This is a genomic window from Pseudomonas sp. AKS31 (genome assembly GCF_023634765.1).
Classification (GTDB): domain Bacteria; phylum Pseudomonadota; class Gammaproteobacteria; order Pseudomonadales; family Pseudomonadaceae; genus Aquipseudomonas.
On the sequence record NZ_JAMLFX010000004.1, the window covers coordinates 139,285 to 254,627 of the forward strand.

The 115,343-nt window shown below is 57.4% G+C and carries 100 protein-coding genes and 1 pseudogene (1 of these 101 running past the window's edge); 75 read left to right on the plus strand and 26 right to left on the minus strand.

Features of this window, described 5'->3' with window-relative positions; translation table 11 throughout:
- Together M9827_RS14950 and M9827_RS14955 are read right to left on the minus strand one after the other, a co-directional pair.
- Nucleotides 1–201, minus strand: a pseudogene (locus tag M9827_RS14950) (hypothetical protein); the annotation flags it as partial.
- A 97-nt stretch (nt 202–298) separates the two neighbouring features.
- Nucleotides 299–952, minus strand: coding sequence for an HD domain-containing protein (locus tag M9827_RS14955; RefSeq protein ID WP_250605991.1), 654 nt, complete (start codon nt 950–952; stop codon nt 299–301).
- A gap of 137 nt (nt 953–1,089) precedes the next feature.
- Here M9827_RS14955 and M9827_RS14960 point away from each other — a divergent pair, with 137 nt between their 5' ends.
- From M9827_RS14960 to M9827_RS15005, 10 genes are all read left to right on the plus strand, one after another.
- Nucleotides 1,090–1,569: a GNAT family N-acetyltransferase gene (locus tag M9827_RS14960; RefSeq protein WP_250605992.1), complete on the plus strand. Its 480-nt coding sequence runs from the start codon at nt 1,090–1,092 to the stop codon at nt 1,567–1,569.
- 159 nt (nt 1,570–1,728) lie between these two features.
- A complete protein-coding gene (locus M9827_RS14965; RefSeq protein WP_250605993.1) occupies nt 1,729–2,391 on the plus strand; it encodes a hypothetical protein in 663 nt (220 codons plus the stop codon).
- The gene (locus M9827_RS14970) at nt 2,388–2,882 is read left to right on the plus strand and encodes a PAAR domain-containing protein (RefSeq protein WP_093435374.1); all 495 of its coding nucleotides are present in this window, start codon (nt 2,388–2,390) and stop codon (nt 2,880–2,882) included. Before M9827_RS14965 ends, M9827_RS14970 begins: the two co-directional genes overlap by 4 nt.
- A 5-nt stretch (nt 2,883–2,887) precedes the next feature.
- The gene (locus M9827_RS14975) at nt 2,888–3,616 is read left to right on the plus strand and encodes an alpha/beta hydrolase family protein (protein ID WP_007908319.1); all 729 of its coding nucleotides are present in this window, start codon (nt 2,888–2,890) and stop codon (nt 3,614–3,616) included.
- A gap of 1 nt (nt 3,617) precedes the next feature.
- Nucleotides 3,618–4,139: a hypothetical protein gene (locus M9827_RS14980; RefSeq protein ID WP_250605994.1), complete on the plus strand. Its 522-nt coding sequence runs from the start codon at nt 3,618–3,620 to the stop codon at nt 4,137–4,139.
- Between the two features lie 154 nt (nt 4,140–4,293).
- On the plus strand, nt 4,294–5,283 hold the full coding sequence (locus M9827_RS14985) for a 2-dehydro-3-deoxygalactonokinase (protein ID WP_250605995.1): 990 nt from the start codon (nt 4,294–4,296) through the stop codon (nt 5,281–5,283).
- 19 nt (nt 5,284–5,302) lie between these two features.
- Nucleotides 5,303–5,923, plus strand: coding sequence for a 2-dehydro-3-deoxy-6-phosphogalactonate aldolase (locus tag M9827_RS14990; RefSeq protein ID WP_008085516.1), 621 nt, complete (start codon nt 5,303–5,305; stop codon nt 5,921–5,923).
- 45 nt (nt 5,924–5,968) lie between these two features.
- Nucleotides 5,969–7,117, plus strand: coding sequence for a galactonate dehydratase (dgoD, locus tag M9827_RS14995; protein WP_007908327.1), 1,149 nt, complete (start codon nt 5,969–5,971; stop codon nt 7,115–7,117).
- 181 nt (nt 7,118–7,298) lie between these two features.
- Nucleotides 7,299–8,609: an MFS transporter gene (locus M9827_RS15000; RefSeq protein ID WP_250605996.1), complete on the plus strand. Its 1,311-nt coding sequence runs from the start codon at nt 7,299–7,301 to the stop codon at nt 8,607–8,609.
- Between the two features lie 61 nt (nt 8,610–8,670).
- Nucleotides 8,671–9,474, plus strand: a complete 804-nt coding sequence (locus M9827_RS15005) for an IclR family transcriptional regulator (RefSeq protein WP_034155326.1) — start codon at nt 8,671–8,673, stop codon at nt 9,472–9,474.
- Here M9827_RS15005 and M9827_RS15010 read toward each other — a convergent pair.
- Nucleotides 9,471–10,523: an NAD(P)-dependent alcohol dehydrogenase gene (locus M9827_RS15010; protein ID WP_183785949.1), complete on the minus strand. Its 1,053-nt coding sequence runs from the start codon at nt 10,521–10,523 to the stop codon at nt 9,471–9,473. The genes M9827_RS15005 and M9827_RS15010 overlap by 4 nt on opposite strands.
- 192 nt (nt 10,524–10,715) lie before the next feature.
- Between M9827_RS15010 and M9827_RS15015 the strand changes: the two genes are divergently transcribed.
- Nucleotides 10,716–11,606: an AraC family transcriptional regulator gene (locus M9827_RS15015; RefSeq protein WP_090288604.1), complete on the plus strand. Its 891-nt coding sequence runs from the start codon at nt 10,716–10,718 to the stop codon at nt 11,604–11,606.
- 183 nt (nt 11,607–11,789) lie between these two features.
- Here M9827_RS15015 and M9827_RS15020 read toward each other — a convergent pair whose 3' ends face one another.
- Nucleotides 11,790–13,454 carry an electron transfer flavoprotein-ubiquinone oxidoreductase gene (locus tag M9827_RS15020; RefSeq protein ID WP_250605997.1) on the minus strand — a complete coding sequence of 555 codons (1,665 nt, stop codon included), beginning with the start codon at nt 13,452–13,454 and terminating at the stop codon, nt 11,790–11,792.
- A 549-nt stretch (nt 13,455–14,003) separates the two neighbouring features.
- On the opposite strand from M9827_RS15020, the gene M9827_RS15025 reads away from it, so the two are divergent.
- The 10 genes from M9827_RS15025 (at nt 14,004) to M9827_RS15070 (ending at nt 23,428) form a co-directional block, all read left to right on the plus strand.
- Entirely contained in the window at nt 14,004–14,753 is a 750-nt protein-coding gene (locus M9827_RS15025) for an electron transfer flavoprotein subunit beta/FixA family protein (RefSeq protein WP_250605998.1), read from the plus strand.
- A gap of 2 nt (nt 14,754–14,755) precedes the next feature.
- Entirely contained in the window at nt 14,756–15,685 is a 930-nt protein-coding gene (locus M9827_RS15030) for an electron transfer flavoprotein subunit alpha/FixB family protein (protein WP_007908340.1), read from the plus strand.
- An 80-nt stretch (nt 15,686–15,765) separates the two neighbouring features.
- Nucleotides 15,766–16,587 (plus strand): substrate-binding periplasmic protein, encoded by an 822-nt coding sequence (locus tag M9827_RS15035; protein WP_250605999.1) that lies wholly within the window; start codon nt 15,766–15,768, stop codon nt 16,585–16,587.
- A 9-nt stretch (nt 16,588–16,596) separates the two neighbouring features.
- Nucleotides 16,597–16,953 (plus strand): DUF4398 domain-containing protein, encoded by a 357-nt coding sequence (locus tag M9827_RS15040; RefSeq protein WP_250606000.1) that lies wholly within the window; start codon nt 16,597–16,599, stop codon nt 16,951–16,953.
- A complete protein-coding gene (locus M9827_RS15045) occupies nt 16,950–17,762 on the plus strand; it encodes an OmpA family protein (RefSeq protein ID WP_250606001.1) in 813 nt (270 codons plus the stop codon). The genes M9827_RS15040 and M9827_RS15045 overlap by 4 nt, the downstream gene beginning before the upstream one ends.
- A 202-nt stretch (nt 17,763–17,964) precedes the next feature.
- A complete protein-coding gene (locus tag M9827_RS15050; protein WP_016985994.1) occupies nt 17,965–19,404 on the plus strand; it encodes an aminotransferase-like domain-containing protein in 1,440 nt (479 codons plus the stop codon).
- 78 nt (nt 19,405–19,482) lie between these two features.
- Nucleotides 19,483–19,953 (plus strand): translation initiation factor 2, encoded by a 471-nt coding sequence (locus M9827_RS15055; RefSeq protein WP_250606002.1) that lies wholly within the window; start codon nt 19,483–19,485, stop codon nt 19,951–19,953.
- Between the two features lie 165 nt (nt 19,954–20,118).
- The gene (locus M9827_RS15060; RefSeq protein ID WP_102899999.1) at nt 20,119–20,373 is read left to right on the plus strand and encodes a YkgJ family cysteine cluster protein; all 255 of its coding nucleotides are present in this window, start codon (nt 20,119–20,121) and stop codon (nt 20,371–20,373) included.
- Nucleotides 20,374–20,414: 41 nt separating this feature from the next.
- Nucleotides 20,415–21,020, plus strand: a complete 606-nt coding sequence (locus M9827_RS15065; protein WP_250606003.1) for an START domain-containing protein — start codon at nt 20,415–20,417, stop codon at nt 21,018–21,020.
- Between the two features lie 314 nt (nt 21,021–21,334).
- The gene (locus M9827_RS15070) at nt 21,335–23,428 is read left to right on the plus strand and encodes an LTA synthase family protein (RefSeq protein ID WP_250606004.1); all 2,094 of its coding nucleotides are present in this window, start codon (nt 21,335–21,337) and stop codon (nt 23,426–23,428) included.
- Nucleotides 23,429–23,503: 75 nt separating this feature from the next.
- Here the strand turns inward: M9827_RS15070 and M9827_RS15075 are convergent, their stop codons facing one another.
- Entirely contained in the window at nt 23,504–23,662 is a 159-nt protein-coding gene (locus tag M9827_RS15075) for a DUF3309 family protein (protein WP_169432680.1), read from the minus strand.
- Between the two features lie 323 nt (nt 23,663–23,985).
- Between M9827_RS15075 and M9827_RS15080 the strand changes: the two genes are divergently transcribed.
- The 3 genes from M9827_RS15080 (at nt 23,986) to csrA (ending at nt 25,518) form a co-directional block, all read left to right on the plus strand.
- Complete coding sequence (locus M9827_RS15080; protein ID WP_250606005.1) at nt 23,986–24,801, plus strand: SDR family oxidoreductase; 816 nt, start codon at nt 23,986–23,988, stop codon at nt 24,799–24,801.
- 63 nt (nt 24,802–24,864) lie between these two features.
- A complete protein-coding gene (locus M9827_RS15085; protein ID WP_250606006.1) occupies nt 24,865–25,197 on the plus strand; it encodes a YnfA family protein in 333 nt (110 codons plus the stop codon).
- Nucleotides 25,198–25,332: 135 nt separating this feature from the next.
- Entirely contained in the window at nt 25,333–25,518 is a 186-nt protein-coding gene (gene csrA / locus M9827_RS15090; protein WP_250606007.1) for a carbon storage regulator CsrA, read from the plus strand.
- Between the two features lie 5 nt (nt 25,519–25,523).
- Here csrA and M9827_RS15095 read toward each other — a convergent pair whose 3' ends face one another.
- From M9827_RS15095 to M9827_RS15110, 4 genes are all read right to left on the minus strand, one after another.
- A complete protein-coding gene (locus M9827_RS15095) occupies nt 25,524–25,751 on the minus strand; it encodes a YheU family protein (protein WP_003172962.1) in 228 nt (75 codons plus the stop codon).
- Between the two features lie 201 nt (nt 25,752–25,952).
- Nucleotides 25,953–27,143 (minus strand): osmoprotectant NAGGN system M42 family peptidase, encoded by a 1,191-nt coding sequence (locus M9827_RS15100; protein ID WP_250606008.1) that lies wholly within the window; start codon nt 27,141–27,143, stop codon nt 25,953–25,955.
- Between the two features lie 166 nt (nt 27,144–27,309).
- A complete protein-coding gene (ngg, locus tag M9827_RS15105; RefSeq protein WP_250606009.1) occupies nt 27,310–29,058 on the minus strand; it encodes an N-acetylglutaminylglutamine synthetase in 1,749 nt (582 codons plus the stop codon).
- A gap of 3 nt (nt 29,059–29,061) precedes the next feature.
- Nucleotides 29,062–30,834 (minus strand): N-acetylglutaminylglutamine amidotransferase, encoded by a 1,773-nt coding sequence (locus M9827_RS15110; protein ID WP_250606010.1) that lies wholly within the window; start codon nt 30,832–30,834, stop codon nt 29,062–29,064.
- 388 nt (nt 30,835–31,222) lie between these two features.
- On the opposite strand from M9827_RS15110, the gene M9827_RS15115 reads away from it, so the two are divergent.
- Nucleotides 31,223–36,106, plus strand: coding sequence for an NEL-type E3 ubiquitin ligase domain-containing protein (locus M9827_RS15115; protein WP_250606011.1), 4,884 nt, complete (start codon nt 31,223–31,225; stop codon nt 36,104–36,106).
- Nucleotides 36,107–36,110: 4 nt separating this feature from the next.
- Here M9827_RS15115 and mnmC read toward each other — a convergent pair whose 3' ends face one another.
- Nucleotides 36,111–38,090 carry a bifunctional tRNA (5-methylaminomethyl-2-thiouridine)(34)-methyltransferase MnmC2/FAD-dependent 5-carboxymethylaminomethyl-2-thiouridine(34) oxidoreductase MnmC1 gene (gene mnmC / locus M9827_RS15120; protein WP_250606012.1) on the minus strand — a complete coding sequence of 660 codons (1,980 nt, stop codon included), beginning with the start codon at nt 38,088–38,090 and terminating at the stop codon, nt 36,111–36,113.
- Nucleotides 38,091–38,262: 172 nt separating this feature from the next.
- On the opposite strand from mnmC, the gene pap reads away from it, so the two are divergent.
- Both pap and M9827_RS15130 read left to right on the plus strand, forming a co-directional pair.
- Nucleotides 38,263–39,777, plus strand: a complete 1,515-nt coding sequence (pap, locus tag M9827_RS15125) for a polyphosphate:AMP phosphotransferase (protein ID WP_250606013.1) — start codon at nt 38,263–38,265, stop codon at nt 39,775–39,777.
- A 102-nt stretch (nt 39,778–39,879) separates the two neighbouring features.
- Nucleotides 39,880–41,064 (plus strand): thiolase family protein, encoded by a 1,185-nt coding sequence (locus M9827_RS15130; RefSeq protein ID WP_250606014.1) that lies wholly within the window; start codon nt 39,880–39,882, stop codon nt 41,062–41,064.
- A gap of 442 nt (nt 41,065–41,506) precedes the next feature.
- On the opposite strand, the gene M9827_RS15135 is transcribed toward M9827_RS15130, so the two are convergent.
- A complete protein-coding gene (locus tag M9827_RS15135) occupies nt 41,507–41,701 on the minus strand; it encodes a DUF6316 family protein (protein ID WP_250606015.1) in 195 nt (64 codons plus the stop codon).
- A 210-nt stretch (nt 41,702–41,911) separates the two neighbouring features.
- Between M9827_RS15135 and M9827_RS15140 the strand changes: the two genes are divergently transcribed.
- Entirely contained in the window at nt 41,912–42,865 is a 954-nt protein-coding gene (locus M9827_RS15140) for a DMT family transporter (protein ID WP_250606016.1), read from the plus strand.
- Between the two features lie 87 nt (nt 42,866–42,952).
- On the opposite strand, the gene M9827_RS15145 is transcribed toward M9827_RS15140, so the two are convergent.
- Entirely contained in the window at nt 42,953–44,347 is a 1,395-nt protein-coding gene (locus M9827_RS15145; RefSeq protein ID WP_250606017.1) for a class II fumarate hydratase, read from the minus strand.
- 193 nt (nt 44,348–44,540) lie between these two features.
- Between M9827_RS15145 and M9827_RS15150 the strand changes: the two genes are divergently transcribed.
- The 7 genes from M9827_RS15150 to M9827_RS15180 all read left to right on the plus strand — a co-directional run bounded on the left by M9827_RS15150 (nt 44,541) and on the right by M9827_RS15180 (nt 52,377).
- Entirely contained in the window at nt 44,541–45,062 is a 522-nt protein-coding gene (locus M9827_RS15150) for a DUF2059 domain-containing protein (protein WP_095120531.1), read from the plus strand.
- Nucleotides 45,063–45,074: 12 nt separating this feature from the next.
- Nucleotides 45,075–45,374: a BolA family protein gene (locus M9827_RS15155; protein ID WP_007908388.1), complete on the plus strand. Its 300-nt coding sequence runs from the start codon at nt 45,075–45,077 to the stop codon at nt 45,372–45,374.
- Between the two features lie 102 nt (nt 45,375–45,476).
- Nucleotides 45,477–46,418 carry an oxygen-dependent tRNA uridine(34) hydroxylase TrhO gene (gene trhO / locus M9827_RS15160; RefSeq protein ID WP_250606018.1) on the plus strand — a complete coding sequence of 314 codons (942 nt, stop codon included), beginning with the start codon at nt 45,477–45,479 and terminating at the stop codon, nt 46,416–46,418.
- A 35-nt stretch (nt 46,419–46,453) separates the two neighbouring features.
- The gene (locus M9827_RS15165; RefSeq protein WP_185036827.1) at nt 46,454–47,056 is read left to right on the plus strand and encodes a DsbA family protein; all 603 of its coding nucleotides are present in this window, start codon (nt 46,454–46,456) and stop codon (nt 47,054–47,056) included.
- Nucleotides 47,049–48,875, plus strand: a complete 1,827-nt coding sequence (locus M9827_RS15170) for an ABC transporter ATP-binding protein (protein WP_250606019.1) — start codon at nt 47,049–47,051, stop codon at nt 48,873–48,875. Before M9827_RS15165 ends, M9827_RS15170 begins: the two co-directional genes overlap by 8 nt.
- A 201-nt stretch (nt 48,876–49,076) precedes the next feature.
- The gene (locus tag M9827_RS15175) at nt 49,077–51,536 is read left to right on the plus strand and encodes an EAL domain-containing protein (protein WP_250606020.1); all 2,460 of its coding nucleotides are present in this window, start codon (nt 49,077–49,079) and stop codon (nt 51,534–51,536) included.
- Between the two features lie 79 nt (nt 51,537–51,615).
- The gene (locus tag M9827_RS15180) at nt 51,616–52,377 is read left to right on the plus strand and encodes an iron-containing redox enzyme family protein (RefSeq protein ID WP_284676882.1); all 762 of its coding nucleotides are present in this window, start codon (nt 51,616–51,618) and stop codon (nt 52,375–52,377) included.
- A gap of 134 nt (nt 52,378–52,511) precedes the next feature.
- On the opposite strand, the gene M9827_RS15185 is transcribed toward M9827_RS15180, so the two are convergent.
- From M9827_RS15185 to M9827_RS15205, 5 genes are all read right to left on the minus strand, one after another.
- Nucleotides 52,512–53,438 carry a GGDEF domain-containing protein gene (locus M9827_RS15185; protein ID WP_250606022.1) on the minus strand — a complete coding sequence of 309 codons (927 nt, stop codon included), beginning with the start codon at nt 53,436–53,438 and terminating at the stop codon, nt 52,512–52,514.
- Nucleotides 53,439–53,801: 363 nt separating this feature from the next.
- On the minus strand, nt 53,802–54,542 hold the full coding sequence (locus tag M9827_RS15190) for a YciK family oxidoreductase (RefSeq protein WP_250606023.1): 741 nt from the start codon (nt 54,540–54,542) through the stop codon (nt 53,802–53,804).
- A 72-nt stretch (nt 54,543–54,614) separates the two neighbouring features.
- On the minus strand, nt 54,615–55,286 hold the full coding sequence (gene mupP / locus M9827_RS15195) for an N-acetylmuramic acid 6-phosphate phosphatase MupP (protein WP_250606024.1): 672 nt from the start codon (nt 55,284–55,286) through the stop codon (nt 54,615–54,617).
- Nucleotides 55,287–55,290: 4 nt separating this feature from the next.
- The gene (ubiG, locus tag M9827_RS15200) at nt 55,291–55,989 is read right to left on the minus strand and encodes a bifunctional 2-polyprenyl-6-hydroxyphenol methylase/3-demethylubiquinol 3-O-methyltransferase UbiG (protein WP_025113081.1); all 699 of its coding nucleotides are present in this window, start codon (nt 55,987–55,989) and stop codon (nt 55,291–55,293) included.
- 56 nt (nt 55,990–56,045) lie between these two features.
- On the minus strand, nt 56,046–57,380 hold the full coding sequence (locus tag M9827_RS15205; protein ID WP_250606025.1) for a TRZ/ATZ family hydrolase: 1,335 nt from the start codon (nt 57,378–57,380) through the stop codon (nt 56,046–56,048).
- Nucleotides 57,381–57,488: 108 nt separating this feature from the next.
- Here M9827_RS15205 and mtnA point away from each other — a divergent pair, with 108 nt between their 5' ends.
- From mtnA to M9827_RS15335, 26 genes are all read left to right on the plus strand, one after another.
- On the plus strand, nt 57,489–58,565 hold the full coding sequence (mtnA, locus tag M9827_RS15210; RefSeq protein WP_250606026.1) for an S-methyl-5-thioribose-1-phosphate isomerase: 1,077 nt from the start codon (nt 57,489–57,491) through the stop codon (nt 58,563–58,565).
- Between the two features lie 434 nt (nt 58,566–58,999).
- Nucleotides 59,000–61,774 carry a DNA gyrase subunit A gene (gene gyrA, locus M9827_RS15215; RefSeq protein ID WP_250606027.1) on the plus strand — a complete coding sequence of 925 codons (2,775 nt, stop codon included), beginning with the start codon at nt 59,000–59,002 and terminating at the stop codon, nt 61,772–61,774.
- A gap of 210 nt (nt 61,775–61,984) precedes the next feature.
- The gene (gene serC / locus M9827_RS15220; RefSeq protein ID WP_250606028.1) at nt 61,985–63,070 is read left to right on the plus strand and encodes a 3-phosphoserine/phosphohydroxythreonine transaminase; all 1,086 of its coding nucleotides are present in this window, start codon (nt 61,985–61,987) and stop codon (nt 63,068–63,070) included.
- Nucleotides 63,070–64,164 carry a prephenate dehydratase gene (gene pheA, locus M9827_RS15225; RefSeq protein WP_016770924.1) on the plus strand — a complete coding sequence of 365 codons (1,095 nt, stop codon included), beginning with the start codon at nt 63,070–63,072 and terminating at the stop codon, nt 64,162–64,164. Before serC ends, pheA begins: the two co-directional genes overlap by 1 nt.
- 12 nt (nt 64,165–64,176) lie before the next feature.
- A complete protein-coding gene (gene hisC, locus M9827_RS15230; protein WP_250606029.1) occupies nt 64,177–65,289 on the plus strand; it encodes a histidinol-phosphate transaminase in 1,113 nt (370 codons plus the stop codon).
- Nucleotides 65,290–65,317: 28 nt separating this feature from the next.
- On the plus strand, nt 65,318–67,525 hold the full coding sequence (locus M9827_RS15235) for a bifunctional prephenate dehydrogenase/3-phosphoshikimate 1-carboxyvinyltransferase (RefSeq protein ID WP_250606155.1): 2,208 nt from the start codon (nt 65,318–65,320) through the stop codon (nt 67,523–67,525).
- Entirely contained in the window at nt 67,522–68,211 is a 690-nt protein-coding gene (gene cmk / locus M9827_RS15240) for a (d)CMP kinase (protein WP_250606030.1), read from the plus strand. The genes M9827_RS15235 and cmk overlap by 4 nt, the downstream gene beginning before the upstream one ends.
- Nucleotides 68,212–68,330: 119 nt before the next feature.
- Nucleotides 68,331–70,016 carry a 30S ribosomal protein S1 gene (gene rpsA, locus M9827_RS15245; protein ID WP_093435292.1) on the plus strand — a complete coding sequence of 562 codons (1,686 nt, stop codon included), beginning with the start codon at nt 68,331–68,333 and terminating at the stop codon, nt 70,014–70,016.
- Between the two features lie 204 nt (nt 70,017–70,220).
- Nucleotides 70,221–70,499: a hypothetical protein gene (locus M9827_RS15250; protein ID WP_250606031.1), complete on the plus strand. Its 279-nt coding sequence runs from the start codon at nt 70,221–70,223 to the stop codon at nt 70,497–70,499.
- 152 nt (nt 70,500–70,651) lie between these two features.
- A complete protein-coding gene (gene ihfB / locus M9827_RS15255; protein ID WP_003189779.1) occupies nt 70,652–70,948 on the plus strand; it encodes an integration host factor subunit beta in 297 nt (98 codons plus the stop codon).
- 27 nt (nt 70,949–70,975) lie between these two features.
- Complete coding sequence (locus M9827_RS15260) at nt 70,976–71,215, plus strand: LapA family protein (protein WP_095120517.1); 240 nt, start codon at nt 70,976–70,978, stop codon at nt 71,213–71,215.
- Between the two features lie 223 nt (nt 71,216–71,438).
- Nucleotides 71,439–72,515 (plus strand): dTDP-glucose 4,6-dehydratase, encoded by a 1,077-nt coding sequence (gene rfbB / locus M9827_RS15265; RefSeq protein WP_250606032.1) that lies wholly within the window; start codon nt 71,439–71,441, stop codon nt 72,513–72,515.
- On the plus strand, nt 72,512–73,405 hold the full coding sequence (gene rfbD, locus M9827_RS15270) for a dTDP-4-dehydrorhamnose reductase (RefSeq protein WP_250606033.1): 894 nt from the start codon (nt 72,512–72,514) through the stop codon (nt 73,403–73,405). The genes rfbB and rfbD overlap by 4 nt, the downstream gene beginning before the upstream one ends.
- Nucleotides 73,402–74,292, plus strand: a complete 891-nt coding sequence (gene rfbA, locus M9827_RS15275) for a glucose-1-phosphate thymidylyltransferase RfbA (RefSeq protein ID WP_250606034.1) — start codon at nt 73,402–73,404, stop codon at nt 74,290–74,292. The genes rfbD and rfbA overlap by 4 nt, the downstream gene beginning before the upstream one ends.
- A gap of 56 nt (nt 74,293–74,348) precedes the next feature.
- Complete coding sequence (locus M9827_RS15280) at nt 74,349–75,272, plus strand: glycosyltransferase (protein ID WP_250606036.1); 924 nt, start codon at nt 74,349–74,351, stop codon at nt 75,270–75,272.
- On the plus strand, nt 75,269–76,231 hold the full coding sequence (locus M9827_RS15285) for a UDP-glucose 4-epimerase family protein (RefSeq protein ID WP_250606038.1): 963 nt from the start codon (nt 75,269–75,271) through the stop codon (nt 76,229–76,231). Before M9827_RS15280 ends, M9827_RS15285 begins: the two co-directional genes overlap by 4 nt.
- A complete protein-coding gene (locus tag M9827_RS15290; protein ID WP_250606040.1) occupies nt 76,228–77,244 on the plus strand; it encodes an MraY family glycosyltransferase in 1,017 nt (338 codons plus the stop codon). Before M9827_RS15285 ends, M9827_RS15290 begins: the two co-directional genes overlap by 4 nt.
- Before the next feature lie 186 nt (nt 77,245–77,430).
- Nucleotides 77,431–78,510 (plus strand): glycosyltransferase family 2 protein, encoded by a 1,080-nt coding sequence (locus M9827_RS15295; RefSeq protein WP_250606041.1) that lies wholly within the window; start codon nt 77,431–77,433, stop codon nt 78,508–78,510.
- A 194-nt stretch (nt 78,511–78,704) separates the two neighbouring features.
- Entirely contained in the window at nt 78,705–79,535 is an 831-nt protein-coding gene (locus M9827_RS15300) for an ABC transporter permease (protein ID WP_250606042.1), read from the plus strand.
- Complete coding sequence (locus M9827_RS15305; protein ID WP_250606043.1) at nt 79,525–80,928, plus strand: ABC transporter ATP-binding protein; 1,404 nt, start codon at nt 79,525–79,527, stop codon at nt 80,926–80,928. Before M9827_RS15300 ends, M9827_RS15305 begins: the two co-directional genes overlap by 11 nt.
- Nucleotides 80,921–82,141, plus strand: a complete 1,221-nt coding sequence (locus M9827_RS15310) for a sulfotransferase family protein (RefSeq protein ID WP_250606045.1) — start codon at nt 80,921–80,923, stop codon at nt 82,139–82,141. Before M9827_RS15305 ends, M9827_RS15310 begins: the two co-directional genes overlap by 8 nt.
- A 23-nt stretch (nt 82,142–82,164) precedes the next feature.
- Complete coding sequence (locus tag M9827_RS15315; protein ID WP_250606046.1) at nt 82,165–84,180, plus strand: rhamnan synthesis F family protein; 2,016 nt, start codon at nt 82,165–82,167, stop codon at nt 84,178–84,180.
- 116 nt (nt 84,181–84,296) lie between these two features.
- Nucleotides 84,297–86,126 (plus strand): rhamnan synthesis F family protein, encoded by a 1,830-nt coding sequence (locus M9827_RS15320; RefSeq protein WP_250606156.1) that lies wholly within the window; start codon nt 84,297–84,299, stop codon nt 86,124–86,126.
- 78 nt (nt 86,127–86,204) lie between these two features.
- A complete protein-coding gene (locus M9827_RS15325) occupies nt 86,205–87,632 on the plus strand; it encodes an MBOAT family O-acyltransferase (protein ID WP_095120504.1) in 1,428 nt (475 codons plus the stop codon).
- A gap of 3 nt (nt 87,633–87,635) precedes the next feature.
- Nucleotides 87,636–89,135: an alginate O-acetyltransferase AlgX-related protein gene (locus M9827_RS15330; protein WP_250606048.1), complete on the plus strand. Its 1,500-nt coding sequence runs from the start codon at nt 87,636–87,638 to the stop codon at nt 89,133–89,135.
- 30 nt (nt 89,136–89,165) lie between these two features.
- Nucleotides 89,166–90,230 (plus strand): NAD-dependent epimerase/dehydratase family protein, encoded by a 1,065-nt coding sequence (locus M9827_RS15335; RefSeq protein ID WP_095120502.1) that lies wholly within the window; start codon nt 89,166–89,168, stop codon nt 90,228–90,230.
- Nucleotides 90,231–90,312: 82 nt separating this feature from the next.
- Here M9827_RS15335 and M9827_RS15340 read toward each other — a convergent pair whose 3' ends face one another.
- Nucleotides 90,313–91,692: an FAD/NAD(P)-binding protein gene (locus M9827_RS15340; protein ID WP_250606049.1), complete on the minus strand. Its 1,380-nt coding sequence runs from the start codon at nt 91,690–91,692 to the stop codon at nt 90,313–90,315.
- 2 nt (nt 91,693–91,694) lie between these two features.
- Nucleotides 91,695–92,282 carry an adenylyl-sulfate kinase gene (cysC, locus tag M9827_RS15345; protein WP_250606050.1) on the minus strand — a complete coding sequence of 196 codons (588 nt, stop codon included), beginning with the start codon at nt 92,280–92,282 and terminating at the stop codon, nt 91,695–91,697.
- 369 nt (nt 92,283–92,651) lie between these two features.
- Between cysC and M9827_RS15350 the strand changes: the two genes are divergently transcribed.
- The 4 genes from M9827_RS15350 to fabF all read left to right on the plus strand — a co-directional run bounded on the left by M9827_RS15350 (nt 92,652) and on the right by fabF (nt 97,409).
- Nucleotides 92,652–94,646: a polysaccharide biosynthesis protein gene (locus tag M9827_RS15350; protein WP_502943458.1), complete on the plus strand. Its 1,995-nt coding sequence runs from the start codon at nt 92,652–92,654 to the stop codon at nt 94,644–94,646.
- Between the two features lie 110 nt (nt 94,647–94,756).
- Entirely contained in the window at nt 94,757–95,092 is a 336-nt protein-coding gene (locus M9827_RS15355; RefSeq protein ID WP_250606052.1) for a ComEA family DNA-binding protein, read from the plus strand.
- Nucleotides 95,093–95,308: 216 nt separating this feature from the next.
- Entirely contained in the window at nt 95,309–96,112 is an 804-nt protein-coding gene (locus M9827_RS15360) for an SDR family NAD(P)-dependent oxidoreductase (RefSeq protein WP_250606053.1), read from the plus strand.
- Nucleotides 96,113–96,134: 22 nt separating this feature from the next.
- On the plus strand, nt 96,135–97,409 hold the full coding sequence (fabF, locus tag M9827_RS15365) for a beta-ketoacyl-ACP synthase II (RefSeq protein WP_250606055.1): 1,275 nt from the start codon (nt 96,135–96,137) through the stop codon (nt 97,407–97,409).
- On the opposite strand, the gene M9827_RS15370 is transcribed toward fabF, so the two are convergent.
- The 3 genes from M9827_RS15370 to eat form a co-directional block, all read right to left on the minus strand.
- Nucleotides 97,406–97,960: a TetR/AcrR family transcriptional regulator gene (locus tag M9827_RS15370; protein ID WP_250606057.1), complete on the minus strand. Its 555-nt coding sequence runs from the start codon at nt 97,958–97,960 to the stop codon at nt 97,406–97,408. The two genes, fabF and M9827_RS15370, sit on opposite strands and share 4 nt — an antisense overlap.
- Before the next feature lie 137 nt (nt 97,961–98,097).
- The gene (locus tag M9827_RS15375) at nt 98,098–98,265 is read right to left on the minus strand and encodes a DUF2897 family protein (RefSeq protein WP_095120497.1); all 168 of its coding nucleotides are present in this window, start codon (nt 98,263–98,265) and stop codon (nt 98,098–98,100) included.
- A 221-nt stretch (nt 98,266–98,486) separates the two neighbouring features.
- Nucleotides 98,487–99,851, minus strand: coding sequence for an ethanolamine permease (gene eat, locus M9827_RS15380; protein WP_103305696.1), 1,365 nt, complete (start codon nt 99,849–99,851; stop codon nt 98,487–98,489).
- Nucleotides 99,852–100,250: 399 nt separating this feature from the next.
- Between eat and kdpF the strand changes: the two genes are divergently transcribed.
- The 6 genes from kdpF (at nt 100,251) to M9827_RS15410 (ending at nt 108,529) form a co-directional block, all read left to right on the plus strand.
- Entirely contained in the window at nt 100,251–100,340 is a 90-nt protein-coding gene (gene kdpF / locus M9827_RS15385; RefSeq protein ID WP_007899818.1) for a K(+)-transporting ATPase subunit F, read from the plus strand.
- An 8-nt stretch (nt 100,341–100,348) separates the two neighbouring features.
- Nucleotides 100,349–102,043: a potassium-transporting ATPase subunit KdpA gene (gene kdpA / locus M9827_RS15390; protein ID WP_250606058.1), complete on the plus strand. Its 1,695-nt coding sequence runs from the start codon at nt 100,349–100,351 to the stop codon at nt 102,041–102,043.
- Between the two features lie 10 nt (nt 102,044–102,053).
- A complete protein-coding gene (kdpB, locus tag M9827_RS15395; RefSeq protein ID WP_250606059.1) occupies nt 102,054–104,111 on the plus strand; it encodes a potassium-transporting ATPase subunit KdpB in 2,058 nt (685 codons plus the stop codon).
- A gap of 343 nt (nt 104,112–104,454) precedes the next feature.
- The gene (gene kdpC, locus M9827_RS15400; RefSeq protein ID WP_250606061.1) at nt 104,455–105,000 is read left to right on the plus strand and encodes a potassium-transporting ATPase subunit KdpC; all 546 of its coding nucleotides are present in this window, start codon (nt 104,455–104,457) and stop codon (nt 104,998–105,000) included.
- Between the two features lie 130 nt (nt 105,001–105,130).
- Nucleotides 105,131–107,782: a DUF4118 domain-containing protein gene (locus M9827_RS15405; RefSeq protein WP_250606062.1), complete on the plus strand. Its 2,652-nt coding sequence runs from the start codon at nt 105,131–105,133 to the stop codon at nt 107,780–107,782.
- 48 nt (nt 107,783–107,830) lie between these two features.
- Nucleotides 107,831–108,529, plus strand: a complete 699-nt coding sequence (locus M9827_RS15410; protein ID WP_250606063.1) for a response regulator — start codon at nt 107,831–107,833, stop codon at nt 108,527–108,529.
- 141 nt (nt 108,530–108,670) lie between these two features.
- On the opposite strand, the gene M9827_RS15415 is transcribed toward M9827_RS15410, so the two are convergent.
- Nucleotides 108,671–109,717: a patatin-like phospholipase family protein gene (locus tag M9827_RS15415; RefSeq protein WP_250606065.1), complete on the minus strand. Its 1,047-nt coding sequence runs from the start codon at nt 109,715–109,717 to the stop codon at nt 108,671–108,673.
- Between the two features lie 215 nt (nt 109,718–109,932).
- On the opposite strand from M9827_RS15415, the gene M9827_RS15420 reads away from it, so the two are divergent.
- The 3 genes from M9827_RS15420 to M9827_RS15430 all read left to right on the plus strand — a co-directional run bounded on the left by M9827_RS15420 (nt 109,933) and on the right by M9827_RS15430 (nt 112,083).
- Nucleotides 109,933–110,211, plus strand: a complete 279-nt coding sequence (locus tag M9827_RS15420; RefSeq protein ID WP_007908543.1) for a hypothetical protein — start codon at nt 109,933–109,935, stop codon at nt 110,209–110,211.
- A 79-nt stretch (nt 110,212–110,290) separates the two neighbouring features.
- Complete coding sequence (locus tag M9827_RS15425; protein ID WP_250606066.1) at nt 110,291–111,055, plus strand: CHAD domain-containing protein; 765 nt, start codon at nt 110,291–110,293, stop codon at nt 111,053–111,055.
- 233 nt (nt 111,056–111,288) lie between these two features.
- A complete protein-coding gene (locus M9827_RS15430) occupies nt 111,289–112,083 on the plus strand; it encodes an acyl-CoA thioesterase (protein WP_250606068.1) in 795 nt (264 codons plus the stop codon).
- Nucleotide 112,084: 1 nt separating this feature from the next.
- Here M9827_RS15430 and M9827_RS15435 read toward each other — a convergent pair whose 3' ends face one another.
- The 3 genes from M9827_RS15435 to M9827_RS15445 all read right to left on the minus strand — a co-directional run bounded on the left by M9827_RS15435 (nt 112,085) and on the right by M9827_RS15445 (nt 115,102).
- Nucleotides 112,085–112,450: a DUF962 domain-containing protein gene (locus M9827_RS15435; protein WP_250606070.1), complete on the minus strand. Its 366-nt coding sequence runs from the start codon at nt 112,448–112,450 to the stop codon at nt 112,085–112,087.
- A 187-nt stretch (nt 112,451–112,637) separates the two neighbouring features.
- A complete protein-coding gene (locus tag M9827_RS15440) occupies nt 112,638–114,119 on the minus strand; it encodes a methyl-accepting chemotaxis protein (RefSeq protein WP_250606072.1) in 1,482 nt (493 codons plus the stop codon).
- A gap of 176 nt (nt 114,120–114,295) precedes the next feature.
- Nucleotides 114,296–115,102 carry a TatD family hydrolase gene (locus M9827_RS15445; protein ID WP_250606074.1) on the minus strand — a complete coding sequence of 269 codons (807 nt, stop codon included), beginning with the start codon at nt 115,100–115,102 and terminating at the stop codon, nt 114,296–114,298.
- Nucleotides 115,103–115,338: 236 nt separating this feature from the next.
- Between M9827_RS15445 and M9827_RS15450 the strand changes: the two genes are divergently transcribed.
- Nucleotides 115,339–115,343: the beginning of an MltF family protein gene (locus tag M9827_RS15450; RefSeq protein WP_250606075.1), read on the plus strand. It continues 1,417 nt past the right edge of the window; 5 of the gene's 1,422 nt are visible here — the first part of the coding sequence; it begins with the start codon at nt 115,339–115,341; its stop codon lies off the right edge, out of view.

Here is a 115,343-nt window from a genome sequence, read left to right on the forward strand (position 1 = left end):
ATCAGTACCGGTGGCGGGCGGCTGATTGATCAACGGCACGCCCGAGCCATCGGTATTCATACCGGGAGCACTGTTGATGGCGGGGGCTCGTGGTGGGGTCGGGTCGGTAGGGCCGGTGCCCGCAGCGGTGGTGGATGCGGCGAAAACTGCAGGACAGAGCAGGGCGCTGAATACGAAAGCGGTCAACCTTGACGGGATCATAGGGCGTCTCCAGTGATTGGAATCCTTACCTGATGTTGGTCTGCCCTCTGAGCGGATTGGTGCCTGATGAACGACGAACGGTCGAACAACAGGAGCCTCAGGCGAGGCCGATCTCCTCCTTGAACTGCTCCATGAAACCCTTCAGGCGTTGATGACGGACTTGCGCCAGACGCTGGCCTGCGGCGGTCTGGAAACCGTCGGCGAGGTGCAGCAGTTTGGTCTGGAAGTGATCCAGGCAAAAACGCGTGTCGTCGTAATCGCGCTGTTTCGCTTCGGGATCCTGCGGGTCGTACAGCGCCGAGCCCATGCGTCCGGCGACGTAGAACGTACGAGCAACACCAAGCATGCCCAGTGAGTCGAGACGGTCGGCGTCCTGGACGATTTTCGCTTCGAGGGTGCGCGGGGTCATGTTGGCGGAAAAGCTGTGGGCTTCGATGGCATGAAACGCGGCGCTGATTTTTTCGTCGGGCCAGCCCAGCGTGGCCAGTACTGCCGAAGCCTTCTCCGCTGCCAGACGCGAGGCTTGTGCGCGCAGCGGTGAGTTCTTTTCGACGGCTACGCAGTCGTGCAGGAGCACGGCGGCGAGCAGCACCTGCAGATCACCGCCTTCTTCTGCATGCAGCGTACGCACGTTATGCCAGACACGCTGGAGGTGGGCGAGGTCATGAGCGCCGTCGTCGGACGGTTCCAGTGCGTGTGGCAACAGAGCTGACGCGAGTGCCTCCAGGGGCGTAAAACTCTCTAAGTTCATAAGCATCCTTTCAGATTGTCGAGGTCCCCGTGGGAGCAGTGTTTGCAACATGACGCAGGGTAGTGTGTGTTTTGCCATGTGACGAGCGCCGCTCACCACCTTAGTATGGCGTTTTCCTTTTCCGACAAGGCCCGTCCATGACGATCGACATCCGCCCGGCGACCCCCAGCGATGCTCCGCAAATCCTCGCCTTCATCACTGAACTCGCCGATTTCGAAAAGGCCCGCCACGAAGTCATCGCCAACGTGACCGACATCGAGCGCAGCCTGTTCGGCGAAGGCGCTACCGCCCACGGCCTGATCTGCCTGCGCGACGGCGTGCCGATCGGTTTCGCGGTGTTCTTCTTCAGCTATTCGACCTGGCTGGGCAGCAACTGCCTGTACCTCGAAGACCTCTACATCACCCCGGATCAACGCGGCGGCGGTGCCGGCAAAACCTTGTTGCGGCACTTGGCAAAAATCGCCTGCGACAATGATTGCGGTCGCTTCGAATGGAGCGTGCTGGAGTGGAATACCCCGGCGATCGAGTTCTACAAATCCCTCGGCGCACAACCACAGGAGGAGTGGGTGCGCTATCGCATGGACGGCAAGGTGTTGCGTGAGTTTGCCGAGGGCTGACCACAATGATGGCATTGCCATGCTGATTCGATTGTCGCCAACGCTCTAGTCCGGCATTCTACGCGCCATTTTTTCGCGCTCACGGACGACACCTGCAATGCCTTCGGCACTATTTCTCCACGCCTGTGGAGCCTTCGCTGCGTCAACGAGTGACCAGCGATGAGCGGACTACGGGCGTCAATGCGTCTGTATGGCCTGGTGAAAAACTCAGGCTTGAGCGACAACCCCCAGCGTCAACCGGTCGATATTCTGTGCATGACAAATCGCACGGGCGGCAGCGCCATTCGCGCGTTCGTGTCACGCCTTGATGCCGAGTTGATGATCCGCAGCGCCGGGCTCGCCGAGTACCGTGTGATACCGCTGCGCACCTTCGATCCGACGGCGTTTATCGACGCCCATCAAGGCTGGCTGATGCTGCACGTCTGTTGCGGTTTCGTCGCCCCTGCCGGGCATTCGCTGCTCAAGGACGGCGGGTTGATGCCGATGGGCTGGTACGTCTATTCCGAGATCGGCGAGTGGACGGCCCGGCATCATCTCGACCTCGGCACGCAAATGGCCGAACTGCTGCAATCGACTTACGAGCGTAATCACCTGCGCAACTACAACGCCTGGCTCAACGAACTCGACGACGCCTCGCCGGCCGAACTGGCCTGGCAAACCGACGAAGCCTGGCGGCACCTGCAAACCGCCGCATCACCCGACAGCCGTGAGCATTGCCACGCATTGTTCGACCCCGTCGACAACCGCTGGCGCTTCGCCGCGACCGACATCGATATCCATCAGCCGCATCCGGAATCTCTGAAGCAAGGAGCTCTGAATTGAGTGGTAAACCCGCCGCCCGCGTCACCGACCCGACCGCCTGCCCATTGCCAGGCCATGGCACCAACCCGATTGCCTCCGGCTCGCCGAACGTCTTCTTCGACGGCCTCGCCGCCGCGCGCATGACCGATAAATCGGCGTGCGGCAGTCCGATTACCGGAGCGGTTTCCGGCACCGTATTCATCAACGGCCTGAACGCGGCCACGCTCGATAGCACCGGAGGCCACGGCAATGTCGTGGTTGGTGGGTCGGGGACGGTAATTATTGGCCAGAGTGGCGGCGGGGCGGCTTTTAGCGGGTTGTTGCCGATGCCGGTGCATTTTACGGACAGGTTGCAAGTGGTTAATGAAGCAACTGGCGAGCCTGTGCCCGATCATCCCTATGTGATTCAACGGGGCGATGGCAGCATGGAACATGGGATCACCAATGAGCAGGGCTTTACTCATATGGTCAGCTCTCATTTGGCCGAAACTATAAAACTGTTTGTAGAGTGATCGAAATGGAAGTCGCAAACCCTGCACTCAAAGATTGCAAAAACGAGGTGGTGAGTCATGAGTTGACTTGCAAAACCGACCAGACTGTAAAAGCTGTGGCAATCAAAATCAAAAAAATCGTCGTGTTTTTCATCGGCGGTGCTGGAGACAAGGAACCGTATTATCAAGATCAACCACCTCACGGTAACGTAACCAGTGCGCAGGTTTTATTGCCTAAAAAATTCAGCGACGCGCAAATTGGAAAAATAAAGTCGGTGTACCTTAGTTATAAGGATGTGCGCGGCAAGAAAGACATAGAAAAGTATGTGCTGAGTTATCTGAAAGGTGATAAATCAATTTATATAAGTATCGTCGGTCACAGTCTGGGAGGATGGAACGGCGCTCATCTGGCAGCCATACTCAAAGAACAGGGATTTACGGTGAAGTCCTTGGTCACGCTTGATCCAGTGGGCGGCGGACTGGGTGTCTGGCTGATTTCAGACATTTACGCCACCACCCCGAAGCCTGGTGCAGAGTACTGGATCAATATATTGGCTGCACCGGCGAAACCCAATCAGTCCGATGATGTCGCCGAGATGGGAGAACGCTGGGTCATGAGCTCGGGTCCTGATATCAATAAAGCGGTAGACACCAACCACGAAGATGCAGGCGTAATGTTCAAGGCGAGGATTCTTGGCGAACAGTCCGCATGTGATCTCATCGCTGAAAAAATGATCAAATATCTGGAGTCTTGACATGCGAGTGTTGCTTGCAATTCTAGTTCTTTGTTTGTGTACTTCGTGCGCAAAAAGAGTGCCATTACCAACGACTGAAATTGAATTTGTTTCTGTTACCAAGCCTGGAGACAGTGCTCTTCTGGATGTTCGCTTCAGTTCAATGACTGATCTGTTGCGATTCTTCGAGATCAATGCCGGCCAACATCAGGTCGGCAATGCCTTGATCTGTTCATTGGATGAGAGTGGCTTCTTCGAAACAAAACAGGACCTGACCCGGTATCTCGAAGGGGAGGTCGTCGCGGTATTAAATGAATCTGCTGCGGGGCCATATGTGTATTCGGCTGAGGTCTCTGCGGTGCATACACCGGACGGTGGAACGCTGAGTACGTACTTCAATAAAAAACAACTGTTGATGGTATTGAGCGCGCGTCAGGTCGTGGCATGTAAGTTCAGGACTGCTGCCTACGCTTACGGTCCGTATTACTCAAAATCGATGAATATTCCTGCCAGTGTTTTCGTTCAGGCGATAGAGCGTCAGTAGTGATATTGATAACGGTGAATCACGGATCTGTTCGAGGAGAGTGGGTAGACTTGGCCATCCCAAAATATGGGATGTAAAATTACATATTGAGATTTTTCGTCTGGGAGGTCTATAGTCCGTCGCACTCACTGCCAAAAACAAAACAGGTGAAGCGATGCTGGCGCAATTGATCGCGCTCGACTGGGGGACGACCTCATTACGTGCTTACAAACTCGCGGCGGGCGGTGTGGTGCTGGAGCAGCGCGCGCTGTCGTCCGGGATCATGCAGTTGCCCAAGACCCCGCGAATCATCAATGGTCGCGAATGCGCCGATGGTTTTGAACTGGCGTTCGACGAGGCGTGCGGCGACTGGCTCGATGCGCAACCAAATCTGCCGGTGATTGCCTGCGGTATGGTCGGCAGTGCGCAGGGCTGGCGTGAAGCGGCCTACTGCGAGACGCCGGCGAACGTCGCCAATCTCGGAAACTCCTTACAAACAGTTGTCAGCCTGCGCGGCACCGTGGTGCATATCGTGCCGGGCGTGATCCAGCGTTCGCGTCTGCCGAATGTGATGCGCGGCGAAGAAACCCAAGTGCTTGGCGTGCTGCAGAATCTGCCGGTCGAGGCGGGCAATGATCTGCTGATCGGACTGCCCGGTAGCCATTCGAAATGGGTGGAGGTGGTCGATGGCTGCATCACCCATTTCGACACGTTCATGACCGGCGAAGTATTCGCCGTGCTCAGCGAACACAGCATTCTCGGTCGTACCCAACAACACAGTGCGACATTCGACAGTCAGGCGTTCGACCGAGGTGTGCAGATTGCACAATCGGCGGAGGGCGAGTTGGGTGTGCTTTCGACCTTGTTCAGCGCGCGGACCCTGGGCCTGACCGGCGAACTCGGCCCGACGGCGCAGGCGGATTATCTGTCCGGCCTGATGATCGGCCATGAACTGGCGGCGCTCGCCACGGTTCAGCGACGTCGTCGCAACAACACGAATCTCCCTTCGATCATCCTTATCGGCAACGCGCAACTCTGTGCGCGCTACAGCCGCGCCCTCAATGCCTGTGGTTTCGCCAGCGTGACGTTGGCCGAACAGGCCACCGAGCGTGGTCTGTGGCAACTGGCGCTGGCTGCCGGACTGATTGATTCCTCATCCCGTTAACCCTGACTGGAGGCCTGACATGCTCAAGCAAGCATTGGCGCAAAACGGTCTGATCGCGATCCTGCGTGGCCTGCATCCGCAGGAAGCTGCCGCTGTCGGAGAAGTCCTGTATGCGGCCGGATTTCGCGTCATCGAAGTACCGCTCAATTCCCCTTCGCCGTACGAAAGTATCCGCATCCTGCGCAAGACTTTGCCCGCCGATTGCCTGATCGGTGCCGGTACGGTGTTGACCCCGGAGCAGGTCGAGTTGGTGAAAGAAGCCGGCGGCCAAGTGATCGTCATGCCGCACAGCGACGCCAAGGTATTGCGAGCGGCGAAAGCGGCGGGGCTGTTTCTGTCGCCGGGCGTCGCGACGCCGACCGAAGCCTTCGCGGCGCTGGCGGAGGGCGCGGACATTCTCAAGCTGTTTCCGGCCGAGCAGATGGGCCCGGCGGTCGTCAAAGCCTGGCTCGCGGTGTTGCCATCCGGGACAGTGCTGGCTCCGGTCGGCGGTATCACGCCGGACAACATGCAGGCGTTTATCGATGCCGGCGTAAAAGGTTTCGGTCTCGGTTCCGGCCTTTTCAAACCGGGCATGACGCCAGAACAAGTGGCCGTGAATGCCAAGGCCTACGTGGCCGCCTGGAAAGCGCTTCGCTAAGACTTTTGGCGCTGCGAGCGCTGCATCTACAAGAGAGACAAAAAGATGAAAATCACCAAACTCACCACCTTCATCGTCCCGCCGCGCTGGTGCTTCCTCAAGGTCGAAACCGACGAAGGCGTGACCGGTTGGGGCGAACCCGTGGTTGAAGGGCGCGCGCACACCGTCGCGGCTGCCGTTGAAGAATTGTCCGACTACTTGATCGGCAAAGACCCACGCAATATCGAGGACATCTGGACCGTGCTCTATCGCGGCGGTTTCTACCGTGGCGGCGCGATCCACATGAGCGCGCTGGCCGGTATCGATCAGGCGCTGTGGGACATCAAGGGCAAGGCCCTTGGCGTCTCGGTCAGTGATCTGCTTGGCGGCCAGGTGCGCGACAAAATTCGCGTGTATTCGTGGATCGGCGGCGACCGTCCGGCCGACACCGCCCGTGCGGCGAAAGAGGCGGTGAGCCGTGGTTTTACCGCAGTGAAAATGAACGGCACCGAAGAGCTGCAGTTCCTCGACACCTTCGAGAAAGTCGATCTGGCCCTGGCCAACGTTGCTGCGGTGCGTGACGCGGTCGGGCCGAACGTCGGCATCGGCGTCGACTTCCACGGCCGCGTGCACAAGCCAATGGCCAAGGTGCTGATGAAGGAACTCGATCCGTACAAACTGATGTTTATCGAAGAACCGGTGCTCAGCGAAAACTATGAAGCCTTGAAAGAGCTGGCGCCGTTGACCAGCACGCCGATTGCCCTCGGTGAGCGGCTGTTCTCGCGTTGGGACTTTAAACGGGTGTTGAGCGAAGGCTACGTCGACATCATCCAGCCCGATGCCTCCCATGCGGGCGGCATCACCGAAACCCGCAAGATCGCCAACATGGCCGAAGCCTACGACGTCGCGCTGGCGCTGCACTGCCCGCTGGGGCCGATTGCGCTGGCGGCGTGTTTGCAACTGGACGCGGCTTGTTACAACGCGTTTATCCAGGAGCAAAGCCTGGGCATCCATTACAACGAGAGCAATGACTTGCTCGATTACGTCAAGGATCCGCGGGTCTTCGATTATGACAAAGGCTTCGTGAAGATCCCCAACGGCCCGGGGTTGGGCATCGAGATCAACGAGGAATACGTGATCGAGCGCGCGGCAGTCGGCCACCGCTGGCGCAACCCGATCTGGCGCCATGCCGATGGCAGTTTTGCCGAGTGGTGAGTCCCTTCTGATTCACCCAATGAGATCGTTCCCACGCTCTGCGTGGGAATGCCTCTATGGACGCTCTGCGTCCGCTTTTGGGACGCGGAGCGTCCCGGGCTGCATTCCCACGCGGAGCGTGGGAACGATCAGATGCAAGGCCTCAGGCCGACCTCAATAAACATAAAAAGAGGCTCTCCCCATGCAACCGCAAACCCTCACCGGGCAGGCGTCTTTAGTCACGCCCAGCCGTAAGCGGTTTTTCATCATGGTGTTGCTGTTTATCACCGTGGTCATCAACTACCTCGACCGCAGCAACCTGTCGATTGCCGCACCGGCGCTGACCAGTGAGCTGGGCATCGATCCGATTCACGTCGGTCTGATCTTCTCCGCATTCGGCTGGACCTACGCCGCCATGCAGATCCCCGGCGGTTGGCTGGTGGATCGTGTGCCGCCGCGCATTCTGTATAGCGTTGCGTTGCTGCTGTGGTCGCTGGCGACGGTGATGCTCGGTTTCGCCGCCAGTTTCATCGCGTTGTTCGTGCTGCGCATGGCGGTCGGCGCGCTGGAAGCACCGGCTTATCCAATCAACAGCCGTGTGGTGACGACCTGGTTCCCCGAGCGTGAACGCGCTACCGCGATCGGTTTCTACACCTCAGGGCAGTTCGTCGGTCTGGCGTTCCTTACGCCGGTTCTGGCTTGGCTGCAGCATGAGTTCGGCTGGCACATGGTGTTCGTCGTCACTGGCGCGGTCGGCATTCTCTGGGCGGCGATCTGGTACGCGGTGTATCGCGAGCCACGGGATTTCAAAGGCGCCAACGAGGCAGAAATCGACCTGATCCGCGAGGGCGGTGGTCTGGTCGATATTCAGCAGGAGTCCGCCAAGGTCAAAGCCAAATTCAGTTGGACCGATCTCGGCATCGTCCTGACCAAACGCAAGTTGTGGGGCATCTACCTCGGTCAGTTCTGCCTGAACTCGACGCTGTGGTTTTTCCTCACCTGGTTCCCGACCTATTTGGTGAAATATCGCGGCATGGACTTCATCAAGTCCGGCCTGTTGGCGTCGCTACCGTTTCTCGCCGCGTTCATTGGTGTGCTGTGTTCGGGGTTCTTTTCCGACTTCCTGATTCGTCGCGGCTACACCGTCGGCTTTGCGCGCAAGCTGCCGATCATTGGCGGCTTGCTGATTTCCACTTCGATCATCGGCGCCAACTTCGTTGAGTCGACGCCGCTGGTGATTGCCTTTCTGGCGCTGGCATTTTTCGGCAACGGTCTTGCCTCCATCACGTGGTCGCTGGTCTCGACGCTGGCGCCGGCGCGATTGTTGGGGTTGACCGGCGGGGTGTTCAACTTCATCGGCAACCTGTCGGCGATTGCCACGCCGATCGTTATCGGTTTCCTTGCCAGCGGCGATTCGTTCGCGCCGGCGATCACCTACATCGCGGTTCTCGCATTGATCGGTGCCTTGTCCTACGTGTTGCTGGTCGGCAAGGTCGAGCGTATCGAGTTGTAGTGGTCTGCGTCGGGCGACCATAATGCCGCCCGTTCCCTCGCTCAATGGTAAAAGGCTGGATATGCAGGAAGACGCCCCGGAAAAAACCAAGGACGCCGCACCCACCGGCACGCAAACGCTGTTGCGCGGGTTGGGTGTGGTGCAAGCCGTCGCCAGTGGCGCTCGCGATCTCAAGGAGATCGCCCGGCTGATCGGCACTACGCGCAGCACCACCCATCGTTTGGCCAGTTGCCTGGTCGACGAGCGCTACCTGCGCGTGGTGCCGCAAGTCGGTTATCTGCTCGGGCCGAAACTGATCGAGCTGGGTTTTCAGGCCCGCGAAGAGTTGCCGCTGGTGACCTTGGCCGGGCCGTATCTGGACGAGTTGTCGGCGCTGACCGGCGACACCGTGCACCTGGGGATTCGTGAAGGCGATGAAGTGCTGTATCTGCTGAAGAACCCAGGGCGCAACGGCCCGGAAATGCGTTCGCGGGTCGGCCATCGCATGCCGCTGGCACGCACCGGGATTGGCAAGGCGTTGATGCTCGATGATTCGCCGAAAGATTGGCAACGGCTGTACGACATCAGTCTGCCGGCGGGTGGGAAAAGTCAGTTCTGGCCGCAGCATCCCCAGCAGTCCTGGGAACAGCTGGAGCAGCGCATGACCGAGTACGTCGCCGGTGGCTACGCCTTCGATCTGGAGGACAACGAACCGTCGATCCGCTGCGTGGCGGCGCCGATTCGGGATGCGAGCAAGGGCATCGTGGCGGCGATCAGTATCGCCAGCACCGTGCCGTACATGCCGCTGGAAAAAATGGCCGAGCTGATTCCTCTGATCAAAGGGGTCACAGCCCGGCTCTCGGCGGAACTGGGTTTAAAGGTTTAAACCTTGAGCGTCGCCATGTCGATCACGAAACGGTATTTCACGTCGCCGGCGATCATGCGCGCGTAAGCCTCGTTGATCTGGCGGATGTCGAGCATTTCGATGTCGCAGGTGATGTTGTGCTCGGCGCAGAAATCCAGCACTTCCTGGGTTTCGGCAATGCCACCGATCAACGAACCGGCCAGTACGCGGCGGCCCAGCACCAGGTTGGCGGCGTGCACCGGCGGGTCGATCGGTTCGATCAGCCCCACCAGAATATGCACGCCATCAAAGCGCAGGGTTTGCAGGTACGGGTTGAGGTCGTGCTGCACCGGAATGGTGTCGAGCAGGAAGTCGAACCGGCCTGCGGCGGCGGCCATCTGCTCGGCGTCGGTGGAGACGATTACATGATCGGCGCCCTGACGACGACCTTCTTCAGCCTTGCTCGCCGAGCGGGTGAACAGCGTGACTTCCGCACCCATCGCCTTGGCGAACTTGATGCCCATGTGGCCGAGGCCGCCCATGCCGAGAATCCCGACCTTGTCGCCGGCCTTGACGCCATAGTGCTTGAGCGGCGAATAGGTGGTGATGCCGGCGCAGAGGATCGGCGCGGCGCTGGCCAGGTCGAGTTTCTCCGGAATGCGCACGACGAAGTGCTCGCTGACGACGATGCTGTCCGAATAACCGCCCATGGTGTTGCTGCCATCGACCCGATCCGGGGTGGCGTAGGTCATGGTCGGGCCTTCGAGGCAGTATTGCTCAAGGTTCTGCTGGCAGGCGGCGCAGGTGCGGCACGAATCGACCATACAGCCAACTCCGACCAGATCGCCTACTTTGTGTTGGGTGACATTCGCACCGACGGCGGTGACTTTTCCGACGATCTCGTGGCCCGGCATCAAGGGGTAAACAGCGATGCCCCATTCATTGCGCGCCTGGTGGATGTCGGAGTGGCAGACGCCGCAATACAGAATCTCGATCGCTACGTCGTCGGCACGAGGACTGCGGCGTTCGAATTTCATCGGGGCGAGGGGAGTGGTGGCCGATTGGGCGGCATAACCGATAGCGGTGTACATATGAAACCTCGCAAAAGCAGGAACAAGTGAGGCGGCGCATTCTGGGCGCCGACTGTCGCTCCGGCCATGACGATTTCTCCGGGTCTCATGCCTAATCCTCCGGCATGCAGGTTTGATCGGTCGCATTGGCAAAAGGATCTGCGATGATGCTCTCATCCCTTATTTTCGTGTTTTTTTGTGAAGAACAATTCGATGCAATTGACCCGTCATCTTGATGCCAATGCCCGGCTGGTTTCGCTGATCGAACCGCTGGCGCTGCGCGATGGTTACAGCCAGACCGGGCTGCCCGGCGTGCAGATTTTGCGTGCCAGTTGCGACGTTGCCCGTGGACCGCACATTTATGAGCCGAGCCTGATGATCATCGCCCAGGGCAGCAAACTGGCGTTTCTCGGGCCGCGCACCATGGAGTACGGCGCCGGGCACTATCTGATTCAGGCACTGCCGGTGCCGTTCGAGTGCGAGACCTTTGCCTTGCCGGATGCGCCGTTGCTCGGTGTTTCGGTGGCGATTGATCGGGTGTTGCTCGGTGAACTGGTGTTGGCCATGGGGCTGGCGCCGGGCCGGCATATCCCTGCGCAGACGCCGGAGTCGATGACCTCGGTGGTGCTTGACGATGGCATGCGCGGCTGTGTCGAGCGCTTGCTCAGTTGCCTGCATGATCCGCTGGAGTGTCAGATTCTGGGGCCGGCGCGGGTGCGCGAGTTGTTGTTCGTCGCCTTGCGCGGACCACAGGCCGATGTATTGCGGGCATTGGTTGAGCAACAGGGGCAGTTCGCACGGGTGGCGGCGTCGATCAGTCATCTGCATGCGCATTACACCGAGCCGTTGAATGTCGAGACCCTGGCGAGTTGCGCGAACATGAGCGTGTCGACCTTTCATGAGCATTTCAAACGCAGCACGTTGTTGTCGCCAGTGCAGTATTTGAAGCGTTTACGGTTGTTGAAAGCGCAGACGTTGTTGGTGGCTGAAGGTCTGGGGGTGGCGCAGGTCGCGCATCGGGTGGGGTATCAGAGTACGTCGCAGTTCAGCCGCGAGTACAAACGCTACTTCGAGCGTAGCCCGGGTGACGAGCGCGCTGCCTGAGGATTTTCACAATCCCTGTGGGAGCTGGCTTGCCAGCGATGAGGCCGGCACATTCAACATAGATGTCACCTGATCCACCGCCATCGCTGGCAAGCCAGCTCCCACAGGGAGTCAAGTGATGCAGTAAATTTTGGGCAACAAAAAGGCCCCCGATTCGGGAGCCTTGTTGTTCAGCATTTCGACTTACATATTCGGATAAGTCGGACCGCCAGCGCCTTCCGGCGTCACCCAGGTGATGTTCTGCGAAGGGTCCTTGATGTCACAGGTCTTGCAGTGCACGCAGTTCTGGGCGTTGATCTGGAAGCGTTTTTCGCCGTCTTCCTTGGTGATCACTTCGTACACGCCAGCCGGGCAGTAGCGCTGCGCCGGTTCGTCGTACAGCGGCAGGTTCTTGCTGATCGGGATGCTCGGGTCGGTCAGCTTCAGGTGGCACGGCTGCTCTTCTTCGTGGTTGGTACCGGAGATGAACACCGAGCTGAGTTTGTCGAAGCTGAGTTTGCCGTCCGGCTTCGGATAGTCGATCTTCTTGCAGTCGGCCGCGAGCTTGAGGCAGGCGTAATCCGGCTTGGTGTCGTGCAGGGTGAACGGCAGTTTGCCGCCGAAGATGTTCTGGTCCAGCCAGTTGAAACCACCGCCAACGATAGCGCCGAACTTATGGATCGCCGGGCCGAAGTTGCGGCTGGCGAACAGTTCGTCGTAGAGCCAGCTCTTCTTGAATGCGTCCACATAAGTGGTCAGCTCTTCAGTGCCGTCCTTTTCCGCGAACAGCGCATCAGCCACCGATTCCGCGGCGAGCATGCCGGACTTCATTGCGGTGTGGCTGCCCTTGATCTTGGCGAAGTTCAGGGTGCCGAGGTCGCAACCGATCAGCGCGCCACCCTTGAAGACCATTTTCGGCAGCGAGTTCAGGCCTCCTTTGCAGATGGCGCGAGCGCCGTAGCTGACACGCTTGCCGCCTTCCAGGTACTGGGCCAGCACCGGGTGATGCTTGAGGCGCTGGAACTCGTCGAACGGCGACAGGTAGGTGTTGCTGTAGGACAGGTCAACGATCAGACCAACCACCACCTGGTTGTTTTCCAGGTGATAAAGGAACGAGCCACCGGTGTTTTCGGTGCCCATGATGTCCAGCGGCCAGCCGGCGGTGTGCACCACCAGGCCAGGTTGATGTTTGGCCGGGTCGATTTCCCAGATTTCTTTCAGGCCGATGCCGTAGTGCTGGGCGTCGGCATCGCTGTCGAGGTTGTAGCGCTTGATCAGTTGCTTGCCGATGTGGCCCCGGCAGCCTTCGGCGAATAGCGTGTATTTGCCACGCAATTCCATGCCCGGGGTGTACAGGCCTTCTTTCGGGTTGCCTTCGCGGTCGACGCCCAGATCACCGGTGATGATCCCGCGGACCACGCCTTGCTCGTCGATCAGTGCTTCCTGAGCGGCGAAGCCCGGATAGATTTCTACGCCGAGGTTCTCGGCCTGCTGAGCGAGCCAGCGGCACAGGTTGCCGAGAGAAATAATGTAGTTGCCTTCGTTGTGCATGGTCTTGGGCACAAAGAAGTCAGGAATCTTCTGCGCGCTGTCGGCGTTTTTCAGGACGAAAATATCGTCGCGGGTGACCGGGGTGTTCAGCGGGGCGCCGAGTTCTTTCCAGTCCGGGAACAGTTCGTTCAGAGCGCGTGGTTCGAACACGGCACCGGAAAGGATGTGTGCGCCGACTTCGGAGCCTTTTTCGACCACGCAGACGCTGATTTCCTTACCGGCTTCGGCGGCCTTCTGCTTCAGACGGCAGGCGGCGGACAGGCCAGCGGGGCCGGCACCGACGATGACCACGTCGAATTCCATGTATTCGCGTTCCACAGGCTATCTCCTACTCAAGGCTCAACAGTTTTTTTTTCTAATTTGGAGGTTTGATGTCGCATCCGCTATTCCTTTACGTTAACGTCAAGGGGAATATTGGAGACCGACCTTTCTCTTTAGGCGGCGCATTATATCTACACCACTCTGAGCGTCCAATACAAACGTTTGTTTGAATCGGCTCCAGCCCAGAGAAATCAAAGAAGCGCGGCTTATGAATGGTCATTTTGCTGTATTGACCGGAATAGGCGTTCCGGTCAAGATACGGGCGGTTTTGCGCTCGTCGTAGGCAGACTGGCGGTTTCAAGAGCACGTCTAAAGACAGGGCACAGGCAGTAGAAGGTGATGCGCAGCGCAGGTCCGGCGCGCAGTTTACACCGCGTGAAGATCCATGACTGGTTGGTCACCACTGACGAACGGTCGCAGGTTTTCACACCGTGCAACACCTGACCCCCGAGTCGGCGTTTTTAGAGGTGCCCTTTAGCCTGATGAGCATCAACCGCCAGGTTCGCCTAGGCGACTTTCTTTTCACCGGAGAGTAACGAGGAATCCATGAAGGTTCTTGTAGCTGTCAAACGCGTTGTGGATTACAACGTCAAGGTTCGCGTCAAGGCGGACAATTCCGGCGTCGATCTCGCCAACGTCAAGATGTCGATGAACCCGTTCTGCGAAATCGCAGTGGAAGAAGCCGTACGCCTGAAAGAGAAAGGTGTTGCGACTGAAATCGTCGTCGTCTCCATCGGCCCGACCACCGCTCAGGAACAGCTGCGTACCGCACTGGCTCTGGGTGCCGACCGTGCCATCCTCGTCGAATTCGCTGAAGATCTGACCTCGCTCGCCGTGGCCAAGCTGCTCAAGGCTGTGGTCGACAAGGAACAGCCGCAGCTGGTGATCCTCGGCAAGCAAGCGATCGACAGCGACAACAACCAGACCGGCCAGATGCTCGCGGCACTGAGCGGCTACGGTCAGGGCACATTCGCCTCGAAAGTCGAAGTCTCCGGCGACAGCGTTGCCGTGACTCGCGAAATCGACGGCGGCGCGCAGACCGTTTCCCTGAAACTGCCAGCGATCGTCACCACCGACCTGCGTTTGAACGAGCCGCGCTACGCGTCCCTGCCAAACATCATGAAAGCCAAGAAGAAGCCTCTCGAAGTGCTGACTCCGGACGCTTTGGGCGTTTCCACCGCCTCCACCAACAAGACCCTGAAAGTCGAAGCGCCGGCTGCACGCAGCGCAGGCATCAAGGTCAAGTCGGTGGCTGAACTGGTCGAGAAACTGAAAAACGAAGCGAAGGTAATCTAAAAATGACTATCTTGGTAATCGCTGAACACGACAACAAAGTGCTGGCCCCGGCCACGCTGAACACCGTGGCTGCTGCTGCCAAAATCGGCGGCGACATCCACGTTCTGGTTGCTGGTCAAGGCGCTGGCGCCGTGGCTGAAGCCGCTGCGAAAATCGCTGGTGTGAGCAAAGTCCTGAACGCTGACAACGCCGCTTACGCGCATCAGCTGCCGGAAAACGTTGCTCCGCTGGTAGCAGAGCTGGGCGCTGGCTACAGCCACATCCTGGCTGCCGCGACCTCCAACGGCAAAAACATCCTGCCGCGCGTTGCCGCGCAGCTGGACGTTGACCAGATCTCCGAAATCATCTCGGTCGAAAGCGCTGACACGTTCAAGCGTCCGATTTACGCCGGTAACGCCATCGCGACCGTACAGTCCACCGCTGCGATCAAAGTGATCACCGTGCGTGCCACCGGTTTCGACCCGGTTGCTGCTGAAGGTGGCTCGGCTGCTGTTGAAGCAGTCGGCGCTGCACACGATGCGGGCACTTCGAGCTTCGTTGGCGAAGAACTGGCCAAGTCTGATCGTCCAGAGCTGACCGCTGCCAAGATCGTCGTTTCCGGCGGCCGCGGCATGCAGAACGGCGACAACTTCAAACACCTGTACGCCCTGGCCGACAAGCTCGGCGCTGCCGTCGGTGCTTCGCGCGCCGCGGTCGACGCAGGTTTCGTACCGAACGACATGCAGGTCGGTCAGACCGGCAAGATCGTTGCGCCACAGCTGTACATCGCCGTCGGTATCTCCGGCGCGATCCAGCACCTGGCCGGTATGAAAGACTCCAAAGTGATCGTTGCGATCAACAAGGACGAAGAAGCACCGATCTTCCAGGTGGCCGATTACGGTCTCGTGGCGGATCTGTTCGAAGCCGTCCCTGAGCTGGAGAAGCTGGTCTAATCCAGCTGCTTCACTTATAAAGAGCCCGGCCTGTTGGTCGGGCTTTTTTTTGTCTCGGATTTGAGTGGGAGCGTGTTGCCATGGATCTGCGCTGCGGATGGTTGTTGGGATTGGCCCTGTTGCCAGGTTTGGCCTTGGCCGCTGGCAAGTGCGAGCGCCTCGTCGTCACCGGCAGCCCGGATGCGCCGCCGTACCTGTGGCAAGACCCGCAAAACCCCAAGCAACTGATCGGCGCCAGCGCTGACCTGTTGCAACAAGTCGCCAAAGACCTCGGCATAAAGGTCGAATTGCTCTACGCCGGCAAACGCTCGCAAGCCCTTGATGAAGTGCGCAGCGGACGCATGGACATGCTCGCCGATGCGCCGCTGACCCTCAATGAACTGGAAAACCTCGACTACATCCATCCGCCGCTACTGGAAAACGATTATCTGGTGTGGACTCGCAAAGGCTCGACGCTGGTCTACAGCGAGGCCAAAGACCTGCACGGCCACAGCGGGGCTTTGTCGGAAAAGTCTCGTATGACCCAGGCATTCGGCACTTTCGCCGAGCAGAATCTGACCCTGATCCGGACAGCCAACCTCACTCAAGCGCTACAGAAATTGCTCTTGGGCGAAGTGGAATATGTACTCGCCGGCCGCTACTCGGGCATGGCCGCCGCGCAGGCGCTGGGCATGGCTAATGACCTGCTGGTATTCGAACAACCCGTCGACCGGCCGGGGTTGTTTCTCGCGGTTTCGCATAACTCGGCATGCAACGATCCGTGGTTGCGCGGACAGTTGGCCAAAAAGATGACAGAATTGCCCGCGTCCGGACTGACGGAAGCCGCGCTGCAACGCAATATCGAGCGCTGGAAGGCGCAGCAGCAACAGCCGCCACAACCTGTCAGTGCCCCAAAACAGTAGGGATTCTTAGTGAGTATTCGACCTTTTTTCGCGGCTGTGGCCGTTCTGGCCCTGGCCGGTTGCGCGACCGATCCGGCACCCAATGAACAAATGCGCCTGACCGAGCAAGCCATCACCCAGGCCAAGGCTGTTGGCGCCACCGCCGACGAAGTGCCGGAAATGAAACTGGCCGAAACCAAGTACAACCGCGCCAAAGGCAACATGGCTGACGAGTCCTACCGCAACGCGCGTATGCGTTCGGAACAGGCCGAGCTGGATGCCCGTCTGGCCGAAGCCAAAGTGCTGACGCAAAAAAGTGAAGAACAGGTGAATGTGCTCAACACCCGCATCGTCCGTCTGCGCAAGCAACTGGGAGATGCCCGATGAGCCTCAAGTCAAAAGTCCTCGGCGGTGTGCTGCTCGTCGGTTGCGTCGGCCTCTACGGCTGCGCCGGTCAGCACAGCGAATCGGCTTTGCAAGAAGCCAGCGCCGACTTCCAGAAGGTCAAGGAAGACTCCAACGTGCTGCGCATCGCGCCGAAAGACGTGATCCGCGCCGGTGAATCCCTGGCCCGTGCCGATCGCCTGTCGACCTATTGGGGCAGCGGCTCGGACGTGGTGCATTACGCCTACTTGAGCCAGCGTTATAGCGAAATCGCCCGTGAGCATACCAATCAGGTGCTCAACGAGGAGCGCGCGGCCAAGCTCGAACTGGAACGTCAGCGCCTGCAACTGGCCTTGCGTGAGTCGAAGTTGCTCAGCGTGCAGCAGCAGGGTAAATGGCTCGAAGAACAGATCGTTGCGCTGGCCACCACGCAGACCGATCGCGGTCTGGTGATGACCCTCGGTGACGTGCTGTTCGACACCGGTGAAGCAGAGCTGAAAAACTCGGCCAACCGCGTGGTGCTGAAAATTGTCCAGTTCCTGCAACTGAACCCGAAACGCGTGGTGCGCATCGAGGGCTACACCGACAGCACCGGCGGCAAACAGGAAAACCTCAAGCTGTCCCGTGACCGCGCCCAATCGGTGGCGGATGTGCTGATGGATCTGGGCATCGACGACAAGCGCATTCAGGTCGAAGGCTACGGCGACGAATACCCGGTGGATGCCAACGCTTCCGAGCGCGGACGGGCACAGAACCGTCGCGTGGAAATTGTCTTCTCCGATGAAAAAGGCCAGCTCGGCGCCGCCCGCTGAGGCTGGCGTCTCTGGAAAGCCCGGCCTGTCATGCAGTGCCGGGCTTTTTTACGTCTGTCGAATGGCTCGCAAATCCGTACAGTCGGGGGCAGACACCGCACTGTATGGTCGAGTAATGTGGCAACTGTCCCAGTACACTTCTAAACTGTTCCGGTATTGTTTCACACAAGAATAAAATGCCCGTGAAATCGAGTGCTGCGTCATGACCAATCTCTTGCTCTACCAACGTATTGCTCAGCAACTGGCCGAAGACATCCGCCGTGGTGTCTATCAACCGGGGGAGCGCGTGCCTTCGGTGCGCAAGATGAGTTCGCAGCTCAACGTCAGCCATGCGACGGTGTTGCAGGCTTACGCCAATCTCGAAGACCAAGGCTTGATCCGCGCACGTCCGCAGTCTGGTTATTACGTACACCAAACGCCTGCGCTGACCGCGCCGACGCCGGACATTGCCCGGGTTGAACGTCCCGGTCTGGTCACGCGCAGCAGCATCATTCAACAGGTTCTGGTCGAATCGCGCCGTGAGGGTGTGTTCCCGCTCGGTGCCGCCGTACCGAGTGTCGATTACTTGCCGGTGCGCGCACTGCATCAGCAACTGGCCAAGGTCACCCGTTTCCATAGTCCACGCGCCTTCAGCTACATGTTCAGCCCCGGTTTTGAACCGCTGCGCCGGCAAGTGGCGATCCGCATGCGCGATGCCGGTGTGGTGGTCGATCCTTCGGAAGTGGTGATCACCCACGGTTGTGTCGATGCCTTGCAGATGTCGTTGCGTGTGCTGACCCGCCCGGGCGATCTGATCGCCGCGGAGTCGCCGACCTATTACGGTCTGCTGCAATTGGCCGATCTTCTCGGCTTGAAAGTCATCGAAATTCCTAGCGATCCTGCCACCGGCATGAGCCTTGAAGCCCTGCAACTCGCCGCCAACCAATGGTCGATCAAAGCACTGGTGCTGACCACGCGCCTGAGCAATCCGCTGGGCGGCACCATGCCCGAAGAGCGGCAGAAGCAGTTGCTGCGCTTGGCTTCGGATTTCGATATTCAGATTGTCGAAGATGATATCTATGGCGAACTGATGTTCGAGCAAGGCAAAACCAAAGCGCTCAAGGCTTATGACCGACTGGATCGGGTGATCTACTGTTCGAGTTTCTCCAAAACCTTGTCACCCGGTGTGCGCATCGGCTGGATGATCGCCGGCAAGTATCAGCAGGAAATACAGCGCTTGCAGACCTTCAGCACCCATTCGGCGTGCAGCGTGACGCAGATGGCGATTGCCGCTTATCTGGAAAACGGCGGTTATGACCGGCATTTACGGTACATCCGCCAGGAATACCGGAAAAACCTCAGCGCGTTCCAGTTGGCGGTGCAGCAGTACTTCCCTGAAGGCACGCAGATGACCCGGCCCACGGGCGGTTTCATCCTTTGGGTGAGCTTGCCGGGGAGGGTGAACACCCAGGAATTGCATGTGCGCGCGTTGCAGCAGGGCATCAGCATTGCGCCGGGGCTGATCTTCAGTAATACCGAGCAGTTCAACCACTGTATCCGCCTCAATTGCGGGATTCCGTGGAACCGCGAGGCGGAGCGGGCGTTGATGACGCTCGGTCTGCTGGCGACACAACTGTGTCAGGAAACCGCTGGCGGATTCTGAACAAGCGGTGGGTGATGCTTGTCTTGTGGCGTTCAACAAGCGAGCATATGGCCCTCTGCCGTTAGTGTCGTTGGGTTCATGAAAGCGATTTTTCCTGCCGCTTGGGTTTTGCTGGGTTTGCTGATGATCGGTCATGCACCGGGCGTGGTGGCCGCTGCGGTTCAGGAAAAACCAGCGGCGACGAGCCCGGCGAAAAAAACCACGCCAGCGCAGAAGGCAGCTCCCGCGAAGAAAACCCAGCAAAAAGTCATCAAGAAGCGCAAGCCAGTCGCCTCCAAATCCAAACCCGCCAGCGAAGTGGTAAAAACCAGGTTACCGTCGGCCAAACTCGATCTGAGCCTGCCCAAGGACATGGTCGAGGAGTTGAAGCCCCAGGGCACGGTCGAGTTGCCCAAGCGTGAGGCGATCCTGCCGCAGATGTTTGGCGAGAAGAACAACGGCTTCCAGCTCAACGGCCGACTGCTCAGCAATGAAATGCAGTTGCAACTGCGCAATGAAGAGCGCCGCGAAGTCGAAGGCGCGGCGCTGGATTTCGAATTCAAGCAGTAAATCCAAACCGTCCGTGACCCGCAGAGCAGACGCTTTGTCGGAGACTGGTCAGTCACATTCAGTTATCGCTAAAAACCCCGGTTGAGGAATTTGAAACAGCCGTTTTAGCGGTTACTCTGTTCCGCGTCCCTTTTACACATCGCCCGTCGCGAGGAAACGTTCGTCATGAAATGCCGTGAAGGCTGTGGCGCTTGCTGCATTGCCCCATCCATCAGTTCGCCCATTCCCGGCATGCCTGATGGCAAACCCGCCGGCGAACGTTGCGTGCAACTCTCGGTCGAAAACCTGTGCAGCATTTTCGGCCGCCCTGAACGCCCGGCCGTCTGTTCCGGCTTTGCGGCGGATGTCGAAGTCTGTGGCAGCAGCTCGGAAGAAGCGATCAAACTGATCGGCTGGTGGGAGCAAATGACGGCGGCGTAATGTGTCAAACGAACGGAACTTCAACAATAAGGAACAAGACTATGGGTTCGCTGCATCGTATCGCTGTGTTGTGTGGTTTGACTGCTGTGCTGGCGACGTCCGTCGCTCAGGCTGAGGACTGGAAAGTCGCCAAGGAACAGGATGGCATCAAGGTCTCGCTCGCCGATTTTCCGGGTTCTGATTACAAGTCCTACCAGGGTGTGACCCTGATGAAGACCACCATTGCCAATCTGCGCGCCTTGCAGGAAGACGTCTCCGGTGCCTGCGCCTGGATCTACGAATGCAAGTCCCAGAAGCTGCTCAAGCACGAGGGCGATCAGAGTTGGACCTACACTCAGTTCAACACGCCGTGGCCAGTGACCTCGCGTGATTCGGTGCTGCACATCACCACCGTTGAAGGCGCCGATGGCAGCCTCACCCGTAACCTCGAAGGTCTGCCGAAGTACATTCCGGAAGAGAAAGGTTTTGTCCGGGTCACGCAGGTCAAAGGTTTCTGGAAATTCGTGCCCGAGGGTGATCAGGTCGAAGTGACCTATCAGGTGCATACCGAGCCAGGCGGCAGCGTGCCGGCGATGGTTGCCAACAAGTTTGTCGTCGATGCGCCGTTCAACACCCTCAAAGCCTTGAAAGAACGCGCCGAGAAGTAATCTCGCGTTCCAGCAAACGCCCCGATCGATTCGGGGCGTTTTGTTTTGTATCTATATTGTGTTTCCAGATATGCGCTGCACGAAATTTTCACAACGTGTTCCTGACAATTCGCCCGCGCTGTTTGCACGCTGTCGCGGTTCGCCACCGCTCTAAATGAAAGTGTCTGGCGGCAGGGCAGTAATCAATGGCAATGGTGCGGGTGATCGTGCAACATTTGCGCACCGCGCAAGCCCCGGGGTCTGGAATGACCAATAGAGGGCATGGCGCCGCTGTATTTTTTGCAACTTCAACTTTCAATGGGTCCTAAAACGACATGGCAAACCCGGACGCCCTGAATCAGCAGCGATCTTCTGCTCGCCTGCTGCAACCGACCGTCAAATCGCATCTGGCCTACACGCTGCTTTGCGCGCTGGTCATGATGGTGATGTTTTCCGTGCTGCGCCTCGCGCTGCTGGTCTACAACCGCGAGATGATCCTCGATACCCCGGCTTCGACTTTCCTCGAAGCCTTCGTCAACGGCCTGCGTTTCGACCTGCGCCTGGTGGTTTACGTGTGCATTCCGCTGGTGCTGGCGCTGTTCAGTGCCCGCGCCATGGCCGCACGCGGCTTCTTCAGACTGTGGCTGACCATCGCCTCAAGCATTGCGCTGTTCCTCGGCCTGATGGAGATGGACTTCTACCGCGAGTTCCACCAGCGCCTCAACGGTCTGGTGTTCCAGTACGTGAAAGAAGACCCGAAAACCGTGATGAGCATGCTCTGGTACGGTTTCCCGGTGGTGCGCTACCTGCTGGCGTGGGTGATCGGCACGCTGATCCTGACGCTTGCGTTCAAAGGCGCCGACCGCGCCACCCGGCCGCGCGGCCCGTTCAGCGGCGGCAGCGTGGGCACTCGCCAAGTCGCGCCGTGGTACACCCGTCTGGCAGTGTTCGTGGTCTGCCTGATGATCTGCGTGGTTTCCGCCCGTGGCACCCTGCGTCAAGGCCCGCCAATGCGTTGGGGTGACGTCTACACCACCGACTCCAACTTCGCCAACCAGCTCGGCCTCAACGGCACGCTGTCGCTGATCGGCGCCGCCAAGGCGCGTATGGGCGAGGATCGCGACAATATCTGGAAAGCCACACTGCCGCAGGAACAGGCACAGAAAGTTGTGCGCGATATGCTGCTGGTGCCGGACGACAAACTGGTCGAAGCCGATATTGCCGCCGTACGCCGCGACTACACGCCACCGGCCGACAAGACCCTGCCGATCAAGAACGTCGTCGTGATCCTGATGGAAAGCATGGCCGGTCACTCGGTCGGCGCGTTGGGCGCGCCGGGCAACATCACGCCTTACCTGGACAAGCTGTCCAAGGAAGGCCTGCTGTTTGACCGCTTCTTTTCCAACGGCACGCATACCCACCAGGGCATGTTCGCGACCATGGCCTGCTTCCCGAACCTGCCAGGTTTCGAATACCTGATGCAGACCCCGGAAGGCAGCCATAAGCTGTCCGGTCTGCCGCAGTTGCTGAGCGCCCGAGACTATGACGATGTGTATGTCTACAACGGCGACTTCGCCTGGGACAACCAGTCGGGCTTCTTCAGCAACCAGGGCATGACCAACTTCGTTGGCCGTAACGATTTCGTCAACCCGGTGTTCTCCGATCCGACCTGGGGTGTGTCCGATCAGGACATGTTTGACCGTGGCCTGCAGGAACTCAAGGCGCGGGAAAACGGCAAGCCGTTCTACGCACTGCTGCAAACCCTGTCCAACCACACGCCGTACGCCTTGCCGACGCCATTGCCGGTCGAACGTGTGACCGATCGCGGTTCGCTCAACGAACACTTGACCGCCATGCGCTACTCCGACTGGGCGCTGGGTCAATTCTTCGAGAAGGCGCGCAAAGAACCGTACTTCAAGGAAACCCTGTTCGTCATCGTCGGCGACCACGGTTTCGGCAACGAGCGCCAGATCACCGAAATGGACCTGGGCCGCTTCAACGTGCCGATGCTGATGATCGCGCCGGGCATCCAGGAGAAGTTCGGCACCCGTGACCACACCGTGGGCACGCAGATCGACATCGTGCCGACCATCATGGGCCGGCTCGGTGGCGAAGTGCGTCATCAGTGCTGGGGCCGTGACCTGCTCAACCTGCCGGAAGGCGACACCGGTTTCGGTGTGATCAAGCCGTCGGGCAGCGAGCAGACCACCGCCATCGTCACCGCCGACCAGATCCTGGTGTTGCCGAGAGACAAGGACATGGGGCCGAAGATCTGGCAGTACCAGTTGGGTGCCAATCCGCACGCCGAGGTTGTTCCGGACGCACCGCGCACTGCCGAGTTGAAACTCAAGCTGGAAGCGTTCCTGCAAACAGCGACAAAGAGCCTGCTGGACAACACTGCCGGTGTCATTCACGGCAAGCCGGATTGATCGCTCGCCGACAGTAAAATCCGCGCAATAAAAAAGAGGCCCTGAACAGGGCCTCTTTTTTTTGCATTTGAATCGTTATATCCGACCGAGCAACAGCAGCACCAACAGTACTACCAACACCACGCCGATAATGCCCGAAGGACCATAACCCCAACTTCTGGAGTGCGGGAAGACCGGCAGACCACCGATCAGCAACAGGATCAGGATAATGATTAGAATTGTGCCCATGTCGATTTCCTTGTTGATAGTGTTCGAGAAGTCTTGGTATTCAAGGGCGACTGGAGACTAAGTAATTCCAGACGGCTTATAAATTCCGACCGGTGCGCATGAAAGAAAATTCAATGTTTTTTTAATGTATTTGGATTGCTCGCTTATTTCTTTTAAAGCGCAAGATCAAAAGATCGCAGCCTGCGGCAGCTCCTACATTGAACGCGTGCAGAAGCTGCCGCAGGCTGCGGCCTTTTGATCCTCCATTCAGCAATCTGATGGAGCGTGGGCGCGCGTCGATCCTTCGCTACACTCCGCGCATCTTCCCCGGAACAACAAGGCTGTCTGCTATGCAAAATCGCATGATGATCACTGGTGCGGGCTCGGGCCTGGGTCGCGAAATCGCGCTGCGCTGGGCGCGTGAAGGCTGGCAACTGGCCTTGTCCGATGTCAGTGAACCCAGCCTGCAGGAAACCCTGAAAATGGTCCGCGAGGCCGGTGGCGACGGTTTTACCCAGCGCTGCGATGTGCGTGATTACAGCCAGCTCACCGCGTTCGCTCAGGCCTGCGAAGAAAAGCTCGGCGGCATCGACATCATTGTCAACAACGCCGGTGTGGCCTCGGGTGGTTTCTTCAGTGAACTGTCGCTGGAAGACTGGGACTGGCAGATCGCGATCAACCTGATGGGCGTGGTCAAGGGTTGCAAGGCGTTCCTGCCGCTTCTTGAACAAAGCAAAGGCAAAATCATCAACATCGCCTCCATGGCAGCACTGATGCAAGGCCCGGCGATGAGCAACTACAACGTGGCCAAGGCCGGCGTGGTAGCCCTGTCGGAAAGCCTGCTGATCGAACTGGCGCAGCAGGAAGTCGGCGTGCATGTGGTGTGCCCGTCGTTCTTTCAGACCAACTTGCTCGATTCGTTCCGTGGCCCGACCCCGGCGATGAAAGCCCAGGTCGGCAAGTTGCTGGAAAGTTCGCCGATTACCGCGGCGGACATCGCTGACTACATCTATCAGCAAGTTGCCGCTGGCGAGTTCATGATCCTGCCCCACGAACAAGGGCGCATGGCCTGGGCCATCAAGCAGAAGAACCCGCAGCTGCTCTACAACGAAATGACCTCAATGGCGGAAAAAATGCGCGCCAAAGCCAAACAGAACAACGGCTGACCTTGCCCGTTGCAGACGGCGTCGTTAGGGTGGCCGCAATGGTCACCCTGTCGAGACACATCAATGCTCAATTACTTGTGGTTTTTCCTCGCGGCGCTGTTTGAAATTGCCGGTTGTTTCGGCTTTTTCATGTGGCTGCGCCAAGGCAAAAGTGCTTTGTGGGTGATCCCTGCGCTGCTCAGCCTGACCCTGTTCGCCCTGTTGCTGACCCGTGTTGAGGCCAGCTATGCCGGGCGAGCCTATGCCGCGTACGGCGGGATCTACATCGTCGCTTCGATTGGCTGGCTGATGGTGGTCGAGCGCGTGCGGCCGTTGGGTTCGGACTGGATCGGCGTGGCGCTGTGCGTAATCGGCGCCAGCGTGATTCTGTTCGGGCCACGCTTTTCAGCTGCCTAAAGGCTGTTTGTGGGAAACGTCTGACGGCTCTGCGCGAACAAGGGTGTAAGGCAAAACTGATTTGCTCGGCGCGCATTGTGGAGCCGCAGCAAGCCGCGCATCTTCAGGGTTGGCTAACCCTGAAGGACGAATCTCATGCTTGTACTCAGCCGTGTCGTTGGTGAGTTGATTTCAATCGGCGACGACATTTCCCTGCGCGTGCTGTCGGTGAACGGTTCCAGCGTGCGCTTTGGCGTCGAAGCCCCGCAAAAGGTCAATGTGCATCGCTCTGAGGTCTATGACCGGATCAAGCGCAAGCAGGGCACCGAAAAGCGGCGCTGAGGCGTTCAATCGAACAGGTGCTTGGGCACGTCGTGCTTGAGCATCAACTGGCACTGCTCGCTTTCCGGGTCGAAGACGATCAGCGCCTGGCCTTTGGTCAGTGCCTGACGCACGCGTAGCACGCGGGTTTCCAGCGGCGTGTCATCGCCGTTGTCGGTCCCGTCGCGGGTGACGAAATCCTCGATCAGGCGAGTAAGGGTGTCGACTTCAAGAGCGTCGTGGGGAATGAGCATGGGCACCTCGGCTGAATCAATGGCGCGATGCTACGGCGATTGCGGTCTGCCTGCCAGTTTTGTATCGCCTGTGCCGACCCCATCGCTGGCAAGCCAGCTCCCACAAGTATCGACGGTGCACACAAATGTTGTGTGGCACCCCAATACTGTGGGAGCTGGCTTGCCAGCGATGGGGCCAGTCCTGTTATTACAAAACCCGGATCAACTGTCGGAACGCTGCCCCACCAGACTGTCCACCGACGGCACCCGCGTATCACTCTCCATTTGCGTGTCATGTTCAATCTGATGACTGAAGCGATCGAGCGAGGCATTCGCCGGCGCCGCATCGCTGGCGAACACCGGCGGACTCAAGATGTAAGCCCCCAGCAAGCGACTGAGTGCCGCCAGGCTGTCGATGTGTGTGCGTTCATAACCATGGGTCGCATCGCAGCCAAAGGCGAGCAGGGCGGTGCGGATATCGTGGCCGGCGGTCACCGCCGAATGCGCATCGCTGAAGTAATAACGGAACAGGTCGCGGCGCACCGGCAGTTCGTGTTCACCGGCCAGACGCAGCAAATGTCGTGACAGGTGATAGTCGTAAGGGCCGCCGGAATCCTGCATCGCCACACTCACCGCGTGTTCACTGGAGTGCTGCCCTGGCGCAACGGGGGCGATGTCGATGCCGACGAATTCGCTGACGTCCCACGGCAATGCTGCCGCCGCGCCGCTGCCGGTTTCTTCGGTGATGGTGAACAGCGGATGGCAATCGATCATCAGTTCCTGGCCGCTGTCGACGATGGCTTTGAGTGCCGCGAGCAGCGCCGCAACCCCGGCCTTGTCATCGAGGTGGCGGGCGCTGATGTGGCCGCTTTCGGTGAACTCCGGCAGCGGATCGAAGGCGACCACGTCACCGATGCTGATGCCCAGCGAGTCGCAGTCAGCCTTGGTCGCACAGTAGGCGTCCAGACGCAGTTCAACATGATCCCAACTGATCGGCATTTCATCGACGGCAGTGTTGAAGGCATGCCCGGAGGCCATCAACGGCAAGACACTGCCGCGAATCACGCCGTTGTCGGTGAACAGGCTGACGCGGCTGCCTTCGGCAAAACGGCTCGACCAGCAGCCGACCGGGGCGAGGGTCAGGCGCCCGTTGTCCTTGATCGCACGGACCGCCGCGCCGATGGTGTCGAGGTGCGCCGAGACCGCGCGGTCGGGGCTGTTCTTTTTGCCCTTGAGCGTGGCGCGAATGGTGCCGCGCCGGGTCATTTCAAAGGGGATGCCGAGTTCTTCCAGACGCTCGGCGACGTAACGCACGATGGTGTCGGTGAACCCGGTGGGGCTGGGAATGGCGAGCATTTCCAGCAAGACTTTTTGCAGGTAGTTGAGATCCGGTTCGGGGATTTGCGTGGTCATGGAAACTCCTGATGGGTTGAGCACACCGATGGTTTCGATGAGGAAAGTTTTGTGTTGCTTGATCGGGCCTCATCGCTGGCAAGCCAGCTCCCACCGTTTTTGTGTGTACCGCAAAACTTGTGGGAGCTGGCTTGCCAGCGATGGCGTCGGTTCAGTCTCTAGAGAATCAAGAGACAACCGGCTGACTGTGCGGAAACAACAAATCGACAAACCGCTCCGCCGTCGGCTGCGGCTCATGGTTGGCCAGACCGGCACGTTCGTTGGCCTCGATAAACACGTACTCGGGCTGATCCGCCGCCGGCACCATCAAATCGAGACCGACCATCGGAATATCCAGCGCCCGCGCCGCCCGTACCGCTGCATCGACCAGCGTCGGGTGCAGGATTGCGGTGACGTCTTCCAGCGTGCCGCCGGTGTGCAGATTCGCCGTACGCCGCACAAACAGGTGCTCGCCGGCCGGCAAAATACTGCTGTAGTCGTAACCTGCCGCATGCAGGGTGCGCTGGGTTTCGTGATCCAGCGGGATCTTGCTTTCGCCGCTGGTGGCCGCTTGCCGCCGACGGCTCTGCGCCTCGATCAACGCGCCCACCGAATGCTGGCCATCGCCGACCACTTCCGCCGGTTTGCGAATCGCCGCGGCCACTACCTCAAAGCCAATCACCAGAATCCGCAGATCAAGCCCTTCGTGGAAGCTTTCCAGCAGTACGCGGCTATCAAATTGCTTCGCCGTTTCGATGGCCTGCTGCACTTCTTCAATGCTCTGCAAATCCACCGCCACGCCTTGGCCCTGCTCACCGTCGAGCGGCTTGACCACCACCCGTTGGTGCTCGTCGAGGAAGGCCAGGTTGTCGTCGGCATTGCCGGCCAGTTGCTGCGAGGGCAGGTTCAACCCGGCGCCTTTCAGCACTTTGTGTGTCAGGCTTTTGTCCTGGCACAGGCTCATGCTGATCGCGCTGGTCAGGTCGCTCAACGATTCGCGGCAACGCACGCGGCGTCCGCCATGGCTGAGGGTGAACAGCCCGGCATCGGCGTCATCCACCTGCACATCGATGCCGCGTCGATGGGCTTCTTCAACGATGATTCGCGCATAGGGATTGAACTGCGCCTCCGGCCCCGGGCCGAGAAACAGCGGTTGATTGATGCCGTTCTTGCGCTTGATGGCGAAGGTCGACAGATTGCGAAAGCCGAGCTTGGCGTAAAGGTTTTTCGCCTGACGGTTGTCGTGCAACACCGACAGGTCGAGATAGCTCAGGCCGCGACTCATGAAGTGCTCGATCAGGTGCCGCACCAGCACTTCACCAACACCCGGGCGCGAGCATTGCGGATCAACTGCCAGGCACCACAAGCTGCTGCCGTTTTCCGGGTCGTTGAAAGCCTTTTGATGGTTCAGGCCCATGACGCTGCCGATCACCGCGCCGCTGTCTTCATCCTCGGCCAGCCAGTACACCGGGCCGCCCTGATGGTGCGGGGTCAGGCGCGTGGCATCGATCGGCAGCATGCCGCGTGCCTGGTACAACTGATTGATCGCCTGCCAGTCCGCCTCGCTCTGTGCGCGGCGGATACGAAAGCCGCGAAACACGCGGGTGGCTTGCCGGTAATCGCTGAACCACAGGCGCAGGGTATCGGACGGGTCGAGAAACAGTTGCGTCGGTTCCAGGCCGAGAATCTGCTGCGGCGCAGCGACGTACAACGCGATGTCGCGCTCGCCGGGCTGCTCCTTGAGCAGTTCCTGCGCCAGCGATGCCGGGTCGGGAAACGTGTGGCCGATCAGCAACCGGCCCCAGCCGCAATGGACGGCAATCGGGTCGGCGGCCAGCGTGCTGCCGTCTTCGGCCAGGCGCGCCTGCAAGCGTTCATAGGACGGTGTCTGACCGCGTAGCAGGCGTTGGTTGATGGCCGTGGCGTGGGGTTTCATCAATCAGATTCCTTGTTCACTGAGCCACAGGTTCAGGGCAGCCAGTTGCCACAGTTTCGAACCACGCAACGGCGTCAGTTGGCCTTGCGGATCGGTCAGCAATTTGTCGAGCATGGCCGGGTTGAACAGGCCGCGATCCTGACTTGGATCGAGCAGCAGTTCGCGTACCCAGTTCAGCGTGTCGCCCTGCAAGTGCTTGAGGCCCGGCACCGGGAAGTAGCCTTTTTTGCGGTCGATCACTTCACTTGGAATCACTCGACGCGCGGCTTCTTTCAGCACTTGTTTGCCGCCGTCAGGCAGCTTGAATTGGCCCGGTACGCGGGCCGAGAGTTCCACCAGTCGATAGTCAAGAAACGGCGTGCGCGCCTCCAGGCCCCAGGCCATGGTCATGTTGTCGACGCGTTTGACCGGGTCATCGACCAGCATCACCGTGCTGTCCAGACGCAAGGCTTTGTCCACTGCGGCATCGGCGCCGGGTTGGGCGAAGTGTTCTTTCACGAAGTCACCGGCTGCATCGTTCGCGGTCAGCCATTTCGGCTGCACGGTGGCGGCGTAGTCGTCGTAGCTGCGGTCGAAAAACGCATTGCGATACGCCGCGTACGGATCGGCCGCGCCGTCGACTTGCGGGTACCAGTGATAACCGGCGAACAATTCGTCAGCACCCTGACCGCTCTGCACAACCTTGCAGTGCTTGGCCACTTCGCGCGACAGCAGGTAGAAGGCGATGCAGTCATGGCTGACCATCGGCTCGCTCATCGCGCGGAATGCGGCGGGCAGTTGCTCGATGATTTCTTTCTCGTCGATGCGCAGTTGATGATGCTGAGTGCCGTAGTGCTTGGCGATCAGATCGGAATACTGAAACTCGTCACCGCGTTCGCCACCGGCATCCTGAAAACCGATGGAAAAGGTCGAAAGGTTGTCGACGCCGACTTCACGCAACAGACCGACGAGCATGCTCGAATCGACACCGCCGGAGAGCAGTACACCGACATCCACGGCGGCCCGTTGACGAATCGCCACCGCTTCGCGGGTGCTGTCGAGGACGCGGTCGACCCAGTCGTCCAGCGTCAGGTTTTTCTCGTCGTCGTGTGGGCCGTAGGGCAGAGTCCACCAGGTTTTCTGCTCGGTGGTGCCATCGGCTTCAACGCGCATCCAGGTCGCCGGTGGCAGTTTTTCGATGCCGGCCAGCAGAGTGCGCGGTGCCGGGACCACCGCATGGAAATTCAGGTAGTGATTGAGCGCCACCGGATCGAGGATCGGGTTGATGTCACCGCCCTTGAGCAGCGCCGGCAACGCCGAGGCAAAGCGTAGGCGCTGGCCGGTGCGCGATAGGTACAGCGGCTTCACGCCGAGACGGTCGCGAGCGATGAACAGGCGTTTGGCGTCACGTTCCCAAATGGCAAAAGCGAACATGCCGTTGAGCTTCGGCAGCAGGGCTTCGCCCCAAGCGTGGTAGCCCTTGAGCAGCACTTCGGTGTCGCCACCGGAGTAGAAGGCATAGCCCAGCGCTTCAAGTTCGGCACGCAATTCCGGGAAGTTGTAGATCGCGCCGTTGAAGGCCAGGGACAAGCCCAACTGGCTGTCGATCATCGGCTGCGCCGAGCCGTCCGACAGGTCCATGATTTTCAGGCGACGGTGGCCCAGGGCAATCGGCCCTTGGGCATGGAAACCCCACGCGTCGGGGCCGCGAGGGGCCAGGTGATGGGTGATTCTCTCGATCGCTGCAAGGTCTGCAGGTTGTTGATCAAAACGTAACTCGCCAGCTAATCCGCACATAAAGTCCTTACCGGTTTTTCCGTTGGGGAGGGGTCAAGGCATACCTCGCCAGAAGGGCGGGTACTCAGAAACTGACCCGTGTCGGTAAGTGGAGTTTTAGAACGATAAGTTATAAGGCGGCTGGCAGGTCATCACAGAACATGAAACGTTTGCAGGCTCCGGTGGTGGTGGCACACATGAGTTGTTCTTGATCAAGGGTGTTCCGTGAAGGTTTTTTGATCGGGTCGTATAACCCTGTACCGCCCTTTGGCAAAAGGCGGTAACACGTTATCTGAATGATGAGAAAACTGGTTGCTTTGCCGGGTTTTGATCAGGTTTTCGAGTTGTTGAGCCTGGCGGCGCAGCGATAAGGTCAATGGTCCGATCCCGCAATAAAGGACTATTGCAGATGGCAATCGAAGCACCGAAAAAACAGCTCACCCCAGAGGCGATCCTGAGCACGCTGCTCGACGCCACGGGCGACCTCGATACCGCCGAAGTCTTGCAAAAAAATCTGCCGGCTTATTTGCTCAAGGCCTCTCCCGCCACGCTGGCCGTGCTCGATCAGGCTTCGCGCGACCTGATTACTTTGCAAGAGACTGTCGAGAAAGACCTGGCCGCGCTGAAACCCTTGTCGGCGTTTTGCATCGACAAGCTCACGGAGGCCCTGAACCTCAAATGGCCGGCGGTTTACAACGTCGAGCAGGACCTGCTGAGTGTGCCGGGGGCCGATTGTGGCTGCGAACCGGCGTCTGTCGATCAAGCCGGTATCGAAACCGTCGAAAACGCTACGCAAACGCTGTTGCAGGCGGCGATGCAGAACTTCAGCGCTGGCGAGGAGGAGGCTGACGGGTTCCCCGACGGCAGTGTGGTGCGGATCAAGAGTGCTGCGGCCGGCGTCGACGGATTGACCCCGGCGGCGTTCGCAAAGCTGTGCCGCAAGCTGGATCTGGGCAAACAGTATCAGGCGCATTTCCAGGCGGTGTTCGGGCTCAGGGAAGATGACGGCAAGGTCGTGGCGACCAGCCCCATGACCCGCGACGTCGCCGCGATGAAAAAGCATGAACTGCAACTGGACGCACAGTTGGCGGCGCTCAAAGGGCATATCACTGCGGCAGGTTTGCAAACGGTACAGGGCTTGCTCGACGCCGACGGCAGTGTGTCAGAGAAAACGCTGAAGTACGGCAAACGCGCATTGATCATGCAGGGCATTGAAGTGCTCGACAGCTGCGTCTGGGGCGTGGTGGTGTTTTCCGTCCGTTCGGTGGAGCTGTACCCGAATCAATGGTGCATGGTCTACATGCCCGGCGAACCCGAGCGCCCCTTGTATGAATACTCGAGTTTCACCGCGTTCCAGCGACACCTTGCGCAGCAATTGCAGGTGAAAAGCTACCAAGGCTTTTTTGCCAACAGCCTGGATCAGGACGCCAGGGCCGACTTCTTCAAGACCCTCGCCGAGAGCGCCGATCTGGGGCACATCCGGCAGTGGCCGATCAGCGTGGCGCTGTTCGAGTTCATGGTGCAGAGCCACGTCGGCAAGCTGCAGCTCGACGCGCGCAAACTGGCGGTACCGACCGACGATATCGAGGAGGACGCGCGCCGCAAAAGACTGCTGGATTTCCTCGAACTGGGCGTGACCGTGGCCTCGGTGGCCGGGCTCTTTGTGCCGGTGCTCGGGCAATTGATGATGGGCGTTGCCGTGGGACAACTGCTCGGCGAGGTCTATGAAGGCGTCGAGGATTGGCGCCGTGGCGATCACCAGCAAGCGCTGTCGCACCTGTTCAGTGTGGTGGAAAACATCGCGGGGATGGCGGCGTTTGCCGGGGGACAAAAAGCGTTGGGCGCGCTCGGCAGAAAGCTGTTGCGTTCGCACCCGGATTTTTTTTCACAATTCACGGCCATCCGCAATCGGGCGGGCCAAGCGCGCCTGTGGAACCCTGATCTGGCGCCCTTTGAGCATCGACTGCCAGCCGGCGTGACCCTGGAGGAGGGGGCTACGGAGCTTTATCCGGTCGGTGACAAGCATGTCGGTCGTGTCGACAACCGGATCCTTTCCGGTCCGTACGACTCTGCGGCCACTGGTTGGCGTCTTGAGCATCCCGCGCGGCCGCAAGCGTATGCCCCCACACTGCAGCAGCATGTCGAGGGTGGCTGGCGAATGCCCCACGAGGATGCCGACGCTTGGGGCAGCATGGGTTATACCCTCAAACGCATGGACCCGCGCCTGAGTGAGTTCGGCGATCTGGAGCTGGACACCTTTCGCCAGCTCAGCGCTACTTCACATGAACAGGTGCATCGCGCTTTTGCCGACAACCTGCCGCTGCCGGCCCGAATGCGCGACGTCATCGAGCGTGCCCGGCTTGAAAGGCAGCTGCGCGGCCTGGTCAGTGCGCTTGAACGCGGCGAAACCCCTGCCGGCCAACCGGTCGAAGAGCAGTTGCACGGGCTGCCGACATTGCCCGGCTGGCCGACGGATCATTACATCGAAGTCACCGATGGCGAGGGTGCGATCACCGCGACCTATCCCGCCAAGCGCACGCCGGGCGAAACCCTGAGGGTGGTGGTCAGCACTGATCACCTGGCTGATGGAAAACTGCTGCAAACCGTGATCGACGGCCTGTATCAGCGCGAAGTCGACGCATTGCTGGGTGGCAAAACCGCGCGCAATCTCGAAGGCCCCACACTGGCGAAAAAACTTGGTGCTGCGCTCAAGGCTGATCATCGCGCTACGTTCGAACGCATGTATCAGCGATATGACCAGAGTGACCTCGACGACGTGGGGAAATTGCGCCAAGTCTATCCGGACATACCGACACGTCTGGGCCAAACCCTGATCGACCAAGCGCCAACTGTCGAGCGCGTACAGTTGCGCACAACCGGACGAGTGCCGCTGAGGCTCGCGCAAAAGGTCGCTGTGGCCTTGGGCAACCTGCGCCTGGATCGCGCGCTGACCGGGTTTCACCTGCCGTCGATCGCCAACGCCGATACGGAAAAACTGGCGATTCAGCTGCTGCCTCGCTTGAGTGGCTGGGATGCGCGTATACGGCTGACCGTGCGCGAAAAGTCGCTGACCGGTCCGATACTGGAAGCTATCGGCGATGAAACCGCGGCCCCTTTGCATACCGGCACGCTGGTCAAATCAAGCACTGGCTATGAAGTGTTTGACGGTGACGGTAAGTTGCGTGGCCGGGTGGCCGCCGGGCCAGACAGTCTGTATCAAGCGGTGCTCAAAGCGCTGCCAGCGCGCCAGCGGGTCGCAGTTGGTTTTTCTGAACCGGTGGATGCCGACGCAGCTCGCTTACGCAAAAAACTGCTCGACACGGCAGTGCAGGCACATGAGGAGAGTGGGCGGATTCTCACCGGCCGTAAGCCGCCGGTCATTGAAGCGGACTGCGTTCAGGGCAATCAGCCGCCTGCCACCGCCCATCCACGGGCCTTGCTGCGCAAGATGAAAAAACTCTATCCACGTTTGAGCGAGCCACAGGCCATTGAGCTGATCGATCAGTTGGGCCATGACCCGCTGAGTCGCGCGACTCGGGTCAAAGCGTTGCGCCAGGATCTGCAGAACCTGCGGGAAGCGCTGCGCACCTGGAGTGAAGATCAAACCGCCATGAAAGCGCTGGCTGACAAGCTGGCTCAAGTGGACTCGGCACACGCCGACGATAAAGTCGCGAGGGCGGCGGCGCGTAAAGAATTGCAGGAGGTGCGCTACAGCCGCAAAGCCGTGGCCGAGCAAATCGAGGGCGGGTTTCGCCGGCTTTTCTGGCGCAAGGGCACTGGCGGCAAAGTGATTTACGCACTGAACCTGGACGGCATACACGTCGGCCCGTTGCCGACGCTACCGCCGGGGCTGAATTTCGAGCACATCCACGACTTGTCGATGAAGAACATGCAGCAAGGTGACGACATGGTTTATTTCCTCAAGTCGTTCAAGCAGCTCAAGACACTGGAACTGGGCGGCAACCACATGACCCGCCTGCCCGAGGTGTTGTCACACATGCCCAACCTGACCCGGCTGAGCCTGGCCGGTAACCAGATCCGCTTGACCGAGGCGACGCTGGCGAAGCTGAGCGGTTTGCGCACGTTGAAGTACCTGGACCTGAACGGCAATCCGCTGGGCGCCACGCCGAATGTTGGCAAGATGTTCGACCTCAAACGTCTGCAACTGGCCGAAACCGGCCTTACCGAGTTGCCCGGCGGGCTTGCGTATCCGGTGAATCTGGAATGGGTGGATTTGCGTCGAAACCAGATCAGGGACCTGCCCCAGTGGCTGTTCAAGACCACGCGGCGTTTCAGTCAGGTGCTCAACTTACGCGGCAATCCGCTGTCGCCAGCCAGTCAAACGCATCTGGAAAACTACCTTGGCAATGTCGGTATCGGCATGGGCTTTCTGGCCGACGATCAGGCGCGCCTGGACGAGCAATCGGCGCGCGAGCTCTGGTTCGAGCAAGGTGCTGGCGCGAACTGGGAGCGACGCAACCGGATCTGGACAGCGTTCAAGGAGGAACCACGCGCGGAGGGGCTGTTTCGCCTGCTGGCGGAGTTGGGCAACACCGCTGACTCGGAGAAGATCAACGCGGACATGCAGCGCCGGGTGTGGTCGGTGCTGGAGGCGGCGCATGGCGATGCCAGTCTGTGTGACCAGTTGCTGGAGCTGTCCGCCAATCCAATCCATTGCACAGACAACGCAGCGGTCAATTTCAGCCATCTTGAAGTGGCCGTGGAAGTCGACAAAGTGACTAACCTCGCCGATGGCCAGATCCCCACTGCCAAGCCGTTACTCGAACTGGGGCGCGGTCTGTTTCGCCTCGAACAACTGAACCGGATAGCCCGGGAATATGCAGCCAGGGATCTGAAAACCGATCCGCTGGAGGTCAGCCTCGCTTTTCGCATCGGACTGGCCGACGCCCTGGACCTGCCGGGCCAGCCGCGCAACATGCGTTTCGGGTCTTTGGCGGGGGTTACCGAGGCAGATCTGGACGTTGCCAAGAGTCAGATCACAACGGCTGAGTTGTCCTCCGCATGGCTTGAATTCATGCAGCGCCAGTCGTTCTGGAGCGATTATCTGAAGCGTACATTTGCCCGCCAGTTCGCCAGGGTTGACGCAATCTATTCGCCAAAGCTCAATGCTGTATTCGAAGAGGCGACCAAGCTCAGTTCGGCCGACTACCTGAGCCAGATGGACGCCATCAAGCTCGAACGGGAACAGGCGGAAGCGGCGATCACCCGGCGTCTGACCAACGATGCCATCCGCCAGGTGGATCTGGGCCTTTGTGTGCTGCCCGAGGTGTGAGCGATCACTTGCCGCGAATCAACCGACGTAACGCAAAGCGGTTGGGGTGACAGGCTTCGGCGACACTGCGTGGCAGCGGCAGCGGCTCGTTGTCCAGCCACGCGGCAAGCAGTTCGCCTGACAGCGGCGCGGTGATCAATCCACGCGAACCGTGGCCGCTGTTGACGTATAAACCGTCCAGCCAAGGGCAGGCGATGTCCGGCACTTGGCGGGCGTCTTTGCTCAGCACCGAGTAGGTGTCGAGGAACGCTTCGCGGTCGGCGAGCGGTCCGACAATCGGCAAATAGTCAGGGCTGGTGCAGCGAAAGGCTGCGCGGCCCTGCAGGTTTTCGACAGGCTGTTCGCTGATGTGCAGGCGTGTGACCAGGTCGCTGGAAATCTCTTCGAGCATTGCCAGATTACCCACGTGTTCCGCTATGGTCGGGGTCAGGTCATCGCTGTTGAAATCGAAACTGGCGCCGAGGGTGTGTTCGCCCAGACGGGCAGGGGCGACGTAGCCTTCGGCGCAGACCACCGTGGCCAGCGCCTGGCTTTCTGCGGTTTCGGCCAGACGGGTGATCTGCCCGCGAATGCGCTTGAGCGGCAATTCGGCGCTCTGTGCAAAACATTTGATGTCGGCGGCACCGGCCAGCACCACGACCGGCGCGCTGGCGAGCAAGCGCTCACCGTCGAGGGCTTGCCACTGGTCATCGACTTTGCGCAGTTGCAGCGCTTGGCAATGGTTGAGCAGTTCGATCTTCGGTTGCGCCGCTTGCGCCTGACACAACGCCGGCGGATGCACCCAACCGCCTTCGGGATAATACAAACCGCCATGGGCCACGCCGACCCCGGCCCGGGTCTGCGCCTCGGGCTGATCAAGCCACTGCAACAGGTCTTGCGGGAAAGCTTCGGCCAATTGCGCGTGACGCTCGGCTTCCTTGGCATTGAACGCCAGTTGCAACACGCCGCAATCGTCCCAGTCGGTGCCGCGTTGCAGGGTTTCCAGCAGGCGCCGGGTGTAACCGAAACCGCTGACGATCAGTTGCGACAACGCCGTGCCGTGGGCAGACAATTTCAGGTACAGCACGCCCTGCGGGTTGCCCGAGGCTTCTTGCGCCACGGTTTCATGGCGCTCCAGCAAAGTGACCTGCCAGCCGCGTGCGGCCAGACTGGACGCCGTGGCACATCCGGCCAGACCGGCACCGATCACCAGCGCACGCCGCTCAGTGGCGATCGGCGCAGGACGCGCGAACCACGGCTTGTCCGGCACTGGCGGGGCAACTTCCGCCGGCCAGCCGAGAAATTCGCCCCGGAGGATTTCCCACTTGTGACCAATGCCCGGCGTGCGCTTCATTTTGAACCCGGCGGCATTGAGCAGACGCCGTACCCAACCGGTGCTGGTGAAGGTGCTGATGGTCGAGCCGGGCGCTGCCAGTCGCGCCAATTCGACAAACAGTTCAGCGGTCCACATGTCGGGGTTTTTCGCCGGGGCGAAGCCGTCGAGAAACCACGCGTCAATCTGCGCGTCGAGCTGCGGTAACTGCTCCAGTGCATCGCCGATCAACAGCGTCAGCGTCACGCGGCCGTTGGCCAGGGTGATGCGCTGAAAACCAGTGTGGATAGCCACGTAATGCGTCAGCAATTGATCGGCCAGCGGCTTGAGTTCCGGCCACAGGGCCAACGCACGTTTCAGGTCGGCAGGGCTCAGCGGGTATTTTTCGACGCTGACGAAATGCAGGCGCGCACCCGCCACGGCGTGTTGCTCGAACAACTGCCAGGCACAGAGAAAATTCAGTCCGGTGCCAAAACCGGTTTCGCCGATGACCAGTCGCCCACTCGCCGGCAGCGCGGCAAAACGCTCGGCCAGGCGGTTCTGTTCGAGGAACACATAACGGGTTTCTTCCAGCCCCGACTGGTCGGAAAAATACACGTCATCGAAGACTCGCGAGCGCGGGTGTCCGTGGTCATCCCAGTCGAGTTGGGCGTGGGGCAATACAGGTTTCATGGCAGGCTCGGCAACGACAAGGCCGCCATTCTAGCCGATCGCGCAGGGGCTGCTTGATCCATGGCAAGGCTTGTGTGCGGTGACTCACGGACAATCCGCCACCCGCGGGAATTTCTGCGCCGCTGCTGTGCCCAATCCGCTAGTCTTGCTGAATCCTGGAAGGAGCCGTCCCATGTTTGAATCCGCTGAAATCGGTCACGCCATCGACAAAGACACCTTTGATGCGGCCGTCCCGGCATTGCGTGAAGCCTTGCTCGAAGCTCAGTTCGAATTGCAGCAGCAGAAGCGTTTCCCGGTGATCATCCTGATCAACGGCATAGAAGGCGCGGGCAAGGGCGAGACGGTCAAATTGCTCAACGAGTGGATGGACCCGCGCCTGATCGAGGTGCGCACCTTCGATCAGCAGACCGATGAAGAGTTGTCGCGGCCGCCAGCGTGGCGCTACTGGCGAATGCTTCCGGCCAAGGGGCGCATGGGCATTTTCTTTGGTAACTGGTACAGCCAAATGCTGCAGGGGCGGGTGCATGGCTTGTTCAAGGATCCGCGTCTGGATCAGGCGATTGCCGGTGCCGAGCGTCTGGAAAAGATGCTCTGCGATGAAGGCGCGCTGATCTTCAAGTTCTGGTTTCACCTGTCCAAGAAACAGATGAAGGCGCGGCTCAAGGCGCTGGCCGATGACCCGTTGCACAGCTGGCGCATCAGCCCGCTGGACTGGCAGCAATCGCAGACCTACGACAAATTCGTCAAATACGGCGAGCGCGTGTTGCGCCGTACCAGTCGTGATTACGCGCCGTGGCATGTGATCGAAGGCGCCGACGCCAACTACCGCAGTCTGGCGGTTGGCAAGATTCTCCTCGAGGGTTTGCAGAATGCGCTGAAACGCCCGGACGTGTATCCACACGATGTCAGCGCCGCGCCGTTGGGCACGCCGGTCGATCACTTGAACCTGCTCGACAGCCTCGACCTGAGCCAGCGCCTGGAGAAGAAAGATTACGAAGAACAACTGATCACCGAGCAGGCGCGCTTGTCCGGGCTGATGCGCGATAAACGCATGCGCCGCCACGCGTTGGTGGCGGTGTTCGAAGGCAACGATGCCGCTGGCAAGGGCGGGGCGATCCGCCGGGTCGCGGCGGCGCTCGATCCGCGCCAATACAACATCGTGCCGATTGCCGCGCCGACTGAAGAAGAGCGGGCGCAACCTTACTTGTGGCGCTTCTGGCGGCACATTCCGGCGCGCGGCAAGTTCACCGTGTTCGACCGGTCCTGGTACGGCCGGGTGCTGGTAGAGCGGGTCGAGGGTTTTTGCGCGCCGGCCGACTGGCTGCGCGCCTACGGCGAGATCAACGATTTCGAAGAGCAACTGGCCGACGCCGGGGTGATCGTCGTCAAGTTCTGGCTGGCGATTGATAAAGACACGCAGATGGAGCGTTTCCAGGCGCGTGAAGCGATCCCCTTCAAACGCTTCAAGATCACCGAAGACGACTGGCGCAACCGCGACAAGTGGGACGCCTATCGCGCTGCCGTCGGCGATATGGTCGACCGCACCAGCTCGGAGATCTCGCCATGGACGCTGATCGAGGCCAATGACAAACGCTGGGCCCGGGTGAAGGTGTTGCGCACGATCAACCGTGCACTGGAGGAGGCCTTCGAGAAATCCGACAAGCGCGCAAAAAAACACAAGGACTGAACCGATGGACCCGCATACGCGGGGTGAATGATTGTCGCGGTCGGTAATGAGGTGGACTTATGCTCGGTCCACTCTCAACCGACAACAACAATGAGGTATGCCATGCGTGAAGTGGTGATCGTCGACAGCGTACGGACTGGCCTGGCCAAATCCTTTCGCGGCAAGTTCAACCAGACCCGTCCGGATGACATGGCGGCCCATTGCGTCAATGCGCTGCTTGAGCGCAATGACATCGACCCCGCCAGCGTTGAAGACTGCATCGTCGGCGCTGGCTCCAACGAAGGCGCGCAGGGCTACAACATCGGCCGCAACGTCGCGGTGCTGTCGCGCCTGGGCACCGGCACCGCCGGCATGACTCTCAACCGTTTCTGCTCGTCAGGTTTGCAGGCGATTGCGATTGCCGCCAACCAGATCGCCTCGGGTTGCAGCGACATCATCGTGGCCGGCGGTGTCGAGTCGATCAGCCTGACGATGAAAAGCGTCAACACCGATCACCTGATCAACCCGCTGCTCAAACAACAGACGCCGGGCATCTATTACACGATGGGTCAGACCGCCGAAGTGGTCGCGCGGCGTTATGGCGTGAGCCGGGAAGCGCAGGATCGCTATTCATTGCAGAGCCAGATTCGCACCGCCCAGGCACAGGCTGCCGGGCTGTTCAACGATGAAATCGTGCCGATGGCGGTGAAGTATCGCGTCGAGGACAAAAACACCGGCGAAGTGCAGGTTCTCGACGGTGTAGTTGATCGCGACGACTGCAACCGCCCGGACACCACCTATGACAGCCTCGCCGGTTTGAAACCGGTTTTTGCCGAGGATGGCTCGGTGACGGCGGGCAACTCGTCGCAACTGTCCGACGGTGCGTCGATGACGCTGGTGATGAGCCTGGAGAAAGCCTTGCAACTGGGCCTCAAGCCGAAAGCGTTTTTCCGCGGTTTCACCGTGGCCGGTTGCGAGCCTGACGAGATGGGTATCGGCCCGGTATTTTCGGTGCCGAAACTGCTCAAGGCGAAGGGCTTGCAAGTGGCGGATATCGATCTGTGGGAGCTGAACGAGGCGTTCGCGTCGCAGTGCCTGTACAGCCGGGATCGGCTAGAGATCGACAACGAGAAATACAACGTCAATGGCGGCTCGATTTCCATTGGGCACCCGTTCGGTATGACCGGATCGCGGCAGGTCGGGCATCTGGTGCGTGAGCTGCAGCGGCGTAATCTGCGCTATGGCATCGTCACCATGTGCGTGGGCGGCGGGATGGGCGCGACGGGGTTGTTTGAGGCGGTGCGTTAATTAAGGAGATGTCCGGCGCTTGTGCAATTGTCATCGCTGGCAAGCCAGCTCCCACAGGCCACAGGTTTCGTAGCGTAAGCAAAATCTGTGTACGCCACCAATCCTGTGGGAGCTGGCTTGCCAGCGATTGGATCACCACCACTTAGCGGTTGGAATCCTGCAGCTGCATCCGCGCGATATAAGCTTTTATCTCCAGCTCAGCCTTCTCCCACAGGTTTCGGAACGTGAGCAAAATCTGTGTACGCCACCAATGCTGTGGGAGCTGGCTTGCCAGCGATTGGATCAACACCGCTTAGCGGTTGGAATCTAGAAGCTGCATCCGCGCGATATAAGCCTTTATTTCCTGCTCAGCCTTCTCCCACAGGTTTCGGAACGTGAGCAAAATCTGTGTACGCCACCAATCCTGTGGGAGCTGGCTTGCCAGCGATTGGATCAACACCGCTTAGCGGTTGGAATCTAGAAGCTGCATCCGCGCGATATAAGCCTTTATTTCCTGCTCAGCCTTCTCGGGGCTGTCGAACGGCCCCTCTTGGGTATTCTCCCGAGTATTGAAATACAGTTCGCCATTGACCCGGCACAGCCGGTCGCTGCGAAAGTGCGTAGCCGGGGCTGGGTCCTGAGCGCGCATTCCTAACATGATCGGTCTCCTTGGCTGAAACGCTGAAAGGCATTCAATGAGCTTATGCCTGAAGCACTTGGCACGCCCGCCCGGCCGATCAACGGCGCGGCGTCAATTTACTGCTGCGACCTGCACAGTTTCATTCGCGGCCTGGCCCCAACTGTCCCTGTGTTGCGCCGGGCAGCGCGCCTAGAATGAGCGCACTTGTCAGCAGGCTTTGGGGTTTCCATGCACATTTCATCCGGTCGCTGGGTCTACGGTCTGTTCCTGGCGCTGCTGACCGCGTTTCTCTGGGGCATCCTGCCGATCAAGCTCAAACAGGTGCTGCTGGTGATGGACCCGGTCACGGTGACTTGGTTTCGTCTGCTGGTGTCCGGGGGCTGTCTGTTCATCTATCTGGCGGCGGTGAAGCGTCTGCCCAGTCGCAAAGTGCTGGGCCCCAAGGGCGGCTGGCTGGTGCTGATGGCCGTGCTCGGGCTGGTCGGCAACTATGTGTTGTACCTGATGGGCCTCAACCTGCTCAGCCCCGGTACCGCGCAATTGGTCGTGCAGATGGGGCCGATCATGTTGCTGATCGCCAGTCTGTTTGTGTTCAAGGAGCGTTTCAGCATCGGGCAGGGGATTGGTCTGGCGGTGTTGTTGATCGGTTTTGTGCTGTTCTTCAATCAACGGCTGGCTGAGCTGCTGACTTCGTTGTCGGATTACACCGCCGGGGTGTTGCTGGTGCTGTTGGCGTCGACGGTGTGGACCTTCTATGCACTGGGCCAGAAGCAATTGCTGACGGTGTGGAATTCGTTGCAGGTGATGATGGTGATCTACCTCTTCTGCGCACTATTGCTGACGCCGTGGGTGCATCCGCTCGAAGCGCTGAACCTGAGTCCGCTGCAGGGCTGGCTGCTGCTGGCATGCTGCATGAATACCTTGATTGCCTATGGCGCGTTCGCTGAAGCGCTGGCGCATTGGGAGGCGTCGCGGGTCAGTGCGACGTTGGCGATCACGCCGTTGGTGACCTTTGCTGCGGTGGCAATTGCGGCGCGGATCTGGCCTGAGTACGTGCATGCCGAGCAAATCAACGGGCTCGGGTATGGCGGGGCGGTGCTGGTGGTGCTGGGCTCGGCGCTGGTGGCGTTGGGGCCGTCGTTGATTGCCGGGTTGAAGGCGCGGCGGATGCGTATGGCCTGAAGATCAAAAGATCGCAGCCTGCGGCAGCTCCTGCATTGGAATGCATTCCACCCTGTAGGAGTTGCCGCAGGCTGCGATCTTTTGCTTTTAAACCTTGGCGCCAGCCTCGATCATGTTCTCCGGCCGCACCCAGGCATCGAACTCTTCATCGGTCAGATAGCCCAACGCCAACGCCGCCTCACGCAAGGTCAACCCCTCGCTGTAAGCCTTCTTGGCGATCTCCGCCGACTTGTCATAACCGATGTGTGGATTCAGTGCCGTCACCAGCATCAGCCCACGTTCAAGATGTCGGGCCATGACCTCGGCATCCGGTTCCAGCCCGGCGATGCAGTGCTGCTGGAAGTTGCTGCAACCATCGGCAAGCAGGCGGATCGATTGCAGCAGGTTGTGGATGATCACCGGTTTGAACACGTTCAACTGCAAGTGACCCTGACTGGCGGCGATGCCGATGGTCACGTCGTTGCCCAATACCTGACAGGCGAGCATCGACAGCGCTTCGCACTGGGTCGGATTGACCTTGCCCGGCATGATTGAACTGCCCGGCTCATTCGCCGGCAGCCGCACTTCGGCAAAACCTGCGCGGGGGCCTGAGCCAAGCAGACGCAGGTCGTTGGCGATTTTCATCAGCGCTACGGCGAGGGTTTTCAACGCGCCGGACAGGCTGGTCAGCGGTTCGTGGCCGGCGAGGGCGGCAAACTTGTTCGGCGCAGTGACGAAGGGCAGCCCGGACAACGCCGCCAGCTCTGCGGCAATCGCCTCACCAAAACCGTGCGGCGAATTCAGCCCGGTGCCGACCGCGGTGCCGCCCTGAGCCAGTTCACACACCGCCGGCAATGCGGCGCGGATCGCGCGTTCGGCGTAATCCAGCTGCGCTATGAATCCGGACAGCTCCTGGCCAAAGGTGATCGGCGTCGCATCCATCATGTGCGTGCGACCGGTCTTCACCAGTTTCATGTGTCGCGCCGCCAGTTCGGCGAGACCACCGGACAGCTCGGCGATCGCCGGCAGCAGTTGTTCCTGCACCGCTTGTGCAGTGGCGATGCTCATAGCGGTCGGGAAGCAGTCGTTGGAGCTTTGCGAGCGGTTGACGTGATCGTTCGGGTGCACTGGCGTCTTGCCGCCGCGCGGGTTGCCGGCCAGCTCATTGGCGCGACCGGCGATCACTTCGTTGACGTTCATGTTGCTCTGGGTGCCGCTGCCGGTCTGCCAGACCACCAGTGGAAACTGGTCGTCGTGCTGGCCGTCGAGGACTTCGTCGGCAGCCTGTTCGATCAGGCGGGCAATGTCGGCGGGCAGATCGCCGTTGCGGTCGTTGACCCGTGCAGCTGCTTTCTTGATCAGGGCCAGGGCATGCAGGACCGGCAGCGGCATGCGTTCCTGACCAATGGCGAAGTTGATCAGCGAGCGTTGCGTCTGAGCACCCCAGTAGGCATCGTCCGGGACTTCGATCTGGCCCAGGCTGTCGGTTTCGATACGGCTCATCGTGCACACTCCTGTTGGTCTGTTTGCGCAGTTTAGGCCCGGTCAGGCCCAGGTGGTTCCATCGATCCGATTGTTGACCGGTAAAACTGCGCCAATCAAGCGCGGCAAGGCTCGGGGGTTGAGCCACGAGGTTTTTTAGGCGCAGAATGGTCGCCCTTGGGGTTTTACCTCGCCTAGCTGAAAAGGAAACTCGATGACTCGTCTTCGTGCCATCTGCACCGCGGTTGCACTGGTTTGCGCCAGCGGCCAGGTGCTTGCCGATACCGCCAGCCACAACGCCAGTGCTGAAGCTTTCCTGACCCTGGCGCACGCTGACAAGCTGGGCACTCCGGTGTACATGCAAGTGCAGCAAATGTTCGCTCAGCGTTTCGAACAGACCAAAGCCCCGGAAGCCAAGAAAGCCGTACTGGAAACCTACCAGGCCAAGGCCAACGCCGCGCTGGACCAGGCCATCGGCTGGAACAAGCTCAAGCCTGACATGGTCAAGCTCTACACCAGCAACTTCAGCGAATCCGAGCTGAAAGACCTTGTTGCGTTCTACAAGTCGCCACTGGGCAAGAAAGTCCTGGAAAAAATGCCGCAGCTGACCCAGCAATCGGCCCAGATGACCCAGGCCAAACTGGAAAGCGCCGTGCCTGTCGTCAACAAGCTGCTCGACGACATGACCAAAGAGCTGGACCCGAAAGGCGCTGCTGCGCCGGCCAAGAAGAAGTAAGCGGAGTTCGTGATGACCATGCAACAACGCATCGAATCGACGCTGGCCCTGCTTCAGCCTGAACACCTGCAGGTGCTGGATGAAAGCCACATGCACAGTCGCGGGTTGCAGACCCACTTCAAGGCAGTGGTGGTCAGCGCGCAGTTCGACGGCCTGAACCGGGTCAAGCGCCACCAGAAAGTCTACGGCACGCTCGGCGAGCTGATGGGCGAGTTCCATGCGTTGGCGCTGCACACCTACACCCCGCAGGAATGGGCAGAGATTGGCGCCGCCCCGGCGTCGCCGACCTGTGCTGGCGGCAGCAAGCATTAAGCTTCGGTTTTTTGCTAGAATCCGCAACGCGCCGCTCACCCGGCGCGTTTTTTTTTGAATCCGGTTCACCCTTTGCGAGGGTAGCCACCTGGAGAAATACCCATGACACAACCCATTGTCGTGGCGGCACTGTATAAGTTCGTCACCCTCGAAGATTACGTTGACCTGCGCGAGCCGCTTCTGCAAGCGATGGTCGACAACCAGATCAAAGGCACCCTGCTGATCGCCGAAGAAGGCATCAACGGCACAGTGTCCGGCACGCGCGAAGGCATCGACGGCCTGCTCGCCTGGCTCAAGAACGATCCGCGCATGGTCGACATCGACCACAAGGAATCGTACTGCGACGAGCAGCCGTTCTATCGCACCAAGGTCAAGCTGAAAAAAGAAATCGTCACCCTCGGTGTCGAAGGCGTCGACCCGAACAAAAAGGTCGGTACTTACGTCGAGCCGCAAGACTGGAACGCGTTGATCAGCGACCCGGAAGTGCTGTTGATCGACACGCGCAACGATTACGAAGTGTCGATCGGCACCTTCGAAGGCGCCATCGATCCGAAAACCACCAGTTTTCGCGAATTTCCCGACTACATCAAAGAACACTTCGATCCGGCCGTGCACAAGAAGGTCGCGATGTTCTGCACCGGTGGCATTCGCTGCGAGAAAGCCTCGAGCTACATGCTCGGCGAGGGCTTCGAAGAGGTTTACCACCTCAAGGGCGGCATCCTGAAGTACCTTGAAGAGGTGCCGCAGGAAGAAACCAAGTGGCAGGGCGACTGCTTCGTGTTCGACAACCGCGTGACCGTGCGCCACGACCTCAGCGAAGGCGACTACGATCAATGTCATGCCTGCCGCACCCCGGTCAGCGTCGAGGATCGCGCTTCCGAGCATTATGTGGCCGGCATCAGCTGCCCGCATTGCTGGGACAAACTGAGCGAGAAAACCCGCCGCAGTGCCATCGATCGGCAGAAACAGATCGAACTGGCCAAGGCGCGCAATCAGCCGCATCCGATCGGCTACAACTACAAGCAAGCATCCACCGAGGCTTAATCATGTCTGCGCGCCTGCTCTATGTGATGGATCCGATGTGTTCCTGGTGCTGGGGTTTTGCTCCGGTGGCCAAGGCATTGGTCGAGCAGGCGCAAGCAGCCGGGGTCGAGTTGCATCTGGTGGTCGGTGGTCTGCGCACCGGCAGTGGTTCGGCGCTGGAGCCGACCACGCGTCGCTACATTCTTGAACACTGGCAAGCGGTCACCGAGGCCACGGGTCAACCGTTCAAGTTTGAAGGAGCGTTGCCTGACGGTTTCGTCTATGACACCGAACCGGCCTGTCGGGCAATCGTCACCGCGCGCAGCCTGGCACCGGATTGCGCATGGAAACTGGTCGGGCTGATCCAGCAAGCGTTTTACGTTGAAGGTCGCGATGTCACCCAGGCCAGTGTTTTGGTTGAACTGGCAGAGCAGGCCGGCGTGCCGCGTATCGAATTCGCAGCCTTGTTCGATCATGCCGACCAGCACAAAGCGACTCAGGCCGATTTCAGTTGGGTGCAGGATCTGGGCATCGCCGGTTTCCCGACCCTGCTCGCCGAGCGCAACGGTCAATTGGCGCTGCTGACCAATGGTTATCAACCGCTCAGCGAGCTGTCGCCCTTGCTCGGTCGCTGGCTGGAGCGTGCGGCCTGTGTCTGATCCGGCCGATGACACGCCAGCCGTTAAGCGTGTCGACCGGCTGAGCTGGGCAGAAGTCCGGCGACTGGCACTGACTCACAAAAAATCCCTGTGGATCGCCAATGGCGTGGCCGTGCTGGCGACGCTGTGCAGTGTGCCGATTCCATTGCTGTTGCCGCTGCTGGTGGACGAAGTTCTGCTTGGCCATGGCGATGCCGCGCTGAAAGTCATGAACCATGTGCTGCCGGGCATGTGGCAGCAAGCGGCCGGCTATATCGGCCTGATGCTGCTGGTGACGCTGACCCTGCGCTGCAGTTCGCTGTGCTTTGGCGTGTTGCAATCGCGCCTGTTTGCGCGGCTGGCCAAAGACATCGTCTACCGCATCCGCGTGCGCTTGATCGAACGCCTCAAGCGGATTTCCCTTGGCGAATACGAAAGCCTCGGTAGTGGCACGGTGACGACGCACCTGGTCACCGACCTGGATACCCTCGACAAATTCGTCGGCGAAACCCTCAGCCGCTTTCTGGTGGCGATGCTGACGCTGGTCGGCACTGCGAGCATCCTGATGTGGATGCACTGGAAACTGGCGCTGCTGATTCTGCTGTTCAACCCGCTGGTGATCTACGCCACGGTGCAGTTGGGCAAACGCGTCAAACACCTGAAGAAACTCGAGAACGACAGCACCTCGCGCTTCACCCAGGCGTTGAGCGAAACCCTCGATGCGATTCAGGAAATCCGTGCCGGCAACCGTCAGGGGTTCTTCCTCGGGCGACTCGGCCTGCGCGCCCAGGAGGTGCGCAACTACGCGGTCAATTCGCAGTGGAAAACCGACGCTTCCAACCGTGCCAGCGGTTTGCTGTTCCAGTTCGGAATCGACATCTTCCGCGCCGCGGCGATGCTCACGGTGTTGTTCTCCGACCTGTCGATCGGCCAGATGCTCGCGGTGTTCAGTTACCTGTGGTTCATGATCGGCCCGGTCGAACAACTGCTCAACCTGCAATACGCCTATTACGCGGCGGGCGGGGCGCTGGCGCGGATCAACGAACTGCTGGCACGCGCCGATGAGCTGCAATACCCCGGCGGTGTTGATCCGTTCAAGGGCCGTGACACCGTTGGCATTCAGGTGCAGGGCCTGAGCTTCGGCTACGGCGATGAACTAGTGCTGGATCAGTTGAATCTGTCGATTGCCCCCGGTGAAAAAGTCGCGATTGTCGGCGCCAGTGGCGGCGGTAAAAGCACCCTCGTACAGTTGCTGCTCGGGCTCTATACACCACTGTCCGGGACCATTCGCTTCGGCGGCTCGACCCAGCAGGAAATTGGCCTGGAAACGGTTCGCGAAAACGTCGCGGTGGTGTTGCAGCATCCGGCGCTGTTCAACGACACGGTGCGCGCCAACCTGACCATGGGCCGCACCCGCAGTGACGAAGCCTGCTGGCAGGCGCTGGAAATCGCTCAGCTCGAAGCGACCATCCGCGCCTTGCCCAATGGCCTGGACAGTATCGTTGGCCGCTCCGGCGTGCGTCTGTCGGGCGGACAGCGGCAACGGCTGGCCATCGCGCGGATGATCCTCGCCGAGCCGAAAGTCGTCATCCTCGACGAAGCCACCTCGGCCCTCGACGCCGCCACCGAGTACAACCTGCATCAGGCCATGGCGCGCTTCCTCAATGGCCGTACCACGCTGATCATTGCCCACCGACTGTCGGCGGTGAAACAGGCCGATCGCGTGCTGGTGTTCGATGGTGGTCAGGTCGCTGAAGACGGCGATCATCAGCAGTTGATTGCCGACGGCGGTCTGTACGCCAAGCTTTATGGTCACCTGCAGCAGATCCAGCGCCCTTGAGTTTCGTCCCGGTTTCTGTGCTTAGTGCTTGAATTGCATTGAATAAAAACTCTCGGAACGCCCGCACAGACCCACCCTTTGCACAATCGACCCAGAGGACGGCCAGACTGTCCCTTTGACTTGGCGAAAATTGGCCTAGGCTGAGCTGTCAGGAGCGGGATTTTCCGGTGTTCATCTGGCAGTAATTGCGCAAGGGATCTCATGAAGCAAAAGCGGACTCTCGGAACGCCACGGTTGTTGGGCATCGTCTGGCCATTTATTGCCGTCGTGTTGTTTCAAGCGTTATTGGGCGGCGTGAGTCTTTATGTGCTCTCGGCGGTTCGCGGTTACGTCGCCGGTGAAAGCCTCTGGTCCAAGGGCCAGAAAGACGCGATTTATTATCTTAATCTCTACGCTGACAGCCGCGACGAGGCGATCTTTCTTAAATATCGAGACGCGATTTCCGTGCCGCAAGGCGGGCACCAGTTGCGCCTGGCGCTGGATCATCAGCCACCGGATCTGGCCGCGGCGCGCGAAGGCATTCTCAAGGGGGGCAACCACCCGGACGACGTTTCCAGCCTGATCTGGCTGTACCTCAACTTCCGCCATTTCAGTTATCTGGAAACCGCAATTGACCGCTGGACGGTCGGTGACGCTTATCTGGTCGAGCTGCATGATGTGGCGCAGGAGATGCACCGCAGCATTGCGCAGAACGCTGCCAGCAGCGCCGATATCCAGCGCTGGAAGGCGCGGATTTTTGCCATCAACAATGGCGTGACCCCGGCCGCGAAAGCCTTCAGCGATGCGTTAGGCGAAGGCTCGCGGATGATTCTGCGGCTGCTGCTGTTAACCAATCTGGCCACGGCACTGGGGCTGATCGTGCTGGCCCTGTGGCGCACGCACAAATTGCTCAGGCAGCGTCATGCCTTTGCCGAGGCGTTGCAACTGGAGAAGGATCGGGCGCACGTTACCTTGCATTCGATCGGTGATGGCGTCATCACCACCGACGTCAGTGGCGCCATCGATTACATGAACCCGGCCGCCGAAGCCATGACCCACTGGAAGGCCGAACAGGCGGCGGGCCTGCCGCTGGCGGCGTTGTTCAATCTGCTCGACGACAACGCCCAGTCCGAGGGGCTGACCCTGATCGAGCACATCCTCAGTGGCAAGCTCAGTGGCGGCAGCGAGCATTCGAAACTGATCCAGCGCCTCGATGGCACTACGTTGTCAGTGACGCTGGTCGGCGCGCCGATCCGCAATGCCGGCAAGGTCAGTGGCACGGTGCTGGTGTTACACGACATGACCCAAGAGCGGCAATACATCGCCAATCTGTCGTGGCAGGCCACCCATGACGCGCTGACCGGGCTGGCCAACCGTCGCGAGTTCGAATATCGCCTGGAACAGGCGCTGCACAAACTCACGCGCCATGCCGGGCGGCATGCGCTGATGTTCCTCGATCTCGATCAATTCAAACTGGTCAACGACACCTGTGGCCACGCCGCCGGTGATGAGCTGTTGCGACACATTTGCACGCTGTTGCAATCGGGACTGCGCGAGGGCGATACGCTGGCGCGACTCGGCGGTGATGAGTTCGGCATATTGCTGGAGAACTGCGCGCCGGAGGCGGCGGAGAAAATCGCCGAAGCGCTGCGCCATACAGTGCAGAACCTGCATTTTGTCTGGAAAGGGCGGCCGTTCCTGACCACAGTGAGCATTGGTCTGGTGCATATCGCACAAATCCCGACCACCCTCGAAGCCTCATTGCGCGCCGCCGATATGGCCTGTTACATGGCCAAGGAAAAGGGTCGCAACCGTGTGCAGGTCTACCACGCTGACGATTCCGAGCTGTCGCTGCGCTTCGGTGAGATGGCCTGGGTGCAACGTCTGCACATGGCGCTGGAAGAAAACCGCTTTTGCCTCTACGCCCAGGAAATCACACCACTCAAGCCGGGTAGCAACAAGGGCGGGCACGTGGAGATTCTCCTGCGTCTGCATGATGAAGCCGGGCGTATGATTTTGCCGGACAGTTTCATTCCCGCGGCCGAGCGTTATGGTTTGATGAGTCAATTGGATCGTTGGGTAGTTCAGAACGTATTTAAGGTTATTGCTCAATGTATTGCGCAAGAACATCAACAGCCATTAGCAATGTGTGCGATTAATCTGTCAGGCATTACTATAGGAGATGACGCGTTTTTGCACTTTCTGCGAGAACAGTTTGTTAACTACGCAATACCGCCTGAAATGATTTGTTTTGAAATTACAGAAACCAGTGCAATTTCAAATTTGGGTAGTGCAATAAGATTTATCAATGAACTCAAAGGCTTAGGTTGCTATTTCTCCTTAGATGACTTTTGTGCCGGAATGTCTTCATTCGCTTATCTGAAACATTTGCCTGTAGACTTCCTGAAGATCGACGGGAGTTTCGTAAAGGATATGCTGGACGACCCGATTAACCGCGCAATGGTCGAAGTGATCAATCACATCGGGCATGTCATGGGTAAAAAGACAATTGCCGAGTTTGTTGAAACAACCCAGATCGAGCAGGCCTTGCTTGAAATCGGTGTGGATTATGCTCAGGGTTATGTTATAGAACGCCCACAGTTGTTTACCTGCGACAGTTTGCAAAGTCGGCCCGCCAGACCGCAACCGCTGTTATTCAAAGCGCCTGGCACGTTCCGTTGAAGTCTCTCGCCGATCCTTACAATCACAAATCAAAAGGAGCCGAACAGTGATCGACACTTTCAACCGAACCGGACCACTCATGGAAGCTGCAAGTTATCCTACCTGGGCACAACAGCTCATTGCGGATTGCAGCGAGAGCAAGCGCCGGGTTGTCGAACATGAACTTTACCTGCGCATGCGTGATAACAAGCTCAGCGCCAGAACCATGCGTCAGTACCTGATCGGGGGCTGGCCGGTGGTTGAGCAGTTTGCGTTGTACATGGCGCAGAATCTCACCAAAACCAAATTTGCCCGGCATCCGGGCGAAGACATGGCGCGGCGCTGGCTGATGCGCAATATCCGCGTTGAACTCAATCATGCGGATTATTGGGTGCACTGGAGTCGCGCACATGGCGTCAGTCTGGAAGACCTTCAGGCCCAGCATGTGCCGCCCGAGTTGCACGCCTTGAGTCATTGGTGCTGGCACACCAGCTCAGCCGATTCGTTGATTGTGGCCATCGCCGCCACCAACTATGCCATCGAAGGCGCGACCGGGGAGTGGTCGGCGCTGGTCTGCTCCACAGGCGTATACGCCGCAGCGTTTCCTGAAGAGGATCGCAAGCGCGCGATGAAGTGGCTGAAGATGCATGCCCAGTACGACGATGCCCACCCTTGGGAAGCGCTGGAAATCATCTGCACCCTGGCCGGGATGAACCCGAGCAAGTCGTTGCAGGCCGAGCTGCGTCAGGCCGTCTGCAAGAGTTACGACTACATGTATCTGTTTCTGGAACGTTGCATGCAACTGGAGACGTCGGAACGCTTGTTGGTCAACCGAGAGCGCAGAGCTGTAGTCGAGAGCTGATTTCAGCTTCACGCAAAACCAATGTGGGAGCGAGCCTGCTCGCGAAGGGGTCATGTCAGTCAGCATTGCTTTGACTGATTCACCGCTTTCGCGAGCAGGCTCGCTCCCACACTGTTTTGTCTTGGTTGAACAGCTTAGCCCGCCATCGCCAGGCGGTTACGACCCTCGCGCTTGGCCACATACAACGCACTGTCGGCGCGACGCAGCAAGCTGTCGACCGATTCGCCCGGCAATAACGTCGAACAGCCCAGGCTCACCGTCAATTCAATCAACTGCCCATCTGCATAGTATTCGGCCGCCTGCGTCGCATAACGCAGCCGTTCGCCGACCATTGCGGCCGCTTCCCGGCTGGTATTGGACAGCAGCACCAGAAACTCTTCGCCACCGTAACGGAACACCATGTCGACGTTGCGCAGCTGTGTCTTGATCGTCGCTGCAATGGCTCTAAGCACGTCATCGCCGGCGCTGTGGCCATGGCTGTCGTTGACCCGTTTGAAGTGGTCGATATCGAGCATCAGCAGCGACAACGGTTGTTGATGCCGGCGGGACATATCGATTTCCCGCTGCAGGGTCTGCTCCATGGCGATGCGGTTGCCGGCGCCGGTCAGCGGATCGCGCAGGGCACTCTGAGTCGCCTCGCGATAAAGCAGGGCATTGCGCATCGGGTACAGCAAGGACGACAACAGCGATTCCAGCTGGCCTTGTTCCTTGTCGTTGAAGCGCTGATTGCGACGGAACACCAGCTCCCCCATATGCTCGCCTTCGTGGCTCAGGGTATAGCTGATCGAGTGGTGGCCGCGAGTGCCGAACTCCAGGCGCAAGTCGCTGCCCTGGTGTACGTAGCTGAGCGCGTCCAGCGGCACAAGACGCTGAACTTCGCGGAAAAACAGACCGAGGATGCGTTGCGGTTCGAGGCTGGTTTGCAGTTGCAGGCTCATTTGCTGGCGCAGTTGCGCCAGGCTGGCCGGTCGCTCCAGGAGGGGAGGCAGTTGACCAAAGCCCAGGCGTTGCAATTTGGCATTGTCAAAGTCAATTGCATTGGTCTGGGAGGGTGATTTCATATGGCGTGAGCCCCTAAAGCAGTAAGTCTGTCTTACAGGCTGGGTGAGAGCGGCTATGGGCTGCGCGTCATACTGATCCATCAGTCCCGTAGGACATTTGGCGTAAGTTTAGTCTGCCTGAAGACGATTAGTCAGCTATCGAAATCGGCCTTGCCCCACTGCCTTCACACGGCATGCTTTGAAGGAATTTAGAGCGAAAGTCGTGCCATTCGGTTCGCTTTTATTTAAACCGTTTGGAATCAATAAGTTGGCAGATCAAGGGGGGAGAGTGTGCTGGAATTTTGACTGGAATATGACTGTCGTCAGCGGCAAATACATGCCGCGACAGGAATCTGCCGCGGCAACAAAAGCGACGTATGGCAGTTACTGCGCGTTGAAGGCCTGGCCATTGATGCCCGTGCTGTCCGGCCCCATCAGGTACAGGTAGACCGGCATGATCTCCTCCGGTGTCGGATTGTTCAGCGGGTTCTCCCCCGGATACGCCTGCGCGCGCATGCTGGTACGCGTGCCGCCCGGGTTGATGCTGTTGGAGCGTACCGGGGCGACGCCGTCGAGTTCATCGGCCAGGGTTTGCATCAGGCCTTCGGTGGCGAACTTCGACACGCCATAAGCGCCCCAGTAAGCACGGCCCTTGCGACCGACGCTGCTGGAGGTGAACACCACCGAAGCATCTTGCGACAGCTTGAGCAGCGGCAGCAGGGTTTGGGTCAGCATGAACATGGCGTTGACGTTGACCTGCATGACGCGCATGAAGTTTTCGCCGGACAACTGCTCGATCGGCGTGCGTGGGCCGATGATCGAAGCGTTGTGCAGCAAACCGTCGAGGTGGCCGAACTCCTTCTCGATCATCGCCGCCAGCTCATCGTACTGATGGGGCAGGGCGGTTTCGAGGTTGAATGGAATCACCGCCGGTTGCGGGTAGCCCGCGGCTTCGATCTCGTCGTAGACCTGCGTCAGATTGGCTTCGGTCTTGCCCAGCAGCAACACGGTTGCACCATGGGCGGCGTAGGTTTTCGCGGCCGCCGCGCCAATGCCACGACCGGCACCGGTGACCAGAATGACCCGATCCTTGAGCAATTCGGGACGAGCGGAATAATCAAACATAAAAACCTCATCAAGTCAGATCGTTCCCACGCTCTGCGTGGAAATGCAGCCAATGACGCTCTGCGTCAGGTCTCAGCAGCTGCAAAGCGCGCTATCAAGCACCTTGCGCAACTCCGACGGATGATCCACCACCACGTCCGCACCCCAATGCCGCGGGTTGTCGTCCGGGTGGATATAACCAAACGTCACCGCCGCCGTTTTCGTACCGGCATCGCGCCCCGATTCGATATCACGCAGATCATCGCCGACAAACAGAACCGTCGACGGATCCAGATCAAGCATTTTGCAGGCGAGGATCAACGGTTCCGGATCCGGCTTGCTGTTCTTCACGTGATCCGGGCAGATCAGCAAGGCCGAACGCTTAGCCAATCCCAGTTGCTGCATGATCGGCTCGGCGAAGCGCAGTGGCTTGTTGGTCACCACGCCCCAGATCAGATTGGCCTTTTCGATATCGGCCAGCAGTTCGCCCATGCCGTCGAACAGCTTGCTGTGCACGGCGCAGCCGACCAGATAGCGCTCGAGGAACTCCAGGCGAAGTTCTTCGAAGCCCGGCGATTCCGGGTCCATCGAGAACGTCACCGCAACCATGGCCTTGGCGCCACCGGAGATCTCGTCGCGGATGTGCTTGTCGTTCATCGGTGGCAAGCCGCGGTCCGCGCGCATGGCCTGGCAGATGGCGATGAAGTCCGGCGCCGTGTCGAGCAGGGTGCCGTCCATGTCGAAGAGAACTGCTCTGATCGCCATCAGCTTATTCCTCGCGCAGGGTCTGGATCATGTAGTTGACGTCAACGTCGTTGGCCAGCTTGTAGTGCTTGGTCAGCGGGTTGTAGGTCAGGCCGATGATGTCCTTGACGGTCAGGCCAGCCATGCGGCTCCAGGCACCCAGCTCGGACGGGCGGATGAATTTCTTGAAGTCGTGGGTACCGCGCGGCAGCAACTTCATGATGTATTCGGCGCCGACGATGGCGAACAGGTAGGCCTTCGGGTTGCGGTTGATGGTCGAGAAGAACACCTGACCGCCCGGCTTGACCATGCGGAAGCAGGCGCGGATCACCGACGACGGATCCGGCACGTGCTCGAGCATTTCCAGGCAGGTGACCACGTCGAACTGCTCCGGCATTTCTTCGGCGAGGGCTTCGGCGGTGATCTGGCGGTACTCGACGCTGACGCCGGATTCCAGCTGATGCAGTTGCGCGACCGCCAATGGCGCTTCGCCCATGTCGATGCCCATTACAGTGGCGCCTCGCTGGGCCATGGCTTCGCTGAGGATGCCGCCGCCGCAACCGACATCGAGGACTTTCTTGCCGGCCAGATTGACCCGCTCGTCAATCCAGTTGACCCGCAGCGGGTTGATGTCGTGCAGCGGTTTGAATTCGCTTTCGCGGTCCCACCAGCGATGAGCCAGGGCTTCGAATTTGGCGATTTCGGCGTGGTCGACGTTGCTCATGTTCATTCCTCTAAAACTTTAAAAGTGCTGTAGCCCCGGCGTTTGCGCCAGAGTGTTTACGATTCGGTGCGGCCGCTGATGCGCTGGCCCCAGGCCCGGGCGGTAGCGCCAAGCTGTTCTTCGTCGAGTCGGGTCAGGCGCCGGTCGTCCAGCAGTTGCTTGCCGGCGACCCACAGGTGTTTCACACAATCGCGACCGGTGGCATATATAAGCTGCGAAACCGGGTCATACACCGGTTGCTGCGCCAGACCGGACAGGTCGAAAGCGACGATGTCCGCAGCTTTGCCGATTTCCAGCGAGCCGACTTGCGCTTCGATCCCCAATGCCCGCGCGCCATTCAGTGTGGCCATGCGCAGCGCCCGATGGGCGTCCAGCGCCGTGGCTGAGCCGGCGACGGCTTTGGCCAGCAGCGCGGCGGTGCGGGTTTCGCCGAGCAGGTCGAGATCATTGTTGCTCGCCGCGCCATCGGTGCCGACCGCGACATTGACACCAGCCTGCCACAAACGCTCGACCGGGCAGAAACCGCTGGCCAGTTTGAGGTTCGATTCCGGGCAGTGGATCACGCTGGTGTTGCTTTCTACCAGCAACGCCAGGTCGTCATCGCTGATCTGAGTCATGTGCACCGCCTGGAAGCGCGGGCCGAGCAGGCCCAAACGACCGAGGCGAGCGAGCGGACGTTCGCCGCGCTGTTCCAGCGCTTGCTGGACTTCGAAAGCCGTCTCATGGACATGCATGTGGATCGACGCGTCGAGTTCCTCGGCAATCACACGGATTTTCTCAAGGTTCTCGTCGCCGACGGTGTACGGTGCATGGGGGCCGAAGGTGATCCTGATGCGTTCGTGGTGCTTCAGATCGCCGAACAATTCAACGCCCTGACGAATGGCTTCATCGGCGCTGCTGGCGCCCGGAATCGGGAAATCAAGGATCGGAATGGCGATCTGTGCGCGAATGCCGCTGTTGTGTACGCGCTCGCTGGCGACTTTCGGGAAGAAATACATGTCCGAGAAACAGGTGATGCCACCCTTGATCTGCTCGGCGATGGCCAGGTCGGTGCCATCACGGACGAAATCTTCATCGACCCACTTGGCTTCGGCCGGCCAGATGTGGTTTTCCAGCCAGGTCATCAGCGGCAGATCATCGGCCAGCCCACGGAACAGCGTCATCGCCGCATGGCCGTGCGCATTGATCAGGCCGGGGGCGAGCAGCATGTCCGGCAATTCGCGGGTTTCAGTGGCGTTACACTTCAATGCTTCGGCGCGCGGGCCGATAAACACGATGCGACCGTCGCGGATGCCCAGGCCATGTTCCTTGAGCACGACGCCTGCAGGTTCGACGGGTACCAGCCAGGTCGGCAGCAATAATAAGTCGAGCGCAATGGCAGGTTTCGGCATCGAGGGTCGGTTCCAGTGCTTTTGTAAAGGATGGCGAAGTATACCCGAGCGTCTTCGCGGGGGGATCGCTATAATCGGCGGCTTTTGTTCATGAGTGCGGGGTGAGGGATGCGCGATCGACTGTTGGCTGCGGAGAAAGTAAAGGCCATCGATTGGCGAGATGGCGCGCTCCACCTGCTGGATCAGCGTATTTTGCCGTTCGAAGAGACCTGGATTGCCTACACCAGCGCCGCCGACGTGGCTGAGGCGATTCGTTCGATGGTGGTGCGTGGCGCGCCGGCCATCGGCATCAGTGCCGCTTATGGCATCGTCCTCGCGGCCCGTGCGCGGATCGCCGAAGGTGGCGACTGGTCGGCGGCGCTGGAAGAAGATTTCGCCTTGCTCGCCGATTCCCGTCCGACGGCAGTCAATCTGTTCTGGGCACTCGGCCGTATGCACGATCGTCTGGATCGCTTGAAAGAAAACGCCGACCCGCTGGCGGCGCTGGAAGCCGAAGCCATCGCCATTCATGAAAGCGACCGTGAAGCCAACCTGACCATGGCCCAGCTCGGCGTTGACCTGATCCGCAAGCATCAGGGCAATGCCCAGGCGATTCTGACCCACTGCAATACTGGCGCGCTGGCGACCGGCGGTTTCGGTACGGCACTGGGGGTGATTCGCGCGGCTTATCTGGAAGGCATGGTCGAGCGCGTTTATGCCGACGAAACCCGTCCATGGCTGCAGGGCTCGCGCCTGACTGCGTGGGAGTTGGCCAATGAAGGCATCCCGGTGACGCTGAATGCCGACTCCGCCGCGGCGCACATCATGAAAACCAAAGGCGTGACCTGGGTGATCGTTGGCGCGGACCGCATCACGGCCAATGGTGACGTCGCCAACAAGATCGGCACCTATCAACTGGCGGTCAATGCCATGCACCACGGCGTGCGTTTCATGGTGGTTGCGCCAAGTTCGACCATCGACATGAATCTGGCCAGCGGTGACGACATCCCGATCGAGGAGCGTGACGGCGCCGAGTTGCTGGAAGTCGGCGGCAAGCGTCTCGGCGCGGACGTTGAAGCGTTCAATCCGGTGTTTGACGTGACGCCGGCGGATCTCATCGACGCGATCGTCACCGAAAAAGGCATCGTCGAGCGCCCGGACACCGCGAAAATGGCCCAGTTGATGTGCCGCAAACGCCTGCATTGATGCGGTGATACTCAATGTAGGAGCTGCCGAAGGCTGCGATCTGTTGATCTTGCTTTTTACAGGTCAGGATCAAAAGATCGCAGCCTTCGGCAGCTCCTACAGGTGTTTGGGGCCCTAAATGTCAATAAACATCGCTAAACCAAGCCTCAATTCTGCATTCAACGAAGCTCTGAGCTTCTCTCGTCCCCGTTAAGCCTGTCACCGGTCAACTAACTATGCTCCATGCGCATCAGGGGGATAGGTGCGTGGCGGCTCTTGTGATAACATCCGGCGTTTTCCGAGGCAGCTCCACGGAGCTGTCTTTACTGCGCAAATCCGCGATCCAATGTTGATTTGTCGTAAGTCGGTGCATGGCACTCGGCCTGCCCCGACGAGCTTCGTTGGTCCCATATGGATATGACGAAGTTTCACCAGAAAAAGGAATCAGGCTTCTCATGGGCGAACTGGCCAAAGAAATCCTCCCGGTCAATATCGAAGACGAGCTGAAACAGTCCTACCTCGACTACGCGATGAGCGTGATCGTCGGCCGTGCACTGCCGGATGCGCGCGATGGCCTCAAGCCCGTGCACCGTCGCGTACTGTTCGCGATGAGCGAGCTGGGCAACGACTTCAACAAGCCGTACAAGAAATCTGCCCGTGTTGTCGGCGACGTGATCGGTAAGTATCACCCGCACGGTGATACCGCGGTGTACGACACCATCGTCCGTATGGCCCAGCCTTTCTCCCTGCGCTACCTGCTGGTAGACGGTCAGGGCAACTTCGGTTCGGTCGACGGCGACAACGCAGCGGCCATGCGATACACCGAAGTGCGCATGACCAAGCTGGCGCACGAACTGCTGGCTGACCTGCACAAGGAAACCGTGGACTGGGTGCCGAACTACGACGGCACTGAAATGATCCCGGCGGTCATGCCGACCCGTATCCCCAACCTGCTGGTCAACGGCTCCAGCGGTATCGCCGTGGGCATGGCGACCAACATTCCGCCGCACAACCTCGGTGAAGTCATCGACGGTTGCCTGGCGCTCATCGACAACCCTGAGCTGACCGTCGATGAACTGATGCAATACATCCCCGGTCCGGACTTCCCGACCGCCGCGATCATCAACGGTCGTGCCGGCATCATTGAAGCCTACCGTACCGGTCGCGGGCGTATTTACATGCGCGCCCGCTCGATCATTGAAGACATCGACAAGGTCGGTGGTCGTCAGCAGATCGTCATCACTGAACTCCCTTACCAGTTGAACAAGGCGCGTCTGATCGAGAAGATCGCCGAGCTGGTCAAAGAGAAGAAGCTGGAAGGTATCACCGAACTGCGCGATGAGTCCGACAAGGACGGTATGCGCGTCGTGATCGAACTGCGTCGCGGCGAAGTGCCTGAGGTGATCCTCAACAACCTCTACGCCCAGACCCAGCTGCAATCGGTCTTCGGCATCAACATCGTTGCGCTGATCGACGGCCGTCCACGCATCCTCAACCTCAAGGATCTGCTGGAAGCCTTCGTCCGTCACCGTCGCGAAGTGGTTACCCGCCGTACCGTGTTCGAACTGCGCAAGGCGCGCGAGCGTGGTCACATCCTCGAAGGCCAGGCCGTTGCCCTGTCGAACATCGACCCGGTGATCGCCCTGATCAAGGCTTCGCCGACACCGTCGGAAGCGAAAGAAGCGCTGGTCAGCACGCCGTGGGAATCCTCGGCAGTGGTGGCGATGGTTGAGCGTGCCGGTGCCGATTCGTGCCGTCCGGAAAACCTCGATCCGCAATACGGTCTGCGTGAAGGTAAATACTTCCTGTCGCCAGAACAGGCGCAAGCCATTCTGGAACTGCGTCTGCACCGTCTGACCGGTCTGGAACACGAAAAACTGCTGGCCGAGTATCAAGAGATCCTCAACCAGATCGGCGAGCTGATCCGCATCCTCAACAGCGCCGTGCGCCTGATGGAAGTGATCCGCGAAGAGCTGGAAGTGATCCGCGCCGAATACGGCGATCAGCGTCGTACCGAAATTCTCGATGCCCGTCTCGACCTGACCCTGGGTGACATGATCCCGGAAGAAGAGCGCGTCGTGACCATCTCCCACGGTGGCTACGCCAAGACCCAGCCATTGGCTGCGTACCAGGCGCAGCGTCGTGGCGGTAAAGGCAAGTCGGCGACCGGCGTCAAGGATGAGGACTACATCGCTCACCTGCTGGTTGCCAACAGCCACACCACGCTGCTGCTGTTCTCCAGCAAGGGCAAGGTGTACTGGCTCAAGACCTACGAGATTCCGGAAGCGTCCCGCGCCGCCCGTGGTCGCCCGCTGGTCAATCTCTTGCCGTTGAGCGAGGGTGAATACATCACCACCATGCTGCCGGTCGATCTCGAAGCCATGAAGCGTCAGGCTGATGAAGAAGAGGCCGAAGGCGCCGAGGCGGATGTAGAAGAGATCGAAAACAGCAACGAAACCGACGAAGAGCGTCGCGCCCGCATCAAGGCTGCCGACCGCAAGAAAGCCCCGTTCATCTTCATGTCGACCGCCAACGGTACCGTGAAGAAGACTCCGCTGGTGGCCTTCAGCCGTCAGCGCAGCGTCGGTCTGATCGCGCTGGAGCTGGACGAAGGCGACATCCTGATCTCCGCTGCCATCACCGATGGCGAGCAGGAAATCATGCTGTTCTCCGACGGCGGCAAAGTGACTCGCTTTAAAGAGTCCGAAGTTCGCGCCATGGGCCGTACCGCCCGCGGTGTGCGTGGCATGCGTCTGCCAGAAGGGCAGAAGCTGATCTCCATGCTGATTCCGGAAGAAGGCAGCGAAATTCTCACCGCTTCCGAGCGCGGCTACGGCAAGCGCACGGCGATCACCGAGTTCCCTGAGTACAAGCGTGGCGGTCAGGGCGTTATTGCCATGGTCAGCAACGAGCGTAACGGCCGTCTGGTCGGCGCGGTTCAGGTGCAGGACGGTGAAGAGATCATGCTGATCTCCGATCAGGGCACCCTGGTACGTACCCGTGTCGACGAAGTGTCGAGCCTGGGCCGTAACACTCAAGGTGTAACGCTGATCAAACTGGCCAAGGACGAAACCCTGGTCGGGCTGGAGCGGGTTCAGGAGCCTTCGGAAGTTGAAGGTGAAGAGCTTGAGGGTGAAGAGGGCGAGGAATTCGAAGGCACTGTCGTGAACGACGATGCTGTCGAAGACCAGCAACTCGACGCCGCAGCAGACGAAGAACCGCAAGAATAAGCGGACAAACGAGGGGGCGGATGAGAATTCGCCCCCTTGTTATTTGTCCGGTATGAATTTCCCCTGTAGGAGCTGCCGAAGGCTGCGATCTTTTGATCTTGAAGGTAAAAAACAGGATCAAAAGATCGCAGCCTTCGGCAGCTCCTACAGAGGTAGACCTATCAGATTTACAGATTTTTTGTGTATCACCAAGTCAGAGCGAGATTGGATGTGAGCAAGCGAGCCTATAACTTCTGCGCCGGTCCTGCGGCGCTTCCTGAAGCTGTCCTGCAGCGCGCCCAAGGGGAACTCCTTGATTGGCACGGCAAGGGTCTGTCGGTCATGGAAATGAGCCATCGCAGTGATGAGTTCGTGTCCATCGCCACCCAGGCCGAACAGGATCTGCGTGACCTGCTGAATATCCCGTCGAACTACAAAGTGCTGTTTCTGCAAGGTGGCGCCAGCCAGCAATTCGCGCAGATTCCGCTGAACCTGCTGCCGGAAAACGGCTCGGCCGACTATATCGACACCGGTATCTGGTCGCAGAAAGCCATCGAAGAGGCCTCGCGCTACGGTCACGTCAACGTTGCCGCCACCGCCAAGCCTTACGACTATTTCGCCATCCCGGGCCAGAACGAGTGGAATCTGTCGAAAGACGCCGCTTACGTCCACTACGCACCGAACGAAACCATCGGCGGTCTGGAATTCCAGTGGATCCCTGAAACCGGTGACGTGCCGCTGCTGGCGGACATGTCTTCGGACATCCTCTCGCGTCCGGTTGATATCTCGCGTTTCGGCATGATCTACGCCGGCGCACAGAAAAACATCGGCCCGAGCGGCATCGTCGTCAACATCATTCGCGAAGACTTGCTGGGCAAGGCGCGCGCGCTGTGCCCGACCATGCTCGACTACAAGGTCGCGGCCGATAACGGCTCGATGTACAACACCCCGCCGACGTTGGCCTGGTATTTGTCCGGTCTGGTGTTCCAGTGGCTGAAAGAGCAGGGCGGTGTCGAAGCGATCGCCAAACTGAATGACGTCAAGCAGCGCACGCTGTACGACTTCATCGATGCCAGCGGCCTCTACAGCAACCCGATCAACAAGTCGGACCGCTCGTGGATGAACGTGCCGTTCCGTCTGGCTGATGATCGTCTGGACAAGCCATTCCTCGCCGGCGCCGATGCGCGTGGTCTGCTCAATCTCAAGGGCCACCGCTCTGTGGGCGGCATGCGCGCCTCCATCTACAACGCCGTCGACATCACCGCCGTTAACGCGCTGGTGGCGTACATGGCTGAATTCGAGAAGGAACACGGCTGATGTCCGAGCAAGAACTCAAGGCACTGCGCGTTCGCATTGACGCTCTGGACACCAAAGTCCTCGAGCTGATCAGTGAGCGTGCGCGTTGCGCCCAGGAAGTCGCGCGAGTAAAGATGGCCTCGCTGGCCGAAGGCGAAGTGCCGGTGTTCTATCGTCCTGAGCGCGAAGCTCAGGTGCTCAAACGGGTGATGGAGCGCAACCAGGGGCCGCTGGGCAACGAAGAGATGGCGCGGTTGTTCCGCGAAATCATGTCCTCGTGCCTGGCGCTGGAGCAGCCGCTGAAAGTGGCTTACCTCGGCCCTGAAGGCACCTTCACCCAGGCTGCCGCGATGAAGCACTTCGGTCACGCGGTGATCAGCAAGCCGATGGCGGCGATCGACGAAGTGTTCCGTGAAGTGGCGGCCGGTGCTGTGAATTTCGGCGTGGTGCCGGTGGAAAACTCCACCGAAGGCGCGGTCAACCACACGCTGGACAGCTTCCTTGAACACGACATGGTCATCTGTGGTGAAGTCGAGCTGCGCATTCACCATCACCTGTTGGTCGGTGAAAACACCAAGACCGACAGCATCAGCCGCATCTATTCCCACGCGCAGTCGCTGGCCCAGTGCCGCAAGTGGCTGGATGCGCACTACCCGAATGTCGAGCGCGTGGCAGTGTCCAGCAACGCTGAAGCGGCCAAGCGGGTCAAGGGCGAGTGGAACTCGGCGGCGATTGCCGGCGATATGGCGGCTGGTCTGTATGGCCTGACCCGTCTGGCCGAGAAGATCGAAGATCGTCCGGACAACTCGACGCGCTTCCTGATGATCGGTAACCAGGAAGTGCCGCCGACTGGTGACGACAAGACTTCGATCATCGTTTCGATGAGCAACAAGCCAGGTGCGCTCCACGAGCTGCTGGTGCCGTTCCATGACAACGGGATCGACCTGACCCGGATCGAAACCCGTCCGTCGCGCAGCGGCAAATGGACCTACGTGTTCTTCATCGACTTCGTCGGCCACCACCGTGATCCGTTGATCAAGGGTGTGCTGGAAAAGATCAGTCAGGAAGCAGTGGCACTCAAAGTGCTGGGTTCCTACCCGAAAGCAGTTCTCTAAGGGCGGTAGCAAATGAGTGGTAACTTCCTCGCTCTGGCACAGCCGGGCGTGCAACAACTTTCGCCGTACGTTCCGGGCAAGCCTGTGGACGAACTGGCGCGCGAGCTGGATCTGGATCCGGCAAAAATCGTCAAACTGGCGAGCAACGAAAACCCGCTGGGCGCCAGTCCGAAAGCCTTGGCGGCGATCCGCGAAGAGCTGGCCGAGCTGACCCGTTACCCGGACGGTAACGGTTTCGCGCTGAAATCGCTGCTGGCCGAGCAGTGCCGCGTCGAGCTGAACCAGGTCACTCTGGGCAATGGCTCCAACGACATTCTTGAGTTGGTCGCGCGCGCTTATCTGGCGCCGGGCCTGAATGCGGTGTTCAGTGAGCACGCGTTTGCGGTGTATCCGATCGCCACTCAGGCGGTCGGCGCGCAGGCCAAAGTGGTTCCGGCGAAGGATTGGGGGCACGACCTGCCTGCGATGCTTGCGGCCATTGATGCCAATACCCGCGTCGTGTTTATCGCCAACCCGAATAACCCGACCGGTACCTGGTTCGGCGCAGAGGCGCTGGACGAGTTCCTGCAGGATGTTCCGGGGCATGTGCTGGTGGTGCTCGACGAGGCTTACATCGAGTACGCCGAAGGCAGTGATCTGCCGGACGGTCTGGATTTCCTCGCCGCTTACCCGAACCTGCTGGTTTCGCGCACGTTCTCCAAGGCTTATGGTCTGGCGGCATTGCGTGTTGGTTATGGCCTGTCCACCCCGGTGGTGGCGGATGTGCTGAACCGTGTGCGTCAACCGTTCAACGTCAACAGCCTCGCCTTGGCGGCGGCCTGTGCGGCACTGAAGGACGACGAGTATCTGGCGCAAAGCCGTCAGCTCAACGAGGCGGGCATGCAGCAGTTGCAAGCCGGTTTCCGTGAGTTGGGCCTGAGCTGGATCGAATCCAAGGGTAACTTCATCTGCGTCGACCTCGGTCAAGTAGCCGCTCCGGTATTTCAGGGCTTGCTGCGCGAAGGCGTGATCGTGCGTCCGGTGGCCAATTACGGCATGCCGAACCACCTGCGGGTGACCATCGGTCTGCCGGCGGAAAACAGCCGCTTCCTCGAAGCGCTGCGCAAGGTTCTGGCTCGTGGGTGATGTCACTGCACTGCAATCTGCTGCACCTATGATCGGGCGCCTGGTGGTGGTCGGTCTGGGGTTGATCGGTGGTTCGTTTGCCAAAGGCTTGCGTGAAAGCGGCGTCTGCCGCGAAGTGGTCGGGGTCGATCTCGACCCGCAATCGCGCAAGCTGGCGGTCGAGTTGGGTGTGGTCGATCGTTGTGAAGACGACTTGGCAGCTGCATGCCAGGGCGCTGACGTGATTCAACTGGCCGTGCCGATCCTGGCCATGGAAAAAGTGCTCGCGCGTCTGGCGGGTATGGATCTTGGACAGGCGATTCTGACGGATGTCGGCAGCGCCAAAGGCAACGTGGTGCGCGCGGCAACCGAAGCGTTCGGTGGTATGCCGGCGCGTTTCGTGCCAGGCCATCCGATTGCCGGTTCCGAGCAGAGCGGGGTGGAAGCCTCCAATGCAGAACTGTTCCGTCGCCACAAAGTGATCCTTACGCCGCTTGAGCAAACCGATCCGGCCGCATTGGCTGTGGTTGATCGTCTGTGGCGCGAATTGGGCGCCGACGTCGAGCACATGCAGGTCGAGCGTCACGATGAGGTGCTGGCCGCGACCAGTCATCTACCGCACCTGCTGGCCTTCGGTCTGGTCGATTCGTTGGCCAAGCGCAATGAAAATCTTGAGATCTTCCGTTACGCTGCGGGCGGTTTCCGCGATTTCACAAGAATCGCCGGAAGCGACCCGGTGATGTGGCACGACATCTTCCTCGCCAACCGCGAGGCTGTTCTGCGCACACTCGATACATTTCGCAGCGACCTCGACGCCTTGCGCGACGCGGTCGATGCAGGGGATGGGCACCAATTGTTGGGCGTCTTCACGCGCGCCCGGGTTGCCCGCGAGCATTTCAGTAAAATCCTGGCCCGCAGGGCCTATGTGGACGCTATGAATTCCAACGATCTGATCTTCCTGGCTCAACCTGGTGGCCGCCTGTCCGGTCGGATTCGCGTACCGGGTGATAAATCGATTTCCCACCGCTCGATCATGCTCGGCTCGCTGGCCGAAGGCGTCACCGAAGTGGAAGGTTTCCTTGAGGGCGAAGACGCCCTGGCGACCTTGCAGGCATTTCGCGACATGGGCGTGGTCATCGAAGGCCCGCACCACGGCCGCGTGACCATCCATGGTGTCGGCCTGCACGGTCTGAAACCGGCGCCGGGCCCGATCTATCTGGGCAACTCCGGCACTTCGATGCGTCTGCTGTCCGGCCTGTTGGCTGCGCAGAACTTCGACAGTGTTTTGACTGGCGATGCGTCGCTGTCCAAGCGTCCAATGAATCGTGTGGCCAATCCGCTGCGTGAAATGGGCGCCGTGATCGAGACCGCTGCCGAAGGTCGTCCGCCGATGACCATTCGCGGTGGTCACAAGCTTAAAGGCCTGACCTACACCATGCCGATGGCCAGTGCTCAGGTGAAATCCTGCCTGCTGCTTGCTGGTCTGTACGCTGAAGGCAAGACCACGGTGACCGAGCCGGCTCCGACTCGCGACCACACCGAGCGCATGCTGCGTGGCTTCGGTTATCCGGTGAGCGTTGATGGCGCCACGGCGTCGGTCGAGTCCGGTGGCAAGCTGACCGCGACCCATATCGAAGTGCCGGGTGACATCTCGTCGTCGGCGTTCTTCCTCGTCGCTGCATCGATCGCTGAAGGTTCGGAACTGGTGCTTGAGCACGTCGGCATCAATCCGACACGTACCGGTGTGATCGACATCCTGCGTTTGATGGGCGCGGACATCACTCTGGAGAACCAGCGTGAAGTTGGCGGCGAGCCTGTGGCCGACCTGCGTGTGCGGGCAGCTAAACTCAAAGGTATCGAGATTCCCGAAGCGCTGGTTCCGCTGGCCATCGACGAATTCCCGGTGCTGTTCGTGGCGGCTGCCTGCGCCGAAGGGCGTACCGTGCTGACTGGCGCTGAAGAGCTGCGGGTCAAGGAATCGGATCGTATTCAAGTGATGGCGGACGGCCTGTTGGCGCTGGGCGTGAAATGCCAGCCAACCCCGGACGGCATCATCATCGACGGCGGCCAGATTGGCGGCGGCGAAGTGCATGGTCATGGCGATCACCGTATCGCGATGGCGTTCAGCGTTGCCTCGTTGCGCGCTACTGCGCCAATCCGCATCCATGATTGCGCCAACGTCGCGACGTCGTTCCCGAACTTCCTCGCGCTGTGCGGGCAGGTGGGTATTCGTGTGGCACAAGAGGCTCAGTCGTGAAAAACATTGCACCGGTCATCACCATTGATGGGCCAAGCGGCTCGGGCAAAGGCACCGTAGCCGGGATTCTGGCCAAGCGTCTGGGCTGGAACCTGCTGGATTCCGGTGCGTTGTACCGCTTGCTGGCATTTGCTGCACGTAACCATGGTGTCGACCTCACCAATGAAGAGCTGCTGAAGAAACTCGCTGCTCATCTGGATGTTCAGTTCATTGCGGCGACCGACGGTCAGTTGCAACGGATCATTCTGGAAGGTGACGAAGTCAGCGATGTCATCCGTACCGAAAGCGTCGGCTCCGGTGCTTCGCAAGTGGCGGCATTGCCGGCCGTGCGCGAGGCGCTGCTGCAGCGCCAGCGTGCTTTTCAGGAAGCACCGGGCCTGGTGGCCGACGGCCGCGACATGGGCACGGTGGTTTTTCCGGATGCACCGCTGAAGATTTTCCTGACCGCCAGTGCCGAGGAGAGAGCTCGCCGTCGATATTTGCAGTTGAAGGGCAAAGTCGAGGGTGTTAGTCTGTCGAGTCTGCTAGATGAGATCCGTGCTCGCGACGAGCGTGACACCCAGCGAGCGGTAGCCCCGCTTAAGCCGGCGGCTGACGCCATACAGCTGGATTCCACGGAGTTGTCCATCGATCAGGTGCTTGAACGCATCATGAGCGAAATCGCCATTCGCGATATCGCCGGGTGACCAAGAAGGCCGCAGGGGACCAGTCATAGTCCTGCAGCGCTTCTTTTATATGAAACTAACCCACACCGTCTGGGGTGTGGAGATGGGCGTATCCTTCGCCCTCATTTACAGGAATTAAAATGAGCGAAAGCTTTGCGGAACTCTTTGAAGAAAGCCTAAAAACCCTGAACCTTCAGGCAGGCTCCATCATCACCGGTGTTATCGTTGATATCGATTACCAAGCTCGCTGGGTAACCGTTCACGCTGGCCTGAAGTCTGAAGCACTCATCCCGCTTGAGCAGTTCTACAACGACGCTGGCGATCTGACTATCAATGTCGGTGACGAAGTTCACGTTGCGCTGGACTCGGTTGAAGACGGTTTCGGTGAAACCAAGCTGTCCCGTGAAAAAGCCAAGCGCGCTGAATGCTGGATCGTTCTGGAAGCAGCCTTCGCAGCTGAGGAAGTGGTCAAGGGCGTTATCAACGGTAAGGTTAAAGGCGGCTTCACTGTCGACGTTAACGGCATCCGTGCGTTCCTGCCAGGTTCCCTGGTTGACGTCCGTCCAGTGCGCGACACCACGCACCTGGAAGGCAAAGAGCTGGAATTCAAGGTCATCAAGCTGGACCAGAAGCGCAACAACGTTGTCGTTTCCCGTCGCAGCGTCCTGGAAGCCGAGAACTCCGCCGAGCGTGAAGCTCTGCTGGAATCCCTGCAGGAAGGCCAGCAAGTCAAAGGTATCGTCAAAAACCTCACCGATTACGGCGCATTCGTCGATCTGGGTGGCGTGGACGGCCTGCTGCACATCACCGACATGGCCTGGAAGCGCATCAAGCATCCTTCCGAGATCGTCAACGTTGGTGACGAAATCGACGTTAAGGTTCTGAAATACGATCGCGAACGCAACCGTGTTTCCCTGGGCCTGAAGCAACTGGGCGAAGATCCATGGGTTGCTATCAAAGCCCGTTACCCAGAAAGCACTCGCGTTACCGCTCGTGTAACCAACCTGACCGACTACGGCTGCTTCGCTGAGCTGGAAGAAGGCGTTGAAGGTCTGGTACACGTTTCGGAAATGGACTGGACCAACAAGAACATCCACCCTTCGAAAGTCGTACAAGTCGGCGACGAAGTGGAAGTTATGGTTCTGGACATCGACGAAGAGCGTCGTCGTATCTCCCTGGGCATCAAGCAGTGCAAATCTAACCCATGGGAAGATTTCTCTGGCCAGTTCAACAAGGGCGATAAAATCTCCGGCACCATCAAGTCGATCACCGATTTCGGTATCTTCATTGGTCTGGACGGCGGCATCGACGGTCTGGTTCACCTGTCCGACATCTCCTGGAACGAAGTGGGCGAAGAAGCCGTACGTCGTTTCAAGAAGGGCGACGAGCTGGACACCGTTATCCTGTCGGTTGACCCAGAGCGCGAGCGTATCTCCCTGGGTATCAAGCAACTGGAAAGCGATCCGTTCTCCGAGTACGTCTCGGTTAACGACAAAGGCGCAATCGTTACTGGCACCGTGAAAGAAGTTGACGCCAAAGGCGCCATCATCGTTCTGGCCGACGATATCGAAGCGACTCTGAAAGCCTCCGAAATCAGCCGTGACCGCGTTGAAGACGCGCGCAACGTTCTGAAAGAAGGCCAGGAAGTAGAAGCCAAGATCATCAGCGTTGATCGTAAGAGCCGTGTAATTCAGCTGTCGATCAAATCGAAAGACGATGCTGAAGAGAAAGAAGCTATCCAGAGCCTGAAAGAAGGTGAAGCTGCTGCTCCTGCCGATACCACTATGGCTGCACTGCTGCGTCAAGCAATGGCCAAGCAGAACTAAGTTCTGCTTGATCATGAAAAAGGGCGACTTCGGTCGCCCTTTTTTGTGCCTGCGATTTAGTGCTCACGGCTTGTGTGGGGTTTTTAGTGAAACCAATCTTGCTTCCGGGTGGTCTGTTTCTTTAATCGGATCAATCGCCTATTCACGACTAAGCTTGGTCTTAAGTGTGTAGTCGTCGGGCAGTTGCCTGGCATAAGGAAGTGGATGAACAAGTTTATTGTCCTCATGGCTGTACTGGTTCTGGCCGGCTGTACGACCAGTGCCAAGACCCATGCCGTGCGTGGTGTCAGTGGTATAGAGGTCGACTGCTCCGGATTGGGCTCTGGCTGGGAGAAATGTCAGAAGCGCGCGGCAAAGGAGTGCAAGGGGGCGGGATACAAGGTGGTCACGCGATCGGATGATGCCAAGGACGAAGATGAGTTTCCTTTTGGCTTCAATCCGGCGGGCTACGTCACGCGCACCATGCTGGTGATCTGTCGATAAGCATGCATTGCTCAGTTTGTTGCGTTGATGCCCTGAAAATGGGCGTTTCGACGCCAAGGAAGATATGTCAATCCCTGGGCTGTTCAAAATCTTCCGGGCGTGCTAAAACCTTTCAAGCGCTGATCTAGCTGCTTGAAAAAGAAGGGAAAAATATGACGAAGTCGGAGTTGATCGAACGAATTGTCACCCATCAAGGGCTACTCTCATCCAAGGATGTGGAGCTGGCCATCAAGACCATGCTTGAACAAATGTCCCAATGCCTTGCCACCGGTGATCGTATCGAGATCCGTGGGTTTGGCAGCTTCTCCCTGCATTACCGCGCGCCGCGCGTCGGTCGTAATCCGAAGACTGGCCAGTCTGTCAGCCTTGACGGTAAATTCGTACCGCACTTCAAGCCGGGTAAAGAATTGCGTGATCGGGTGAATGAGGAAGAGGAGGAGGGGGTTTGACAGTCGCGATTTCTCAAGAGGTTACTCATGCGTAATCTCAAACGCATCTTTATTGGTATTTTTATTCTTCTGCTGGTCTTGGTGATTCTGGCGTTTGTGCTTGAGAATCAGCAATCAGTGCCGTTGTTGTTTTTAGGGTGGGCAGCTCCTGAGCTCCCGATCTCTATGGTCGTAGTGCTGGCATTGCTGATCGGTATGCTTGTCGGTCCAGTACTTGGCTGGTTTCTGGGCCGTTCGTCCAGGGCAGCACGCAAGCGTCTCGTCTGAATGTGCAAGGCGCAGGGCGTCTGTCGAATTTGCGTCCCTGGCTGTCTATATCCATTAGTAAAAGATTCATTAAGCTGTAAAATACGCCCCTTGTTCGATAGTGGGCTATTCCACATCGATTCAGTCTGGCTCTGACGGAAGCCTCAGTTTGACGGCTTCTGCATTCATGGATTAGACAGTGCTCGTTGGTGTCACTGTCCGCAGCTCAAGGGTATGGTTTCGCGTGAAAATTCTAGTTACCGGCGGCGCCGGGTTCATCGGCTCGGCAGTCATCCGTCACATCATTTCCAATACTAGCGACGCAGTGATCAACGTCGATAAGCTGACGTATGCCGGTAATCTTGAGTCCCTGGCGGAAGTTAGCGGTGATTCGCGCTATGTGTTCGAGCGTGTCGATATCTGTGATCGCGATCAGATCGACCGTGTCCTGCGTGAACATAAACCAGATGCCATCATGCACCTGGCCGCAGAGTCCCACGTCGACCGCTCGATTACCGGTCCATCCGAATTTATTCAGACCAACATCATCGGAACTTATACTCTGCTGGAAGCTGCCCGCCACTATTGGGCTTCACTGGATGATGCGCGTAAAGCCAACTTCCGTTTCCATCATATTTCAACCGATGAAGTTTACGGTGATCTTGAAGGGCCAGAAGATCTCTTTACCGAGACCACTCCCTATCAGCCAAGCTCGCCTTATTCGGCCAGCAAGGCCAGTTCCGATCACCTGGTTCGCGCTTGGGCACGTACTTATGGCCTGCCGACATTGGTTACAAATTGCTCGAACAACTATGGCCCTTGCCATTTTCCTGAGAAATTGATTCCGTTGATCATTCTCAATGCGCTGGAAGGCAAGCCGCTGCCGGTTTATGGCAAAGGCAATCAGGTTCGCGACTGGCTGTATGTCGAAGATCACGCTCGTGCATTGTATAAAGTCGTTACTGAAGGTGTAATCGGCGAGACTTACAACATTGGCGGACATAACGAAAAGCAGAACATCGAGGTGGTTCACACACTTTGTGCTTTGCTTGATGAGTTGCGTCCTGATTCCGTCCATCGGCCGCATGCCAGCTTGATTACATATGTCCAGGATCGCCCGGGCCACGATCAGCGTTATGCAATTGATGCCAGCAAGATCCAAAAAGAGTTGGGCTGGACTCCGGAAGAAACGTTCGAATCCGGAATTCGTAAAACCGTCGAGTGGTATCTGACTAACATCGAATGGGTGGAGCACGTAAAAAGTGGCAGCTACCAGCAGTGGATTGACGCCAACTACAGCGACCGTTCGGTGAAAGCATGAAAATCCTGTTGCTCGGCAAAAATGGCCAGGTTGGCTGGGAGCTTCAACGCGCTCTCGCCCCCCTTGGTGATTTGATTGCGCTGGATCGTAACGCGGTTGGTGATTTGTGCGGTGACTTGGCGAACCTCGACGCGCTACGTATGACTATTCGCCAAGTCAAGCCCGATGTGATTGTTAATGCCGCGGCTTACACAGCAGTAGACAAGGCCGAGTCGGACAAGGAACTGGCGGATCGGGTCAATGGTGAAGCGACCCGGGTTATGGCGGAAGAAGCAGCGCTTCTGGGTGCATGGTTAGTACACTATTCAACCGATTACGTATTCAGCGGCCTCGGTCTGTCTCCTTGGCAGGAGACAGACGATGTGGCTCCGGTGAATCATTACGGAGCCAGCAAGCTCGCCGGTGAGCAGGGGATTCTGCAGTCCGGCTGCAAGCACCTGATCTTCCGTACCAGTTGGGTATATGGCGCGCGCGGTAACAACTTCGCCAAAACAATGTTGCGCCTGGCAAAAGACCGCGAAAGTCTCAATGTCATCGCCGATCAAATTGGCGCACCTACAGGTGCAGATCTCATTGCGGATGTTACTGTCTTGGCAATTCAGAAAGTGCAGCAAGCCCCTGAACTGGGTGGCTTGTATCACTTGGCTGCCGGTGGTGAGGTTTCTTGGCACGGTTATGCGGCTCACGTCATCGACTTTGCACGTGCAGTTGGCGAAGAGCTGGTAGTCAAGGAGGTGAATCCGATTGATACGACGGCCTATCCAACTCCCGCACGTCGGCCATTGAATTCGCGTCTGAATACTCAAAAAATTCGCGACAATTTCTCTCTGCACTTGCCGGATTGGCAAAGTGGTGTCACCCGAATGCTTATGGAAGTTTTAAATAAATGATCACTACAAATCGTAAAGGCATCATTCTCGCTGGCGGTTCGGGTACGCGCCTACACCCGTTGACCCTGGGCGTATCCAAGCAAATGTTGCCTATCTACGACAAGCCGATGATCTTCTATCCGCTGTCGGTGCTAATGCTTGCAGGCATGCGGGAAATCCTCATTATTTCTACACCTGAGGATTTGCCTTGTTTCCGTAAGCTGCTGGGTGATGGCAGTCTGTATGGCATCAAGTTGACCTATGCAGAGCAACCAAGTCCTGATGGCTTGGCTCAAGCATTCATTATCGGTGAGGAATTTATTGGCGAGGACCCTTGCTGCTTGATTCTGGGCGACAATATTTTCCACGGGCATCATTTCTCGGACAACTTGCGCGCCGCCAGCAATCAGGAAAGTGGAGCCACAGTTTTTGGCTATCACGTTTCTGACCCGGAGCGTTTTGGTGTCGTCGAGTTTGATGATTCCGGTCGTGCCTTGAGTATTGAGGAAAAGCCTGCTCAGCCAAAATCCAGCTATGCAGTAACTGGCTTGTACTTCTACGACAATCAGGTTGTTGATATCGCCAAAAGCATCAAGCCGTCTGAACGGGGAGAGTTGGAAATTACTGACGTCAACCGAGTTTATCTTGAGCAAAAATCGCTCAGTGTTCAAATGCTCGGACGTGGTTTTGCATGGCTTGATACAGGGACTCATGATTCTTTGCTCGAAGCAAGCCACTTTGTGCACACCATTGAACATCGTCAAGGATTCAAGATTGCGTGTCTTGAAGAAATTGCTTATACCAATGGGTGGATTGACGCGGAACAACTTGGGGCTCAGGCTGAGCGCCTGAAAAAAACCGGGTACGGCCAATATCTACAAAAGCTATTGGATCATGGCTCGCTGTAATTCGAGCGAAGCACACTCTGGATTAGTAAATCCAGCACCGTCTATGCAGGATTCGCATGCCAGTAGAAAATCAGAACGTTGCAGTTTTGCTGGCTGCGTACAACGGTATGCTTTGGATCGAGCAACAACTTGATTCGATTCAAGCCCAATCCATGACGGATGTATCAATCTACATCAGTGTCGATTTGTCTACCGATGGCACTGAGGCTTGGTGTGCTGCCTACGCGGCACGTCATTCCAATGTAGTTGTTCTGCCAACGCACGGCAAGTTCGGTGGGGCATCACGTAATTTCTTTCGCCTGATACGGGATGTCGATTTTTCCGGGCATGACTTTATCGCCTTCGCCGATCAAGATGATATTTGGCACGAGGACAAGCTTGTCCGGGCAACCCGTACTCTGCTTGATGATCAATGTGACGCATACTCGAGCAATGTTACTGCTTTTTGGGCGAGCGGAAAGTCTCGCTTGTTAGACAAGGCTCAACCTCAAGTCGAATGGGATTACTTGTTCGAAGCAGCAGGGCCAGGCTGCACCTATGTGTTAGGGCGCAGACTGGCAGACGCTCTTAAAACTTCACTTCTTACTAATTGGCCGGCGTTGCAGTATGTTGATCTGCACGATTGGTATTGTTATGCGTTTGCTCGTAGCCGTGGGTTCAGGTGGGTGATTGATCCAGTATCCACGATGCAATACAGACAGCATGACCGTAATCAGGTCGGTGCCAATACCGGGATCAAGACATTAATCGCACGCTATAAAACAGTGTGGGACGGCTGGTGGTTCAAGCAGGTTCGAATAATTGTAGAGCTGATTGGTCTGATGGATGATCGATTTATTCGTCAATGGATTGGCTTTAGTCGCAGAGAGTTGATGTTTCTGTCATTGAGTTCATATCAGTGTCGGCGACGTAAGCGCGATAAAGCGCTTTTCTTTATTTTATGCTGGGTTGCAGCGCTGTCAGGGACGAAGAAAAGATGAATCAGCCGCTGGTTCTGGTTACTGGGGCAACAGGGTTCGTAGGTGAGGCGGTAGTTTTTAAGCTGCTTCTTGATAAAACATTTACACCCTTGGCCGCTGTACGCTCCCAGTCAAGAATCAGCGGGCTGTGTAAAACCGTATATTGGGATATGAAATCCCCAGATATCGGTTTTACTCTCGATGGTATTCACGCAATCGTTCACTGTGCTGCCAGGGTTCATGTGATGGACGAAACTGCTCCGGACGCGATGGATGAATTTCGGAAAATCAATGTCTACAGTACTTTGAATCTGGCCAGAAATGCCGCCAAGTCAGGCGTAAAGCGCTTTATATATATAAGCTCTATCAAAGTGAATGGTGAGAGTACTCCTCCAGGTCAGCCTTTTACATCTGTTCTGAGTTCACTGCCGCAAGATCCTTATGGGCTATCGAAATTTGAAGCTGAAGAGGGATTAAGAAAAATAAGTTCAGAAACAGGTATGGGATTGGTTGTCATTCGTCCGCCGCTGGTTTATGGGCCGGGTGTTAAGGCAAATTTTCTGAATATGATGAGTTGGCTGGATAGGGGAGTTCCGCTTCCGCTGGGTGCTATTAACAATCAGCGAAGTCTGGTGTTTATTGATAATCTGGTGGATTTGATTGCTACCTGTATCAGCCATCCGTCCGCTGAGGGACGTGTATTCATGGTCAGTGATGGCGCGGACATCTCCACATCGCAGTTGCTTGGATTAATGGCGAAGGCATTAGGAAAAAAAAGTCGCTTGATACCGGTTCCGGTCGGCCTGCTGAAATTGGCTGGTTTTTTGGCTGGACGCAGCGGGATGACTCAGCGCCTTTGTAGTTCGCTGCAAGTCGATATGAGTGAAACTTGCCGTTTGTTGGGGTGGTCTCCTCCGATAACAAGGGATCTCGCGTTCCTCCGTAGTGCTCTTCACTTTCAGGATAATCAGAAAAAATGATTTTCTGTGGGCTATTATTCGTTGTTCTTTGCGTCTCCCTCGCTTTGACCTGGGCTTTGCGTCGCTACGCACTCAAGGCAAGCATAATGGATGTCCCGAACGAGCGAAGTTCTCACTCGGCACCTACGCCTAGAGGTGGGGGCGTCGCGATTGTTATCTCTTTCATTGTAGCGCTTCCAATACTAGTCGAATTTGACTCTTTAGCGCTGTCGGAGGCAGTAGCACTGGGTGGCGCAGGCTTATTTATAGCAATATTGGGTTTTGCTGATGACCATGGACACATCGCTGCTGCGTGGCGTCTGTTGGGGCATTTTATTGCTGCAGGCTGGCTTCTATTCTGGTTGAACGGGTTGCCAACCATATCGATTTTTTCCCAAACACTAGACTTGGGTTGGGCTGGCCCGGTGGTCGGCGCGATGTACCTGGTTTGGCTTCTCAATTTATATAACTTTATGGATGGCATTGACGGTCTTGCAAGTGTAGAAGCCATTTGCGCTTGTTTAGGTGTGTGTATTGTCTACTACTTTGCGGGTGGGGCAGAACTTTTTGCTACACCTTTGTTACTGTCTGTGGCGGTCATGGGGTTTCTCTTTTGGAATTTTCCGCCTGCGAAAATATTCATGGGGGACGCGGGTAGCGGTTTTCTGGGGATTACATTAGGCGGCCTTTCTCTTGTTTCAGCCGGGCATTCGCCTGATTTTCTATGGTGCTGGTTGATATTGCTTGGTGTCTTTGTAGTAGACGCTACATTTACACTTTTTCGTCGAGTCGCCCGAGGCGAAAAAATTTATCAGGCTCACTGCAGTCACGCCTATCAAAATGCCGCAAGGCACTTCAAGAGTCATAGGTTTGTTACATTGGCTGTGCTCGCAATCAACGTACTCTGGCTTCTTCCCATTGCTGTGTTTGTCGCCACCAACGCATTGGAAGGCATGGTAGGTATTTTGCTAGCCTATTTTCCAATCGTCGTACTTGCTTGGAAGTTTGGGGCAGGGTCAGCCTCATCTCAATAGGAATTTGCTTTCATGACTTTTTAAAAATATCTACCGTGAAAGGCTGCCGACCAGGCTGAAACATCTCTGAAAATGACGGTCTAGCGGCGATTTTTTGAGATCCATGCGTGGGTTTGATAAGATCGACATTCTGATTTTCGTGCTCCTCTCGATTTCAGGATTCTCAAGCGGCTGGCCTCAGAGCCAATGATTTCTGGCAGCAGCCTCTGCTTTTTTAACAAGATCCGCGAAGGTATCGAACATGCTCCCCCCGAAAAATGTGTTGCACCTTGGAAAAATGGCCTGCATACGGTGAGTGACTCTTTTTTACGCAAGGAAAGCAATGCAGTGACCGTTGGTAATGAAACGATTGGGACGGTTGCGATACTACTTTGCACCTATCAGGGGGAGCGCTATCTCGCGGAGCAGATCGACTCTATCATCAGTCAAACTTACGATAATTGGGTTATTTATGCCTCCGATGACGGATCGCAAGATCGTACCTTGGAGATTCTCCGTAGCTTTCAGAAAAAGCTGGGTACGGAGCGGCTTTTTATATTCTCAGGTCCGCAGCAAGGTTACGCTAGTAACTTTGTTTCTTTGGTCAAGAATCAAAATATCGTCGCGGATTACTACGCGTTCTGTGATCAGGACGACATATGGTCAGCAGATAAACTCTGTGTCGCTATTCAGTGGCTGAAAAGAAACACGACAGATATCCCTTCACTTTATTGTGGTCGAACAGCGCTGGTTAATGAGTCGGGAGTGAAAATTGGTCACTCACCTCTCTTCAAGTATCCGCCGAGCTTTAAAAACGCACTGGTACAAAGCCTTGCTGGCGGAAATACGATGGTGTTCAATCATGCGTTGAAAAAAATAGCTAGCGTTACCGTCGATTCAGAAATTATTTCTCATGACTGGTGGTTCTACATACTGGCGACGGCATGTGGCGGTCAGGTTTTCTACGATTTCGAATCGCATGTCAGCTACCGACAACATTCAGATAATGTGATTGGAGCAAATGCCGGTGTTATATCCGGCTTGTCACGTTTAAAGAAAATGCTTGGTGGTCGTTTGCTGGAGTGGAATAGACGTAACCTTAAAGCAGTTGAGTTGTTAAAGGGGCGTATGCCGCCTGCAAACTTGATGGTCTTAGAGAATTTTGAAAGGGCAAGATGCTCGCCACTACTCAGGCGCTGCGTTTTTTTAATGCGGTCGGGAGTTTATCGACAAACGCTGAAGGGGAATTTAGCCCTTTGGATAGCGGTATTCCTCAACAGAATTTGAACAGGATTATTTATGCAGTTTGATGGGTGTGATGTTTATCGAAAAAACGAAAAGGTTCTGAAGGGGATAGTAGCAATATTCTCCGAAGTGCCTGATTTCAGTTTTTATGATTTATGCCATTAATTTGTTTTTTGATTGTTGATTATTGAGATTTATTTGGTTTAGTCGATAGTGCGATGCTTCTTGGAGTGGCTATGACCAGTTTTGTTGGAAGTTTGAAGGCGAGTATTCTTGCACCAGCCATTTCGGTTGTACGCAATCGTTCGTTGATACTTGCATTGAGCAAGCGTGAAGTGCTCGGGCGATATCGCGGAGCTAGTTTTGGCCTGTTATGGTCGATTTTAAGTCCTTTTTTGATGCTGTGTGTATACGCTTTTGCATTCGGCAGCATTCTTAATAGCCGTTGGCCACAGCCCGCTGGTTCGGTCAACAGTTTTGCGATAATTCTTTTTGTTGGCCTTATCGTGCATGGTTTCTTTGCAGAGTGTTTTACCCGTGCGCCAATGCTGATTACCAGTAATGTAAGTTACGTTAAGAAAGTTATTTTTCCTATTGAGATACTTCCTTGGCCAATGGTGGTCTCGGCGTTGTTTCATACCTTCATGAACGTTGTAGTCCTGATCGTGCTAAGGCTGGCAGTCGATCACCAGTTTTCCTTAAGTATTATTCTCTTGCCGGTCGTGTTTTTACCCTTGATCATATTGATGTTGGGGGTTGGCTGGTTTCTTTCCGCTCTGGGTGTATATGTTCGGGATATCAGTCAGGTTACAGGGGTGCTGTCCACGGCACTATTGTTTACTTCCTCGGCTGTCGTTCCGGTTAATGCCATTCCAGAGCAATATCGATTTGTGTTTTCCCTCAATCCATTGACTTTCATTATCGATCAGGCACGAGAAGTTTCTCTGTGGGGCGGCATGCCCGATTGGACAGGATTAGGGCTATATGCCTTGGCCAGTTCGCTGTTTGCATTGATCGGATATACATGGTTTTCGGCGACAAGAAGGGGCTTTGGCGATGTGCTCTGACTCTGCAGTGATTGTGAGCAATGTGAGTAAAAGCTTTCCCGTATATGAGAAGCCCCATCATCGGCTTCTGCAGATGCTTTCTCCAGCGAGTAAGAAGAAGAACTGGTTCAGAGAGTTTCATGCGTTAAAAAACATTAGTTTTGAAGTCAAGCGTGGAGAAACGTTTGGGATTGTCGGTCGTAATGGCTCCGGCAAGTCAACTCTCTTGCAGTTGATTTGCGGTACGCTATTTCCAAGCCAGGGCGGAATAAAGGTTAACGGGCGTATCGCTGCTTTGCTTGAGTTGGGTGCTGGTTTCAATCCGGATTTTACCGGGCGTGAAAATGTTTACTTGAATGGTTCTGTGCTTGGTCTTTCCAAGGAAGAAATCGATTCCCGATTTGAGGCTATAGCTGCATTTGCAGATATCGGCAATTTCATTGAGCAGCCGGTAAAGAGTTACTCAAGCGGAATGTATGTCCGCTTGGCATTTTCCGTAGCTATTAATGTAAGCCCGGATTTACTCATTGTAGATGAGGCGTTGGCGGTCGGTGATGAAGCCTTCCAGCGTAAGTGTTTCGCGCGCATTCAGCGTCTAAGGGATGATGGTTCTACTATCCTCTTCGTATCTCATTCTGCCGGGATTGTAACCGAACTTTGTGACCGGGCTATTCTCTTGGATCAGGGAGAAGTACTTGCCCTTGGCGGTCCAAAGTCGGTTGTCTCAAAGTATCATAAATTAATCTATTCACCTGCTGATTCTGTGGAGGCACTGAGAGCAGAAATTAAATCGCAGATAAATGATGAGCTGCAAAGTCCTGATAAGTTTGTTTCGGTCGCTGATAGAGTCGATTCCAAGTTGGTAATCAGTGCAAAAAAAGACGCCGAGACTAAAGAAGATGCCTATTACGATGAGGGCATGGTTCCGCAAAGCACTTTAAGTTATAGCTCCAATGGTGTGTCTATAGATAGTGCTCAGATTGAAACTCTAGACGGTCGCCGGGTCAACGTGATTCAGGAGGGTGAGGCCTATAATTTTGTATACGAAGCAGAGTTTGCGGAATCTGCCGACAAAGTAAGATTCGGTATGATGATTCGTACTACCTCTGGACTGGAGTTGGGCGGAGCAGTCAGTTCCACGACTCAAGACGCGATTGAAACCGTAGAGAAGGGGACTCGGGTCAAGGCGGTTTTCCCTTTTGTTTGCCAGCTAATGCCTGCAATGTATTTCTTGAACGCGGGTGTCTTGGCTGTTGTGGATGGACAAGAGCAGTTCCTGGATCGAAAAATCGATATCGGGATGTTCCGGGTATTGCCCAATCCGTCGCGCCTTTCTACTGGTTTGACAGATTTGGTTGAATCTCCCGATTTATGGTTCTCTTCTACAGATTCATCGGTGACTCATCATGCATAAGCCTACTGCGATTCTGGTATTGGGAATGCCTCGAAGTGGTACTTCGGCGGTAACCCGTGTACTTAACCTACGTGGCGCAGCGTTGTCGGGAAACTTGTTGCCTGCTGCCAAACCGAACCCTAAAGGTTTTTTTGAAAGCGCAGACGCGTTGGCCATTCATGAGCGGCTTCTGACCGCTTTAGGGCGTACTTGGTTTGACGTCAGTGAAATGCCTGAGCGGTGGCTTGAGCACCCAGCGACACAGACGGCATATGAAGAGTTGATCGCGTTGGTTCGACGTGAATACAGCGACCAGATGCTTTGGATTATCAAAGAACCGAGAATGTGTCGTATTGTTCCTCTATGGCTTAAAGTTCTTGAATCGCTGGATATTGCGCCGCGTGCACTTCTGGTTACCCGTCATCCTGATGAGGTTGTCAGTTCTGTCGCTCGAATGGTAGGTGAAGAGCAGTGGGGACCCAAACATACTGAAGTTTTGTGGCTTGAGTACTTTTTTGAAGCTGAAAAAGCTACACGTGAAATTCCCCGAGCGATGATTACTTATGATCAATTGTTGGAGGATTGGGCGGGCAGCGTAGAGCGGGTTGAAGCCGAACTGAAGCTTGAGTGGCCAGTTCCGATCGCGGAAGCGAAGCATGAAATTGATGCTTACCTGGGAGTTGAGAACCGTCACCATGACCACAACTCAGGCGCTGAACCGCAACGCAAACAGAGAACGTTTGCAGAGCGTGTATATTCTGTATGCAACGAAATGCAGAGTGATTACTGGCGGGTTATCGAAAAAGCACAGACCGAATTTTCCGAAATGCTGGCTCTTTTCTCTTCGCCGATGCACGAGGCAGTCAATAGGGCGGTGGAGCAACGAGATCAAGAGACGCTTGTGCAGCAAGCTGAACTCGAAGCGTTGAGAAAACATCATAATGATGTTTTTTTTACGCAACATGCTGAGTTGATCGCGCTGAAAGAAGCGCGATGTGAAATGGAAGAAGCAATAGTCAAAATGGAAAAAGCGCTCTCCGAAAGTAATGTGGAAATATCTAAATTGATAAATTCACTCAATGAAGTTTCGTATGAGCTTGGGGTCGTCGCTACGCGAGAAGAAAGCTGTCAACAGCAACTACGCGACGTTCAGGCGAGTTATGCGGCGCTCCACGCACTTACAGGCAGCCGGATGTGGCTGGCAAAAAAAATATTCTCGATTTCAAAAAAATAAGCCTTATTTGAATTGGTGGTTATATGAAACGCGTACTATTTTATCTTTTTTATGATGAGCAGGGTCAGGTCGATGACTATGTTACTCATAAATTGAAATCGCTGAAGGACAGCATTGACACGATCTTCGTCGTGTCAAACTCTGCGCTGACAGTCGAGTCAAGAAAGAAACTCGAAGATGTCGTTGATGTTGTTTATGTCCGTGAGAATATCGGTTTTGATGTTTGGGGATATAAAGATGCTATGGAGACTTTTGGTCTCGATAAGCTGGAAGAATATGATGAACTGATTCTGATGAATTACACGTTCTTCGGTCCGATTTTTCCGTTCTCCGAAACGTTTGAAAAAATGGACGCGATGGAGTGTGATTTTTGGGGGATCACCGCGCACAAGGCAATGGTGCCTAACCCATTCACTGGGCGTGATGAACTTCCGCTTCATTTGAACTCGCACTGGATTGCAGTGCGTAAGAAAATGTTTACATCTCCTGAGTTCAAGCAATATTGGCGTGATATGCCGATGATCAACTCCTATGTGGACTCTATTCTTCAGCATGAATCCCGCTTTACCAAGCATTTTAGTGATTGCGGATTCAGCTTTGAGGTAACATTTCCTGTAGAAGATTATCCAACTGAATACTCCGCGTTCCAGAGTATTGAGTTGATGTTCGAGAATCGTAGCCCGATTTTAAAGCGGCGCCCGTTTTTCCATGATCCGATTTTTCTAGAACAAAACGCGATGACCCTGAAAGGGGTAATGAAAAAGATAGAGGAGGAAAGTGACTACGACACTTCTCTTATCTGGAAGAATGTCGTCCGTAGCACTCAGCCGCGAACACTTCATACCAATATGGACTTGCTCGAAGTTCTTCCGGGTGAGGACTTTGCTGAGCCAGATAGTAAGCCGCGCCGTATCGCGGTGTTGGCTCACTTGTATTATGACGACATGCTTGAAGAGGCTATGTCGTATATTACTAATATTCCATACTCATATGACCTTTATATTACTACCAGCAGTGAGCAGAAGAAAAAGAATATTGAGCTTGCGCTGCTAAAATATAATGTAAATAAATTTGAGGTGCGCGTTACCGAGGAAAATCGTGGAAGGGACATGGGTTCCCTTTTCATGACGCTTCGCGATGTTCTGTTGTCAGATGAATATGACTACCTGTGCCGGATTCATTCAAAAAAATCCCCACAAAATGGTCATAATATGGCGCTGATGTTCAAACAGCATATGTTTGACAATCTGTTGCACAGTCCAGGATATGTACGGCGCGTTCTTGGGTTGTTTGAAAAAAATGAAAGTTTGGGGATGGTTTTTCCTCCCGTAGTTCATATTGCCTACCCAACATTGGGGCATGCCTGGTTCGAGAACCGCGAACCAGCGACAGAGTGGGCCAAAAAACTAGGCATTACCACAGCGTTTGATGACTCAACACCGATGGCGCCATATGGAACGATGTTTTGGTTTCGACCGGAAGCTATCAAGAAAATTTCAACCTATCCTTTCAAATGGTCCGACTTTGATCCAGAGCCGAATCATATGGACGGCAGTCTGGCTCATGTACTAGAGCGACTGTTAGGTTATTCGGTAATGAGTGATGGTTATCACATGAGATGTGTTATTAACACATATCAGGCATCGGTCAATTACACTAAGCTGGAATACAAGCTGCAGCGGCTTGGTTCTATGTTGCCTAACGGAAACATACAGTATCAAATTCAGTGGTTGGGTAAAGCCAAAGATGTTTGCAATCGTGTAGACCACTATTCTACCGCTAACAATACTTACGTACCTCCTGTCGAGTGGCTGGATCAAGCCAGAGAGCTGCATGAGAAACTGGTTACATTCTTGCCAGGTGGGACGTTTCGTGAAAGGATGGGAGCTTTGGATCAGGCTCGAATCTTGAGTGATAAATTGAACTCTTTCATGGGTGATTCGGATATTTTGAGTCGCTTGCGTTGGATAGATCGAGCGAAACTGTCCGTACAACGACGGGTATTGAGTCGAATCGCATCGTTGTTCAGAGGTAAATAAGCAGCGATGACAAGTGGCGAATCTAACGGTTCGCCGTTTGTCATAAGTCTATGCATGTGCTTTCGGGTGATGAATGCATACGGTTTGTTTGAGAACTTAATGGAATCAGATTGAATATGCGTAGAGTTGCTTTTTATCTTTTTTATGATAATGACGGAGTGGTGGATGACTACATAGTCTATAAGCTTCGTAAGCTTCGCGCGCACGTCGATACCATTTTTTTTGTTTCTAACTCTAAAATTGTTCCGGATTCGCTAAAGAAGATTGAGCCATTAGTCGATGTTATTTACTGTCGGGAAAATATTGGTTTCGATGTATGGGCTTACAAGGAGTCGATAGACAAGTTTGGTTGGGAAGCGTTACGTCAGTATGACGAGGCGCTGTTCCTGAATTATACTTTCTACGCTCCGATTTTTCCTTTTTCGGAACTGTTTGATTCGATGAGTGAAGCAGACGTGGATTTTTGGGGAGTGTCTGCTCATAACCAGATTTCGCCAAATCCTTTTACCGGTAAAGGCGATTTGCCGTTTCATATCCAATCGCACTTCATTGCCGTGCGTAACAAGATGCTTTGCTCTGATGGCTTTTATAAATATTGGCATGAAATGCCAATGATAAAATCTTATGAAGATTCTATTTTAAGGCACGAAGGGCGTTTTACTCAGTATTTCAAAGACTTGGGTTTTCAGTATTCAGTTTATCTGGAGCCCGCGACTTACAACACCGATCATCCGGTTTTTTCTGAAATTGATTTAACCATTGAGCGACGATCACCAATTCTAAAGCGCCGGCCTTTTTTTCACGATCCTGGTTTTCTCGAAAGCGAGGCAATCGATGTCAAGCGTGCCTTGGACTGTATGCGAGAGACGTCAGATTACGACGAAGCGTTAATCTGGAAAAATCTGATCCGCACCACGCCTTTGCGCACAATATATACAAATCTCGAACAATTGAGCATTCTTTCCGATACTCATGCTAATCCCATTAGCTCTGCGCTCTTACTGAAGAGGGTTGCTGTTATTGCGCATGTTTACTATGTGGATATGCTCGATGAAATAATGGATTTGGTAAAGAATGTTTCGCTGAATTGTTCGCTGTTTATTACGACTGATTCCGACGTAAAGAAAGCACAGATCATCAATGCTCTTGCCGATTTTAATTATTGTGATTTTTCGGTATTGGTTTGCGACTCCAACTTTGGCAGGGATACGTCTGCGTTATTTATTACTTGCCGCCACGTCGTGCTCCGTGGTGGGTTCGATTACATTTGCAGACTTCATAGCAAGAAGTCACCGCAAGATGCCTGGGCAAAAGCATCCATGTTCAAGCGCCATCTGTTCGAGAACCTTCTTTCCAGTAGTGAATACGTAACCAATGTACTCGAGATGTTTGAGAAGGAGCCATGGGTGGGCGTTGCAATGCCGCCTGCGGTGCATATTGGTTATCCTACGTTAGGTCATGGGTGGTTTCTCAACAGGGAGCGAGCGGTGGACATCGCCAGTAAACTTGGCCTGAGCGTTCCTTTGGATACCGAGACTCCCATCGCAACCTATGGATCGATGTATTGGTTCAGGCCAGATGCGTTAAAAAAGCTGTTTGAGCATGAGTGGAAATGGAGTGACTTTGATGAACCGCGCTATGGAGATGGGGATCTTCCTCATGTTCTCGAGCGACTGATTACGTATTGCGCTCAGGATGCTGGCTTTATAAGCAGGTGCATAATGACGCCCGCCCAAGCGTCGAAAAGCTACGTCAAGTTAGAGTATAAAGTACAGGCGTTATCTAGTTGTTTTCCTTCGGGAGACCTTCGTGAGCAAATGCAAATCGCCAGAACGGCACGCTTCGCAGGGGGGGTACTTGTTTCTTTGAAACGTTCTATAATGTTCAGATTTCCACGGTTGGCACCACTTTTACGTAGTGCCTACCGTTGGGCGTTGAAAAAATAACAATGCTTGAGAAAGTGTTGATCTCGCCACTCTCCTGCGTAGGCAACATTGCCATCGTTACCAACTGGAAAGTAGATTATGGTTTTTAGTTCTTACCTATTCATTTTTCTGTTTTTGCCCGCTTTTTTGATAGCTTACAAGCTGGTCGGGCATCGACTCAGAAATATTTTGATTCTGGTTGCAAGTCTATTTTTTTACTACTTGGGGGATGCGAAGGGGGTCTGGATTCTCTTGGCCGCCATTGTCGGAAACTACGCTTTCGGTTACTTGATAGCGATATACCGACAACCGAATGGCAGTGAAAGGGCGAATAAACTTGCCAGGATTTTTCTCATTCTTGGTCTGTTTTTTAACCTATCGGTATTAGGGTATTTCAAGTACATCGGTTTTATTACGCAGAATATCAATATCATCGCTGAGAAGTTTGGGCACCCGTCAGCGGTTCCGGTCATATCCGTCCTTCTGCCCCTGGGCATCAGTTTTTTTGTTTTCCAAGGCATCAGTTATCTGGTCGACGTGTATCGTGGCACCATTCAGGCAACTAAAAGTCTGTTGATTTTCGGTACGTTCAAATCGTTGTTTCCGCAACTGATTGCCGGACCTATCGTTCGGTATCGTGATATCGCAGCAGAGCTTCCGGATCGTTCTGTCAACCCCGATATGGTCGTTGAAGGCATCACCCGGTTTGTTATTGGTTTTGCAAAAAAAGTGTTGTTGGCTGATACCTTTGCAATTACCGCTGACGCTATATTCGCATTGCCTTCGTCTGAACTGAATTTTGGTACGGCCTGGTTGGGCGCTGCCAGTTATACGTTGCAGATATATTTCGATTTTTCCGCGTACTCCGACATGGCTATCGGATTGGGTTTGATGATGGGGTTCCGGTTTCCGGAAAACTTCAACTACCCCTACAAGGCCGCATCTATTCGCGACTTCTGGCGCCGCTGGCACATGACCTTGTCCGGGTGGTTTCGCGATTACGTCTACGTGCCTTTGGGCGGCAACCGAACAGGCGCCGCTCGAACATACGTAAATCTTATGGCGGTTTTCATCCTCACAGGGTTATGGCACGGCGCTTCGTGGACATTTGTTGCATGGGGTCTATGGCATGGCCTGTTCCTTGTGATAGAGCGCTTCACCAACATGGAGAGCCGCGGCATACCTTTCGTGCTGCGTTGGTTTTATACCTTGGCGGTGGTGGTTTTCGGCTGGGTACTGTTCCGCTCGGAAACGTTCGAGCATGCGTTCCACATGAGCGCTTTGATGTTGAATCTGCGGAGCGGTCCGGAAAACTACGTAGTTGCCGAGTATATGAGCAACGGATTGTTATTGGCCTTGGTTGCGGGAGCTATTCTCAGCTTCCCGGTCTATAAATGGCTGTGTGATCGTCTATCTTCCAGTCAGCGACTTGTTGCTGGCGTATTTGGCCTCGGTTCACTCTTCATGCTTGCCAGCATGAAAGTTCTTTCCGGTGCATACAGCCCTTTTCTCTACTTCCGGTTTTAATATATGAGATCAGTATTTACGCCACGGGTCATCATTGGGTTGTTCATGCTCGCCTTGTGCGTGCCTGGTATTGCGGTGATGTTTTCTCCCCAGTTCGCTCCTGCGATAAAGTCCATCATTAAGCATCCGGGTGAATGGGCAAACCTGAGGGACGGGATTCGCAGAACCACGCCGCTCTGGAATAACGCCGTCGAGGGCTACTCGAGTTTTCTTTACGCTCTCGGGACCACCAATGACAAGGCTATCGCTGTTGTCGGACGTGATGGTTGGGTTTTTCTGGGAGACTTTTTCAACAAGAACATGTCACAGGCTCTCGGACGTCGTCACTATAATGACGCTGAACTGAATGCCTGGAGCGGCACAGTGGGTGGCCAAGAGCAGTGGTTGGCTCGTCGCGATATTCCGATGTTGTTTGTTGTCGCGCCAGCCAAGTGGTCTATTTATCCGGATAAGCTTCCTCAATGGTCCGAGGGGCGCATTGGTACTCACATCTTCGATCAGTTACTGAGTTCGCCGCAGCATCTGCCGTTGATTGATTTGCGTCCAAGTCTGCAACAGGCTCGCTCAATTGGAGATACCTATTCCCCATTCAATAGTCATTGGACGGATTTTGGCGCTTGGGTAGGCTGGAAGGAAATTAGCAACAGACTGGCTGCACTCGATCCGAAATTCAAGGATCTGTACGTTCCTTCGGCTGATGGTGCTGTCGTAAATCCTAATTACGGCAGTGAATTCAAAGCAATGATCAGCCTGCCGGAACCCAATCCTTGGACGATGCCCAAGCTGGCTTCCCCTTTGCCTGAATTTGCGATCGTAGGTGATGATGGCTCAGCTCAGGTTGTGCCTGGCAGTACTCACACAGGGCTATTGGATCTACCGCGAAATACCCGCAACGAATCGGCGAAAAAACACTTGAGAGCGTTGGTGTTGCGGGATTCGATGGGGGACTCATTGTCGCCGTACTTGCAAGCAGCCTTTTATGAAACGATTCAGGTTCGGCATAACATCGACAATCAATCGCTCGCTCCTAATGTTCCGGCCCTGATTGAGAAGTACAAACCGGATGTTGTGCTCTACGTGATGACTGAGCGTCATCTCGATAACATTTTGAGCGAGAGTTACTTGTGGTTATCCGCCAATAACTATGATCTTGCTGTGAGCCAAGGCGCCCGTGTCAACGTGGCCAACGAATCCCCGGTCCTCACCACGAGCGGTAATTCGGATTTGAAGGGCTCTTTCGCGCTTACGTGGGCGGACTCATCGAAAGGTTTGCGAACGGTGCGGGTTTCCCTGAAGGCAAGCGCCCCAGGCACACTCAAGATTCAAGGGGTGAAGGACGGGCGACCGGTGGAGTTTGCCGAGCGCTACGCACAGGGAGATAATGAGCTCTTTTTGAGCCTTACCTCCGAGGTTGAGGGAGCTCAAGTCAGTTTTGAAAATATGGATCCTTCTGTTCAGGTGACCCTGGGCAAGGTTTCCATGGTTGTGCAGGACGCGAAGTAATTTTTTTTGAATCAAGATCAGGAGTGGTTAATGAGCAAGACATGTCTAGTTACCGGCGGCGCGGGCTTTATCGGCTGTGCTTTGTCTCCTTTGTTGGCCGGGCAATTCAGCCGAGTTGTTGCTTTCGACAATCTCCATCCTCAGGTGCATCCAAGCGCAGAGCGTCCGGCGGCACTGGACTCGCGTGTTGAGTTTGTGAAAGGCGATGTCACCAGTCCTGAGGACTGGGATCGGGTCTTGAAAGACTTTGCTCCCGATGTCGTTATTCATTTGGCAGCAGAAACAGGCACAGGCCAATCGTTGATGGAAGCGAGCCGCCACGCTCATGTCAACGTTACTGGTACGACGCAGATGCTGGATGCGCTCGTGCGCAACAATCCGGAAGCGTTGCCTGAGCGTATTGTTCTGACTTCCAGCCGTGCCGTTTATGGTGAAGGGGCATGGAAAGGTGCTAACGGTGCGATCGTTTATCCGGGCCAGCGTTCCCGGGAGCAACTGGAGCGCGCAGAGTGGGATTTCCCTGGCCTTCAGGCTTTGCCGTTCAACTCTCATACCACCACACCTGATCCAACCAGTGTTTACGGTGCAACCAAGCTTGCTCAAGAACATATCCTCAGCTCCTGGTGCCTTGCACTTGGCGTGACGCCTGTAATGCTGCGTCTACAGAACGTTTATGGTCCAGGTCAGTCCCTGATCAACTCCTATACCGGTATCGTTTCTCTGTTCGCGCGTATGGCGAAAGAAGGCAAGAGTATTCCGGTCTATGAAGATGGCGTAATTATTCGCGACTTCGTTTTCATCGACGATGTGGCCAACGCAATTTTTGCTGCGACCATCCACTCCGACGGTACCACCAAGCCTTATGACGTAGGTTCGGGCGAAGCGACCAGCGTAGCCCAGTTGGCGGATATCATTTCTCGCTACTACAAAGCTCCTGAGCATCATATCAATGGCAAGTATCGCCATGGTGATGTGCGTCACGCTTCTTGCACCATTGAGGAGACCAAGGACGTTCTGAACTGGTCGCCAAAAATCATGGTTGAAGAGGGTGTACACATCCTTTGCAAGTGGATTGATGATGGCGCTCAAGCCTGAAATCGTCTGACATGAATAAAGGGTGATCTATTGATCACCCTTTTTTTGGATTTTTTTCCATGCTGACACTACTGCCGGCGCCCTACCTTTCAAATTTCTTGCAGACGCTCAATGCTACCGAGCGTGCCGCGACACGCAATTCGGGAACCGCAGTAAGCTCCCAGTGATCGGCTTTTAGCATGGGGCCGACATAGCTTAGCCATTCATTTGGCTCGCCTTGAGTGTTTTTCAGACAGTAATTATCGTTTACACAAACACCCAACCCCAAGGTGTCCGAAACAACCAGCCCTTCCCTCAATAGCTTTTTGACAAGAGGGCTGTTGGTTTTTTCTGGATCGGAAGTAGGGCCTGTGCAGTTCACAACTAGGTTGACGGTCAGTAATCGAGTTGATGCCTTGCGTCGTTCCTTTATCACTGCATTCACAGCGCCGTTCACGACATCCATCGAGACTATTCGTCCGGCCAATGGAATCAGTTGGCCACGGTCTAACGCATCTTCGAATATCTGGAATGTATCCGGCGCGACCCTGTGACGATGTACGTCCCAGTAGCTTTGGAGATGGCGCAGGAATCGACGGCGTTCGGTGTCGGGAAGGCGTTTCCAGAGGTCTGCAGTAATGGGGCGAATCGATGCAATAACATCCCGCCAGTCAATCTGTTCACTTCGTCCGGCTTTTATCGCAGTCCGGATGATTTTCAGATAGCCAAGTATCGATGGCTTTGACTCAAGAAGGCGATTGTGAGTGCTTGTGTGATCCGTATGCTGACCTCTCGCGATACGATGAGGTTTAGGTAGTAAGCCACGTCGCGAAAGCATGTAAATTTTGCCGAGATGATTTGACTTCATCAAGTTGCTGATGACATCTATTGCGGTGAGTCCGCCTCCGATCAAGAGTATCGGCTCATGCTGCTGGATTTGAGAGTCAGCGCGTTGTTCCCAAGGGTCCTGCTTATAGTAGTGCGTTTCGCTCACAGACCCGAGGCCCGAAGGATTGCTGGGAGGGAAGTGCCCGAAAGCCAATGTGACTTGATCAGCTTTGAATATCTCTCCGGAGTCTAATTCAATGGTGGCGCCTTGACCATTTGGAGTAAGGCTGACAACTTCGGCACTGATCTGTGTTGTTTTAACGCGAGGCGAAGAGCGTTCAATTGCCTGATTGAGCAAGTGTTCGAGATAGTCGCCATACACTTTGCGCGAAACAAACGAGCTCGCCGTCACTTCCATATTGTGCTCAAGGCAATAGTTGAGGAAGGAGTCTGGTTCGTCTGCAAGGGCTGTCATGTTACCGGCTGGTACATTTAAAAGATGCAGTGGACTATTGGTGCCATATGCAAGTCCGCGAGCAATCAGTCCAGACCGGTTGATGATGAGTAGATGAGCTTCGTGTTGTACACGATTCAAAAACTCGACAGCTGCGACGGTTCCGCTGAAACCTGCTCCCACAACGACAAATGTATTCATGCTTACAGGTTTTCTTGAAGGACAGCAAGAATGCGCTGTACCGATTTTTCGAGGTCCTCTTCAAGTGTATTGATTCTTATCTTCGGCGCAACCGGCGCTTCATAGGCTGAGTCAATTCCAGTGAAGTTCTTGATCAGTCCCTGTCTTGCTTTTCCATACAAGCCCTTCGGGTCGCGACGTTCACACTCGGTCAAAGGCGTATCGATATGGACTTCAATGAAGTTTTGATCGCCAATAACGCTGCGAGCCAAGGCCCTATCACGCAGAAACGGCGAAATGAATGCCGTTATTACGATAAGCCCGGCATCTAGAAATAATTTTGCAACTTCCGAGATTCTTCTGATGTTCTCTTCACGGTCGCGATCGGAGAATCCAAGATCATTGCACAGGCCTAGCCTGACGTTATCTCCGTCAAGAAGATAAGTGTGTCGTCCTGCTTCTAATAGTGCCAGTTCCAAGGCGTTGGCGATGGTAGACTTGCCTGCGCCGCTCAATCCTGTCAGCCATATAACGATCGGCCTCTGCCCTTTAAGCGCTGTTCGATCTTCAGTTGTTACCACTTGAGGAGGTGAGGTAAGATTTCTAGTCATGATATCTCTTTTGCAACTAATTGGTTACAGGTGGCAGGTTTGTTTGATAATCAGGCAAGATTTATTTCTGATGTTCTGTAGATGATTTTCATTTGTTCTGAATAGCATTGCGAATGCCCTCAAGTGTAGCTGATGTCCCTGTGTGTCTCAATTTCCTTTCCTCTTTTTACCGCCGTAACCCCTCTCAAAATATGACATTCTCTGCTTCAAAGGTTACATTTCAATTGTCAGAGTCGCGAAATATTTGGCACGAGCGTCATCGCTCCTGGTGGGGGGCAACCAATTTGAGTTCACCTAGAGTCCTGGTAGACGGTTACAATGTGAAACGCTGACCTTGGTGAAAGGAGTGGGCACTAAGCCATTATGCTAATGGATAAAATTCGATCTTTTTTGTTGGGGTTACCGCGGCGCAAGAAACGGCTGATACAGGTTGCCACCGACGTCGTGCTTGTGTGGGGTGCGCTCTGGCTTGCGTTCATCGTTCGTCTGGGCATCGACGACATGTACAACCCCTTGAAGGTTCATCTCTGGCTCTTCGCTTGTGCCCCCGTCATCGCCATCCCCCTTTTTATCCGTTTTGGCATGTACCGCGCTGTCATGCGATATTTCGGCAACGATGCACTCATTGCGATCATCAAGGCTGTAAGTCTCTCTTCGCTGCTTCTGGCACTGGTGGTTTATTGGTATAGCAACCATGAAGCGGTGGTGCCCCGTTCCATCGTTTTCAACTATTGGTGGCTCAGTCTTGTCATCATCGGTGGTTTGCGTCTGTGCATGCGTCACTACTTCATGGGGGATTGGTTCACAGCCGCCCAGCACGTACCCTTTACATCACGCGATGATGGTCTGACGAAAGTGGCTATCTATGGTGCGGGTGTTGCGGGTAACCAGCTGGTCGCCGCATTGCGCATGGGGCGAGCCATGCGCCCTGTTGCGTTCATAGATGATGACTCCAGCATTGCCGATCGTTCGATTTCAGGTCTGCAGGTCTACAAACCCAAGCATATTCAGCAGATGATCGACGCCACGGGGGCGCAGGAAATCCTTCTCGCGCTCCCGTCTTCGACGCGTGCTCGACGCAGGGAGATTCTGAATCTGCTTGAAGGATTTCCCCTCCATATACGCAGCGTTCCCAATTTCACGGATCTGGCTAGCGGTCGAGTGAAGGTTGAAGATATTCAGGAAGTGGATATCGCCGATCTGCTTGGACGAGATTCGGTGCCAGCCCAACCAGACCTGCTGGAGCGTTGTATAAAAGGTAAGACCGTCATGGTCACAGGTGCCGGTGGTTCAATCGGTTCGGAGTTGTGTCGACAGATCTTCTTGCTCGAGCCGACGACGCTGTTGTTGTTCGAACACAGTGAATTCAACCTTTACAGCATCCTGACGGAGTTGGAGGGGCGCGGGGCTCGGCAGTCGGTTTCTGTGCGGCTGCTACCGATTCTGGGCTCTATTCGTCATCAGGAAAAGCTGCTCGATGTGATGAAGACCTGGAAAGTCGACACTGTCTACCACGCGGCCGCTTACAAGCATGTGCCGATGGTGGAACATAATATTGCGGAGGGTGTCCTCAACAACGTATTCGGAACCCTTAATACCGCTCAGGCAGCGCTTCAGTCCGGGGTCTCGAATTTTGTCCTGATTTCTACCGACAAGGCTGTGAGGCCGACGAATGTCATGGGTAGCACCAAGCGTCTGGCTGAGTTGTCCCTACAGGCGCTGAGTAAGGAGGTTGCCCCGGTGATGTTCGGCGACAAGGCCAACGTTTCCCGGGTTAATAAAACCCGATTCACCATGGTTCGGTTCGGTAATGTTCTGGGATCGTCCGGCTCGGTGATTCCGTTGTTTCACAGCCAGATCAAGTCTGGTGGACCGCTGACAGTCACTCACCCGAAAATCACCCGCTACTTCATGACCATCCCGGAAGCTGCGCAATTGGTGATCCAGGCTGGCTCCATGGGCCAGGGCGGCGATGTTTTCGTACTGGACATGGGCGAACCGGTAAAGATCGTCGAACTGGCGGAGAAAATGATTCATCTCTCGGGCCTGAGCATTCGCTCCGATCGCAATCCTCAAGGGGACATTTCCATTGAGTTCACCGGTTTGCGCCCGGGCGAAAAGCTTTACGAGGAATTGTTGATCGGCGAAAACGTAGCCGCCACACCGCACCCCATGATCATGAGCGCCAATGAAGATCATCTGCCCTGGGAAGTATTGAAAGCTCGGTTGAGCGAATTGCTTCTGGCGGTCGAAAAAGATGACTACTCCAGAGTTCGCCAACTCCTGCGCGAAACCGTCAGCGGTTACACCCCCGACGGTGAAATCGTCGACTGGATCTACCAGCAGCGCCGTCTCGAGCCCTGATTGTTTCACATCCTGTAACGCACGCATTTTTGACATCGCTCCACCATGACCTACGTTTGGAGAGCAGCTTCGGAAAAGCTGCTTTCTCAAACGATGATGGAGCGTCACTAATGCGTACCGGTTACTTCTACTCTCTGATTTTCGCTTTCCTCACCAGCGCCTCGATCGCCGCTATTGCCGCACCTGTTGCGCCAGCGGAGGCACCCAAGGCGCCTTTGGTGATGGATACCGCGGCACCTTCCCAAAGTGCAAAAGTCGATCTCAACACTGCCGACGCGGCAGCGCTGCAAAAGGAACTGGCGGGAGTCGGTGAGGCCAAGGCCAAATCAATTGTTACGTATCGTGAAACAAACGGGCCATTCTCCTCGGTGGATGAGTTGCTGGAAGTGAAGGGTATCGGCAAGGCGATTCTGGATCGCAATCGCGACAAGCTGGAAGTCAACTAAGCTGAGTGTTCAACGCCAAGGGGGCCGGTCATTGACCGGCCTTTTTTACTTGCGCAGCGCATGGCCGCGGGCAGTGATGGAGAGGGCACCCGTCGGACAATTTGAAATTACGGCTATCATATTGCGTTTAGATTATGTCTATAATAATTTGCCGATGCGTCGAGCCAATACGCCTCATCGGCAACTTCCTTCACCAAACGTTCCAGGAGCATTCTCATGAATTCCGCACAATCTCAAGGTACTGCTCTGGTTACCGGCGCATCGTCCGGAATCGGCGCAATTTACGCTGACCGCCTGGCGGCGCGTGGTTTTGATTTGCTGCTGGTTGCTCGTGACAAGGATCGTCTGGAAAGTGCTGCGAGCCAGTTGCGTGATGCCCATGGCGTTCAGGTCGAAGTACTGAAAGCAGACCTGACGCAAAAGGATGACGTACTCAAACTCGAACAACGCCTGCGCAGCGATTCCAGCATCAGCTTGCTGGTCAATAACGCCGGTGTGGCGGCAGACGGTTTGCTGGCCAACGCCGATATGGACCAGTTGGAGCGACTGATCCAGTTGAACATCACCGCCGTCACGCGCCTGGCATCGGCGGCCGCCGCCAGTTTCGCCAAGGCCGGGCGTGGCACAATCATCAATATCGCCTCGGTGGTGGCGTTGTTTCCGGAGCGCTTCAACGCCACCTACAGCGCCAGCAAAGCTTATGTACTGAGCCTCACCCAATCGCTGAACACTGAACTCGAAGGCACCGGCGTGCAGATCCAGGCCGTGCTGCCGGGTGTGACTCGCACCGAAATCTGGGAGCGCTCCGGTATCGATGCCAGTGGCATTCCGGCAGAAATGATCATGGACGCGGACGAGATGGTCGATGCGGCGCTGGCCGGTCTGGATCAGGGCGAGTTGATCACCATTCCTTCGCTGCCTGATGCAGGCGAGTGGCACGCCTATGTTGCGGCTCGCCATGTCATGGCGCCGAACCTTTCCCGCAGTTCCGCAGCCCAGCGCTACAAGTCCGGCAATTGAATTGATCAGAGGTCACCACGGTATGGATTCGCGTCGAATAGTCGTCACGGGCATGGGCCTGGTTTCACCCTTGGGCAGCGATCTTGAAGTCGTATGGCAGCGTTTGCTGGCCGGGCGTTCTGGTTTGCGTAACTTGCCTGAGGCAACGGTCGCTGATTTGCCCACGCGAGTCGGCGGCGCGGTGCCGACGGTGGAAGAGGACGCTGAAGCAGGTTTCGATCCGGATCGCGCCACGCCACCCAAGGAACAGAAGAAGATGGACCGCTTTATTCTGTTCGCCATGGAGGCTGCCCGGCAGGCGCTGGAGCAGGCTGACTGGCATCCGTCGGAGAGCGAAAGTCAGGAGCGTACCGCAACGATCATCGGTTCCGGTGTCGGTGGTTTCGGTGCGATTGCCGACGCCGTGCGCACCACCGACAGTCGCGGTCCTCGGCGTTTGTCACCGTTTACCATTCCGTCGTTTCTGGTCAATCTCGCGGCCGGGCACGTGTCCATTCAGCATGGCCTCAAAGGTCCTTTGGGCGCACCGGTGACGGCGTGCGCTGCAGGTGTTCAAGCGATTGGCGATGCGGCGCGATTGATCCGCGCCGGTGAAGCGGATATTGCCGTGTGCGGCGGCGCGGAAGCCTGCATCGACCGCGTCAGTCTGGCCGGTTTTGCGGCGGCGCGGGCACTGTCGAGCGGTTACAACGACACCCCGGAGCGCGCGTCACGGCCGTTCGACAGCGGTCGCGACGGTTTCGTGATGGGCGAGGGCGCGGGGCTGTTGGTGATCGAATCTCTGGAACATGCCTTGGCGCGTGGCGCGAAGCCGTTGGCGGAACTGGTCGGTTATGGCACCAGCGCCGACGCCTATCACCTGACGGCCGGACCTGAAGATGGCAGTGGTGCGCGGCGGGCGATGACGCTGGCACTGGCCCAGGCGGGTATCGAGCCGGGTCAGGTGCAGCACCTCAACGCTCACGCGACTTCGACCCCAGTGGGCGATCTGGGTGAGTTGGCCGCGATCAAGGCGTTGTTCGGTACCGAGAATAAAATCGCCGTGACCTCGACCAAGTCAGCCACCGGTCACTTGCTCGGCGCTGCCGGCGGGCTTGAAGCCATTTTCACATTGTTGGCGATTCGTGATCAGGTGGTGCCGCCGACGCTGAATTTCGACAACCCCGATCCGGCGAGCGCAGGCGTGGATATTGTTCATGGCCAAGCGCGGCCGATGTCGATTGAGTACGCACTGTCCAACGGTTTCGGGTTTGGCGGGGTCAATGCCAGCGTGTTGTTCAAGCGCTGGCAGGTTTAGTCGCGTTTCTTGAGGTGGTCGCGGGTGACATCGAGGATGCGTTGTGCAAACTCGGCATCCGCGACGCTGCGTGACAGCAGCAGCGCGCCGACCAGTGTCGACATGATGACGATGGCGCGGTCAGCGCTGTTCGCACCTTCGAGGCTGTTCTCGATCTGCTCCAGCCGAGCATTGAGGACCACATCACTGGTGGGACTTGGTTGGCCGCGCAGGCCCAGCTCCGAAGAAATGGTCAGTAACGGACAGCCTTCATGGGGCGACGTTTGATGCCATTCGGACAGGTACGTCTCGATGAACACGTCGAGCGGGTTGTCCTGGGCAAAAATCTCTGCACATAACCCTTCGACCTGGTGGCCGGCCTCTTGCAGCGCCTTCTCCACCAACTCGTCCTTGGACTTGAAATGCGAGTAGAAACCGCCATGGGTCAGACCCAGCGCTTTCATCAGGGGTTGCAGGCCTGTGGCGCCGATTCCGTCCTTGCGAAAGCGTGCCGAAGCCTCCTTGATGATGCGCTGATGAGTCTGGGCTTTATGGTCCTGCGAATAACGCATTTGAAACTCTCCGCAACAATGTCTCCATCTTAACCAAGGAAAATTAGATGGTGACTGTACTTCTACTTCTTAAAAGCGTGCAGATAGGTCCAATGGCTATAAAAAGCACAAACCCCGCGGCTCAGGCGGGGTTGTGTTCAACGGTCTTGGGCGTCTTTGGCGTCCGCTTCTGCATTGCGTTGCGCAACGCGCTTGCGTTCTTCATCGGTCAGATCGACCTTGTTGGCGGTGTCGCGCAACATCATTAACCCACCAACGATCGAGCCGATTGCAACCACCAGAATCAACCAGGCATACCAAGGCATAACGGCTCTCCTTAAGGGCAGGTCGACGGGCGAGGATTTCGCCGTACAACACTGCATACCACTTTTGAGCGAAGTGAACTCGCAGTGGTTCCATTCTAGGCCGCTTGTACCCGGTTCACCCGAAATCCCTGTAGGAGCTGCCGAAGGCTGCGATCTTTTGATCTTGAAAAGCAAAGATCGCAGCCTCGTTTCACTCGTCAGCTCCTACAGGAGACGGGTCGTTACAGGCCTGTGAGCATCGCATCGGCCGGTGCGTTGGCACGTAGTTGCCCGGTCAGCAGGAAGTAGCCGAAACCGACCGCCATGAAGCCGAGGAAGATCAAGCCGATCAACGCGTTGAACCACGCCATCGCCACCAGGCACACCACCGCCAGCACCAGTGCAATCAGCGGAATCAACGGATAGCACGGCGCGCGAAAGGTGCGTTCCAGATTCGGTTCCGATTTGCGCAGTTTGAACAGGCTGAGCATGCTCATGATGTACATCACGATCGCGCCGAACACGGCCATGGTAATCATCGCGGCGGTCAGGGTCATGCCACCCAGGTTGATCAGACCATCGCTGTAAATTGCGGCAATGCCGATGATGCCGCCGACAATGATGGCGCGATGCGGCGTCTGGAAGCGCGAGAGTTTTGCCAGCGAGGCCGGCAGGTAACCGGCGCGGGCCAGTGCGAAGAACTGCCGGGAGTAGCCGAGGATGATCCCGTGGAAACTGGCGACCAGACCGAACAGGCCGATCCACACCAGCATGTGCAGCCAGCCGGAGTTGTCACCCACCACGGTTTTCATCGCCTGTGGCAGTGGGTCGTTGATGTTGGCCAGGGTGCGCCAGTCGCCGACACCGCCGGCAAAGAACATCACGCCCATGGCCAACAGCACCAGGGTCAGAATGCCGCTGATATAAGCCTTGGGAATCGTCCGTTTCGGATCCTTGGCTTCTTCGGCAGCCATCGCCGCGCCTTCGATGGCGAGGAAGAACCAGATGGCAAACGGAATGGCTGCGAACATCCCGGCAATCGCCGGCGCACCAAACACATCCGACCCCGCCCAGCCGTTGAGGGCGAAGTTGCTGAAGCTGAACGCCGGCGCGACCACGCCCATGAACACCAGCAACTCAGCCACCGCCAGCACGCAGACGATCAGCTCGAACGTCGCCGCCAGCTTCACGCCAAGAATATTCAGCCCCATAAACACGATGTACGCACCGACCGCCGCGTGTTTCGGGTCAAGCGCCGGAAACTGCACATTGAGGTACGCGCCAATCGCCAAGGCAATGGCCGGCGGGGCGAAGACGAATTCGATCAGCGTGGCCAAGCCTGCAATCAATCCACCTTTTTCGCCAAAGGCGCGACGGCTGTAGGCAAACGGTCCGCCGGCATGGGGAATCGCCGTGGTGAGTTCGGTGAAACTGAAAATGAAGCAGGTGTACATGGTCGCGACCATGAACGAGGTCACCAGGAAACCCAGCGTCCCGGCCACGCCCCAGCCATAACTCCAGCCGAAGTACTCCCCGGAAATCACCAGCCCTACGGCGATACCCCACAGATGCAAGGTGCCCAGCGTGGGTTTGAGTTGTGTGTTCATGCGTTTGCTCCCTGAACGGTTTGGAAAGCTCGGGGGAGGGCGTTTGCAGTGGGCGTGCCAGTACGCTGAAACAAGTCGTAATGAGTTGAAAGCTGTCGTATCGGGGATGTTCACGGTGGGATAGCTGCATTTTGTGCGCCAGTTGGGTGCGATGTTGGCGTTTATGCCGTGTTCGCGAGCAGGCTCGCTTCCACAGGGGAATGCATTTCAAATTGTGGAAGCGAGCCTGCTCGCGAAGAGGCCCGGCCTGACGGCGCAAAAACCTGCTGTAACGCCCGCATAAACCCACTCTTTACGCTTTCTTTATGCCCAGCCAGACCCCTCGCTCTCGTTCCTTTACAGCCTCCTTTCCGACAATGCCTCCACACGCGGCAATACGCCGTAACACGGAGATCTTCCATGAGCGTTCTGGACGGGGTGTCACTGCTGTTGGCAGTGGGGCTGTTCATTTATCTGTTGGTTGCGCTGTTGCGCGCGGATCGGAACTAGGAGCGGCTATGCACAGTTATGACTATTGGCTGATCCTCGCGTTTTTTGCGCTGGTCTTGCTGCCGGCGCCGTTCCTTGGGCGCTTCTACTACAAGGTGATGGAAGGTCAGCGCACCTGGCTGACGCCGATTCTCGGGCCGGTCGAGCGCGGCTGTTATCGCGTCGCCGGGGTTGATCCTAACGCCGAGCAGAGCTGGCAGAAGTACACGCTGGCGCTGCTGGCGTTCAACCTCGCCGGTTTCCTCCTGCTGTTCGCGATTCTGTTGTTCCAGGATCACTTGCCGCTGAACCCGCAAAATCTGCCGGGCCAGGAATGGACGCAAGCGTTCAACACCGCGGTCAGTTTCATGACCAACACCAACTGGCAGTCCTACAGCGGTGAAGCGACCCTCAGCTATCTGAGCCAGATGGTCGGCCTCACCGTGCAGAACTTCGTCAGCGCCGCCACCGGCCTGGCTGTGCTGGTTGCGTTGTGCCGTGGCATTGGCCGCAAATCGACGAAAACCCTCGGCAACTTCTGGGTCGACATGACCCGCGCCACCCTCTACGGATTGCTGCCGCTGTGCCTGTTGCTGGCGCTGTATCTGGTCTGGCAGGGCGTGCCGCAAACCTTCGCGCAGTATGTGAACGCAGTGACGATGCAGGGCGTCGATCAAGTGATCCCGCTCGGCCCGGCCGCCAGCCAGATTGCGATCAAGCAACTGGGCACCAACGGTGGTGGTTTCTTCGGCGTCAATTCGGCGCATCCGTTCGAGAACCCGACCGCGTGGAGCAACCTGTTCGAAGTCGCTTCGATCATCCTGATTCCGGTGGCGCTGGTCTTCACCTTCGGCCATTACGTCAAGGACCTGCGTCAGAGCCGCGCGATCATCGCCTGCATGCTGGCGCTGTTCCTGATCGGCGGCGCGACCTCGCTGTGGGCCGAATATCAACCGAACCCGACTCTGAACAACGCTGCCGTTGAACAGACTGCACCACTGGAAGGTAAGGAAGCGCGTTTGGGCACCACCGCCACGGTGCTGTGGTCGGTGACGACGACGGCAGCCTCGAACGGCTCGGTCAACGGCATGCACGACAGCCTCAACCCGCTTAGCGGCATGGTTGCACTGGTCAACATGATGGTTGGCGAAGTGATCTTCGGCGGCGTCGGTGCCGGGCTCTACGGCATGTTGCTCAACGTGCTGATCGCGGTGTTCCTTGCCGGTCTGATGATTGGCCGTACGCCGGAATACCTCGGCAAGAAACTGCAGGCGCGGGAAGTGCAATTGTTGGTGGTTACGTTGCTGGTGATGCCGATTGGCGTGCTGGTGTTGGGTGCGATTGCCGCGAGCCTGCCAGGCCCGGTGGCCGCAGTGACTAACCCGGGGCCACACGGTTTCAGCCAGTTGCTCTACGCCTACACCTCGGCCAGCGCGAACAACGGTTCGGCGTTCGCAGGCTTCGGTGCCAACACCCCTTTTCACAACCTGATGCTTGGCTTTGGCATGTTGATCGGTCGCTTCGGCTACATCCTCCCGGTACTGGCACTGGCCGGCAGCCTGGCGATGAAGAAAACTGCACCGATCGGCCAGAACAGCTTCCCGACCCATGGCCCGCTGTTCGTGACCCTGTTGACCGTGACCATTTTGCTGGTGGGCGGCCTGACCTTCCTGCCAACCCTGGCGCTCGGCCCAATCGCCGAACACCTGAGCATGGGCTTCTAAGGAGCTGATGATGAATATGCCCGCAATCAAACCCGCTGCTGTCAAAGCGCCGGAACAAGCGAAAACCGCGATCTCGGCCCTGTGGCGGCCGGCGCTGGTGCAAGCCTTCGTCAAGCTCGACCCGCGGCAACTGAAGCGTTCGCCGGTGATGCTGGTGGTTGAGCTGACGGCGATTTTCACCACCGTGCTGTGCTTCATTCCGGACGCGGATGTGCCGACCTTCGTCGCTGCGCAAATCGCCCTGTGGCTGTGGTTCACCGTGCTGTTTGCCAACTTCGCCGAAGCCTTGGCCGAAGGTCGCGGCAAGGCCCGCGCCGACAGCCTCAAGGCGGGCAGCGAAGGCCTCAGCGCACGGCGTAAACAGGCCAACGGCAGCTTTCAAGTTGTGCCAGCGGCAAGTTTGCGCAAAGGCGATGTGGTGCGCGTCGAAGCCGGGGAAATGATCCCCGGTGACGGCGAAGTCATCGAAGGCATCGCGGCGGTCAACGAAGCGGCGATCACCGGTGAATCGGCACCGGTGATTCGTGAGTCCGGCGGCGACCGTTCGGCGGTCACCGGCAACACGCGCCTGGTGTCCGACTGGCTGCTGGTGAAGATCACCGCCAATCCGGGCGAGTCGACCCTTGATCGCATGATCGCACTGGTCGAAGGCGCCAAACGCCAGAAAACCCCGAACGAAGTGGCGCTGGATATCCTGCTGATCGGCCTGACCCTGATCTTCCTGCTGGTGGTCGTGACGCTGCAACCGTTCGCGCATTTCGCCAATGGCAGCCTGCCGCTGGTGTTTCTGGTAGCGCTGCTGGTCACGCTGATTCCGACCACCATTGGCGGTCTGCTGTCGGCCATCGGTATTGCCGGGATGGATCGTCTGGTGCGTCTGAACGTGATCGCCAAGTCTGGCCGTGCGGTAGAAGCAGCGGGCGACGTGCATGTGCTGTTGCTGGACAAGACCGGCACCATCACTTTCGGTAACCGTCGTTGCAGCGCGGTGTATGCCGCGCCGGGTGTGAGTGGTCGCGAGCTGGCCGAAGGGGCGTTGTTTGCCTCTTTGGCTGACGAAACCGCTGAAGGTAAATCCATCGTCGAATACCTGCGCGGTCTGCACCCGCAGCCTGAGCCGGCGCTGGAGACCTTGACCGCTGTGCCGTTCAGCGCTGAAACCCGTTTGTCCGGCGTCGACTATCAGGGCCGTGTCTATCGCAAAGGTGCAGTGGATTCGCTGCTGAGTTTCCTCGGCCAAAAACGCTCGGATCTGGCCCCGGCACTGTCGCGGGAAATCGACAAGATCGCCCAGAGCGGCGGCACGCCATTGCTGGTCTGTGCCGACGGCAAATTGCTGGGCGCGATCCACCTCAAGGACGTGGTCAAGCCGGGCATCCGCGAGCGCTTCGCCGAACTGCGCAAACTGGGCATTCGTACGGTGATGGTCACCGGCGACAACCCGCTGACCGCTGCCGCGATCGCTGCTGAAGCAGGCGTTGATGACGTTCTCGCCGAAGCCACCCCGGAGAAAAAACTCGCGCGCATTCGTCATGAGCAGAATGACGGTCGTCTGGTCGCGATGTGCGGTGACGGCGCCAACGATGCTCCGGCGCTGGCCCAGGCTGACGTCGGCATGGCGATGAACGACGGCACCCAGGCCGCCCGCGAAGCGGCGAACATGGTCGACCTCGACAGCGACCCGACCAAGCTGCTCGACGTGGTGCAGATCGGCAAGGAATTGCTGGTGACCCGTGGTGCGCTGACGACGTTTTCCATCGCCAACGACGTCGCCAAATACTTCGCGATTCTGCCGGCGCTGTTCGCCTCGATTTATCCGCAACTGGGCGTGCTGAACATCATGCAGCTGACCAGTCCGCAGAGCGCGATTCTCTCGGCGATTGTGTTCAACGCCTTGATCATCGTCGTGCTGATTCCGCTGGCGCTGCGCGGTGTACGCGTGCAGGCGGCGAGTGCGGCAGCGTTGCTGCGGCGCAACCTGTTGATCTATGGCTTGGGCGGGATTCTGGTGCCGTTCGTGGGGATCAAGGCGATCGACATGCTGCTCACGGCGCTGCATCTGGTGTGAGGCCGGAAAAAGCCCCTCACCCTAACCCTCTCCCAGAGGGAGAGGGGACTGACCGAGGTGTTTACGAGAGCTACATCGACTTGAAATACCGAGCCGAACTCAGGTTTTGAAAAGCACAGAAATCGGCTCCCTATCCCCTTGGCGACTTTGGAGGAGAGGGGACTGACCTAGGTGTTTACGGAAGCTGTACCGACCTGAAATCCCGAGTCGAACTCAGGTTTGAACTGCACAAAGATCGGCTCCCTTTCCCCCTCGCCCCCTTGGGGGAGAGGGCTGGGGTGAGGGGGAAAAGATCTCCCTGACACCCCGCAAAAGTTTGCCCAACGAATTCGAGGATCCTGCAATGTCCACAATGATACGTCCGGCCCTGAGCCTGCTGGTGCTAATGACCCTGATCACCGGCGTCGCCTATCCACTGGTGGTGACCGGTGTCGCGCAAGTCGCATTCCCCGCCCAAGCCAACGGCAGCCTGGTGCACGACGCCGACGGCAAGGTCCGCGGCTCGTCGCTGATCGCCCAGGATTTTGTCGGCGATGCGTGGTTCCATCCACGTCCCTCTGCCGGTGCGTTTGCGACCGTTTCCAGCAGCGCGAGCAACCTGGCCCCGAGCAATCCGGCACTGGCAACCCGCGTGATCGACGACGCCAACAAACTCCAGGTTCCCGGCCAAGGCCCAGTGCCATTGGCCCTGCTGACCACCTCCGGCAGTGGCCTCGATCCGCACTTGCCACCGGCGGCAATTGCCTATCAACTGGCGCGTGTCTCGGCAGCGCGAAATGTGCCGGTATCGACTCTTCAGCAACTGCTCGATGCGCATATCGAACAGCCGCTGGTGGGGCCGCCGGTGGTGAATGTGCTTGAGCTGAATATGGCACTGGAAAAACTCTGAATCAGCGGCGCGGCCATTCGCGAGCAGGCTCGCTCCCACAGTGGAATGCATACTTCTTGTGGGAGCGAGCCTGCTCGCGAATAGGGCCGAAAGAACACCGCATAACCATCAGCAAGAGAGAACATCAAGCATGAGCGACTCCGGCCGCGCCGACGCGCTGTTAGCAGACCTGCCCCGTGACGGCCGTGGCCGGCTCAAGGTTTTCCTCGGCGCCGCTCCCGGTGTCGGCAAGACCTACGCCATGCTCCAGGCCGCCCACACGCAATTGCGCCAAGGCGTGAAAGTCATCGCTGGCGTCGTCGAAACCCATGGCCGCGCCGAAACCGAAGCGCTGCTCGGCGGCTTGCCGCAGCAACCGTTGGTGCGCTCGGAATACCGTGGCGTGATGCTCGAAGAAATGGACCTCGACGGCATTCTCGCGGCCAAACCGAAACTGGTGCTGGTCGATGAGCTGGCCCACAGCAACGCCCCCGGCAGTCGCCACACGAAACGCTGGCAAGACATTCAGGAACTGCTCGCCGCCGGCATCGACGTGTTCACCACGGTCAACGTCCAGCACCTGGAAAGTCTCAATGATCAGGTGCGCGGCATCACCGGTGTGCAAGTGCGCGAAACCCTGCCGGACTGGGTCCTGCAAGAGGCCTACGAACTGCTGCTGATCGACCTGCCGCCACGTGAATTGCTCGAGCGTCTGCGCGAAGGCAAAGTCTACGTGCCGGAGCAGGCCCGCGCGGCGATCGATGCGTTTTTCACCCAGACCAACCTCACCGCGTTGCGTGAATTGGCGATGCAAACCGCCGCCGCGCAGGTCGATAACGATCTCGCCCAAGGCTATCGCCAACTTGGTCAGGCGGCCCCGGCGGTGCGTGGACGCCTGCTGGTCGGCGTCGATGGCGATGCGCAGGCCGAACGCCTGGTGCGCCATGCCAGTCGCGTCGCCCAGCGCCGGCATTTGCCGTGGAGTCTGGTGCATGTCGATAACGGCAGCGTGCGCGATGAGCAATCGCGCCTGCGCCTGCAAAGCGCTCAGCAATTGGCCGAGCGCCTGGGCGGTGAAGTGGTGTTGCTGCGCGCCGGTGAGGTGGCGAAAACCCTGATCCAGCATGCCGCCGAACGCCGTGCGAGTCTGGTGCTGGTTGGGCAGTCCCGGCCACGTCTACGCCGGCGTCTGTTTGGCGGTGGCCTCGCGGCGCGCCTGCTGCGTCAGGCTCACGGGCTGGAGATCAACGTCCTCGACAGCGATCAGCAACAGCATCAACCGCGCCCGCGCAATGCGCTGACCCTGGTGTGGTTCGACTATGCCTTGGCGCTGGTCGCCACCGTATTGGCCACCGCCCTGGCGTGGGCAGTGTCGAGCGTGCTGCCGCTGCCGAACATCTCGCTGGTGTTCCTTGCGGCGGTGCTGTTGGTGGCGGTGCGCAGCAGTCTCGGCCCGGCGCTGGCCTGTGCCGCGCTGTCGTTTCTGACCTATGACTTTCTGTTCATTCCGCCGAATTTTTCCTTCGCCATCCAGCGCGAAGAAGACGTCCTGACGCTGTTGTTTTTCCTGCTGATGGCGGCGCTCACCGGCAACCTCGCGGCGCGTCAGCGTCGGCAATTGCAGGCCTTGCGCGATACCCAGGAAGAGACCACCGAATTGCTCGACCTGTCGCGCAAACTCACCGCCGCAACCGATCGCCAAGCGGTGGTCAGCGCCGCCGCGCAGCACCTCAATGGCTGGAGCGATCTGCAGTTGTGCCTGCTCAACCGCGACGGCCAGGGCGGCTGGAAAGTCGAGACCGGTGGCCCGCTGGAATTTACCGAGTCCGAACGCGCCGCCGCCGATTGGGCCTGGCAACACGATCAACCGGCAGGCATGGGCACCGGCACATTGCCGTTCGGACGCTGGTGGTGGTGGCCGCTTTCGGTCGAGGACGGGCCGCTGGCCTTGCTCGGTGTTTGCGCCAAGGAAGGCCAGACCTTGAGCGGTCAACGTCGGCGTTTGCTCACCGCGTTGAGTCAGCCGCTCGCCCAAGCGCTGGCGCGCGCGCAGTTGGCTGATGACCTGGAAGCCGCGCGCCTGCACGGTGAAACCGAACAACTGCGCAGTGCCTTGCTGGCCTCCGTGTCCCACGATTTGCGCACGCCGCTGACCGCCATGCGCGGCAGCATCGATAGCCTGTTGGCCCTCGGCGAAGCGATCCCGCTGGAGGATCGGCGTGAACTGCTCGAAGGCACTCGCGATGAAGCCGAACGCCTCGATCGCTACATCCAGAATCTGCTCGACATGACCCGCCTCGGCCACGGCGCGCTGAAACTGGCGCGAGACTGGGTGTCGCCCGCCGATATCGTCGGCAGTTCGCTCAATCGTCTGCGCGCGGTGCTGGCGCCATTGCAGGTCAGCACCGATGTGCCGGCCGAGTTGCCGCTGTTGTTCGTGCATGCGGCGCTGATCGAGCAAGCACTGGTCAATGTATTGGAAAACGCCGCACGTTTCTCACCCGCGCACGGTCGCTTGCAACTGAGTGCGGGCGCGAATGACCAGGAGATTTTCTTCTCGGTCAGCGACGAGGGGCCGGGGATTCCCGAGGAGGAACGGGCGAAGATTTTCGACATGTTCTACACCGCTGCCCGGGGTGATCGTGGCGGCCAGGGCACCGGCCTCGGCCTGGCAATCTGTCAGGGCATGATCGGTGCGCACGGTGGGCGTATCAGCGTCGCTGACGGCATCGACGGACGCGGCACCTGCATCACCTTGCACTTGCCGTTGCAGACGCAACCGGGGCTGGACCATGAAGCCTGATGCGGACTGCGCTACTCTCTTGCCATTCTTTTGTGTTGATGTGAATTCATGAGCCAGACCGCGACCATTTTGGTCATCGACGACGAACCGCAGATCCGCAAGTTTCTGCGCATCAGCCTCGCTTCCCAGGGCTACAAAGTGCTCGAGGCCGGCACCGGTGCCGAAGGGCTGGCGCAGGCCGCACTGAACAAGCCGGACTTATTGGTGCTCGACCTCGGTTTACCGGACATGGACGGCCAGCAGGTGCTGCGCGAGTTTCGCGAGTGGGCCACGGCGCCGGTGCTGGTGTTGTCGGTGCGCGCCAGCGAAGGGCAGAAAGTCCAGGCGCTGGATGGCGGTGCCAACGATTACGTGACCAAGCCCTTTGGCATTCAGGAATTTCTCGCCCGGGTTCGTGCGTTGTTGCGTCAGGCTCCGGCAGGGGAGGCGCAGCAGGCGGCGCTGAGCTTCGGCCCGCTGACGGTGGATCTGGCCTATCGGCGAGTGTTGCTCGACGGTGTCGAAGTGGCGCTGACCCGCAAGGAATACGCGGTGCTGGCGCAACTCGCGCGGCATCCGGGGCGGGTGATTACCCAGCAGCAACTGCTCAAGGATATCTGGGGGCCGACCCATACCGAGGACAGCCATTATCTGCGGATTGTGGTGGGGCATTTGCGCCAGAAGCTGGCGGATGATCCGACGCGGCCGCGGTTTATCGTGACTGAGGCGGGGGTTGGCTATCGGCTGTTGAATGACAACACTCTTTAGCTATTTGTTGTCCCGGCAGACGCCATCGCTGGCAAGCCAGCTCCCACAGGTTTTTCAGCTGTGATTGAAATCTGTGTATCACCTCGATCACTGTGGGAGCTGGCTTGCCAGCGATGAGGCCCTTAAAGACTGCGGAAAACTTCAGGGCTCTCTGCTCTGCTCACTGTCGTACCGATCCAGCGTATCCCGGGCAATCTCGCGCCCTAATGCGATCAACTCCGGCGCCTTGTAAAACTCGAAAAACCGGCACACGCGCTTCGGCACGTTGATCAGGATGTCCGGCGGATACCCGGCAATCTTGTACTGCGCCAACGAGGTCTGCATCACCTCGAAACTCTGGTTGATCAAATCCAGCAACGAGGCCGGCCCGACGTTATCGATGATGAATGACCCGGTCGCCGATTTCGGCGCGCCTTCACGCTCTGGTGCGGCGGCCGGTTGCTGGCTCTCCGGCTCGACGCCTTCCAGCCAGGGATTGATGTCCGCCGCTTCGGCGCGCAGCGCCTCCTGTTCGAGACGCAATAATTGCTCGGCCTGTGTACGGCGGAACGGCATCTTCGACCCCAGCGATCGGATCAGGTTGTCGAAGCGTGAGCGGAACGCGGCGGGGCGCTGGATCACCGGCAATTTGTAGTGACGCTGGTTGGTCGAGTTGAGGTTGACCGCAATGATCAGATCGCAGTGACTCGACACCACCGGCACGATTGGCAACGGGTTGAGAATGCCGCCGTCGACCAGCATGCGATTGCCCTGCATCACCGGAGTGAACAGGCTGGGAATCGCCGCCGAGGCGCGCATGGCCTGATGCAGGCAGCCTTCCTGAAACCAGATCTCCTGTTGATTGGTGAGGTCGGCGGCGACGGCGGTGTAGGGGATACGCAAGTCTTCGATGTTGACCTCGCCGACGATCTTGCGGATCTGCCCGAAGACCTTTTCGCCGCGAATCGCGCCGAGACGAAAACTCACGTCGACCAGGCGCAAGACGTCGAGGTAATCGAGGCTTTCGATCCAGTTCTTGTAAACGTCGAGTTTGCCGGCGGCATAGATCCCGCCAACCACGGCGCCCATCGAACAGCCAGCAATACAGGCGATTTCGTAACCGCGTTTCTCGATCTCTTCAATGACCCCGATATGGGCATAGCCCCGGGCGCCACCGGAACCCAGCACCAGCGCAACACGTTTTTTCATCCAGCGTCCTCCCGACAAGGTTCCACAATGCACCCATCGCCGGGCAGGCTCAATCGCCGAAGTCGTTGAGTGCGCCAGTGACGTCGTTTTTTCGCTACTGCATGGCCCTTCAGCGCTATCCTTCTCAGTTGCGCGGTTTCACCCGCCGGCAAGGCACTTTTTCGCAGCCTTACCGTCTTACCTGCACGACTGTTGACCTATTTGAGGTGTGAGTGATGAAAGCCTGGATCTGTGTGCCGTTGATGGCTTTGGCATTGGCCGGTTGCGCCGGTAAAACCGCTTACCGCGACAGCTGCGGCAGCCAGCTCGACGCGGCCTGGCATGAGCTGGATCTGGCCAAGGCCGAAGGCTTTGCCGGCACCGTTAGCTACTCCAAAGCGTTGTCGCTGCTGACCGCCGCCAAGACCCAGCAGCAGTTCGAAGGGTTCGAAGGCTGCAGCAAGAAAGCCGAGAAAGCGCGCTTCTATATTCGCGAATCCCGCGCCGGGCGCTAAGCTGCTGACGTGAAGCAAGGAGGCTGCGTTCACGAAACGGCAGCATGTTCTTCAGAGCCATTTGAATCAGGAGCAAGTGATGTCTGCGTTGGTTGATCGGTTGGTGGCTCATGTCCTGAGCCTGGAGGTGCGGCTGCTGGCCTGTCAGGCGCGATTGACGGCTCGCACCGACCCCGAGGCGTTGCATGATCTGCGCACCACGGTGCGGCGCTTGCGCAGCCTGTTGCGGCCCTTGCGTGGTTTGCCCGGGGTCGAACAACTGGAAGATTCCGCCTCGGCCGTCGGCCAATTGACCACCCCGTGGCGTGATCGCGAAGTGTTGGCGGCGTACCTGCTCGCGCACGATCAACCGGCAGCTGCGCAACGGCGCATGGCGCAAATGGCCGAGGCCTATCCGGCGCTGGCGGCGAGTACCGAAGTGGCCTCGCTGCTGATGATTCTCGACGCGTTCCCGCGATTCCTGCGCGCTTCCCAGCGTCAGGGCTTGCTCAAAGGTTTGGATAAACGCATCGAAAAACGCTTGGGCAAGCAATGGCAGAAACTCGACGAGGCGCTGCACGACCCGGCCCACGACCGCCATCGCCTGCGCTTGCTGATCAAACGCGTGCGCTACGGCATCGAAGCCTATCCCGAACTGGATCGCCTGCCCGAGGCGGCGCTGGCGCGTCTCAAGTCTGCCCAAGGCGCGTTGGGTGACTGGCACGATTACTGGCAGTGGTTGGCGAGAGCCGAGCAGGAGGCCGATCTTCAGCCCTGTGTGGCGACCTGGCGGGCCACCATGATCAACGCTGAAGCCAAGGCTGATCGCGTGCTGGAAAAACTCAGTTCAGCCTGCTTCAAATAACCTGAGCCCCGCGATATCCCCTGTAGGAGCTGCCGAAGGCTGCGATCTTTTGATCTTGTTGTTAAAAATCAAAATCAAAAGATCGCAGCCTTCGGCGCTCCTACAGGTTTTTGTGACTAAATTTGAAATACGGTAAGGCCTTTCTGTCAGCCCATTTGACCGGAATAGACGCTGCGGCGCTGTGCAGGTCTGGTTAAGATCCGTGCATTCCTTTTTTGTTTTCTGAGGTTGTCATGCGCTTTAGCGATCTGCTCGAGGCGGTCCGCCGCCAACCGGAACTGACGATCCCTGCCGAATGGGGCCAGGGCCGTGCCAGTTTCGGTGGTCTGGTGGCCGCGCTGCAATACGAAGCCATGCGCGCGAAAGTACCGGCAGATCGCCCGGTGCGTTCGCTGGCGATCAGTTTTGTCGGCCCTGTCGAGCCCGAAGTGCCGGTGACTTTCGAAGTGGATGTGCTGCGCGAAGGCAAAGCCGTCAGTCAGGTCATGGGTCGGGCGATGCAGAATGGTCAGGTGGTGACGATCGTTCAGGGCAGCTTCGGTGCTTCGCGGCCCTCGGAGGTGGCAGTCGAAGCGTATCCGGCGCCATCAATGAAGCACTGGGACGAATGCCAGGAGTTGCCGTACATCAAAGGCGTGACCCCGGAGTTCATGCGTCATCTGGCAATGCGCTGGAGTGTTGGCGGCATGCCGTTCACCGGTACTCAATCGCGGTTGATGGGCGGCTGGGTGCGCTTGCGTGGAGATGTCAAAGAAGAGCCGGTCAATGAGGCGCATCTGCTGGCCCTGGTGGACGCGTGGCCGCCCGCGCTGTTGCCGTATCTGAAGAAGCCTGCCCCCGGCAGCACATTGACCTGGACCATCGAATTCGTGCAGCCGCTACACGATTTGAGCACGCTGGACTGGTGCCAGTACCTCGCCGATATCGAATACGCCGCCGACGGTTACGGCCATGTGGCCGCCAAGCTGTGGAGCGCAAAAGGCGAGTTGATTGCGATGAGTCGCCAGACCGTCACGATCTTCGCCTGACTCAATGCCGACGGTGGCGCTCACGCCAGGCGCGCCACCAGCCGCCACCGAGCAAGAAGCGCGGAAAGGTCAGGAACTGCTCGACCAGCAAACGCGACACCGCGTCTTTACGATCACTGAACGGCTCGGAGGCTTGCGCCTCCAGGCTGTGGCCGTGGCGCTGCAAACCCAGCGCCGCGATGATGCCGATCACGCCGATGGCGACGCTGGCCAGACTCAGGCTGAACACCCCGGAGACGATCAGCAGAAACGCGACGATGAACAACGGCACGGCAATCAGGTGCAGCACCAGATTGGTCGGGTGCTGATGATTGCCCGGGTACGCGCGCCATTGCCACGCGGGAAGGTTGGGGTGACGTTTGCCCATGTTTGCTACTCCTCGATCCATGTTGAACTCATGGTTGAAGAATAGGCCCGGGCGCAGAGGGCGGCGAATCAAGGTTGGCTATTGGCATCATAGGGATGATGGACAAAAAAGATCGTAGCCTTCGGCAGCTCCTACATTGAAATGCGTACATCTGTAGGAGCTGCCGAAGGCTGCGATCTTTTGATCTTCAGAGTTTCAACTGCCCAATTGCTTTGTTGAGCTCCCCAGCCAGCGTCGCCAACTCATTACTGGTTGTGGCCGAATCCACCGTCTGCTGCACAGTGTTCTCGGTCACATCGCGAATACTCACCACCGCCCGGTTCATTTCCTCGGCAACCTGGCTTTGCTGCTCCGCCGCCACGGCAATCTGCGTATTGCTTTCACGCATCTGCGCCACGGCACCGGTGATTTCCGCCAGCGCCTCGCCAGCCTCCTGTGCTTGCTGCACGCAGTCGTCAGCCTTGTACGAACTCTCCTGCATGAAATCCACCGCATCGCGGGTCCCAGCCTGCAAGGCCGAGACCATCGTGGTGATCTCGTCGGTCGAGGTCTGCACGCGTTTGGCCAGGTTACGCACCTCATCGGCCACCACCGCAAAACCTCGGCCCATCTCACCGGCGCGGGCGGCTTCGATGGCAGCGTTCAGTGCCAACAGGTTGGTCTGCTCGGCAATGCTGTGAATCACGCTGACCACGCCGTTGATCTTCTGGCTGTCCTCGGCCAGCCGTTGAATCATCTCGGCGGTCTGCTGCACACCGCTGGATAACCCGGCAATCGAATGCTGCACCCGCGCGACCACTTGCTGACCGCTGCCGGCGAGGCCATCGGCGGTCTGCGACAGGTCGCGGGTGGCGCCGGCGTGCTGGGCGATGTGGTAAACGGTGGCGGTCATTTCGTTGATCGCGGTGGCGGCCTGATCGGTTTCGCTCTGCTGGCCGAGCATGCCGTGGCGCACTTCGTTCATGCTCGATGCCAGCCGCGCTGCGCCGACATCCAGTTGCCGCGCCGTGTTAGCCACTGTGGTGACGACACGTTGATAACCGGCTTGCATCGCGTTGAACGCATTGGCCATCTGCCCGACTTCGTCTTTGCCGGCCAGCGGCACTCGGGCCGAGAGATCGCCGCTTTTCTCGACGTGGAGCATCACGTCTTTCAGCGTATTGAGCTGGCTGAGCAAGAAGCGGATCAACAGTTGCGAGGCGCACAGCATGGCGAACATCAGGATAAACACCGCCACCGCATAATTGGCGAAACGCTCGCTGAACACCTGACTCAGACTCGGGCCGTAGGCAATCACCGCAACCTGCTGGCCATCGGCGCGACCGAACACTTCGGCGCCCATCAGCGGGTTATCGCCGAACAGCGGCATGTGATTGATGTCGTTCCAGCCGTTGCTTTCCGTGATTTCCAGCAAGGGTTGATCGTTCAGGCGCGGAGCTTCACCGCGTTTGAAGGTCAGCACGTGATCCGCCTTCGGCAGCGGCTGCCCGGCCGGCCAGGCCTTGAGCAATTGCGCCTGGGCCTGTGCGGAAACCTGCGACGCGTGACTGCGCGCCTGTTGTTCGAGCTGCACGGCGTACAGCACCAGCAGCAGGGTGGTGACGAAGGCGACCGCATTGACCGCCCAGAATTTGTATTTCAGCGAGATATTGCTAAGCCAGGCACCCATGGAGGTCTTCTCTGATAGCGGAAACAGTTTTGGCAAGGTGCCAGCATTGTGCCGCTATGCAGAAGACTCTATTTGATGTGGGTCAAGAGATCAAAAGATCGCAGCCTTCGGCAGCTCCTACATTCGGATGGGCGTACACCCTGTAGGAGCTGCCGAAGGCTGCGATCTTTTGCGGCTTACGCCAATGCCGGGAGGTTGTAGAACGTTCGGGCACACGCGGTGGTGTGCGCCGCCAGATCTTCCTCGGTTTCGCCGCGATGCAACGCCACTTCACGCAGCACTTCAGTCAGATATGCCGGCTCATTGCGGCCGTTTTTCGGTTTTGGTCGGAGCGTGCGCGGCAGCAGGTACGGCGCATCGCTTTCCAGCATCAAGCGCCCACGCTTGATCTCTTTCACCAGTGGATGCAAATGCGTGCCCCGGCGCTCGTCGCAGATCCAGCCGGTGATACCAATGTGCAGATCCAGATCGAGGTAGCTGAACAGGGCTTTTTGCTCGCCGGTGAAGCAGTGCACCACAGCGGCGGGCAGTTGATCGCGGAAGTCCTTGAGGATTTCCAGCAGGCGCTGGCTCGCGTCACGCTCGTGCAGAAACACCGGCAGTTGCAGTTCAACGGCCAGCGCCAGATGCTCTTCGAGGACTTTTTCCTGCTGTGGCCGCGGCGAGAAATCCCGGTTGAAATCCAGCCCGCATTCACCCACCGCGACCACATTGGATTCCTTCAGCAAACTGCGCAGGCGGCGCGCGCTGTCGGCGTTCCAGTCACTGGCCGAATGCGGGTGAATACCGGCGGTGGCGAACAGTCGCTGGCCGCTTTCATCGAGTTGCTGGCACAGCTCCAGGGCTTGCTCGCTGCCCTCGACGCTGGTGCCGGTCAGCACCAGTTGGCAGACCCCGGCGGCATAGGCGCGATCAAGCACGGCCTGGTGTTTGTCGGCGAAACTGGGGTTGGTCAGGTTGACGCCGATATCGATGAGTTGCATGGTTGCTACCTCGGGCCGAAGGCCGGAAAGCATACCAGAGCTGTAGATTCATAAGAAAAGCCAAGAACTACAACGACTTATAGCTGTCTGTTGATGCCGCGACGCAGACCGGTTTGGTTGAAGTGCCATTACTGTGCCAGTCTCTCGCACGTTGCCAGCGCTCATGGCGCTCTGTTTTCGTCGGTGATTTCGATCTTTTAACGATGAAATCGCCCCGTATTCTTTTCGGAGAGTGGATGGT

Excerpts from the sequence above, each read along its gene's own strand:
- M9827_RS15410 (WP_250606063.1), top strand. The coding sequence starts at position 107,831 with ATGAGCCAGACCGCGACCATTTTGGTCATCGACGACGAACCGCAGATC.
- M9827_RS15355 (WP_250606052.1), top strand. The coding sequence starts at position 94,757 with ATGCGTACCGGTTACTTCTACTCTCTGATTTTCGCTTTCCTCACCAGC.
- M9827_RS15375 (WP_095120497.1), bottom strand. The coding sequence starts at position 98,265 with ATGCCTTGGTATGCCTGGTTGATTCTGGTGGTTGCAATCGGCTCGATC.
- M9827_RS15095 (WP_003172962.1), bottom strand. The coding sequence starts at position 25,751 with ATGCTCATTCCCCACGACGCTCTTGAAGTCGACACCCTTACTCGCCTG.
- mupP (WP_250606024.1), bottom strand. The coding sequence starts at position 55,286 with ATGGCGATCAGAGCAGTTCTCTTCGACATGGACGGCACCCTGCTCGAC.
- M9827_RS15015 (WP_090288604.1), top strand. The coding sequence starts at position 10,716 with ATGCAATTGACCCGTCATCTTGATGCCAATGCCCGGCTGGTTTCGCTG.
- M9827_RS15330 (WP_250606048.1), top strand. The coding sequence starts at position 87,636 with ATGAGATCAGTATTTACGCCACGGGTCATCATTGGGTTGTTCATGCTC.
- M9827_RS15300 (WP_250606042.1), top strand. The coding sequence starts at position 78,705 with ATGACCAGTTTTGTTGGAAGTTTGAAGGCGAGTATTCTTGCACCAGCC.
- kdpF (WP_007899818.1), top strand. The coding sequence starts at position 100,251 with ATGAGCGTTCTGGACGGGGTGTCACTGCTGTTGGCAGTGGGGCTGTTC.
- M9827_RS15005 (WP_034155326.1), top strand. The coding sequence starts at position 8,671 with ATGCAGGAAGACGCCCCGGAAAAAACCAAGGACGCCGCACCCACCGGC.
- M9827_RS15295 (WP_250606041.1), top strand. The coding sequence starts at position 77,431 with ATGATTTCTGGCAGCAGCCTCTGCTTTTTTAACAAGATCCGCGAAGGT.
- M9827_RS15135 (WP_250606015.1), bottom strand. The coding sequence starts at position 41,701 with ATGTTAGGAATGCGCGCTCAGGACCCAGCCCCGGCTACGCACTTTCGC.
- kdpA (WP_250606058.1), top strand. The coding sequence starts at position 100,349 with ATGCACAGTTATGACTATTGGCTGATCCTCGCGTTTTTTGCGCTGGTC.
- hisC (WP_250606029.1), top strand. The coding sequence starts at position 64,177 with ATGAGTGGTAACTTCCTCGCTCTGGCACAGCCGGGCGTGCAACAACTT.
- kdpB (WP_250606059.1), top strand. The coding sequence starts at position 102,054 with ATGAATATGCCCGCAATCAAACCCGCTGCTGTCAAAGCGCCGGAACAA.
- mtnA (WP_250606026.1), top strand. The coding sequence starts at position 57,489 with ATGCGCGATCGACTGTTGGCTGCGGAGAAAGTAAAGGCCATCGATTGG.
- M9827_RS14985 (WP_250605995.1), top strand. The coding sequence starts at position 4,294 with ATGCTGGCGCAATTGATCGCGCTCGACTGGGGGACGACCTCATTACGT.
- ngg (WP_250606009.1), bottom strand. The coding sequence starts at position 29,058 with ATGAAACCCCACGCCACGGCCATCAACCAACGCCTGCTACGCGGTCAG.
- M9827_RS15285 (WP_250606038.1), top strand. The coding sequence starts at position 75,269 with ATGAATCAGCCGCTGGTTCTGGTTACTGGGGCAACAGGGTTCGTAGGT.
- M9827_RS15110 (WP_250606010.1), bottom strand. The coding sequence starts at position 30,834 with ATGTGCGGATTAGCTGGCGAGTTACGTTTTGATCAACAACCTGCAGAC.
- M9827_RS14975 (WP_007908319.1), top strand. The coding sequence starts at position 2,888 with ATGGAAGTCGCAAACCCTGCACTCAAAGATTGCAAAAACGAGGTGGTG.
- M9827_RS15180 (WP_284676882.1), top strand. The coding sequence starts at position 51,616 with ATGGAAGCTGCAAGTTATCCTACCTGGGCACAACAGCTCATTGCGGAT.
- M9827_RS15000 (WP_250605996.1), top strand. The coding sequence starts at position 7,299 with ATGCAACCGCAAACCCTCACCGGGCAGGCGTCTTTAGTCACGCCCAGC.
- fabF (WP_250606055.1), top strand. The coding sequence starts at position 96,135 with ATGGATTCGCGTCGAATAGTCGTCACGGGCATGGGCCTGGTTTCACCC.
- M9827_RS15350 (WP_502943458.1), top strand. The coding sequence starts at position 92,652 with ATGGATAAAATTCGATCTTTTTTGTTGGGGTTACCGCGGCGCAAGAAA.
- M9827_RS15080 (WP_250606005.1), top strand. The coding sequence starts at position 23,986 with ATGCAAAATCGCATGATGATCACTGGTGCGGGCTCGGGCCTGGGTCGC.
- M9827_RS15440 (WP_250606072.1), bottom strand. The coding sequence starts at position 114,119 with ATGGGTGCCTGGCTTAGCAATATCTCGCTGAAATACAAATTCTGGGCG.
- rfbD (WP_250606033.1), top strand. The coding sequence starts at position 72,512 with ATGAAAATCCTGTTGCTCGGCAAAAATGGCCAGGTTGGCTGGGAGCTT.
- M9827_RS14955 (WP_250605991.1), bottom strand. The coding sequence starts at position 952 with ATGAACTTAGAGAGTTTTACGCCCCTGGAGGCACTCGCGTCAGCTCTG.
- rfbA (WP_250606034.1), top strand. The coding sequence starts at position 73,402 with ATGATCACTACAAATCGTAAAGGCATCATTCTCGCTGGCGGTTCGGGT.
- M9827_RS15185 (WP_250606022.1), bottom strand. The coding sequence starts at position 53,438 with ATGAAATCACCCTCCCAGACCAATGCAATTGACTTTGACAATGCCAAA.
- pheA (WP_016770924.1), top strand. The coding sequence starts at position 63,070 with ATGTCCGAGCAAGAACTCAAGGCACTGCGCGTTCGCATTGACGCTCTG.
- trhO (WP_250606018.1), top strand. The coding sequence starts at position 45,477 with ATGACACAACCCATTGTCGTGGCGGCACTGTATAAGTTCGTCACCCTC.
- M9827_RS15140 (WP_250606016.1), top strand. The coding sequence starts at position 41,912 with ATGCACATTTCATCCGGTCGCTGGGTCTACGGTCTGTTCCTGGCGCTG.
- M9827_RS14965 (WP_250605993.1), top strand. The coding sequence starts at position 1,729 with ATGAGCGGACTACGGGCGTCAATGCGTCTGTATGGCCTGGTGAAAAAC.
- M9827_RS15165 (WP_185036827.1), top strand. The coding sequence starts at position 46,454 with ATGTGTTCCTGGTGCTGGGGTTTTGCTCCGGTGGCCAAGGCATTGGTC.
- M9827_RS15175 (WP_250606020.1), top strand. The coding sequence starts at position 49,077 with ATGAAGCAAAAGCGGACTCTCGGAACGCCACGGTTGTTGGGCATCGTC.
- M9827_RS14960 (WP_250605992.1), top strand. The coding sequence starts at position 1,090 with ATGACGATCGACATCCGCCCGGCGACCCCCAGCGATGCTCCGCAAATC.
- M9827_RS14980 (WP_250605994.1), top strand. The coding sequence starts at position 3,618 with ATGCGAGTGTTGCTTGCAATTCTAGTTCTTTGTTTGTGTACTTCGTGC.
- M9827_RS15325 (WP_095120504.1), top strand. The coding sequence starts at position 86,205 with ATGGTTTTTAGTTCTTACCTATTCATTTTTCTGTTTTTGCCCGCTTTT.
- M9827_RS15205 (WP_250606025.1), bottom strand. The coding sequence starts at position 57,380 with ATGCCGAAACCTGCCATTGCGCTCGACTTATTATTGCTGCCGACCTGG.
- M9827_RS14990 (WP_008085516.1), top strand. The coding sequence starts at position 5,303 with ATGCTCAAGCAAGCATTGGCGCAAAACGGTCTGATCGCGATCCTGCGT.
- M9827_RS15370 (WP_250606057.1), bottom strand. The coding sequence starts at position 97,960 with ATGCGTTATTCGCAGGACCATAAAGCCCAGACTCATCAGCGCATCATC.
- M9827_RS15145 (WP_250606017.1), bottom strand. The coding sequence starts at position 44,347 with ATGAGCCGTATCGAAACCGACAGCCTGGGCCAGATCGAAGTCCCGGAC.
- M9827_RS15050 (WP_016985994.1), top strand. The coding sequence starts at position 17,965 with ATGACCAATCTCTTGCTCTACCAACGTATTGCTCAGCAACTGGCCGAA.
- M9827_RS15430 (WP_250606068.1), top strand. The coding sequence starts at position 111,289 with ATGCGCTTTAGCGATCTGCTCGAGGCGGTCCGCCGCCAACCGGAACTG.
- M9827_RS15405 (WP_250606062.1), top strand. The coding sequence starts at position 105,131 with ATGAGCGACTCCGGCCGCGCCGACGCGCTGTTAGCAGACCTGCCCCGT.
- M9827_RS15190 (WP_250606023.1), bottom strand. The coding sequence starts at position 54,542 with ATGTTTGATTATTCCGCTCGTCCCGAATTGCTCAAGGATCGGGTCATT.
- M9827_RS15290 (WP_250606040.1), top strand. The coding sequence starts at position 76,228 with ATGATTTTCTGTGGGCTATTATTCGTTGTTCTTTGCGTCTCCCTCGCT.
- M9827_RS15320 (WP_250606156.1), top strand. The coding sequence starts at position 84,297 with ATGCGTAGAGTTGCTTTTTATCTTTTTTATGATAATGACGGAGTGGTG.
- mnmC (WP_250606012.1), bottom strand. The coding sequence starts at position 38,090 with ATGAAACCTGTATTGCCCCACGCCCAACTCGACTGGGATGACCACGGA.
- M9827_RS15045 (WP_250606001.1), top strand. The coding sequence starts at position 16,950 with ATGAGCCTCAAGTCAAAAGTCCTCGGCGGTGTGCTGCTCGTCGGTTGC.
- dgoD (WP_007908327.1), top strand. The coding sequence starts at position 5,969 with ATGAAAATCACCAAACTCACCACCTTCATCGTCCCGCCGCGCTGGTGC.
- cysC (WP_250606050.1), bottom strand. The coding sequence starts at position 92,282 with ATGACTAGAAATCTTACCTCACCTCCTCAAGTGGTAACAACTGAAGAT.
- M9827_RS15260 (WP_095120517.1), top strand. The coding sequence starts at position 70,976 with ATGCGTAATCTCAAACGCATCTTTATTGGTATTTTTATTCTTCTGCTG.
- M9827_RS15065 (WP_250606003.1), top strand. The coding sequence starts at position 20,415 with ATGGGTTCGCTGCATCGTATCGCTGTGTTGTGTGGTTTGACTGCTGTG.
- ihfB (WP_003189779.1), top strand. The coding sequence starts at position 70,652 with ATGACGAAGTCGGAGTTGATCGAACGAATTGTCACCCATCAAGGGCTA.
- M9827_RS15010 (WP_183785949.1), bottom strand. The coding sequence starts at position 10,523 with ATGTACACCGCTATCGGTTATGCCGCCCAATCGGCCACCACTCCCCTC.
- M9827_RS15035 (WP_250605999.1), top strand. The coding sequence starts at position 15,766 with ATGGATCTGCGCTGCGGATGGTTGTTGGGATTGGCCCTGTTGCCAGGT.
- M9827_RS15310 (WP_250606045.1), top strand. The coding sequence starts at position 80,921 with ATGCATAAGCCTACTGCGATTCTGGTATTGGGAATGCCTCGAAGTGGT.
- eat (WP_103305696.1), bottom strand. The coding sequence starts at position 99,851 with ATGAACACACAACTCAAACCCACGCTGGGCACCTTGCATCTGTGGGGT.
- M9827_RS15280 (WP_250606036.1), top strand. The coding sequence starts at position 74,349 with ATGCCAGTAGAAAATCAGAACGTTGCAGTTTTGCTGGCTGCGTACAAC.
- rpsA (WP_093435292.1), top strand. The coding sequence starts at position 68,331 with ATGAGCGAAAGCTTTGCGGAACTCTTTGAAGAAAGCCTAAAAACCCTG.
- M9827_RS15335 (WP_095120502.1), top strand. The coding sequence starts at position 89,166 with ATGAGCAAGACATGTCTAGTTACCGGCGGCGCGGGCTTTATCGGCTGT.
- M9827_RS15305 (WP_250606043.1), top strand. The coding sequence starts at position 79,525 with ATGTGCTCTGACTCTGCAGTGATTGTGAGCAATGTGAGTAAAAGCTTT.
- M9827_RS15115 (WP_250606011.1), top strand. The coding sequence starts at position 31,223 with ATGGCAATCGAAGCACCGAAAAAACAGCTCACCCCAGAGGCGATCCTG.
- M9827_RS15435 (WP_250606070.1), bottom strand. The coding sequence starts at position 112,450 with ATGGGCAAACGTCACCCCAACCTTCCCGCGTGGCAATGGCGCGCGTAC.
- M9827_RS15085 (WP_250606006.1), top strand. The coding sequence starts at position 24,865 with ATGCTCAATTACTTGTGGTTTTTCCTCGCGGCGCTGTTTGAAATTGCC.
- M9827_RS15235 (WP_250606155.1), top strand. The coding sequence starts at position 65,318 with ATGATCGGGCGCCTGGTGGTGGTCGGTCTGGGGTTGATCGGTGGTTCG.
- pap (WP_250606013.1), top strand. The coding sequence starts at position 38,263 with ATGTTTGAATCCGCTGAAATCGGTCACGCCATCGACAAAGACACCTTT.
- M9827_RS15420 (WP_007908543.1), top strand. The coding sequence starts at position 109,933 with ATGAAAGCCTGGATCTGTGTGCCGTTGATGGCTTTGGCATTGGCCGGT.
- ubiG (WP_025113081.1), bottom strand. The coding sequence starts at position 55,989 with ATGAGCAACGTCGACCACGCCGAAATCGCCAAATTCGAAGCCCTGGCT.
- M9827_RS15155 (WP_007908388.1), top strand. The coding sequence starts at position 45,075 with ATGACCATGCAACAACGCATCGAATCGACGCTGGCCCTGCTTCAGCCT.
- M9827_RS15360 (WP_250606053.1), top strand. The coding sequence starts at position 95,309 with ATGAATTCCGCACAATCTCAAGGTACTGCTCTGGTTACCGGCGCATCG.
- M9827_RS15445 (WP_250606074.1), bottom strand. The coding sequence starts at position 115,102 with ATGCAACTCATCGATATCGGCGTCAACCTGACCAACCCCAGTTTCGCC.
- M9827_RS15055 (WP_250606002.1), top strand. The coding sequence starts at position 19,483 with ATGAAAGCGATTTTTCCTGCCGCTTGGGTTTTGCTGGGTTTGCTGATG.
- M9827_RS15415 (WP_250606065.1), bottom strand. The coding sequence starts at position 109,717 with ATGAAAAAACGTGTTGCGCTGGTGCTGGGTTCCGGTGGCGCCCGGGGC.
- M9827_RS15070 (WP_250606004.1), top strand. The coding sequence starts at position 21,335 with ATGGCAAACCCGGACGCCCTGAATCAGCAGCGATCTTCTGCTCGCCTG.
- M9827_RS15425 (WP_250606066.1), top strand. The coding sequence starts at position 110,291 with ATGTCTGCGTTGGTTGATCGGTTGGTGGCTCATGTCCTGAGCCTGGAG.
- M9827_RS15060 (WP_102899999.1), top strand. The coding sequence starts at position 20,119 with ATGAAATGCCGTGAAGGCTGTGGCGCTTGCTGCATTGCCCCATCCATC.
- kdpC (WP_250606061.1), top strand. The coding sequence starts at position 104,455 with ATGTCCACAATGATACGTCCGGCCCTGAGCCTGCTGGTGCTAATGACC.
- M9827_RS15130 (WP_250606014.1), top strand. The coding sequence starts at position 39,880 with ATGCGTGAAGTGGTGATCGTCGACAGCGTACGGACTGGCCTGGCCAAA.
- M9827_RS15100 (WP_250606008.1), bottom strand. The coding sequence starts at position 27,143 with ATGACCACGCAAATCCCCGAACCGGATCTCAACTACCTGCAAAAAGTC.
- M9827_RS15315 (WP_250606046.1), top strand. The coding sequence starts at position 82,165 with ATGAAACGCGTACTATTTTATCTTTTTTATGATGAGCAGGGTCAGGTC.
- M9827_RS15340 (WP_250606049.1), bottom strand. The coding sequence starts at position 91,692 with ATGAATACATTTGTCGTTGTGGGAGCAGGTTTCAGCGGAACCGTCGCA.
- csrA (WP_250606007.1), top strand. The coding sequence starts at position 25,333 with ATGCTTGTACTCAGCCGTGTCGTTGGTGAGTTGATTTCAATCGGCGAC.
- M9827_RS15150 (WP_095120531.1), top strand. The coding sequence starts at position 44,541 with ATGACTCGTCTTCGTGCCATCTGCACCGCGGTTGCACTGGTTTGCGCC.
- M9827_RS15250 (WP_250606031.1), top strand. The coding sequence starts at position 70,221 with ATGAACAAGTTTATTGTCCTCATGGCTGTACTGGTTCTGGCCGGCTGT.
- gyrA (WP_250606027.1), top strand. The coding sequence starts at position 59,000 with ATGGGCGAACTGGCCAAAGAAATCCTCCCGGTCAATATCGAAGACGAG.
- M9827_RS15030 (WP_007908340.1), top strand. The coding sequence starts at position 14,756 with ATGACTATCTTGGTAATCGCTGAACACGACAACAAAGTGCTGGCCCCG.
- M9827_RS15025 (WP_250605998.1), top strand. The coding sequence starts at position 14,004 with ATGAAGGTTCTTGTAGCTGTCAAACGCGTTGTGGATTACAACGTCAAG.